This window comes from Nitrospira sp. ND1 (assembly GCF_900170025.1).
Lineage (GTDB): Bacteria > Nitrospirota > Nitrospiria > Nitrospirales > Nitrospiraceae > Nitrospira_A.
The window spans coordinates 910,581-1,025,923 of record NZ_FWEX01000006.1; the positions used below are offsets into that span (position 1 = coordinate 910,581).

The 115,343-nt window shown below is 58.4% G+C and carries 96 protein-coding genes, 2 tRNA genes and 1 pseudogene (2 of these 99 cut by a window edge); 35 read left to right on the forward strand and 64 right to left on the reverse strand.

Features of this window, described 5'->3' with window-relative positions:
- From rpoD to rho, 16 genes are all read right to left on the reverse strand, one after another.
- Positions 1 to 1,468, reverse strand: partial view of an RNA polymerase sigma factor RpoD gene (gene rpoD, locus NSND_RS09055; RefSeq protein WP_080878708.1) — the 5' portion only. 338 nt of this gene lie to the left of the window's left edge; 1,468 of the gene's 1,806 nt are visible here — the first part of the coding sequence; the start codon lies at positions 1,466 to 1,468; the stop codon falls past the left edge of the window.
- Between the two features lie 2 nt (positions 1,469 to 1,470).
- Positions 1,471 to 3,315, reverse strand: coding sequence for a DNA primase (dnaG, locus tag NSND_RS09060; protein ID WP_159450709.1), 1,845 nt, complete (start codon positions 3,313 to 3,315; stop codon positions 1,471 to 1,473).
- 131 nt (positions 3,316 to 3,446) lie between these two features.
- The gene (locus NSND_RS09065; protein WP_080878710.1) at positions 3,447 to 3,791 is read right to left on the reverse strand and encodes a histidine triad nucleotide-binding protein; all 345 of its coding nucleotides are present in this window, start codon (positions 3,789 to 3,791) and stop codon (positions 3,447 to 3,449) included.
- On the reverse strand, positions 3,784 to 4,467 hold the full coding sequence (hisIE, locus tag NSND_RS09070; RefSeq protein ID WP_080878711.1) for a bifunctional phosphoribosyl-AMP cyclohydrolase/phosphoribosyl-ATP diphosphatase HisIE: 684 nt from the start codon (positions 4,465 to 4,467) through the stop codon (positions 3,784 to 3,786). The genes NSND_RS09065 and hisIE overlap by 8 nt, the downstream gene beginning before the upstream one ends.
- 15 nt (positions 4,468 to 4,482) lie before the next feature.
- Positions 4,483 to 5,253, reverse strand: coding sequence for an imidazole glycerol phosphate synthase subunit HisF (gene hisF / locus NSND_RS09075; protein ID WP_080878712.1), 771 nt, complete (start codon positions 5,251 to 5,253; stop codon positions 4,483 to 4,485).
- Positions 5,254 to 5,320: 67 nt separating this feature from the next.
- Positions 5,321 to 6,046 (reverse strand): 1-(5-phosphoribosyl)-5-[(5-phosphoribosylamino)methylideneamino]imidazole-4-carboxamide isomerase, encoded by a 726-nt coding sequence (gene hisA / locus NSND_RS09080; RefSeq protein WP_080880847.1) that lies wholly within the window; start codon positions 6,044 to 6,046, stop codon positions 5,321 to 5,323.
- Positions 6,047 to 6,068: 22 nt separating this feature from the next.
- The gene (locus NSND_RS09085) at positions 6,069 to 6,767 is read right to left on the reverse strand and encodes a hypothetical protein (RefSeq protein ID WP_080878713.1); all 699 of its coding nucleotides are present in this window, start codon (positions 6,765 to 6,767) and stop codon (positions 6,069 to 6,071) included.
- 32 nt (positions 6,768 to 6,799) lie between these two features.
- On the reverse strand, positions 6,800 to 7,408 hold the full coding sequence (gene hisH / locus NSND_RS09090) for an imidazole glycerol phosphate synthase subunit HisH (protein WP_080880848.1): 609 nt from the start codon (positions 7,406 to 7,408) through the stop codon (positions 6,800 to 6,802).
- Positions 7,409 to 7,495: 87 nt separating this feature from the next.
- Positions 7,496 to 8,101 (reverse strand): imidazoleglycerol-phosphate dehydratase HisB, encoded by a 606-nt coding sequence (gene hisB / locus NSND_RS09095; RefSeq protein ID WP_080878714.1) that lies wholly within the window; start codon positions 8,099 to 8,101, stop codon positions 7,496 to 7,498.
- Complete coding sequence (gene hisD / locus NSND_RS09100) at positions 8,098 to 9,381, reverse strand: histidinol dehydrogenase (RefSeq protein ID WP_080878715.1); 1,284 nt, start codon at positions 9,379 to 9,381, stop codon at positions 8,098 to 8,100. Before hisD ends, hisB begins: the two co-directional genes overlap by 4 nt.
- A 50-nt stretch (positions 9,382 to 9,431) precedes the next feature.
- Entirely contained in the window at positions 9,432 to 10,088 is a 657-nt protein-coding gene (gene hisG, locus NSND_RS09105; protein ID WP_369974244.1) for an ATP phosphoribosyltransferase, read from the reverse strand.
- Positions 10,089 to 10,129: 41 nt separating this feature from the next.
- Complete coding sequence (murA, locus tag NSND_RS09110; protein WP_080878717.1) at positions 10,130 to 11,386, reverse strand: UDP-N-acetylglucosamine 1-carboxyvinyltransferase; 1,257 nt, start codon at positions 11,384 to 11,386, stop codon at positions 10,130 to 10,132.
- A 5-nt stretch (positions 11,387 to 11,391) separates the two neighbouring features.
- Positions 11,392 to 12,357: a peptide chain release factor N(5)-glutamine methyltransferase gene (prmC, locus tag NSND_RS09115; RefSeq protein WP_080878718.1), complete on the reverse strand. Its 966-nt coding sequence runs from the start codon at positions 12,355 to 12,357 to the stop codon at positions 11,392 to 11,394.
- A complete protein-coding gene (gene prfA, locus NSND_RS09120; protein WP_143833659.1) occupies positions 12,354 to 13,424 on the reverse strand; it encodes a peptide chain release factor 1 in 1,071 nt (356 codons plus the stop codon). The genes prmC and prfA overlap by 4 nt, the downstream gene beginning before the upstream one ends.
- 107 nt (positions 13,425 to 13,531) lie before the next feature.
- Entirely contained in the window at positions 13,532 to 13,738 is a 207-nt protein-coding gene (gene rpmE / locus NSND_RS09125) for a 50S ribosomal protein L31 (protein WP_013247564.1), read from the reverse strand.
- Positions 13,739 to 13,838: 100 nt separating this feature from the next.
- Complete coding sequence (rho, locus tag NSND_RS09130; RefSeq protein ID WP_041186393.1) at positions 13,839 to 15,086, reverse strand: transcription termination factor Rho; 1,248 nt, start codon at positions 15,084 to 15,086, stop codon at positions 13,839 to 13,841.
- A gap of 512 nt (positions 15,087 to 15,598) precedes the next feature.
- Here rho and NSND_RS09135 point away from each other — a divergent pair.
- The 9 genes from NSND_RS09135 (at position 15,599) to NSND_RS09175 (ending at position 21,027) form a co-directional block, all read left to right on the forward strand.
- Complete coding sequence (locus NSND_RS09135) at positions 15,599 to 16,012, forward strand: DUF2203 domain-containing protein (RefSeq protein WP_080878720.1); 414 nt, start codon at positions 15,599 to 15,601, stop codon at positions 16,010 to 16,012.
- A gap of 18 nt (positions 16,013 to 16,030) precedes the next feature.
- Positions 16,031 to 16,318: a YciI family protein gene (locus NSND_RS09140; RefSeq protein ID WP_080878721.1), complete on the forward strand. Its 288-nt coding sequence runs from the start codon at positions 16,031 to 16,033 to the stop codon at positions 16,316 to 16,318.
- A 333-nt stretch (positions 16,319 to 16,651) separates the two neighbouring features.
- Complete coding sequence (locus tag NSND_RS09145; protein WP_013247560.1) at positions 16,652 to 17,287, forward strand: carbon monoxide dehydrogenase beta subunit family protein; 636 nt, start codon at positions 16,652 to 16,654, stop codon at positions 17,285 to 17,287.
- 42 nt (positions 17,288 to 17,329) lie between these two features.
- The gene (locus tag NSND_RS09150) at positions 17,330 to 18,541 is read left to right on the forward strand and encodes a transketolase C-terminal domain-containing protein (RefSeq protein ID WP_080878722.1); all 1,212 of its coding nucleotides are present in this window, start codon (positions 17,330 to 17,332) and stop codon (positions 18,539 to 18,541) included.
- 69 nt (positions 18,542 to 18,610) lie between these two features.
- On the forward strand, positions 18,611 to 19,513 hold the full coding sequence (locus tag NSND_RS09155) for a thiamine pyrophosphate-dependent enzyme (protein WP_013247558.1): 903 nt from the start codon (positions 18,611 to 18,613) through the stop codon (positions 19,511 to 19,513).
- Positions 19,514 to 19,530: 17 nt separating this feature from the next.
- Positions 19,531 to 20,238: a 2-oxoacid:acceptor oxidoreductase family protein gene (locus tag NSND_RS09160; RefSeq protein WP_013247557.1), complete on the forward strand. Its 708-nt coding sequence runs from the start codon at positions 19,531 to 19,533 to the stop codon at positions 20,236 to 20,238.
- A 23-nt stretch (positions 20,239 to 20,261) separates the two neighbouring features.
- A complete protein-coding gene (locus tag NSND_RS09165) occupies positions 20,262 to 20,540 on the forward strand; it encodes a hypothetical protein (RefSeq protein WP_013247556.1) in 279 nt (92 codons plus the stop codon).
- Between the two features lie 77 nt (positions 20,541 to 20,617).
- On the forward strand, positions 20,618 to 20,887 hold the full coding sequence (locus NSND_RS09170; RefSeq protein WP_013247555.1) for a hypothetical protein: 270 nt from the start codon (positions 20,618 to 20,620) through the stop codon (positions 20,885 to 20,887).
- 64 nt (positions 20,888 to 20,951) lie between these two features.
- Positions 20,952 to 21,027: transfer RNA gene (locus NSND_RS09175), tRNA-Asn, on the forward strand.
- 72 nt (positions 21,028 to 21,099) lie between these two features.
- Here the strand turns inward: NSND_RS09175 and NSND_RS09180 are convergent.
- On the reverse strand, positions 21,100 to 21,735 hold the full coding sequence (locus NSND_RS09180) for a class II aldolase/adducin family protein (protein WP_080878723.1): 636 nt from the start codon (positions 21,733 to 21,735) through the stop codon (positions 21,100 to 21,102).
- A gap of 247 nt (positions 21,736 to 21,982) precedes the next feature.
- Here NSND_RS09180 and NSND_RS09185 point away from each other — a divergent pair, with 247 nt between their 5' ends.
- A complete protein-coding gene (locus NSND_RS09185; protein ID WP_159450711.1) occupies positions 21,983 to 22,861 on the forward strand; it encodes a YheT family hydrolase in 879 nt (292 codons plus the stop codon).
- A gap of 101 nt (positions 22,862 to 22,962) precedes the next feature.
- Here NSND_RS09185 and NSND_RS09190 read toward each other — a convergent pair whose 3' ends face one another.
- Positions 22,963 to 25,971 (reverse strand): ATP-binding protein, encoded by a 3,009-nt coding sequence (locus NSND_RS09190; RefSeq protein ID WP_080878725.1) that lies wholly within the window; start codon positions 25,969 to 25,971, stop codon positions 22,963 to 22,965.
- Positions 25,972 to 26,004: 33 nt separating this feature from the next.
- Positions 26,005 to 28,737: an alpha/beta fold hydrolase gene (locus NSND_RS09195; RefSeq protein WP_080878726.1), complete on the reverse strand. Its 2,733-nt coding sequence runs from the start codon at positions 28,735 to 28,737 to the stop codon at positions 26,005 to 26,007.
- A 697-nt stretch (positions 28,738 to 29,434) separates the two neighbouring features.
- On the opposite strand from NSND_RS09195, the gene NSND_RS09200 reads away from it, so the two are divergent.
- Together NSND_RS09200 and NSND_RS09205 are read left to right on the forward strand one after the other, a co-directional pair.
- Positions 29,435 to 29,833 (forward strand): hypothetical protein, encoded by a 399-nt coding sequence (locus tag NSND_RS09200; RefSeq protein ID WP_143833482.1) that lies wholly within the window; start codon positions 29,435 to 29,437, stop codon positions 29,831 to 29,833.
- Positions 29,821 to 30,750 carry a hypothetical protein gene (locus NSND_RS09205; RefSeq protein WP_143833483.1) on the forward strand — a complete coding sequence of 310 codons (930 nt, stop codon included), beginning with the start codon at positions 29,821 to 29,823 and terminating at the stop codon, positions 30,748 to 30,750. Before NSND_RS09200 ends, NSND_RS09205 begins: the two co-directional genes overlap by 13 nt.
- Before the next feature lie 323 nt (positions 30,751 to 31,073).
- Here NSND_RS09205 and NSND_RS09215 read toward each other — a convergent pair whose 3' ends face one another.
- The 9 genes from NSND_RS09215 to NSND_RS09255 form a co-directional block, all read right to left on the reverse strand.
- Positions 31,074 to 32,564, reverse strand: coding sequence for a proteasome accessory factor PafA2 family protein (locus NSND_RS09215; RefSeq protein WP_080878730.1), 1,491 nt, complete (start codon positions 32,562 to 32,564; stop codon positions 31,074 to 31,076).
- A 1-nt stretch (position 32,565) separates the two neighbouring features.
- Positions 32,566 to 33,405 (reverse strand): hypothetical protein, encoded by an 840-nt coding sequence (locus NSND_RS09220; protein ID WP_080878731.1) that lies wholly within the window; start codon positions 33,403 to 33,405, stop codon positions 32,566 to 32,568.
- Positions 33,406 to 33,451: 46 nt separating this feature from the next.
- Positions 33,452 to 34,225: a proteasome subunit alpha gene (locus NSND_RS09225; protein ID WP_080878732.1), complete on the reverse strand. Its 774-nt coding sequence runs from the start codon at positions 34,223 to 34,225 to the stop codon at positions 33,452 to 33,454.
- Positions 34,226 to 34,323: 98 nt separating this feature from the next.
- Complete coding sequence (locus tag NSND_RS09230) at positions 34,324 to 34,518, reverse strand: ubiquitin-like protein UBact (protein WP_200810516.1); 195 nt, start codon at positions 34,516 to 34,518, stop codon at positions 34,324 to 34,326.
- 2 nt (positions 34,519 to 34,520) lie between these two features.
- Positions 34,521 to 36,041, reverse strand: coding sequence for a proteasome accessory factor PafA2 family protein (locus NSND_RS09235; protein ID WP_080878733.1), 1,521 nt, complete (start codon positions 36,039 to 36,041; stop codon positions 34,521 to 34,523).
- Between the two features lie 8 nt (positions 36,042 to 36,049).
- Positions 36,050 to 37,801 (reverse strand): AAA family ATPase, encoded by a 1,752-nt coding sequence (locus tag NSND_RS09240; protein WP_080878734.1) that lies wholly within the window; start codon positions 37,799 to 37,801, stop codon positions 36,050 to 36,052.
- 97 nt (positions 37,802 to 37,898) lie between these two features.
- A complete protein-coding gene (locus NSND_RS09245; protein WP_080878735.1) occupies positions 37,899 to 39,020 on the reverse strand; it encodes a S1C family serine protease in 1,122 nt (373 codons plus the stop codon).
- Position 39,021: 1 nt separating this feature from the next.
- Positions 39,022 to 39,444 carry a secondary thiamine-phosphate synthase enzyme YjbQ gene (locus NSND_RS09250; protein WP_235000216.1) on the reverse strand — a complete coding sequence of 141 codons (423 nt, stop codon included), beginning with the start codon at positions 39,442 to 39,444 and terminating at the stop codon, positions 39,022 to 39,024.
- Positions 39,434 to 40,321: a hypothetical protein gene (locus NSND_RS09255; protein ID WP_143833484.1), complete on the reverse strand. Its 888-nt coding sequence runs from the start codon at positions 40,319 to 40,321 to the stop codon at positions 39,434 to 39,436. Before NSND_RS09255 ends, NSND_RS09250 begins: the two co-directional genes overlap by 11 nt.
- A gap of 158 nt (positions 40,322 to 40,479) precedes the next feature.
- Here NSND_RS09255 and NSND_RS09260 point away from each other — a divergent pair, with 158 nt between their 5' ends.
- The 6 genes from NSND_RS09260 (at position 40,480) to NSND_RS09280 (ending at position 47,731) form a co-directional block, all read left to right on the forward strand.
- Positions 40,480 to 41,103: a hypothetical protein gene (locus tag NSND_RS09260; RefSeq protein ID WP_143833485.1), complete on the forward strand. Its 624-nt coding sequence runs from the start codon at positions 40,480 to 40,482 to the stop codon at positions 41,101 to 41,103.
- On the forward strand, positions 41,100 to 41,549 hold the full coding sequence (locus tag NSND_RS09265; RefSeq protein WP_080878738.1) for an HIT family protein: 450 nt from the start codon (positions 41,100 to 41,102) through the stop codon (positions 41,547 to 41,549). The genes NSND_RS09260 and NSND_RS09265 overlap by 4 nt, the downstream gene beginning before the upstream one ends.
- Before the next feature lie 18 nt (positions 41,550 to 41,567).
- Positions 41,568 to 42,230 carry a hypothetical protein gene (locus tag NSND_RS21245; protein ID WP_159450712.1) on the forward strand — a complete coding sequence of 221 codons (663 nt, stop codon included), beginning with the start codon at positions 41,568 to 41,570 and terminating at the stop codon, positions 42,228 to 42,230.
- A gap of 113 nt (positions 42,231 to 42,343) precedes the next feature.
- On the forward strand, positions 42,344 to 43,618 hold the full coding sequence (locus NSND_RS09270; protein ID WP_159450713.1) for a tetratricopeptide repeat protein: 1,275 nt from the start codon (positions 42,344 to 42,346) through the stop codon (positions 43,616 to 43,618).
- Between the two features lie 178 nt (positions 43,619 to 43,796).
- Positions 43,797 to 46,502, forward strand: a complete 2,706-nt coding sequence (locus NSND_RS09275) for a sigma 54-interacting transcriptional regulator (protein WP_080878740.1) — start codon at positions 43,797 to 43,799, stop codon at positions 46,500 to 46,502.
- A 107-nt stretch (positions 46,503 to 46,609) separates the two neighbouring features.
- A complete protein-coding gene (locus tag NSND_RS09280; protein WP_080878741.1) occupies positions 46,610 to 47,731 on the forward strand; it encodes a methyltransferase in 1,122 nt (373 codons plus the stop codon).
- Between the two features lie 39 nt (positions 47,732 to 47,770).
- Here NSND_RS09280 and NSND_RS09285 read toward each other — a convergent pair whose 3' ends face one another.
- A complete protein-coding gene (locus tag NSND_RS09285; RefSeq protein WP_080878742.1) occupies positions 47,771 to 48,583 on the reverse strand; it encodes a hypothetical protein in 813 nt (270 codons plus the stop codon).
- A 535-nt stretch (positions 48,584 to 49,118) separates the two neighbouring features.
- Between NSND_RS09285 and NSND_RS09290 the strand changes: the two genes are divergently transcribed.
- The 3 genes from NSND_RS09290 (at position 49,119) to NSND_RS09300 (ending at position 52,766) form a co-directional block, all read left to right on the forward strand.
- The gene (locus NSND_RS09290) at positions 49,119 to 49,931 is read left to right on the forward strand and encodes an OmpA family protein (protein ID WP_159450714.1); all 813 of its coding nucleotides are present in this window, start codon (positions 49,119 to 49,121) and stop codon (positions 49,929 to 49,931) included.
- 97 nt (positions 49,932 to 50,028) lie between these two features.
- On the forward strand, positions 50,029 to 52,167 hold the full coding sequence (locus NSND_RS09295) for a marine proteobacterial sortase target protein (RefSeq protein WP_080878744.1): 2,139 nt from the start codon (positions 50,029 to 50,031) through the stop codon (positions 52,165 to 52,167).
- A complete protein-coding gene (locus NSND_RS09300; RefSeq protein WP_080878745.1) occupies positions 52,164 to 52,766 on the forward strand; it encodes a class GN sortase in 603 nt (200 codons plus the stop codon). The genes NSND_RS09295 and NSND_RS09300 overlap by 4 nt, the downstream gene beginning before the upstream one ends.
- A gap of 157 nt (positions 52,767 to 52,923) precedes the next feature.
- Here the strand turns inward: NSND_RS09300 and NSND_RS09305 are convergent, their stop codons facing one another.
- Positions 52,924 to 54,285, reverse strand: coding sequence for a glycosyltransferase family 87 protein (locus NSND_RS09305; protein ID WP_080878746.1), 1,362 nt, complete (start codon positions 54,283 to 54,285; stop codon positions 52,924 to 52,926).
- Positions 54,286 to 54,652: 367 nt separating this feature from the next.
- On the opposite strand from NSND_RS09305, the gene NSND_RS09310 reads away from it, so the two are divergent.
- The 5 genes from NSND_RS09310 to NSND_RS09330 all read left to right on the forward strand — a co-directional run bounded on the left by NSND_RS09310 (position 54,653) and on the right by NSND_RS09330 (position 62,334).
- The gene (locus NSND_RS09310) at positions 54,653 to 57,970 is read left to right on the forward strand and encodes a glucosidase family protein (RefSeq protein WP_080878747.1); all 3,318 of its coding nucleotides are present in this window, start codon (positions 54,653 to 54,655) and stop codon (positions 57,968 to 57,970) included.
- Between the two features lie 286 nt (positions 57,971 to 58,256).
- The gene (locus tag NSND_RS09315; RefSeq protein WP_080878748.1) at positions 58,257 to 59,792 is read left to right on the forward strand and encodes a PAS domain-containing sensor histidine kinase; all 1,536 of its coding nucleotides are present in this window, start codon (positions 58,257 to 58,259) and stop codon (positions 59,790 to 59,792) included.
- The gene (locus tag NSND_RS09320) at positions 59,785 to 60,435 is read left to right on the forward strand and encodes a response regulator (RefSeq protein WP_080878749.1); all 651 of its coding nucleotides are present in this window, start codon (positions 59,785 to 59,787) and stop codon (positions 60,433 to 60,435) included. Before NSND_RS09315 ends, NSND_RS09320 begins: the two co-directional genes overlap by 8 nt.
- Before the next feature lie 520 nt (positions 60,436 to 60,955).
- A complete protein-coding gene (locus NSND_RS21830) occupies positions 60,956 to 61,090 on the forward strand; it encodes a hypothetical protein (RefSeq protein ID WP_255373859.1) in 135 nt (44 codons plus the stop codon).
- A gap of 926 nt (positions 61,091 to 62,016) precedes the next feature.
- A complete protein-coding gene (locus tag NSND_RS09330; RefSeq protein WP_080878751.1) occupies positions 62,017 to 62,334 on the forward strand; it encodes a hypothetical protein in 318 nt (105 codons plus the stop codon).
- A gap of 411 nt (positions 62,335 to 62,745) precedes the next feature.
- Here the strand turns inward: NSND_RS09330 and NSND_RS22105 are convergent, their stop codons facing one another.
- Together NSND_RS22105 and NSND_RS09340 are read right to left on the reverse strand one after the other, a co-directional pair.
- Entirely contained in the window at positions 62,746 to 63,126 is a 381-nt protein-coding gene (locus NSND_RS22105; protein ID WP_080878752.1) for a DUF5615 family PIN-like protein, read from the reverse strand.
- Positions 63,119 to 63,340, reverse strand: a complete 222-nt coding sequence (locus tag NSND_RS09340; protein WP_080878753.1) for a DUF433 domain-containing protein — start codon at positions 63,338 to 63,340, stop codon at positions 63,119 to 63,121. Before NSND_RS09340 ends, NSND_RS22105 begins: the two co-directional genes overlap by 8 nt.
- A gap of 351 nt (positions 63,341 to 63,691) precedes the next feature.
- Between NSND_RS09340 and NSND_RS09345 the strand changes: the two genes are divergently transcribed.
- Entirely contained in the window at positions 63,692 to 64,366 is a 675-nt protein-coding gene (locus NSND_RS09345; protein ID WP_080878754.1) for a rolling circle replication-associated protein, read from the forward strand.
- 190 nt (positions 64,367 to 64,556) lie between these two features.
- On the opposite strand, the gene NSND_RS09350 is transcribed toward NSND_RS09345, so the two are convergent.
- Positions 64,557 to 69,902 (reverse strand): ATP-binding protein, encoded by a 5,346-nt coding sequence (locus tag NSND_RS09350; protein WP_080878755.1) that lies wholly within the window; start codon positions 69,900 to 69,902, stop codon positions 64,557 to 64,559.
- Positions 69,903 to 70,218: 316 nt separating this feature from the next.
- Here NSND_RS09350 and NSND_RS09355 point away from each other — a divergent pair, with 316 nt between their 5' ends.
- The 3 genes and pseudogenes from NSND_RS09355 to NSND_RS22115 all read left to right on the forward strand — a co-directional run.
- A complete protein-coding gene (locus NSND_RS09355; RefSeq protein ID WP_080878756.1) occupies positions 70,219 to 70,518 on the forward strand; it encodes a hypothetical protein in 300 nt (99 codons plus the stop codon).
- Between the two features lie 52 nt (positions 70,519 to 70,570).
- The gene (locus tag NSND_RS22110; protein ID WP_080878757.1) at positions 70,571 to 70,792 is read left to right on the forward strand and encodes a helix-turn-helix domain-containing protein; all 222 of its coding nucleotides are present in this window, start codon (positions 70,571 to 70,573) and stop codon (positions 70,790 to 70,792) included.
- A gap of 559 nt (positions 70,793 to 71,351) precedes the next feature.
- A pseudogene (locus NSND_RS22115) lies at positions 71,352 to 71,795 on the forward strand (site-specific integrase); the annotation flags it as partial.
- A gap of 157 nt (positions 71,796 to 71,952) precedes the next feature.
- Here the strand turns inward: NSND_RS22115 and NSND_RS09370 are convergent.
- Positions 71,953 to 72,028: transfer RNA gene (locus tag NSND_RS09370), tRNA-Thr, on the reverse strand.
- A gap of 403 nt (positions 72,029 to 72,431) precedes the next feature.
- Here NSND_RS09370 and istA point away from each other — a divergent pair.
- A complete protein-coding gene (istA, locus tag NSND_RS09375) occupies positions 72,432 to 73,670 on the forward strand; it encodes an IS21 family transposase (RefSeq protein WP_159450537.1) in 1,239 nt (412 codons plus the stop codon).
- Positions 73,667 to 74,458: an IS21-like element helper ATPase IstB gene (gene istB, locus NSND_RS09380; protein WP_080877024.1), complete on the forward strand. Its 792-nt coding sequence runs from the start codon at positions 73,667 to 73,669 to the stop codon at positions 74,456 to 74,458. The genes istA and istB overlap by 4 nt, the downstream gene beginning before the upstream one ends.
- A 45-nt stretch (positions 74,459 to 74,503) precedes the next feature.
- Here istB and NSND_RS09385 read toward each other — a convergent pair whose 3' ends face one another.
- The gene (locus NSND_RS09385) at positions 74,504 to 75,532 is read right to left on the reverse strand and encodes an SGNH/GDSL hydrolase family protein (RefSeq protein WP_080878758.1); all 1,029 of its coding nucleotides are present in this window, start codon (positions 75,530 to 75,532) and stop codon (positions 74,504 to 74,506) included.
- Positions 75,533 to 75,565: 33 nt separating this feature from the next.
- Positions 75,566 to 77,377: a caspase family protein gene (locus tag NSND_RS09390; protein ID WP_143833487.1), complete on the reverse strand. Its 1,812-nt coding sequence runs from the start codon at positions 77,375 to 77,377 to the stop codon at positions 75,566 to 75,568.
- A 316-nt stretch (positions 77,378 to 77,693) separates the two neighbouring features.
- Between NSND_RS09390 and ubiA the strand changes: the two genes are divergently transcribed.
- Positions 77,694 to 78,539: a 4-hydroxybenzoate octaprenyltransferase gene (ubiA, locus tag NSND_RS09395; protein WP_159450715.1), complete on the forward strand. Its 846-nt coding sequence runs from the start codon at positions 77,694 to 77,696 to the stop codon at positions 78,537 to 78,539.
- 4 nt (positions 78,540 to 78,543) lie between these two features.
- Here the strand turns inward: ubiA and NSND_RS09400 are convergent, their stop codons facing one another.
- From NSND_RS09400 to NSND_RS21905, 28 genes are all read right to left on the reverse strand, one after another.
- Positions 78,544 to 79,470 (reverse strand): c-type cytochrome, encoded by a 927-nt coding sequence (locus NSND_RS09400; RefSeq protein ID WP_159450716.1) that lies wholly within the window; start codon positions 79,468 to 79,470, stop codon positions 78,544 to 78,546.
- Positions 79,471 to 79,559: 89 nt separating this feature from the next.
- Positions 79,560 to 80,321 (reverse strand): ethylbenzene dehydrogenase-related protein, encoded by a 762-nt coding sequence (locus tag NSND_RS09405; protein WP_159450717.1) that lies wholly within the window; start codon positions 80,319 to 80,321, stop codon positions 79,560 to 79,562.
- Between the two features lie 106 nt (positions 80,322 to 80,427).
- The gene (locus tag NSND_RS09410; RefSeq protein WP_080878763.1) at positions 80,428 to 81,153 is read right to left on the reverse strand and encodes a c-type cytochrome; all 726 of its coding nucleotides are present in this window, start codon (positions 81,151 to 81,153) and stop codon (positions 80,428 to 80,430) included.
- Between the two features lie 27 nt (positions 81,154 to 81,180).
- Positions 81,181 to 81,801, reverse strand: coding sequence for a c-type cytochrome (locus tag NSND_RS09415; protein ID WP_080878764.1), 621 nt, complete (start codon positions 81,799 to 81,801; stop codon positions 81,181 to 81,183).
- A 66-nt stretch (positions 81,802 to 81,867) separates the two neighbouring features.
- Positions 81,868 to 83,748 (reverse strand): cytochrome ubiquinol oxidase subunit I, encoded by a 1,881-nt coding sequence (locus tag NSND_RS09420; RefSeq protein WP_159450718.1) that lies wholly within the window; start codon positions 83,746 to 83,748, stop codon positions 81,868 to 81,870.
- A 28-nt stretch (positions 83,749 to 83,776) separates the two neighbouring features.
- Entirely contained in the window at positions 83,777 to 84,781 is a 1,005-nt protein-coding gene (locus tag NSND_RS09425) for a hypothetical protein (protein ID WP_080878766.1), read from the reverse strand.
- A gap of 36 nt (positions 84,782 to 84,817) precedes the next feature.
- On the reverse strand, positions 84,818 to 85,933 hold the full coding sequence (locus NSND_RS09430; RefSeq protein ID WP_080878767.1) for a cytochrome b: 1,116 nt from the start codon (positions 85,931 to 85,933) through the stop codon (positions 84,818 to 84,820).
- Positions 85,934 to 86,872: a QcrA and Rieske domain-containing protein gene (locus NSND_RS09435; RefSeq protein WP_080878768.1), complete on the reverse strand. Its 939-nt coding sequence runs from the start codon at positions 86,870 to 86,872 to the stop codon at positions 85,934 to 85,936.
- A gap of 5 nt (positions 86,873 to 86,877) precedes the next feature.
- Positions 86,878 to 87,648 (reverse strand): c-type cytochrome, encoded by a 771-nt coding sequence (locus NSND_RS09440; RefSeq protein WP_159450720.1) that lies wholly within the window; start codon positions 87,646 to 87,648, stop codon positions 86,878 to 86,880.
- A 75-nt stretch (positions 87,649 to 87,723) separates the two neighbouring features.
- Positions 87,724 to 89,427 (reverse strand): cytochrome ubiquinol oxidase subunit I, encoded by a 1,704-nt coding sequence (locus NSND_RS09445; RefSeq protein ID WP_080878770.1) that lies wholly within the window; start codon positions 89,425 to 89,427, stop codon positions 87,724 to 87,726.
- 65 nt (positions 89,428 to 89,492) lie between these two features.
- Entirely contained in the window at positions 89,493 to 89,996 is a 504-nt protein-coding gene (locus tag NSND_RS09450) for a c-type cytochrome (protein ID WP_080878771.1), read from the reverse strand.
- A 211-nt stretch (positions 89,997 to 90,207) separates the two neighbouring features.
- Complete coding sequence (locus tag NSND_RS09455; RefSeq protein ID WP_143833489.1) at positions 90,208 to 90,747, reverse strand: carboxypeptidase-like regulatory domain-containing protein; 540 nt, start codon at positions 90,745 to 90,747, stop codon at positions 90,208 to 90,210.
- Positions 90,748 to 91,029: 282 nt separating this feature from the next.
- Positions 91,030 to 91,419 (reverse strand): hypothetical protein, encoded by a 390-nt coding sequence (locus NSND_RS09460; protein WP_080878773.1) that lies wholly within the window; start codon positions 91,417 to 91,419, stop codon positions 91,030 to 91,032.
- A gap of 101 nt (positions 91,420 to 91,520) precedes the next feature.
- Complete coding sequence (hpnH, locus tag NSND_RS09465) at positions 91,521 to 92,537, reverse strand: adenosyl-hopene transferase HpnH (protein WP_080878774.1); 1,017 nt, start codon at positions 92,535 to 92,537, stop codon at positions 91,521 to 91,523.
- A 118-nt stretch (positions 92,538 to 92,655) separates the two neighbouring features.
- Positions 92,656 to 93,882: a GumC family protein gene (locus NSND_RS09470; protein ID WP_080878775.1), complete on the reverse strand. Its 1,227-nt coding sequence runs from the start codon at positions 93,880 to 93,882 to the stop codon at positions 92,656 to 92,658.
- A gap of 18 nt (positions 93,883 to 93,900) precedes the next feature.
- Entirely contained in the window at positions 93,901 to 96,534 is a 2,634-nt protein-coding gene (locus NSND_RS09475; protein ID WP_080878776.1) for an SLBB domain-containing protein, read from the reverse strand.
- Positions 96,535 to 96,647: 113 nt separating this feature from the next.
- On the reverse strand, positions 96,648 to 98,282 hold the full coding sequence (locus NSND_RS09480) for a capsule assembly Wzi family protein (RefSeq protein ID WP_159450721.1): 1,635 nt from the start codon (positions 98,280 to 98,282) through the stop codon (positions 96,648 to 96,650).
- 85 nt (positions 98,283 to 98,367) lie between these two features.
- Positions 98,368 to 100,338 carry a polysaccharide biosynthesis protein gene (locus tag NSND_RS09485; protein ID WP_080878778.1) on the reverse strand — a complete coding sequence of 657 codons (1,971 nt, stop codon included), beginning with the start codon at positions 100,336 to 100,338 and terminating at the stop codon, positions 98,368 to 98,370.
- 174 nt (positions 100,339 to 100,512) lie between these two features.
- Positions 100,513 to 101,115 carry a sugar transferase gene (locus NSND_RS09490; protein WP_080878779.1) on the reverse strand — a complete coding sequence of 201 codons (603 nt, stop codon included), beginning with the start codon at positions 101,113 to 101,115 and terminating at the stop codon, positions 100,513 to 100,515.
- Positions 101,112 to 102,272 carry a DegT/DnrJ/EryC1/StrS family aminotransferase gene (locus NSND_RS09495; RefSeq protein WP_080878780.1) on the reverse strand — a complete coding sequence of 387 codons (1,161 nt, stop codon included), beginning with the start codon at positions 102,270 to 102,272 and terminating at the stop codon, positions 101,112 to 101,114. Before NSND_RS09495 ends, NSND_RS09490 begins: the two co-directional genes overlap by 4 nt.
- Positions 102,265 to 103,014: a class I SAM-dependent methyltransferase gene (locus NSND_RS09500; RefSeq protein WP_159450722.1), complete on the reverse strand. Its 750-nt coding sequence runs from the start codon at positions 103,012 to 103,014 to the stop codon at positions 102,265 to 102,267. The genes NSND_RS09495 and NSND_RS09500 overlap by 8 nt, the downstream gene beginning before the upstream one ends.
- A 5-nt stretch (positions 103,015 to 103,019) precedes the next feature.
- Complete coding sequence (locus NSND_RS09505) at positions 103,020 to 104,066, reverse strand: glycosyltransferase family 2 protein (RefSeq protein ID WP_080878782.1); 1,047 nt, start codon at positions 104,064 to 104,066, stop codon at positions 103,020 to 103,022.
- Between the two features lie 11 nt (positions 104,067 to 104,077).
- Positions 104,078 to 105,493: a hypothetical protein gene (locus tag NSND_RS09510; RefSeq protein ID WP_080878783.1), complete on the reverse strand. Its 1,416-nt coding sequence runs from the start codon at positions 105,491 to 105,493 to the stop codon at positions 104,078 to 104,080.
- Between the two features lie 65 nt (positions 105,494 to 105,558).
- Complete coding sequence (locus tag NSND_RS09515; RefSeq protein ID WP_080878784.1) at positions 105,559 to 106,596, reverse strand: glycosyltransferase; 1,038 nt, start codon at positions 106,594 to 106,596, stop codon at positions 105,559 to 105,561.
- Positions 106,593 to 107,762, reverse strand: coding sequence for a hypothetical protein (locus NSND_RS09520; protein WP_143833491.1), 1,170 nt, complete (start codon positions 107,760 to 107,762; stop codon positions 106,593 to 106,595). The genes NSND_RS09515 and NSND_RS09520 overlap by 4 nt, the downstream gene beginning before the upstream one ends.
- A gap of 46 nt (positions 107,763 to 107,808) precedes the next feature.
- Positions 107,809 to 109,713, reverse strand: a complete 1,905-nt coding sequence (gene asnB / locus NSND_RS09525; RefSeq protein WP_080878786.1) for an asparagine synthase (glutamine-hydrolyzing) — start codon at positions 109,711 to 109,713, stop codon at positions 107,809 to 107,811.
- A gap of 6 nt (positions 109,714 to 109,719) precedes the next feature.
- Positions 109,720 to 111,129, reverse strand: a complete 1,410-nt coding sequence (locus NSND_RS09530) for a lipid II flippase MurJ (protein WP_080878787.1) — start codon at positions 111,127 to 111,129, stop codon at positions 109,720 to 109,722.
- Positions 111,123 to 112,691 carry a Gfo/Idh/MocA family oxidoreductase gene (locus tag NSND_RS21905; protein WP_080878788.1) on the reverse strand — a complete coding sequence of 523 codons (1,569 nt, stop codon included), beginning with the start codon at positions 112,689 to 112,691 and terminating at the stop codon, positions 111,123 to 111,125. The genes NSND_RS09530 and NSND_RS21905 overlap by 7 nt, the downstream gene beginning before the upstream one ends.
- Positions 112,692 to 112,834: 143 nt before the next feature.
- Between NSND_RS21905 and NSND_RS09540 the strand changes: the two genes are divergently transcribed.
- The gene (locus NSND_RS09540; protein WP_080878789.1) at positions 112,835 to 115,087 is read left to right on the forward strand and encodes a hypothetical protein; all 2,253 of its coding nucleotides are present in this window, start codon (positions 112,835 to 112,837) and stop codon (positions 115,085 to 115,087) included.
- Positions 115,088 to 115,180: 93 nt separating this feature from the next.
- A protein-coding gene (locus tag NSND_RS09545) for an outer membrane protein (protein ID WP_080878790.1) crosses the window boundary here: on the forward strand, positions 115,181 to 115,343 show its start. The gene runs 464 nt beyond the window's last position; only the first 163 of its 627 coding nucleotides appear in the window; its start codon is at positions 115,181 to 115,183; the stop codon falls past the right edge of the window.

Genomic DNA, 115,343 nt, shown 5'->3' on the forward strand with positions numbered 1-115,343 from the left:
CGCGCGCAATTTTCAGGATTTTTCGGACCTTGTCGAGCGGCAAGTCCATGCGCTCGGCGATCTCTTCCGGGGTCGGTTCGCGACCGAGCTTCTGCACCAGATGGCGTGAGGTCCGGATCAGCTTGTTGATCGTTTCGATCATATGGACCGGAATGCGGATCGTCCGGGCTTGGTCGGCAATGGCACGAGTGATCGCCTGCCGGATCCACCAGGTGGCGTAGGTGCTGAATTTGTACCCGCGCTTGTACTCAAACTTGTCGACCGCCTTCATGAGGCCGATGTTCCCCTCTTGGATCAGATCCAGAAACTGCAGACCCCGGTTCGTGTACTTCTTGGCGATACTCACGACCAACCGCAGGTTGGCTTCGACAAGCTCCGCCTTTCCTCGCTTCACTTTTTCTTCGGCCACATCGAGATGCTTGACCGCGTCCTTAATTTCTTCGGCAGAAATCAGCGCCTCTTCCGTCTCAAGTTGGCGAATCCGGCCCTTGGCTGCCTGATAGTGCTTCTTGATGTCCTGCAGCACCTCTTCAGAGAGGCTGGTCCGCCGTTTGACCGCCAGAAGATCCTTGTGTGTCCGGCACAACCGCCGCAAGAGCTCCGCACCGGCTTCACCGCCGACGCCCAACCGGCGTTGACAGCTCGTGACTTCACGTTCTGCTTGGCGAAACAGCAGATTGAGGTCCCGAACCCGCTGCGTCATCCGGTCTTTCAACACACCGTGCAGATTGACCGACTCCATCTTGTCGACGACCTGCCCGCGCACCGTATCGATCTGTTTGCGCAGTTTCTTCTGCTTCTCAGGATCGGCGCCCACATGGCGGGCCTTGTCGTACAAGTCTTTCAGCGAGGCCGAGACCTTACGGACCGCATTGAGAGAATCCAGCGTTTTGACCCGCAGCTCTTCGTAGTCCTTCTCGACGGCTTCTTCTTCAAAGTCTTCTTCCGTCTCGACCACCGGCACGATCTCCCGCACATCGATCTTGCCGTTCTTCAGCTGATCCCGCAGATTGAGCACGAACTCCAGAGTCATCGGGAGGCCGTAGACGACCGTGGCGATATCTTTCTTGCCCTCTTCGATCCGCTTGGCAATCTCGATTTCGCCCTCGCGGCTCAGCAGCGCAACGCTTCCCATCTCTTTCAGGTAGAGCCTGACGGGATCGTCGGTTCGGCTGAGGGCCCCAGGTGTCAGATCGATCTCTTTTTCATTTTCCTCGGACGCCTCGGCTTCTTCGCTTTCCTCGATGGCCTCTTCGCCTTCAGCGGCCTTCGGGGCGCGTTCGGTCTCAGCAGACTCCACAATCTCAATGTCCATTTCCCCGAACATCGTCATGATCGTGCTGAACTGGTCCGATGACACGACATCGGCCGGCAACGTGCTGTTGAGATCGTCGTAGGTGAGAAAGCCCTTCTCTTTGCCGAGATTGATGAGCTTCTTCACCTCGCCGAGTAATTCTTGTTTCGGCATACCTACTCCTTCACCGCAGACGTCAGCGCAGCCGGCATCACGCCGGCCTTCCGAATCCGCATCTCGTTAATCAATCCGTTCAGGCGGTGCACATCCGCTTCACGCCGCTCCCGTTCGGCGGCCTTCAACTCCTGAATCAGGGCCCCCATGGTCCGCTCACGGCCTCTCCGCTCCAGCGTTTCCAAACATCCGGCAATATGTGCCGGGACATCATCATAATGCTGCTCCAGCATCGACAACTCAGACACTAATGAGCCACAGTTCTCGTCATTGATCAAGGCATCCAGCAGGCCCCGGACGGACACCCGCCCATCCTGCTCAAGATGCTGCATCGCGCATTCAATCAGTCGGCGATAGGCCGGTGCGGAAAAGGCGTCCGGCGACAACTTCCGAAGATCCTCGGCCGACAGACTTCCCTGCACCAAGAGATGTGCCAGATCACGCTCCTCCGGATTGCCCTTCGGTTTCGACGCCGCCGCAGCGGGCAGGGCCGTGGGCCGGGAAGAAGGCCGGCGTGTCTCCTCGGATGCCAGCGTCGGATAGCGATCAATCAATCGTTGCTGGCTGAGTCCCAACCGTTCCGCAACTAAACGAATCCGTTCCTCTCGCTCGATGGGATGGGCGCTTTTCTGCAGAATCCGTAACACCTCATCCACAGCGCGGATCCGGTCTTCCACGGTCCCGGACTCAGCCGTCCGCAGACTATGCTCCACGGCAAAATCCAGCAGACTCGGGGCCGCTTCATGTAAAGCCGTAAACCCTTCGGCCCCGTATTTCCTCACGTACGTATCGGGATCATCTCCCTCCGGAAGCGAGACAACCTTGACGCTCAACCCGCTATTAACGAATAAATCCAACGTCCGCAGTGCAGCCCGTACCCCGGCCTGATCGGGATCGAACAGCAGCACAACATTGGAGGCAAAGCGCCTGATCACGGTGATGTGTTCGGCGGTCAGGGCTGTGCCCAATGTGGCGGCCACATGGCGGATGCCGGCCTGGTGCAACGCCACGGCATCGAAATACCCTTCCACAATGATCAATGTGTGTTGCTGCCCCGCCGCCTCACGAGCTGCTTCCAGGGCGAACAAGGTCTGCCCCTTCTTAAAGAGCGGCGTCTCGGGGGAGTTCAAATATTTGGGCATCCCCTCGCCGAGAATACGTCCGCCGAACGCCACGACCCGCTTGCGCAGATCCATGATCGGAAACATGACCCGGGCGCGGAATCGATCGTAGTGGCCTGACACGGCGGCTTTCTGTTGTCCGCTCTGATCTCGCGGAATGGACAGGCCCGCCGCAACCAGATCCGCAGGGGCGAAGCCCTCTTTCAACATAGCTTTGGTCAATCCATCCCACTCCGGCAGGGCATAGCCGATTTGAAACTGCGCCATTGTGTTGTGCTGAATGCCGCGCCCGTCGAGATAAGCACGGGCAGGAGCACCGGCGGTGTTATCCAGTAACATGCGCTGATAATAGGCCCCGGCCGCAGCATTGAGCCGCTCCAGCCGACCCAGCTGCGTGCGCGCCTCGCTGGAATATCCACCGGCCGACTCCGGAACATCCACCCCTACCTTGCGGCCCAGATCACGAACAATCTCAGGAAAGCCGGCCCCGGTCAATTTCATCAAAAACGTATACACATTGCCGCCGGCGCCGCAGCCGAAGCAGTGAAAAATCTGTCGCGAAGAGCTGACCGTAAAGGAGGGAGACTTTTCTTGATGGAACGGACAGAGCCCCTTAAGATTCTGGCCGGCTCGGGTCAATGCCACGTGTTGACCCACGATCTCCGCGATGTCCACTCGGTCTCTGATTTGGTTGATGACGTCGTCCGAAATCAGGCCTTGGCCCACGGCGGTCCTCGCTTGTGCCCGCAGGGATCCAACCAGGCTGCAGCCGGCTGGAGTGCATTAAGCGCGATTGAAAGTTGACCGTTCACCCTAACAAACGGTCTGCATAAGTGTCAATCGAGGAGAGGAGCGGATTATCCCGGAGGCCAGGCCATGTGCCTCCCGCCGAGCACATGAAGATGGAGATGAAACACGGTCTGCCCGCTCTCCGCGCCCGTATTTGTCACAATCCGATAGCCGGATTCAGCCAGGTTTTTCATGCCTGCAATTTTTGAGCAGGTTAACAGGAGATGCCCTAGGAGAGCCTGGTCTCCCTCTCGACAGTCCTGCACAGCGGCCACATGGCGTTTCGGAATCACCAGGATATGGACCGGAGCCTGGGCATTGATGTCATCGAATGCCAGAACCTGATCATCCTGGTACACAATTTTGGCCGGAATACCGCCTTCAACAATGCGACAAAAAATACAGTTATCCACGCGATCCCCCCTCAGGCGAAGGCCGGATCCCGGACTTTCCGAAGCGGGTCCCGAGTTCACGGTACACCTCGTTCAGCGTCACATCGTGGTACCCCAGCACCAGCAAGGTGTGAAAGAGCAGATCGGCTGTCTCGTAGATGATCTCTTCCCGCTTTTGATTCTTTGCGGCAATAATCACTTCCCCCGCCTCTTCAGCAACCTTCTTTAGAATGCGATCGGCTCCGCCCTGCAATAATTTCGACACATAGGAGTCGGGCTGCGGACTGGCCTTACGCGTCAGAATGGTCTGATACACCCGATCCAAGATCCCCCCACCGGCATCCTGGGTCTTCTCCTCACTGGCCTGCCCCTCTTCCGTCATCCGGGCGAAAAAGCAGGCACGCTCACCGGTATGGCAGGTCGGCCCGACAGGTTCGGCCTTCACGAGAATCGTGTCACGATCACAATCGACAAAGAGATCCTTCACCTTGAGGAAATGCCCGGACGTCTCGCCCTTTTCCCACAACTTCCGGCGAGACCGGCTCCAAAAGTGAACGGATCTCGTCTGAAGCGTCCTGGCAATGGCCTCCTGATTCATGTACCCGACCATCAACACGGTGCCATCCAGCCAATCTTGAATCACGGCGGGAATCAACCCTTGTCCATCAAACGTCATGGTCCGACTCTCTTTCGACATCACATTCTGCTCCATCTAGGCTGGTCCCAGTCGCACCGGAACCCCGCGGTCTCGCAGATATGCCTTGGCTTGCTGAATGGTATGAGTTCGATAGTGAAAGATCGAGGCGGCCAGGACGGCGTCCGCTTTCCCCTTCACCAACCCGTCGTAGAGGTGCTCCAGGGTCCCCACCCCGCCCGAGGCAATCACTGGAATCGAGAGACGTTCCGAAACCGCCGCAGTCAACGCCAGATCATACCCGTTCTGGCGACCATCCTGATCCATGCTGGTCAAGAGGATCTCTCCGGCCCCATACCCTTCCATCCGTTGCGCCCACTCGACGGCGTCCAGGCCGGTTGGTTTTCGTCCACCGTGGGTGAACACTTCCCAGCGACCCGCCTGACCGGACTGTTTGGCGTCGATCGCCACCACGATGCACTGCGTACCGAATCGCTGGGCAGCCTCGCGAACAAATTCCGGCTGCTGCACCGCCGTGGTGTTGATGCTGACTTTGTCGGCCCCGGCATTGAGCAAAGTCCGAATGTCATCCAGCGTACGCACCCCGCCTCCGACCGTGAGCGGCATAAACACACGAGCGGCGGTTTGCTCCACTACATCGATGATGGTCTTGCGGTTTTCGTGTGAGGCGGTGATATCCAGGAAACACAATTCGTCCGCGCCTTCGCGATCATAGATGGCAGCCACCTCGACCGGATCACCGGCATCCCGCAAATTCACGAAGCTCACGCCTTTGACGACTCGACCATCCTTCACATCCAAACAGGGAATGATGCGCTTAGTCAGCATAGAGGTTCGTCAAGCGTGACTCGTGAAGCGAGCCGGTTTTATTTTCGTCCAGCCGCATGCAAGATCCTCAACGTTTTCCGATGGCTGCAACCGCTGCCGCATAATCCAATTTCCCGTCGTAGAGGGCCTTGCCGACGATGGCCCCCTCCACGCGAGGACCAAGCGCATGCACCGCCTGCAGATCTTCCACACGCGTGATGCCACCGGACGCGATGACGGGAAACGACGAACAATCAACGACTTCTCGCAACGCCGTCAGGTTCGGCCCATTGAGCATTCCATCCCGGGCGATATCGGTGTAAATGACGGCCCCCAGTTCAAGGCCGGCAAGTTCTTTGAGGAGATCGATGGCCTTCGTTTCGGACACCGCCGTCCAGCCCTTCACCGCGACCTTCCCGTCTCGCGCGTCGAGTCCCAACAAAATACGCCGAGGGAACTCCTGACAGGCCTGCGCCAGAAACGTTCGATCCATAAGGGCAGCCGTGCCGAGCACCACGCGCGCCACACCCGCATGGAGATATCGCCGCACGGTCTCAATGGTCCGGATTCCACCTCCCACCTGCACCTTCACGCTGACTGTCTTCATGACCGCTTCGATCTGGGGAAGATTCTTCGGCTCCCCATCGACGGCTCCGTTCAGATCGACGACATGAATAAGATCGGCGCCTTGCTGCTGCCAGCGGCCGGCCACCGAAGGCACGTCCTCTGAGTACACCGTTTCAGCGGCCATGTCGCCCTGCCGCAATCGGACACAGCGGCCGTCTTTGAGATCAATCGCCGGAATTACACGCATGACACCACCTGTCGCAACACGTTCATTTTCCCCCGCCTGCTGCGCCGCCATATGGAAACGCATCTGCCAATTCCTCCGCTCCATAGGCGGCCAACTCCTCGGCAGTGACAAACACGCCATAGCGCTGGACAAAGCCTAAAAAGTCTTCCGTCATCGGCCGCTGCTTTTCATAGTAGTTGCCCTCCCACAGGACTATGCCGTCGGGCGCTACCAGCTTCACCTCGAATCCCACGGCGGCCGGTGGGTCCGCGCCAAGCCGACTGCCGACTCGTTCCTGATAGACAAGCACCTTGCCGCTGAGTGCCGCATCGGCTCCGAGTCGTTGAGCAATCTTGTGGGCCGGCATCGTTTCCGTCGCAGTCCCCCCGGAAACTTCCCGAGCAACCCTTGCCGATTCGTTAGGGGAGAGTAGTTGTAACCCGGATCGGGCCTTGAGTTTTGCCCACATCAGATCGGTGACTTTCTCACCTGCGGAGGCCGGTACGCGATGAGTCTGGCGCACGGCTTGATCGGTCGTCGGAGGGACCCCGACAGCCATGTCGGACCGTCTTGCGCCGGACGGGACGGGAAACGCGGGCCCAGACGCCTCGATCGCTTGGGGAGTCGCCATAGTTTCAAACGGAATGAGGGCGATTGTGCGGACCGGATACTTTCCCACCTGCGATGAAGCTTTGGACGTGACCTTCGTCCCGCTGCAGCCCGCCAGAAGCAGCAACGTCATCGGAATCAATAGAGCACGCACAGACCGGTCTCTCACGTCCAGGCCCCGAAGTTCTTGATCACTTGAAGTCCGACAGCTTGGCTTTTTTCAGGATGAAACTGGCAGGCGACGACATTGTCTTTCCACACGGCGGACGCAAAGGACCGCCCGTACTCGGTCACGGTGGCGATCACCGAAGACTCAACCGGCTCAACGTAGTAGGAATGCACAAAATAACAATAACTGCCGGTCGCGAGGCCTGCAAACGGAGGGGCGGATTGCACGATTTGAATCTCGTTCCACCCCATATGTGGCACCTTCAGCGGAGGTTCCAGCACAAATTTCTTCACCCGACCAGGAATGATGCCGAGACCTGCGTGCACCCCGAACTCTTCACTCTCCGTGAACAGCAATTGCAGCCCCAGGCAGATACCTAGAAAAGGTTTTCCGGATTGAACGGCGGCGTGAATCGGCGCGATTAATTCGTACCGTTCCAGATTCGCCATGCAATCCCCGAAGGCCCCCACACCGGGCAACACCACGTGACTGGCATCAGCAATGACACGAGCCTCGCGCGTGACCACCGCTTGATGCCCCATCGCCTCAAAGGCCTTGGAGACACTCCGCAAATTACCCATGCCGTAATCGATGATGGCAATCATATATTGCGTTCGGAGACGGCCCGTGGGGACTTGATGGACGACAGACAGGACGGCAGACACTGCCTCCTATCGCGCCACCGGTTTCACTTAGAGGCTTCCCTTCGTGGAGAGGACTGTCCCTGACAAGCGCTCTTCCAACGTGGTGGCTTGATCCAACGCTCGGGCCAACGCCTTGAAGATAGCTTCCATGATGTGGTGCGGATTGCGTCCGTATTGGAGATTCACATGCAAATTCAGCCCACCGTGGGTCACAAAGGCCTGAAAAAAATCCTCGAACAGGCCGAGATCGAAGGTCTTAATCTTTCGATCCGGCAAATTGACGTTGTACACGAGATAGGGACGCCCACTCAGATCAACCGTCACCTGCGCGAGGGTTTCATCCAATGGGACCGAGGCGAATCCGAATCGCTTGATCCCCGCCTTTTCACCCAACGCCTGGTGCAGGACCTTCCCCATGACAATCCCGACATCCTCTACGGTGTGGTGTTCGTCGATTTCGATATCGCCCTTGGCCTGAACCGTCAGGTCGAAGAAACCATGCTTGGCGAGAAGATCGAGCATGTGGTCGAAGAACCGGATGGAGGTGTCGACAGTCCCCTGCCCGGTGCCGTCCAGACTCCAGTCAACGCGGATATCCGTTTCCTTCGTGGCACGGTGAAGCGAGGCCTGCCTGGGAGCGCCGTTCTTTTTCATGCGAACCTGCTTTGGGCTGATTTGGCATGCGCATCGAAGCCCTCGATATGCGCCAGTCGGACGATATGATCCTTGGCTTTCGTCAACTCTTCCTTGGTGTAATGCACGATGTTGCTCACCTTCACGTAATCGCTGACCGACAACGGCGAAAAGAAGCGGGCCGTCGCCCCGGTCGGCAACACGTGGTTCGGACCGGCGACGTAATCCGCGACCGCAGGTGGCGTGTAGCGGCCCAGGAACAGGGCCCCGGCGTGCCGCACCTGCTCCAAATAATCGAACGGCCGATCAACCGAGAGGGTCAAGTGCTCGGGCGCAATCGCATTCGCCACCTCAATGGCTTCATCCATGGTAGGAACCACGAATGCCACAAAATGCCGGGCAATCGACTTCGCCGCAATTTTCTCTCGTTGCAAGCCTTTCAACTGCACCTGAATCAGGCGCACCACTTCTTTGGCCAACGACGCGGAGGTCGTCACGAGATAGACCTGCGCATCTTCGTCATGCTCCGCCTCGCAGAGCAGATCCGCCGCCACATGTGCCGGCTTGGCGTCATCATCCGCCACCACGAGCAACTCACTGGGACCGGCCACCATATCGATACCGACGGTGCCATAAAGTAGTCGCTTGGCCGTGGCGACGAAAATATTTCCGGGACCCACAATTTTATCGACCTTGGCGATGGTCTTCGTCCCGAACGCCATCGCGCCGACTGCCTGCACACCGCCCACACGGTAGATTTCATCGACACCAGCGATATCCGCGGCCACCAACAGATAGGGATTGATCTCCCCTTTTGGGGTCGGGGTACACATGACGATACGCCGAACACCGGCGACTTTTGCGGGAATCGCGCACATCAGCACCGATGAGGGATAGACGGCCTTGCCGCCCGGCACGTACACACCGACAGCGTCCAGGGGCGTGACCATTTGACCGAGCGTGGCGTTTTGTTCCTGATACATCCAGGTTTTGGTGCGCTGACGCTCATGGAATTGCCGTACACGTTCCGCGGCATAGCGCAAAGAGTCTCCCTCATCCTTGCGAATGTGGTAGTAGGCCTCCTTGATCTCTTCGGGGGTTACACGCATGTGATCGAGCTTCAAGGACAGCCGATCGAACTTCTTCGTGTACCGGAGGACTGCACGATCTCCGCCCCGCTCCACGGCCTTCAGAATCGTGCGCACGCTCTTCTCCACACCTGCGCCTTGAGTGCGCGCGCGGGTCACGATTTTTCGCAACGCCTTGTCATACGCCCGATCGGTACTTGCCAGAATGGTCATATCATCTGTCTCGCCGCTTCGACACCCGCCACGAACTCATATACTTACACTTAGGCGCGCGATGCTGCCCCGTTGCTATCTTCCACCGCCACCGCGGCGCGCAACCGCTCGATCAACACCGTGAGAGGTTCATGTTTCAATTTGAGGCTGGCTCGATTCACAATCAGCCTGGCGGTCGAGTGCGTGATCACCTCAACCTCTGCCAGGTCATGCGCCTTGAGCGTGCTGCCTGTTTCAACCAAATCGACGATTCGATCGGCTAATCCGACGATCGGCGCGAGCTCTATAGACCCGTACAATTTCACAATTTCGACCGGCACCCCACGCTGATTGAAATACCGCTCGGTTACGTTGGGGTACTTCGTCGCAACCCGAATCTTCGACGACCACCGGTCCGGCGAAGGCTGCCCCTGCAGCGCGGCGACCGAGATTCTACACGCTCCGACCTTCAAATCCAACGGCTCATAGACGTCGCTGCCCTGCTCCAGTAACACATCTTTGCCCACCACCCCGACATCCGCCGCTCCGTGCTCAACATAGGTGGGCACATCGGTTGGCCTGACGATCAAGAAGGTGGCATCGTTGGACGAACAGGCAAACACCAACTTACGGCTCTCCGTCGACAGGCCGGGACTATAATAGCCGGCTTGCTTCAGCAGGTGCAGCACCGGTCCCAACAACTTGCCCTTGGACAGTGCAATGGTCAGCCCCCGCGACTTCTTGCTGTGCGATTTCGTCGCCCCCACGGTCACTTCCCCTTTCTCCGCTCTACACTGGCGCCCAACGCTCTGAACTTCTCTTCGAGACGCTCGTAGCCTCGATCGAGGTGATAGACCCGCGAGACTTCCGTCGTCCCCTCGGCGGCGAGCCCGGCCACGATCAGTCCGGCGCTGGCGCGAAGATCCGAGGCCATGACCGGAGCACCTGTTAACCGTTCTTTGCCCGTAATGATCACCCGGTTTCCTTCGACTCGAATATCCGCTCCCATACGGCGCAACTCCTCCACATGCATGAACCGGCTCTCGAAAATCGTTTCCGTGACGACGCTGGTCCCTTCGGCTACCGTCATGAGCGCAACAAACTGCGCCTGCATATCCGTGGGAAAACCAGGGTGCGGACTGGTCCGGACATTCGTCCCCTTCAAGCGCCCGGTGACCTTGAGGCGAATCCGTTCCTTTTCCTCGATCAACTCCACGCCGCTCTCCCGCAGTTTCATCAACAACGGCTCCATGTGCTCCGGGCGACAGCAATCAATCACCACCTCACCGCCGGTAATGGCGCCGGCGATAAGATACGTGCCCGCCTCAATTCGGTCGGGAATCACGGCATGATCCGCGCCATGTAACTCCGTCACACCCTCAATCGTAATCATGTCCGTGCCCGCCCCGGTGATGCGCGCGCCGCGTTTGATGAGAAAGGCGGCCAGATCGGTGATTTCAGGTTCTTTCGCCGCATTTTCGAGCACCGTAGTTCCCTCGGCCAGGACGGCTGCCATCATGAGGTTCTCAGTACCGGTCACGCTGGGCGTATCGAAGTAAATACGAGCTCCTCTCAAACGACGTGCGGTCGCCTTGATATAGCCGTGCTCGATTTCGACGGTCGCGCCCATTTTTTCCAAGCCCGCGAGGTGGAAGTTGACCGGGCGAGACCCGATCGCACAACCGCCTGGAAGCGACACCTTCGCCTCACCTAGCCTGGCCACCAGGGGTCCCAGCACTAAGACGGAGGCCCGCATGGTTCGAACAAGATCGTACGGCGCTTCCGTGGAAGCAATCGCCTGCGCCTGCACAACCGTATGATTCACCTCCTGCGCGACGGAGATGCCCAGCATGCCGAGCAACTTCCCCATCGTGAGTACATCGACGACCCGAGGCATATTCGAAAGCACACACTCGCCGCCGCCAAGAATGGTCGACGCGAGAATCGGCAGCGCGGCGTTTTTCGCCCCGCTGGTGCGCACTTCCCCTCGTAACGGCCTGCCACCCTGGATAATGATTTGGTCCATGAGAATTAAGAAGACGGTCTGCTCGTTGCCGTTTGGATGCTTGGTTGACCGCTCTGAGGATTCCTCCCCTCTTCTTTTTTCTCGAAACAGACCACGCGGTCAATGCCACCTTCGTCCCGCAGAACATCGTAGGTGCGAAACCATCCGCTTTCCTCGGCCTCGCGGCAGACCGCCGCCGCCTGACCAAGGCCCACTTCCAGCAGCAGCACACCATCCGACTTCAAATAGACGGGAGCTTGCTGCAGAAGCCGACGATGCACATCCATTCCATCGGGCCCGCCGGCTAACGCCAAATGCGGCTCGAAACATCGCACTTCCGGTTGGAGCGTCACCAGATCGAGGTCGGGGATATAGGGAGGATTCGACACAATGACGTCAATTTGACTCACGAACCCACACTCGGCCAACGGCGCAAGGAGATCCCCCTGCATACATTCAATTCGTGCATCGAGTCCGTGTTGTTCCATATTGGCCTGCGCCACAGCCAATGCATCAGCCGAGGCATCGATCGCCAGCACTCGCGCGTCAGGCAGGGCCGATGCCACAGACACAGCCAGGCAACCGGACCCGGTTCCCACATCCACCACTATCGCGGCGGGATTCTGCCCGCACCGACGGATCGCCTCTCGAACCAATAAGACACTCTCCGGCCGTGGAATAAGGACAGCGGATGTGACACGGAATTCCCGCCCGCAAAACTCCTGCGTACCCAGCAGATACTGCAGCGGCTCACGGTTGGCCCGCCGTGCGACGAGCGCTAGCACCCTCGCATAGTCCAGCGCCGGCACCGGACGCTCGGCCTTCACCCGCTGCATGAGCGGCGAGAGATGCAGCACATGCTCCAACAGCCAGGCAGCCTCCAATGCCGGCTGCTCGATACCGGCCGCATGCAGACTCCGTTCAGCCTCAGCCAGCATGGAACGGATGGTAACTGCGGAAGTGGCGGCAATGCCGAGCTGCTCCGTACTCATTTCACTTCCAAGGAGGCTACATGTTCATAGTGCGCGCGTAGCGCCTGAACAATCTCTTCCAGATCACCCGCCAAGACTTGATCGAGCTTGTGGACCGTCAGGCCGATGCGATGATCGGTCACACGGTTCTGAGGGAAGTTGTAGGTGCGGATCTTTTCGCTTCGATCACCCGTTCCCACCTGCGATTTCCGGTTTTGTGCGATTTCCGCATCCTGTTTTTCACGCTCAGCTTCGACAATGCGCGCCCGCAAATTCCGCATGGCTTTGGTTCGATTCTTGAGCTGCGACCGCTCATCCTGGCAGCTGACAACCACACCGGTTGGAATGTGCGTAATGCGGACCGCCGAATAGGTCGTATTGACACTCTGCCCGCCCGCACCTGACGAACAAAACGTGTCGATACGCAAATCCTTCGGATCGATATGCACCTCGACTTCATCCACCTCCGGCATGACCGCAACCGTCACCGTCGAGGTATGAATTCTTCCACTGGCTTCCGTGGTCGGTACCCGCTGCACACGGTGCACTCCGCTTTCGTACCGGAGACGCCCGTACGCGCCCTTCCCTTCGAGTAGAGCGATCACCTCTCGATAACCACCAATTCCGGTCTCAGACGCATCGACGACTTCTAACTTGAGCCGATTGCGCTCGGCATATTTGAGATACATCCGGAACAGATCTCCGGCAAACAGGGCTGCCTCATCCCCACCCGTTCCAGCTCGAATTTCGAGAAACATATTCTTCTCGTCGCGCGGATCCTTCGGAGTGAGAAAGTCTTTAGCGCGATGCTCGAGATCCAGCACCTGCTGCTGGAGATGGTCACTTTCTTCCGCAAACAGCTGCTTCATGTCCGCCCCTGTCGAGGCGTCCTGGAGCATGGCAGATACTTCGTCCAGCTGCTTCTTCGCCTCGCAGTAGGCGACAAATTGAAGCGCCGGCTCTTCCAACTCTGTCCGCTCCTTGTTCAGCTTGTGGATCATCCCCGGCTGATTAAGGACAGACGGATCCATGAGCTGATTGGTCAACTCTTGGAAGCGCGCAGCCATGCCTTCCCACTTCTTGATCAGCCCGTCTTCCATGTCCCGCCCATTCCGGCCGTAGCCCGCTTTACCCCAAAAAACAAGAGACCCTGCCCCAAAAGGAAGCAGGGTCTCCATGATGTCCTGACTGAGGCCTACTTATCTTTCTTGGCGTACTTCTTCTTGAACCGTTCGACACGCCCTTCGGTATCGACGATTTTCTGAGTTCCCGTAAAGAAGGGATGACACCCGGCACAAATGTCGACCTTGATGTTTCCGATGGTGGATCGCGTCTTGAACGTGTTCCCGCAGGCACAATGCACAGTCGCTTCACGGTAGACTGGATGAATTCCCTTTTGCATACGAGCTCCTCTACTGCCCTTGATTCGTTGACTCGCCCGGTCCTGCTCGCCAGGGTGCACGACTTTACACTGGAGTGCCCCACACTGGCAAGCGCGACACCTAACGATTCATGGATTGCAAAAATTCCTGATTGGTTTTGGTGCCGCCGATCTTGTCCATTAAGAACTCCATAGCTTCCATCGTCCCCAACGGGCTCAACACCTTCCGCAGGATCCACATCTTGTTCAAGCGATCGCGGTCGACCAGCAACTCTTCCTTGCGGGTCCCGGACTGACTGATATCGATCGCCGGGAACAAACGCTTGTCGGCCAGGCGACGATCCAAGTGTACTTCCATGTTACCAGTTCCCTTGAATTCTTCGAAGATCACATCGTCCATGCGGCTGCCGGTATCGATCAGCGCGGTCGCCATGATCGTCAAGCTCCCGCCGTTTTCAATGTTTCTGGCAGCGCCGAAGAATCGTTTCGGACGCTGCAAAGCGTTGGAATCCAATCCGCCGGAGAGAACCTTTCCGCTGGGAGGGGCAATCGTATTGTATGCCCTGGCCAACCGAGTGATGCTATCGAGGAGGATCACCACATCCTTCTTGTGCTCCACCAGCCGCTTCGCCTTTTCCAGCACCATTTCCGCAACCTGAGCATGGCGCTGTGCCGGTTCGTCGAATGTAGAACTGATGACTTCGGCTTTCACTTGCCGCTGCCAGTCTGTGACTTCTTCAGGTCGCTCATCAATTAACAGGACAATAAGCGTGACTTCCTTGTGATTTTTCAAAATCGCGCGGGCGATCGCCTGCAGCAGCATGGTTTTTCCGGTTCGCGGCGCGGCGACGATCAGGCCGCGCTGCCCCTTGCCGATCGGCGTCGTGAGATCCATGACACGCGTGCAGTACTCTTCCCGGTCAAATTCGAGATTGAGGCGCTCTTCAGGATAGAGGGGGGTCAGGTTATCGAACAGGATCTTGTCACGCGCGACTTCAGGATCCTCATAGTTAACCTTCTCCACCTTGAGCAAAGCGAAATAACGCTCGCTCTCCTTGGGCGGACGTATTTGCCCCGACACAATATCGCCCGTCCGGAGGTTGAATCGGCGAATCTGTGAGGGGGAGATATAGATATCGTCAGGCCCAGGGAGATAGTTCGAGTCAGGTGCGCGCAGAAACCCAAAACCATCCGGCAAGGTCTCCAGCACTCCTTCGCCAAACACAACACCGTTTTTCTCCGTCTGTGCTTGGAGAATGGCAAAAATGAGCTCCTGCTTGCGCAGGTTTGCCGCCCCCTCAATCTTCAGATCCCGCGCCACCTCATTCAGGTCGGCAATCGACTTCTGCTTGAGTTCCGCGAGATGCATAACTTCCCCTTTAACCTGTGTCATACCTCTTCCCTATCGGGCTCTCAACCCGACAGCTCCCCAAAATGAGAAAAACGATTTAGTGGTCATGAACGAATTCACGGAAGTGATTGTCTAGATGTCGACCTGCTGGTTGTCTACGGCAGGATGGTTCGATGAAGGTGTTGTCGATTTAGATTTTGCGGAAATGAAAACAACCCACTATTGCACAACTGCCGCTGCACTGCCCTTGGGAATTTATGCTTGAGATGGGTCTCGGAAGCTGATGCACAGAAGGTAAAGCAATTTCTACAAATTGCGAAGTTGAGGTGATTTTAGCGCCGACCCCGCACATTGTCAATAGATTAACGTCTGATCCGTCGTCCTTCGAACCACAACACACCTTCTTACTAGCCCCACAACGCTCCGACCGTTACATACCAGTCTCCTTAATAAGTAAACCCCAAGTGTGGACGGGCATCTCGGTTGCAGGCCGTGGAGTGATATGTTAAAGATCGCGCGGGGAAATTTTCATGGCCAAATCAGACAACGACACACCGGATCGCATATTTACGTTGGCCGAAGCCAACGAACTCCTCCCTCAACTCAATCAGCGATTTGCCTCGGTACGCCGGGCGAAAACCGTTATCGCGAGCACGAAGGAGGAGGTGAGCAAAGCCAGCGCGCAGGCCGCGTCAGGCGGCGGAAGCCCCGTTGGAGCGCTCTATATCCGAGCCCTCCACGAGATCAGCGGAAGCCTTCAGGCGATTCACGAACTCGGCGTGGTCATCAAAGACGTCGATCTCGGGCTATGTGACTTTCCATATAAGCTCGAAGGTCGTGTGGTCTATCTGTGCTGGAAGTTCGGTGAGGATGAAATTCGATGGTGGCACGAGACTTCCTGTGGATATAAAGATCGCCACCCGCTTGACGAAACCTCTAGCTAGCAAAGGACTGTGCCCTCCATGACATTCGTCATCCTTGGCTTTGATGGGCCCGACGGCCAAGCAAAACGCAAAATTCATCGCACCGCTCATCTGACCGGACTGGAGCCATTGAACCGCGCAGGGCGAGTGCTCTTAGCCGGCCCGTTCACTGATCAGGCAGGGAGCCTGATCATCATAGAGGCAGATTCTCTCGAAGAAGCCAAGCGGATCGCCCAAGAAGACCCCTACACAGTGCACGGAATTTTCGAACGCGTGGAAGTCCATCCCTTCCAACAGGTACTTCCCGCTTCACAATCGCACACGTAATCAACGTTCTTCAGGGACCCGAGGTGAGTTACTCGCAGCAAGAGTAAGCACCTACGTCCCACTTACACTGGGTAGCGTCCCGCATATTCCTCAGATTGACAACCCGAAAGATCGCCACCTATAATGCGCACTTAGCGCCGTTTGTGAAAGCCGAATCACTCTAGTTCAAAAGACCTAACGGCCTTCTCCAGCGCTGGCCCTAAATTTCCCCAAAGTGGGCCTTCTGCCGTGTTGCAGAGAAACATCGAGAAAGCATAGAGTGACTTGACCCCACGCTTTAACCGAGGGTGTCCCTTCTCCAAGTTGTTAACCCCCAAAAGAGAGCAGGTTCGAATGACTCAGTATCGCGTGTTACCAGGCCCAGAGCACTTCCTGCCACCGGCAGCAGCCTCCATGGGGATCTATCTCCCCAATCCAGGCGAGGCACATATCAACGGCGTGATCGTTCCTGAAGAAAAAGCCTACGAAGAAGCGGCACGCCAGTTCCTGATGGCACAGGTACCGACCATTTTCCCGGGCCCCTTAGTCTTGTGGGCCTGGAACGAAAAGGCCGCTAAGAAGGCCGCTGCCGTCAGAAAGCTGTACGAAATTTTGAAGGAGTGCGTTCAGCCCGGGCAGAAACCGATGCTGATTCCTATGCCGGACTATCGTCCCAAGTATCCGAAGATCAATCCCGAAGTGGAAATCAATCCCAACCACCCGAACCTGACCATCTGGCATAACAAGATTGACTGCTGCATGTTCATCGGGGTGCACTGCCACCAGGCGAATCTGTCGCTTAAGATCATCCGGGGCGGAACGTCCTGCTATACCGTCGCGATGTGCGCCCAGGCAGGACATGAAGATGCCATGCTCTCCTTTAGAGATGCCTCTGTGGAGAAAATACTCAAGCTCGGCGAATGGATCCGTAAACTCAAGGGCACGGTCAAACCGCGGCTGACCACAGCAAAGACCAGCGCGTCAAACTAAGTGGCTTCAAGCACTTCTAACGATTAAAAGGAGGCCGAGTCCATGGCGGAAATAAAATCCCACATCGGGACACAGAATAAAAAGGGCCAGACGTATACAGATGCGTGGGAGATGATGCACGAGGCCCCTCGCAACCCGTCCTTTTATACCGGCAGCGAGGTTATTAAAGAAGCCTTGCGGCGTGCAAGCTGCGACGTGATGATTGCCTATCCCATCACCCCTCAAAGCGAAGCTGCTGCCCTCATCGGCGAATTATTTGCTGAAGGCTATATCGGCGACTATTTCCGAGGAGAGAGCGAGTTTGCCGTTATGTCCCAATGCGCCGGCGCTGCCTTTGGTGGCGCACGGGTGTTCACTACGACCGCAGGACCCGGCACAATGCGCGCGATGGAGAACTTTCCTATGTGGGCAGGTGCGCGTCTGCCGATTCAAATGATCGTCACGTGTCGCGGCATCAACTCCCCGTTGTCGATTCAGCCGGATACCATTGAGATTTCCTACCTGTTAAATACAGGCATGCTGGTTTGGCATGCAGAAACGGCACAGGACTTTTTCGATTGGATCCTCAAAGGCTTCATGGTATCGGAAGAGCCGGAAGTGCATTTACCTCTGGCGCTATGCTGCGACGGCTTCTTCGTGACCCATACGAAAGACGTCGTGAACCTCACTCCAGCAGATATGTGCCTACCACCTTACGATCCCTACCGCTCACCCGTGCCTTGCATGGACATGGAGTGTCCGCCGGTCAGAATGATGCGTGACCCGTTCATTATGAAGAGCAACTACATCAGTTATGCCACCCACGCTTCATGGCAACAAGAAATTTGGGCGGCGGTTGAACGCTCGCGCAAACACACCATCAAGTGGATCAATGGCCTGATCGATACGGAAAACACCGATGCTGAGGTCGTGATTGTTGCGTCAGGCACTGCGGTCTCGCAGGGGCGAGAAGCTATTCGCCTGCTCGAAGACGAAGGCGTGCGTTGCGGACTGGTGAAGGTAAAGTCACTCCGTCCTTGGCCCGGAGAGGAAATTCGCGAGGCCACCAAGAATGCGAAACACATTTTTGTGCCCGAGTTTAACGTGACGGGCTGGTTGGCGAAAGAAATCAAAGCCACCATCCCTAACAGCGAGCGTGTTCATGCCGGCCCGCATGTGTGTGGCGGAATGACAATGCCGCCAGAAATTATTGCCTCAGAGATCAAAGCGGCTCTAGGCTTGCGCTCCGAGTCACTCGCTGGAAGAGGTAGCTGATAGTAGCTGAGTTGTGACACCGTCCATTGAGCCATCATTACGTGATAGACAAGCCTTGAGGAGGCATACATGAGCAAAGAGCGAATCAAAATTTCGCCGGACCTATATGACATCATGCCGTCGGACTATCAGGACCTCGTTCAAAGCGCGACCTATGGGAAAGAGGACCGTGGCTGGAAAGATATTGGAACCTCTAAAGAACTGATTGAGCAGCACTCCTTGTGCGCCGGTTGCCCTGAATCCATGGCCTTTCGCTATATCCTGGCCTCACTCCCAAACCCTGAGGATACGGTGATGGTCGGTTCCACAGGCTGCACCAGCCTCGTGTTTCCCATGGTGGCTGTGCACAACATTCACTCCCTCTTTGGCAATCAAAACGCCATTGCATCCGGGCTGAAGCGAGCCCTGAGCGTGAGATTCCCTGACCGCGTGAAAGACGTAGTCGTCTTGGCAGGCGATGGTGCGACGGTCGATATCGGCCTGGACATGACCCTGCAAGCCTGGTTCCGCCAGGAAAAGTTCACGACCATCTGTTTCGACAATGAACTGTACGCCAATACCGGTGGCCAGGAGAGCGGCCTGATGCAAAAAGGCTTCGTTGCCAAAATGGCCCCGGTTGGAAAACTGTTCGACAAAGTCCGTTTGCCTGAAATTGCCCGAGAGTCCGGCTGTCACTACGTCGTTAACTGCACAGTGAGCAAGCCGTCACTTGTGGAAAAGGTGATTCGGAATTCCGTCCTCATTGCACGTGAAATTGGACCTACGTATATCCAGCTGTACACGCCGTGCATCCTTGAAATCGGCAAGAACAGCATGGAAGGCCTCCAGGAAATGCGTGACTCTGAAAAGCCAACTGAGCGATTTGCTTATAAAGAGTATGTCAGCGAACCGGCGAAGCAGTTCCTGGCTGAACTAGCTGCTAAGGACAAGGAACGCAAAGCCGCCGCAAAACAGTTAGCGGGAAAAGCTTAAGGAATCGGAGGTCGCTCATGATCAAGAAGAGACTCAATATTCGCATGTCCGGGTTGGGTGGGCAAGGCGCCGTGACGGCAGCCCACGTAATGGCCATGGCCGCCAACCGAGACGGAAAGTTTTCCATTTCGAATCCATTTTTTGGCGCTGAAAAACGAATGGCTCCCGCAGAAAGTTACTGTCGGATCGGGATTGAGCGGATCTATGACCGGGGTGAGTTGGTATTTCCCGATGTGATCGAAGTATTTCATCCTCAAGTTATTACGATGGGCAAGAGCTACACCATGCCCTTCTACTCCGGTGTCAAAGAGGGGGGGGTTGTCATCATCAACTCGGCCCAGCCTCTCTTGTCAGAAGAAGATATCAATCGCCTCAAGGACCTGAACGTGGCCTTGTTCTACATTGCGGGAACCGAGCTCGCGATCGAAGTCGCCGGTACCGAGCTCTCGACGAATATGTCGATGATCGGTTCGGTCGCAGGTATTACCAAATGCGTCTCAATGGAAGCTCTCGACGGCGCCTTGCAAGAACGATTCGGCAAGAAGTTCGTGGCATCCGGTGGTACCGCCTCCTTGGATGAAGCGATCAAGAAGAAGTTCGCCAAGAAAGAAATGCTATTGGCGAAGAACCTGGCAACAGTCAAGCGAGCCTACGAAATCGCAAGCGAATGGGCTGATAAGAACAAGGTCGAGTTGCGGGTTGGCAATCCTGCCGTTGCAGCTTAACGAGAGAGAAGGAACCACGTCGCATGTATAACGTAGCGCAAGTGATCGACGAGAAGTGCGTGGCCAAGAAGGGCTGCCGCCTCTGCATCATGTATTGCCCGGAAGCCAACTGCTTGGACCTTAACTCGACCAAAATGGTGGCGGAAGTCACAATTGATCGTTGTAAGGGATGCGAACTTTGTGTCGTTGTCTGCAACGCCGCCAAACACGAAGCGATTGAGATGCAGGCAGTCAGCGCCACTGGGCAGCTGATGAGCCACAAGGGCGAGTCCGCAGGCCTCGGGCAAGCCTACCAAGGGTAGCGAGTCGCGTTGTCGCAAGGCCCCATAGCGTTCCACGCTATGGGGCCTTTTCTTGAACTGAGCACTGAGAGGATCCCATGGAACGTGAAGACAATGTGCTCGATGAACTGCTTCGTGATATCGCCGGCCTGCTGAATGAATATCCCAAGGCGATTGAGCGGCAAGCCGCAGCCATACACGCCGGAGGAAAAGACCCTGAATTAGCCGAGAAACTCATCAAAGCCGCCGATACGATGCGGGATAGCGGGAATCTCTACCTCACCTGGGCAAAACATTTTGCCGCGCTGGCGGAAGGAAATACGGACGCCTCATCAGACGAAGACGAGACTGATGATTTCGGCATCTAAAAAAGTCTCCCCCTTCTCTCTTTAGTTTTGCTAGAATGCCGACGATTATCTTGAATCTCTTTGTTCCCCGGTAGCTCAGTTGGTAGAGCAGCCGGCTGTTAACCGGCTGGTCGCAGGTTCGAGTCCTGCCCGGGGAGCCACAATACAAAGGGGGCTGACGGAATAACACCGCCAGCCCCTTCTCTTTTTGCCTGATCTTTCTTACCTCTTCACTAGGACGACTGTTTAGGCAAGGGCTTCGAAACAACTCCACTCTTCAAAACAATCTCGCAAATATGATCGAGCCGCTCGATGTGTTCATAGGCTCCCCAAGGGTCCGTCGCGACGGCGCACACACCGTGATTCATCTGCCCGACAATGTCAAATTCCAGCGTCCCATCCTGCTTCAACCCCAGGCACTCTGCCGTCACATCCGCCAGATCACGTGACAAGGCCGGCAATGCAGGGACCGTGCGGCCTACACGCGTATAACGTGAGATCTCGGGAAACTCCGCACTCATCGCCTGCAAATCGATTCCGGCATAGATCGCAGCCACAATGTGGGTCGCATGGACGTGAACGACCGTCCTCGTCTTCTTCGTGTCCTTCTGCAGGTTCCAGTGCATCCACAGCTCCCCGGATGGCTGTTGCCCATCACGCACCTTTGGCACAAGTTGGCCGGTCACAGGATCAGTCAGAACCTCCAACCGCACGATGTGTTCTGGATGGACAATCGTCTTTCGCCATCCGGACGGTGTGATATACAGGTACTTGCCCGCCCGTTTCCGCATGCTGATGTTACCGTCTCGGGTCGTAATCCAACCTCGTTCATACACTCGCCTCATCACATCACCGATTGCAGTCAGCATACCTGCCTCCCTGGGGAATCAACTTTCCAATTTCTGTTATCGGTTCCTCACCCGCAACCCTTGAGGGGAGAAGGCACCGGCCCGACAGAAAATGAAAAGTGCGCAGGGAGCGGCATTTGTTTATGATGAGCCGGATATGACTGCGCTAGATGGATTCATTCCCGCACTCCTGCTCCGTAATCCGCATCTCATGACTTTGATACCTCGCTACTGGTCTCGGGAGGCGATAGGAGCACCCCTCCCTCAGGTGACACGTCGATTCACTACCGAACCGAGAACCCAGCTGCAGGGCTTCTGTCACTGGCAGTCTCACCCCCGGAGTTCCCCGACCCTCATCCTGCTCCACGGGCTTGAGGGCTCCGCAGACTCCCACTACATGCGCGGGATGACGACCAAAGCCTACCGTGCGGGATTTAACGTCATCCGCATGAACCAACGTACCTGCGGCGGCAGTGACCACCTGACACCGACACTGTACAACAGCGGGCTCAGTAACGATTATCGAGCGATCATCCAGGAATTGCGGGAACGCGATCACCTGTCTCGGATGTGGCTAGTGGGATATTCGATGGGCGGAAATCTCGCCTTGAAAGCGGCAGGAGAGATGGGACAGTCTGATCCGACGTTAGCAGGTGTGGTAGCGGTCAGCCCGAATATTGATCCCACGCTGTGTGTGGCAGCCCTCGAGCAACCCAGGAATTGGCTCTATCACTGGCACTTCCTGTCGAGTTTAAAGGCGAGAATGCGAAGAAAAGCAGCGCTCTTTCCCGATACCTGGGACTTGTCGCCGTTGGGTTCGATGAAAACGATCACCCAGTTTGACGAAGCCTACACCGCCCGGGACGGAGGGTATCGGGATGTTGTCGATTACTACGACCGAGCAGGAGCCCGTCACGTGCTCCACCAGATCGCCGTTCCCACACTGATCATCACGGCTCAAGACGACCCATTCATTCCCGCTACGATGTTCGATACCCCGGCGATCCGACACAATTCCAATATTACACTGATGATGCTGCGCTACGGAGGACACTGTGGATTCTTTCAGAAACGGTGTCCGCAGGAGGACCGGTTTTGGGCTGAAAATAGAATCCTCGAATGGGTAGGTCGGATGGTCACGACATAGACATAGCAGTCTTCCGAGATCCGCGGCATATCTCCATACCCATTTGGGAGAGAACAGATTCGGTCGGATAGCGAAGCCCCACCGCCAGTTACTCTTGGGCGTCAGGTACTCGCTTTGACGGGCGCAGGCGGCTTGCCAAACTGTTCATCCAACCCGAGGTGAGGCCTGGCGAGAAACGCTCCGGCCAGCTTTCTTCCGTCATCGAAGGCAGGCTGCGCAGCCTGCCACTCCGCAATAGGTGGATTCACGGGAAGATTGACCATGAATCTCGTACCATGGCCCACCTCACTGGCTACCTCAACATACCCCCCATGCTCCTGAACGATCTGGTGCGCAATGGTCAAGCCGAGCCCGGTTCCCTCACGCTCGCCGCTCTCGTGCTTGGTGGTATAGAACGGATCGAAGATATGGTCTAGATCCTGCGGGTCGATTCCCGGCCCACTATCCTCGACTTCGATCTGAACCCATGGCTCATTCACCGGCTTGACAAGTTTGCGAGTGCGAACGGAAAGGCGGCCCCCCTGGTCACCGCCGATGGCTTCCATCGCATTGATAAATAAGTTCAGCAAGACCTGCTTGATCTGCTGCCGGTCCAGTTTCACGTACGGCAGATCGCTCGCCAGTTCTTTCTGAATCGTGATGGCCTTGCTGCTCGCCTTCACCTCGATAAAGTAGAGGCAGGACGACACCACGTCATTCAAGCTTTCCTGAGTAAGCTTCGGCGTCATATAACGCGCATAGTCCAGAATCTCATGCACCAGCCGCTCGATCCGCTCAACGTCTTCACACACGACCTGGCTGAACTGCTCCATAAACTCTACATCGTCACGGCGTTCAGGGGCCAGCTGAACGAACGTCTTGATGGAGGTCAACGGGTTTCGAATCTCATGGGCAAACCCGCCGGCCATGGTTTCAAGCGAGCGCAACCGGTCGGTACGGCGCATCAACAACTGGGACCGACGGAGGTCCTCATATAAGAGCGCATTGTCGATCGCGATCGCCGCATGCTGCGCGAGGGTCTTGAGAAGGGCCAACTCTTCGGTCGAATACATGCCATGATTGGCCCGGCGGCCTAAGTTACAAAAACCTACCAGCCGGTCCTTGCTGATCAGCGGAATACAGACCTCGGACTCCAACGCTTTCAAGGTGTCGAGCAAGCGCAGATGCTCCGTATCGGCCTTGTCGTATTCGATTTCTTCCCGGACAAGGGCGGTCTCTGTCCGCAACAAGGTCTTGGGAAATTCTCCCTCCATCTTAATCGGAGGCACGACAGCCTCACGCGTCACGAACCCGTAGGAGGCTGTCAAGCTATAGATCCCTTGTTCCTTATCGAGAACATAGACGGAGGCCGTTTTGATGTTCATCACACGCGCGAGCGTTTGCACAATTTCTTTTGTGAGGGATTTCAGTTCAAGGATCGCCACAAGAGACTTCGAAAACTGCACCAACGTATCGTAGGCATCGTAGCGCTCTCGAAAGAGCGTCTGCCCGATCGCGCGCTCGACCCCCTTCTGAAGGTTCGCCAAGCCGCTCGATACGATCACAAATAAACCGAACAGCACCCCGGCCAGAAGATAATGGAACGTCCCGGTAAAGATCCGGATGACCAGCAAGATCATCATGTAGGCCGGAATCAGGCCCATCAACTTGATCGACAACATCACCTTCGGCCGACTCGGGACGAACGACACATCCATCAACTCGTATCGAGCGATGGCATAGGCCACGACGGTGACCGAGAGGCCGGCCAGTAAATACCCGACCGGATAGAACCCCACGCCATAATTCTGGAGGAAATCGAGAGAGGCAAGGAATCCAAGCGCGAGGGCCACAACCGTATATTTCAGCTGAGCGCCGAGCAGCGGGGATGAACTGAGGTGGAGCCGATACCCCTGATACAGCCGATAAACCGTCAAACCCCCGCCCGCCACCACGTATGCGACCAGCCAGGGATGGAGCACCCCGGCCTTCGGATATCGGCCCCAATAGTAGACATACTGACCATCTACCAGATACGGCGTGAACAACAGGCTCCAAAAAAGCGCGCCGACGGCATAATTCCACACAATCAGGCGATCATGCGCAGCCCCTCCGGAGAGACTCTGCGCAAAGTGATAGGTCAGCGCAGGCAAGAAGACCACTCCCGTGTAAATCACCTGCACCCAGAAGAGCGCCTCATCCTCGCGTGACGCGGAGAACAGCATGAAACAGCCGAATAACCAGAGACAGGCGGCCCCGCACACCGCGCTGAAGATCGTATTCGACGTGGAACGGGGATTGTTGCTGAGCACCCAGAGCGCACAAATCAGGAACAGCGTTCCGGCCAACAACGGAGGGGTGGAATGTCCGGTCGCGCGATTACTGAGCACCGCGCCGATGGACGTCGCCACGACAATAATCGCCAGCACGATGGCATATCCGAGCCCCTTGTTCAGTACGACGCTGATATTCATCAGCCGGTATCGAACGATCGTGTACGCCATCAGAGCCGTATACATCGTGATGAGCACCGTGCCGTAGGGCAACAGCGGTACGCCATACCAGAGAGGGAAATTCGTGGCCCCGCCCGCATACCCGATGATGCTGGCGGCCAGCATGTACGCATATTGATGGCGCCGGATGCCATTCGCATCCCGAAGAGCGACCCCGACGAGCGAGGTTGCGTAGACGACATACCAGAGGAAATACAGCAGGAAAGGATGGAAGAAGAGGCCGGGAACCGGCCAAAAAGAGAACGACATCGCAGGGTGCACCCCGGCCACGAACCAGGGCGTCGTATCGGCCAGCAGAAACAGTGCCGCCAGACCATAGCCGATCTTCAGGGCTTTGGCGTGGCGCGCGGTAATGTCAAGAAACGTGACGGTGTGGTGAAAATACAGAATCGGGATGAGAGATGCGCCGGCCATCACCAAGCGCAGCAGACTCAGCGCAAGGTCTTTGGACTCCGTGAGTTGCCAGCCACAGTAGAAGACGCTCCAAAAGGCAATGCTCAGACAGTACAGCCCGTAAATCCGGTTGCGTGCAGCGGCAGGATCTCGGAAGTAGACGAACATTCCGAGCCCTGTCGCAGCCAACGCATTCACCAGGGCGCTGAACGCGAGCACTTTCATCTCAGGTACTCTGGTAAAGTCGAGGCCGTGTCATCATGCCGCCACCGTGAGGTTCGCCAGGCCCTTATCGGCCACGGCAATGAGCGCTTGGTTTCCGAACGTGGAATAGACCCGCGGATGCGTGACGCCGGCCGCGCGCAACAAACTTTCCAGTTCCGCCTGGTAATGGAAATGAAAAATACCTTCGCCTTCCCGCTCTTTGATTCTACCAGAATTGTCCAGGAGGCGACGCCCTTCTTCGATTTGGTCCGGCGTCTGAGCCGTCTCAACGAAGCTGCGATAAATCGCCGAGAGATCGGCATACGGCTTCAGGTTGGAAATCACCAACCGTCCATTGGGAGCCAACACGCGCAGATATTCCCGGAGGGTGAAGAGCGGGTCGCGCACGTACCCGATCACAAGATTGCACACGACCCGGTCGAAGGAATGATCGGGAAACGGCAGCGGAGACTCCAGGTCGGCACGGCAGACCCGCATCGACATCGGCACATAGGCTCGCAGCCCCTCATAAAACTGCCCTTGTAGCGCCGCCCCCACCTGCTCAAAGTTGGTCATGGCCTGCGCCAGAGCCGTCGGGACAAAATCCACCCCGACATAGTCAGGCGAGCGAAAATCTCCGCGCCTGGCATAGCGCTGCCGAAACGCCTGATTGAGCTGCAAGAACACACCGAGGTTACCATTGCCGCACCCGGCATCCAAAATCCGCTCCCCGTGATGGCAATCGCCCATCAGGCGATAGACATGATCCATGAGCCGCCAAAAATCGGCCACGTTCGGGATCGTCTGGAAATTCTGTAAGTACTCCTGCCAGAACGCCACATGATCCGACTTGCCCACCGGCCGACGCTTCTTGCTGCGTTCGCGTTCCGCGCGGTTCTGCACGCCGATTTCTCGATGCGATGGTTCGACCATGCGCGCCATCGACCGTGTCGGCCACAACTCCTGCTGGCAGCATAGGGCAATTTGGCGATAGACCGTGCGGGCTTTCCGGGGGCTCTCTTGAAGTCGATGCAACGCGCCCGGCACCACATAGGAGTGGCGGAGATTCGCACCCATCGCCGCGCCGACTGCCTCGATGGAGGCCGGATCGACCCACGCATCCTGCTCGGCATGAAACAGCACGACGGGAGCATGGAGGTGCTCGGCGTCCTGCTGAGTGGTGTGCAGGTCGGCATAGCCTCCCTGCACAGCATGCTCCAGCCAACGATCCGCATCGATGGTCAGGCCAAGAATGTTGACCACCCCTTTGCGCACACCGGCCAGATGTTCGCCGATCAGATCCTCTTGATGGACGGCCTGCAGCGTATGCTGAACATCCATGATTCCATTGATCATCGCCAGCAGCCCCAGGTGAGGGACTCGCCCCGCGACCTTGAGCGCGACGCGACCGGCCAGGCTGGTCGCCACAAGACCGATGGATCGACCCGGCCATTGAGCAGCCACGTAGTCCAGCACGGTCTCCAGATCGGTCTCCATATCCTCCAGGCGAAACTGCGTGACCAACCCATCGCTCTCTCCGACATGATTCACATTGTCGAAGCGCACGACATGAAACCCATTGCCGGCAAGATAGTAGGCCAACGGCACATAGTCGCGCTTGCTTTCCCCATACCCGGGAGCCAACACCACAATCGGTGCGTCGTCCGACAGATCGGTTCGAGGCCGATCGTGACAGAGCGCGATACGGTGACCGGACGGGCGGACACACTCCGAGAACTCACTGATGACGGAAGGCCCTTCCGCCCTGTCGACGACGCCCTCGCCCTGCTGCTGCCCGAGCAGGTGCTCAATGATGTCCTCAGCCTCTTTTGCAACCGGGAGAAAGCGCACCCCCGCCAACACCGTCCGCCCCCCAACCTGCCGATAGCCGGAAGGAGCGCCGACCTCTCCCGGTCTTGTCCATACCACTTCACCCACCACGGAGCAGCCGACAGACGGCGTGGACACAGAAGACCCTCGCTGGGCGACAGTCGGTGACACCCATTTCAGTTCCAATTCTGAACCCAGCAAATCCTCTTCGGCCGACAGACACAGACAGGCCCCGCTTGACGTCAAATCTGTCGTCAACGCCCCCGACAAGACTCGATCACCGGCGCTAAGCCGGACATTGACCTCGGTGCTCAATCCGACCGTAATCCGCTGTTGACGCCTCCGCTCCTGACGTGGACGCTCGGGCACCCGGGCAAGGCGCGCGCGCGCGGCCTGAGCGACGACCGGCTGCCGGGACTCGGTGTCGATAAGGGCATCCTCACTCTCCTGAGCGATCAATGCGGCGACGAGATGCAGCCCCTTCGACCGTGCGCGGCCCTCGCTCATCCACATGGCTACTACCTGCTCATCGCCAGGGCTCAACCGCGCAAACTGAACGGCAAGTGTCACCCCTCTTTTCGTCTGACCTGAACCAAGGACACTTTCGGAAACGCGAATCCCGCACACAACCCCAACACTTTCGGGCCGCGTGGCCCCGGGAGTCACACTCAGCAGAATCTGCTGATTCAGCATGGCAGGAATGTCCTCGGAAAATTCCATCGAGAGCCCGCCTAAGCTGAGGCTTTTCGTCTGACCGTTCCACGTATGATCCTGAAAGTGAAGGAGGGTCGAGATGCGACTCTCGAGGCGTCGGGAAGCCCGCCGCTCTGCAACAGAGAGAGACCAGGCATCGCTGGTTTTCTTCCGATCGGGCACCGAAGATTGCCGCCTGCTCTCCTGGCCAAGCAGGCCGATCACAGACACACTCTCATTGCGCGCAGCGATGTGCTTCGACATACATTCCCTCCCGCCGTATTGAGTGCTGCGCGTTGCACAGCATCGAATTGAATAACGTGTGGACGTCGTCGCCCGCTCACAGAGCTCGCTCCGGGCGAGGCTGGACTCTTGCAAGCGCACGAACGATTCCAAAAATGCGGGAGGATGTCGGCTGATCTAACAAGGGCAGGATTAACGACACGCACGGCCTCAGAACTGGCACACAGCGACTGTAATACAACTCAATGTTCGAAGCTTATTCTAGGGAATTAGACATAATTGTCAACTCATCCGCAGAAAAAAAATGTAGTTACCTACAAAAATTAACTTAGATGATAGCTACAGGGAAGAAAGACGCCGTTGGCCGGGTCGCCACGACGCGGAAGCAGCCCCAGCAAGTCAGAACGATGACGACCGTCATGATACTGACGCCGATTCCTCACTTCGCGCAAAGGCCTGACGCACACCCTGCAAGGCGCTCATCGCCGCATCAGAACCCGAGCCATTAAGGAATTTCACGCGGCAGAATTTGCCTTCTCCACGGGGCATCGGCTCACCGATGACGGTTAATGCCGACCCTCCTCAGTGACCGACATCGTGACCCGGCGCAAGCTGGTTCGACGACAAGGCAGGCATCGGGGAATCGGCCCGGGTTGGTTGCTTTGACCCGGCAGGTATGCTACTCACAGTCCCCGATAGGTCAGCCTGAGTACTCACGATGCGCCGACCTCATATTCGTGCTCACAGCGGCATGCTGATCCCCGTCCTGGCCGGAATCATGCTGGGCTGCCACAGCACCCCGCCTATCACCGAGGGCTATCCTCATCAGCGGGCGCTGCAAGGAAAAAGTAAAGAACAGGTGCTGGCCTGCGCCGGCACACCCCTCCAGGAACGAGAGGATGGAGCGGTTACTATGCTCCGGTACTACAAAGAGGCCCCGCTGCTCGAAGAGTCCATGGTGTCCTCGAAGAGCAGCCGTCCTACCGTACATCACGGCTGCTGGGCAACGGTCGTGATTCAGCACCAACGAGTCGACCAGGTGCAGTATCGCTTCGTGCCGAGTTCGGTCGATGCCTCAAACGACTGCGAAGAGATCTTCGCCAATTGCCCGGAATGACGGCCCGGCGACACCGCAGTGTTGGCCCGCGCTGGCTGCTGTTCTTCATGGGCTTGCTGTCGGCAATGATGCCCTGGACGGAACCGGCGCTCGGGCTGGAAAAGTACGGGCGCCCGCTCCCCTCCATGGATGAACCGGAACATGAAGCGCGCGAGGAGGAGGAAACGCTGTTCGGCGGCTATCTATTAACCGGTGCCTTTGTAAAGAATCCGACGTTCGCCGCCAGGCCTGACAATACCGGACTCGTCGGCATGCGCCACATGCTGCACTTGGAAACGGACCTCTATAAGCAGTACCTCACGTTTTACACCGATCAGAATTTTTTCTCGGACCGCACCGACGGATGGATCAAGTTGACGGAATGGGACGGCACCTTCGCCTTCACCGGCGTGCTCGATCGCTTCAATTGGCGGCTGCAGTACGAACGAGATGCCCCGCTGGACCGTCGTGGCCTGAAACAGGCCTACGCCGATGCGCTCGTGACAGCCCGGTTTCAAGCGATTCAGGACTCCACCTGGTGGCGACGCACCTTCCCGAACCAGAATCTCACGGCCTACGCCGGCGCGGGATGGCTCTTCCACAACAGCCAATACTTCGCCCGCCCCAACAATACGGGCCGCGCATTGTTCCGGTACGTCGCCCATGCCGACCTGGACGTCTACAAAAACAAGGTCGTCCTGTACGGGGATATGAATCTCTTCACCGACCGCGAAGCGAGCAACACCCTGAACCCTTCCGAACTCGATTGGATCATCGGCATCGCCGTCCGATGGAAGGATACGGAATTGGCCTTCTACCGCGAAGAAGACCGACCGCTGGACCAGTCCGGCTTGGTCCAAAAGTATTACGCAGTCCAATTGCGCTTCGCGTTCGATGTGTCGAAAGGCGCGCTGGAACGGATGGGACTGAAGCGGTAGGCGCTAGCAGGCTGCGAAAAAACTCGATTGTTGCGCAATACACGACGATCAACTCATGCGCCCTGTCGGTATTGCACTAACCCGCAGGATGCGCAAAAAGGCCGTCCAGCAAGGCCGCAGTAAGCGAAGAGGCGAAGCGTTCCTTCGTACCCGCCCACCCCGAGCCTGCCAAGACAGGCTCTTGTCCCGTGGCCGTACGGTGAGCTTCTGAGGTTCACGACGCGCGGAATAACGCGCGTCATGTTTGTGAACGCCGCCGAGACGGTGAGACGGCCGTGTCTTGCGAGAACGCCGCTGGCGGACTTTTTCCGCATCCTGCCAGACTATCGAGCGGCGAGGTGGCTACGCACATCCTGCACGTAGGTTTTGAACGGGTCAGCCATAAAAAACGGCGCCGTTCCGCGCAGTTTAAAATTCGACCAATTGATGATGTACTCGCAGGCCATCTGTTCTTCGAAGTCGAGCGGGGCATCCGACACGATCCCTCCGCCTCTGCTGGCCAGTAGATGCCTGACCAACTCACCGCGTCCGAACGCCCGCGTGTTGCGAGGCGGATGGTCCTGAGCGAGATGAACGATCTTATCGGTCGTCAGGCGCGGTCCTCGCCCCTCCTCCTCGAGACCGTAGCAGAGTCCTCGCTCAGGATGCAGATTGTGATATTCGAGGTCGAGACTCTTCAACATGGGATCGTCCCACGCACACTGCTCGGCCTCCCGATAGGTCTCCAATAGCCACAGTTTCGAGGCCCAATCGATCCGGCCGACCAGCTTTTCATACCCGCCACGCAAATCGGTCAGCACGGATTCCCATTGCTCCAGCACCCAATCCGTCTCTTCGTCCTGCCCTTTGCAATGGCGCTGGGCCGCGGCCAGAAACTGTTCCTGAATATCGATGGCGGACATCGACTGTCCCGACTCCAAACGGACGATCCAACGGCGATCCGGGTCGCGCGAAATATCCTGCAGGGCCTCGACCGGCTCGTGGATCCCCAGGCCGCGCGGGGCCTGTCCGGCCTCAATCAGTTGCAGCACCAGCCCGGTGGTCCCCATCTTGAGCGCCGTGGCATATTCGGCCATGTTCGAATCCCCGCACAGGAGATGAATCCGGCGGTATTGGTTCGGATCGGCCAGCGGCTCGTCGCGTGTATTGACGATCGCACGGTTGTGTTGAACCCACTCGAAAAAGTCGTTGACGATGTAGTCGGCGCGTTGGGAGATCTGGAACGGCACAATCGATCGATCTTGCGCATCCCGCAGCCCAGGCCGATGCAAGATGAGCCCCCCGACTTGCACCCACTCGTTGGGATCACTCGCGCATCCGATGCGCCCCGCCCCGGTGAACACCTGACGGGTGACCAAAAACGTCACCAGTGGACCGAGGCCGCGCCGGGAAAAGGGAAACTGCCGCGTGACGAGATAGTTTTCATGCGAGCCGAACGTCGCATCGGTCTCGTGATCGATATTGTTTTTGATGAGCGACACCGTCTCGTCCAGCCCCAGCGCCCTCACCGCATCTTGAATAATCCGATCCCCTGCACGATCCGAGGCCACAAGATCCGCCAGGGTCGTGCACTCCGGAGAGGCATATTCCAGATGCCCCATATCGAGGTAGATACGGCCCGCATTGGTCAGAAATCCCCCGTTGCCCGGCGGCTCGTCATGACCACGATGGTGAAGATCGAGGACTCCTCGCCGTTCGACATGAAAAATGTGGTCGCGAATACGCTGCGCCACCCAGGAGGGCGAATGGTCGGGACGATCCTGGTTCACCAGGAGGCCGTATTCCGTTTCAAGTCCGAAGATACGATTCAACATATTAGGTGGTGGCCGGTGCGCTGACAGCCGAAGGCAACAGACGGCCCAGTTCCTCAGGACGAAGCGCGCGATATTTGGCCGATCCAGGCCCGCGGCGCTCCAGCAGAACACATTCCAATGATTTCTCGGCAACGGTCTGACGCACATGTGCCAGCAACGCTGCCTTGTCAGGGAGACTCGAACCATCCCCTTCCGTCTTTTCTTCCGATGCCTGGGTTGAGGAAGACTCCGCAGCCGTGGACTCGGACGCCGCTTGAGCTAACGAGCCTACTGCCCAGGTGCACAGGGCGAGTTCCACGGCCTGCGCCAGCGAGGCCTGCGCAAACGCCGGTTGCGATTCAACATAGCGTCGCATCCGGCCCTGCACGGAAGCCGTCGCGCCCAATGCCGCCCAGCCCTGGCTCTCCTCGAAATTTCCGTCGTAGTTGATGGACAGAAACAGGTTTCGCTCGGGCTTCACGCCCAATTCAGCGAGCAAAATTTTGGCGATGAAGGGGGCTTTATAAATTTCTTCAAAGGCCTGCTTAATGGTCGGTGCCAGCCCATACTTCATGAGCCTGGCTCCCGTGACATCGGACGGCGATCGATTGAAACCCTCGACATGGGCCATCTCCAGGAGGGAAAAGCGCAACTTCTCCAGATCCGCCGGGTGCCCCATTCCGCCCAGCGCAATGCGATCGTAAATCTCGTAGAGTTTGGGCGTTCCGCGGCTGACGGTCAGCACCAGTATCCCGTCGGCATAGGCCAACGCGACGACCGGTGAGCCCTTTGCAAATTGTTCATCGAGATACTGGCGTCGATTGCCGACCGCCTCGATCCACCGATAGGGTTCTTCATACATAACGTGCCACCTTCACCATAGGGGTCAATAACCAGCCGTCTATCTGTTAGCGTCCGCGCAGCACTTCGCTCTCATGCAATCGTTTCAAGTCGGCGTCCGGAATGGTCTGCACACCGGACGCCTTGATGAGTTTCACCACCGGATAGAGATTCAGCTCCCGGTTCACGCCACCCGTGGCCGAATCGAATTCCGCCGCACTGGACAGCAACCGGAGCGCCTGGGTCGTGGCCTGCTCCTCCGGGAGGGTTGCCAGGGGCTGCGGGCCCCAGGTGTTCACATAATGCAGGATCCCGCGAATCGTCGGCGAGCCGGAACCGGACACCGCATACTCCACGGCTTCAAACTCCGCCCCCAGAATATCGTAGAAATAAATCTTCGCAGACTCCTGCTCCTGGTCATATCCGGCAAAGACGGGAACCACCGCCCCGGTCCCTGCCAACGCCGCGGGCACGTTCTCCTTGAGCAACTTGGAAACAGCCCGCAGTTTTCCTTCGAAACTCAACTCCTGCAATTGCGTACGCCGGTAGTATTTGAATGAATGCTCCAGCACCCGTACCATCTCGTACGCCGTCGCGGGCACCCCCGCGATAGCCATCACGCTGTGCCGGTCGATCTCCAGGACCTTGTCGGTGCGGTCGTACATCACCATGTTGCCCGCCGTCGCCCGGCGATCGCCTGCGACCAACACACCATCGCGATACTTCAAGGCCAGAATTGTGGTGGCAGTGGGAACTTCCATCCCTGCGGCCGCCGCAACAGGATTGCCGAACTGATACCCCTGTTCCTTCAAGAGCTGAAAAAAGTCTCCTTGCATCCCCATTGCTTACCTCGTTAGACGTGACACGTCAAAGGTGGACCAACGATCGCTTCAATCCTCAGCCCCGCGACCTTTCACGTTTCACTTTTTACCTTTCACGTTTATTGGCCCGTGCGTTGCCGATAACGCTCCGCTTGCTTCGGATCGACCTTTCGCATCCGCTTCAGCAGATTGTCCTTATCCGGCGAGCCCGTTTCAGGCCGCCGAGGTCCCCCGCCTTCTTCAGACGGTCCCGACGGTTTCGGCATGGGATCGCCCGGCGCCTCACGACGTTCCGGCATCAACATATATCGCATGGTTACCCGTCCTTTCGTCTCGACCACGCCGCCAGCGCATCGGCTGGAGACGCCGCAGCTTCCAACAACGCGGCACAGGCCTGCACCGCATCCGGCTCAAAGAGGTCACCCATCTCTAGCGTCCGCGCACGCAGTCCCCCGGAAAACTGCACCCGCTCCCATTGCATCCCCGTGATCTGCTCCGGGAACCGTCTCACACACAATCCGCGAAGCCCGCCCCTGGTATCGGAGGGGCCGGCCACCAGGGCCTGCGCAATGTCGCGCTCGCTCGTCATGCGCCAGGTTTTCCCTTCCGCTTCGAGGCCCAGAAACAGGCCTCGGTCGGGGTTCACATTGTGATATTCCAAGTCCAAACTAGCGAGCCATGGATCTTCCCACGCCAGCCGTTCTTCCCGCATGAATGTCTCAAGCAGCCACTGCTTGGTCACCCAGTCGAGCTTCCCGACTAATTGCGTGCGATCCTGACGAAGCGCACAGAGAGTCTCCTGCCATTCCCGCAACACCCAGTCGGCATCCGGATCACTGCCGGCACAGCATCGACTCGCCGCGTTCCAATATTCCTCTTGGATCGCCAGTCCCGATATCGTCCGGCCATCCTTCAATCGCACCGTTGTCTTCAAATCAGGATCTCTGGAGAGCTGCTTGATCGCAGCCACCGGCTGTTCCAATTCCAGGCTTGGGGCCTCTCCACGTTGGAGCATGTCCAGCACCAGCCTGGTGGTGCCGACCTTGAGCGCCGTCGCGTATTCGCACATGTTCGCGTCGCCGAGGATCAGGTGCAGACGTCGGTACTTAGTCCGGTCGGCATGCGGCTCGTCACGGGTATTGAGGATGGGCCGGTTGTGCATCGTATCGACGCCTAGTTCAGCCTCCATAAAGTCGGCCCGCTGCGAAATCTGGAAGGGACCGGGCACAAAACCAGATTCCTGCGCCTCCATCCCGACCTTCCCGGCTCCGGCCACCAGCTGCCGGCTGACCAAAAACGGCAAGAGGCCGCTGACCAGCTGAGCAAACGGCAGGGAGCGCGACACCAGGTAATTGTCATGGCAGCCGTAACTGTGCCCGTGAAAGTCGGTATTATTCTTATACAGTTGGACGTGCGCACCGCCCAGTTGCTGATTCCGTCGATCCGCGGCCCGCTGCACAATGCGCTCTCCGGCCCGATCATGCGCCAGCAAATCTTTGAGCGTGCGACATTCCGGAGTGGAATATTCGGGATGCGTATGGTCGTTGTAAAAGCGCGCACCGTTCGGCAGGACCAGATCGCTCTTCATCTCGTGAAACGAAAATGGTCGATGCGCATCAACCTTGACGAAGTCGTCCTCTTCCTTGTCCTGTTGCAGACCGGAGACTCGGAAACCGCGCGCGTCCTCATGCGGGTCCTCACCTCGATAGTCCCAGCGCCGTTCAAACTTGCCGGGCAAGTGGGCACGGACCAGTTCCATCGATTCCTCGACGGGGTCGACGGCATCCAGATCCTCGCGGGTGATGCCATACTCCGTTTCAATGCCGAAGAGATGCATAGGCCCTGTCAGATAATCTGGTTGACCAATCGCTCTTCCGTCGGCCGCCCGCGGCGGAAGGACGACACACCGACAACCTGTTCAGGATGGTGATCCAGCAGTTTGAGCCATTCTTCGGCGGCATCGTCCGGCGGCAACATCTCACCTTCGCGATATTCCTCATGCACCGCATCGAGCAGATCTTGCGTGCGGATCCCGTCGCCGGCAGGCGCCCCGGCCTCTGCCACCGCCCGCTCAATCGCCTTCTCCTTCGCCCGCTGGACGATCGAAGAGAGAATCGCGCCGCTGACAAGATCGCCGCGATACAGCACCTTGTTCTGACCGTTCCGAAGGCGAATGGATAACACGCGATTCTGATCGGTTCGTGTAAACAGACTGTCGACGACCTGCTCAATCACGGCGCGACGGGCAGCTTCATGGTCCTGCCCGTTCTGCTCCAGCAACTCACGATCGAGCGGCAACGGCGGCGTGAGATACACCGCAAGAATCTCCACGGCCGCCTCCCGACTCGGCCGCGCGACCTTGATCTTCCGATCGATTCGACCGGGTCTGAGGACCGCCGGATCGATCAAATCCGGCCGGTTGGAGGCCAGAATGATCACCACATCATGCAGCGACTCGATGCCATCCATCTCAGCGCAGAACATCGGCACCAGCGTATTGTTGATGTTGAACGACCGCATCGACCGCCTTGTGCCCAACACGGACTCGGCTTCATCGATGAAAATAAACGGCAGCGCCCCCTCTTTCCGTCTGGCGCGCGCCTTGGCAAACAGGTCCCGGACAATCCGCTCGGATTCGCCCAGCCACATGTTCAGAATCTCCGGCCCCTTGATGTGCAGGAAGGCGCCGCTTGTCACCGGCGGGTTCTTCGACGTGCCATCCGCGGCAGCCTGCCCCTGCGATTCACGGACGAGCTGAGCCAGACTGGCCGCTGCGGCCTGTCCGATCAAGGTCTTGCCGCAGCCCGGCGGTCCATAGAGCAGGAATCCCTTCGGCTGCGTGAATTGATATTTCGTGAACGTGTCGGCATGGAGCAGAGGATATTCGATGGCTTTTCGAATGGCTTCGATCGCCTGATGCTGCCCGCCGATCTGCGCCCACGTCACACTGGGGACTTCATCGAGAAGATGCGTCCTGGCCTGACGATTCTCGAATTTTTCGATGGCGATCCGGTGTGTCGGCTCGATGCGGACTTCGTCGCCGGTTTTGAGATCGGCCCCCAGCAAATCGCTGGACCGCTGCAGGATCAACGCCTGCCGGCCCATATCCTGTTCGAAACGAATGCGTCCATCCGGCAACACTTCGGCCACCTTCAGCACCGGCCCGTTGCGGTCATATCCCAGGGCCTTGATCACCGTATAGGCTTCATTCACCAGAATCTGCGTGCCGATCTTGAGATCCTCGACCGGGAGACGCGGGTCGATGTTGGCGTAGTACTCCGCCCCTCCGACGACAATGCGCGCCACAGCTTCCGCCGGCACTTCGAGCAGCAGGCCGACTCGGTTAGCAGGCGCCGTCAACTTGGCGACGACCTCATTAAGTTTCTTCAATTCGGTATCGCGCCGGTCCTGGGCAACCGACTGGGCGGTGATCACATGTCGCAATTTATAGAGCAGCTTCTGGCGCGGGTCGCCGTCCGGAAACGCGGCCAGACATTCTTCTATCAGTTCGATCGGATCAGACGATGCAGAGGCCTCACGGCGCGGCGGCTGTTGCCCGCCCGACTCTGGCTGATCCGGATTTCGATGGTCGCTCATATCAATTCCTCCGGCTGGTCCAACTCCGGTCATCCTAACACAGAGCACAACTCCACTGTCGCGGTCGCACGAGCCTCTTCATACCGGTCCGATCCATTCAATTGACCGCCTGCAGCGGCGCCATCACTTGGAGCCGACGTTTGCCCCGGACATAGTCGATCGTCACCTCGTCGCCGACTTTGTGCTTCTCCATCAGATCCATCAAATCGTCGATGGTTTCGACCGGCTGGCCGTCCACCGCCACGATAATATCGCCCAGTTCGATCCGGCCGCCGACGGTCTCACGCGCCCCATGCAGCCCGATCCGTTCGGCGATGCTCCCCCGGCCGACCTTTCCGATGATGACACCTTTGACACCCCAACGCCGGGCCATGGCATCCGGCACTAGTGAGATGCCCAGTCCGGGACGGATCAGCTTTCCATGTTTGATCAATTCAGGCACGATCCGGCTGACGGTATCGACGGGCACCGCGAACCCGATGCCGGCGAACGCGCCGCTCGGGCTCATGATCTGGGTATTCACGCCGATTAACCGGCCGCCGCTGTCCAGCAACGGCCCCCCGGAATTGCCCGGGTTGATCGCCGCATCGGTTTGGATCACGCCTTCAATCGTCCGGTTGCTCATCGACTTGATCGTGCGGCCGAGGGCACTCACCACTCCCGTGGTCAGGGTATGGTCGAGCCCGAAGGGATTGCCGATGGCCAGCACCTTCTGCCCGACACGCAGCGACTGGGAATTGCCGATGATCACCGGCTGGAGCGCGGTTTCTGGAGCCTGAATCTGCAAGACCGCAAGATCGTGATCCGGATCGGCGCCGACGACTTTCGCCTTGTATTCGGTGCGATCGGCCAAGGTCACCGTGATCGCATCCGCGCCGTAAATGACATGATAGTTGGTGACGATGTGGCCCTGCCGGCTCCACACGAAGCCCGTCCCCGAGCCTTGCGGCACTTCGAAGAGGTTGAACGACCAGGGATCGCGCTGCATCGCTGTGTTCGCAATGAACACCACCGACCGCGTAGCGCGTTCAAACACGGCGATGGTCGCCTGCTCCTCCGGACTGAGTTCAGTCGGCGCGGCAGATTGCGCGATGAGAAGCCCGTTCGTGCCCTCGGCGGCCTGAAGCCAGGCCGGTGACGACAGCGCCAGCGCCGCCACCAAACCAACTCTCAACCGTTTCCCGCGCCACCTCTTCCGGATCGCCCCGCTCAGACGCATCCTATTCACCGATGACCTGCAACACCAGGTCCCTGGTTCGTGCGCGCGTATCGAAATCCAACACGACGATCTGCTGCCAGGTACCCAGCGTCATCACCCCGTCGTTGAAAGGAATGGTGAGCGATTGCCCCTGCAATTGACCGCGCAAGTGGCTGTGGCCGTTGTCCTCTCCTGCGTTGCGCACATTGTGCTGCCAGCCCGGATCGGCCGGAATCAACCGTTCCCACAGCGCTTTCGTATCGGCGCGGATACCCGGCTCATCTTCGATGATCAACACGGAGGCCGTGGTGTGCTTGATAAAGAGCGTGAGAATTCCAGCATGTAATTGCGTGTGACTCAACGCCGCCTGGACCTGTCCGGTAATATTCTCCACTCGGCAATCGCCCTGCATCTTCACCTGCATCGACATACTTCTAACCGGCATGTAGTGACTCCTGACCCGCCCGGCGCAGGAACGTACGCTCGCGGCTGGACAACGACCGCCCCCTGGCCTCTTCCAATACGCGATCGAATACCCCTTCCGCCGCAAGCTCCCGCAAGGCCTGCACCACGGGACGACTGATAATCCCTTCACCGTGCAGAGCATCCAGATAGGCGAAGGCTTCCGACACATCTTCACGCTGCCGCACATAGTAGTCGCGCCCGCGACGCTGATTGCTATAGGCCTCGAACTGTTCGCAGGCGACCAGGATCTCCGCCAATTGCCGCACCCAGGGCTGCGCGCCGTTCAGCTTTTCCGGATAGTAGTAATACAGCATGATCCGGCTCATCCACGGGGACCAGGTGACCGCAAGCTCCCGCAATCGCGGTTTCACGGCGCGTAATCGGGCGGCTAATCTGCGGGCGTACCCAAGCCGCATTTCCACCTGCTCGCAGGCCCAGGGATTCAGTTCGATGCCGGCCGCTTCCATCGCGCCTCGATAACGCGAAACAAAGGCCTCGGTTTCCCGTCCATAACGGGTCTCCGGGTGGAGAACACGCCATTCACGCGGCCTGGTGGGAATTCCCTGCGCGCGGGCCCAGGACCAGATCCGGCCGAAGAGCCGTCGATCCAGTCCGGCTCGACCTAAATCATGCAGAATGCAGGCGATCTGATACTGTTTGATTCGTGCCGGCTGGTGTCCCATGCGCTGAGCCACCGCGGCGCACATCCGGGCCGTCCGGAGGGCATGCGGACAGTCGTACCCCTTAATCAGCCGTCCTGGACGGCGCGGGTCGGGATAGTCGTAGAGATGCAGCAGTTGGGAAACGAGTGTCCGCGGAACAAGCAGCGGAGGGGACGTCATACGTGTAGTTGCCATGCAGGTGTGATGAGTCGCAGTCGATGATCGAACGGCAGAATATCGTCCGTGAAAAGAACGTGTCAAGCAAACCACGACTCGGGCAGAGGATTTCCTCGCACTCACTGTGGGGCTTTGTTATTCTGAGGCTGATGCTGACCGACAACCGGGAGGGGATCATGGCGAAGACGCGGTCCATGCACATTGTTGTGGGAAGCGCCTGCCTCCTACTTGCCCAAGCCTTCACACCCCTGCTCTCCGCTGCAGCCGAACTGATTGATTTGAGCGGCAAAGCCGCCGCATTCGTCACCCTGCGTAGCCGTGATAATTTCTCGAGCGAATACCGGTACGATGTGACGGTCCGCAACAATTCTGCCGATCTCTTCATTGCCGACTCCTTGATCATCGTCCTGGATCGCATAACCAATATCGGCGGGCAGGATCGTGAGAACCTGACAGGCGAATCCCTCCTGAACAGAATGGAAATCATCGGCCAGGACGGCACCACTGAGGACGGAAGACCTTTTTTTCGTGTCCCTCAAGGATCGGGGCCGGACCTCACCCCAAACAGCGAGAGCCTCCCCGTCACCGTCCGCATCAGGAACCGGGACTATGTCGCGGTCTTTACCCCGTCTTTCCGGGTGATGGGGCAAAAACGGGACGCACCTAAACAGAAAAGCCCGGCGGCGGCCGCTGCCGCCGCGGCCGCACCGAACAAGGCCACCACGGACAAGCTGATTCAACTCCTGATCAAGAAGGGCCTGATCACGCCGCAGGAAGCCCAGTCTCTGAGCCAACCATGAGCAGCCAGTCGTGCAAGGCCTGTGTCGGCACCTGGCCCGACCGGAGTCATTTCATCGCCGATTGCGGACTCACCCGGGCCTACCTGCATGACGACCAGTTCTTCCCCGGCTGGACCGTGCTCGTCCTGAAACGGCACGCCACGGAACTCTTTCACCTCTCTCGCGACGAACGCAGCCGCCTCATGGAAGAAGTGTCCGGGGTCGCAGCCCTGCTCGCGCAAGAGTGGCAGGCCGTGAAGGTCAACTATGAGTTGCTCGGCAACCAGCTTCCCCACATCCATTGGCATCTGATTCCACGCCTTCCTCGGGATCCCGCGCCGCTCGAACCGGTGTGGCGTATTGCACACGAACCGGTTCGACTTGAACCGACCGCACTCGCTTTGGAAATCGACCGTCTCAGAAACATCTGGCCGTTTCATCCAAACCAGTCCGCCGTAAACCCCTGAGGTCCTCGACTGGTCGCGATGTCGAATCAACCTGCCCCACCAAGCGCGAATAGGCCTCGCACCTTCCTCCGGGCTCTGCTCTGGTCTCTGCCGCTGCACGTGCTCGTCTCGATCGCCGTCGTCGGAGGGGCTGCCGCCTATTACAGCAACACAGTATCCTCCCATGGCACATGGGCCGCAGTGGGCAGCTGGTCGCTGACGGCCCTCTACGTCGTCGGTGCGCTGGTCGGCGGCGCCCTTGCGGGAGTGTTGAGCGCAGCCCAACGGACGGTGGAGCGGCTGGAGCTCACGCTCCGGGACTGGCTCCATGCCTTGCCTGCCATGCAGTCGGCGTCAACTTCGGCAGGACGAAGTCTTGCCACGGCTCGACAGGAATACGAGACCATGGTCGACCGATGCGTGACTCAGACCGCCGGCCGTCTGAGACTTCCGCGTTGGCTGGAAAGGCTGATTCGCGCGGCGCTGCAGGGCGTGGTTGTGGATCGGTTCATGACCTCCTGCACGGACCGGGGACTCAACCTCGTCGCCCCGCAGGAATTCAGAAACTGGTTGCTGGCGGAAGGCGTCAGCCTGGGGTTCATGCCGATTCAGGATCAATTGTCCTGGTGGCGCTCCCTCATACTGGGCCTCCTGGGTCTGCTGGTCGCGATGGTCCTCGCGCTCGCATTCCTCAACAATTGAATGCTCCCCGCACATCATTCCGGCACATGTTTCATGCGAGATCCCGTGGAATTTCCGCTTCGTCTATGTGTATAAAGGAACGTCTTTTTTTATGTGGAGGATTGCCAGCACCTATGTTTCTGCACCACGCCACCAAGGGAGGGTGGCCTTTGATCCTGGCCATGGCTTTGCTCATTCACCCGGCTTGGGCGCGCGCGCAAGAAGACCCCTCCGCGATCCCGGCCCCGGAACCGATTCGAGAAGAGCCGCTCCCCCCTGAATCCGTCGCTCAGCCGGCATTGCCGACGCCGATTCCGGCGCCTGTGCCCCTCAGCCTGTTGGAGACCCTGACCCAGGCTCGCCAAGCCTTACACTTCGAACCCGATGCCCAGGAGCCACGCCTCACGCTGGGCCGAACCCTCTTCCATCTGGGCGATACCGATGGCGCCATCGACGAATACCGGACCGCCCTACGATTCCATCCGACCGTTGCGCAGGCCCATCTCGATTTGGGCACCGCGCTCATGGCCAAGCAAGACTGGCGCAGCGCCATGACGGAGCTCCAGGAAGCCGTCCGCTTGGATCCGACCCTCGTGCAGGCGCACTACAGCATGGGAACGATTCATTACACCCGCGGAAATGTACAATCGGCCATCAAGGCCTATCAGGAAGCCCTGCGGCTTAAAGCGGACTTTGCCGAAGCCCACTATCGCCTCGGGCTGGTCTTGAAAGTCGCGGGACGGGACAAGGATGCGGCGCAGGAACTGGAAGCCGCTGCGCTGGCGGGATTGGCCAAAGCTCAATATTTTCTCGGCAACGCCTATCGCTCAGGCCAGGGCGTAGAGAAGAGCCAGATCATGGCCATCACCTGGTGGGCGCGGGCCTTTGAGCAGGGCCTGCCGGAAGCGGCTCAGGCGCTGACCCAACTCCGGCGGCTGGCAGCGGTCAAAGGCAATCTGCAGACAAAACAATCCAAGGCGGCGGCTGAGGCCTTCAAAAATTATTGCGATCAGCTCTGGCTGGATTTCCCCGATCTGGATCGGGGGGACCAGGCCACGGAAACCGTCGGCACCACATTACTCAAGCAAGGCCGCACAGGCGAGGCCCTGCCGGTGCTGCTACGGGAAGCCTATGCGCTCAACGACATCTCGCATGCGGCGCTGGTCCAGCTCTACGAACAAGGCCTCGACGGCCAGCTTCCCCCCCATGGCCAATGGATTCTGAGTTATCTGGAATCCACCGCAGCCGATGGCGCGATTCCTTCACGCACGGCCCTGGCTCGCATCTACGCCAAAGGGCTCGGCCTGGCACCGGACCTCGCCAAGGCCAAAAGTTATCTGAAGGGGATGCCGCGGGAAGAGGTCAAACGTATTCTCGACGAAATCACCCCTGAGACTCCAAAACCGTAGTAAGCTGTTGGACATGATTTCAATGGCCTCGACATGCCGGACGGTATGTCTCACGGGCAGGAGCAGAACCGCTCGCAGGATGTTCGCACAGTCCGCTCGACCCAACCCACTCCCCCATGCGGGCGATGGATGCGGGCACCGACGAACCTGTTCATCATCCCGCTAGTCACCACCACCCATGCAAATAGCCACTCGCCTGTTCGTCAGGAATGTCTGGCTGCAAGCCGTCGTCATGGCATTGGCGTCCCTCGCCCTCTCCGAGGCCATGTGGGCGCCGGCGCCTGTGACCTACCACGCGCTCGAATGGGCACCCTACGACACCTGGATGCGACTCCGCTCGCAACCGGCCCCCGACTCACACCTGCTCCTGGTCATGAGAGATCAGGCCAGCGAACAACAGTTCGGCGCCGGTCTGTGGGATCGCAGCCTCCCGGCCAGGCTCATCACTGGATTGCACGATGCGGGAGCAGCGGCTATCGGGCTCGATATTCCCCTCGACTTCCCCAGCCCTCCCAACCTCGGCGGCGCCGTCAGCGACGCCTTGCTGATGGAGGCAGTGACATCCGCCGGAACCGTCTCCTACCCCGCATTTCCAACTGCGCCCATCGATCAGGATAGGGTAGACTTTGCTGTGCCCGCACAGGGCCTCACGCCGGGCCGAAGCACCCTACAGCCGCTCCTGGACCTCGATCGCATTGCGCGCCGGGCCGGGCTCTTTTATGGAAACGGATCCGACGAGCTTCCAGCCCTGGGCTTCTCCTTAGCCACCACGTTCTGGCAGATTCCATTGCGCCAGGTGGAGCGACGCTCCGGACAGGTTCGAGTGCAGAACGCACGGTGGCCTGGCGGTACGACAGGCTCCCTGACGATCCCGCTCGATCGTCAGGGCCGACTCCTGCTCAACTTCGCCGGACGACAAGTTCCCACGGCTTTCCCCGGCACCACCGTGTTGGAACTTTCCCGCCTCCTCGACCGGAAGGATAATGAAGCGCTCGGCACGCTGGTCAACGGCAAAGTCGTTGTCCTGCTCATCCAACCGCACTCGCAACCGGAACGCACGCTCCCTTCAGGCGACGACGCCTCGGATGTGCTCCTCCAGGCACACCTGCTCCACACGCTGCTCACGCAAGACTGGATTCACGAACTCTCCCCACTTCAGAGGCTACTGGTCACCTTTGCCCTCTGTCTCTGGGTCGCCTGGTTAGTCCTCCGGTGGACGGATTGGAAGGGACTTCTCCTGGGAGCCGGAAGCCTCCTGCTGTATCTGACTTTCGGGCTGGTCTCGCTCACCACGGCCCATTGGGTTCTGCCGTTTGTGATTCCTGTCACGGCAGCCGTCACCGTGCTCGTGGCGACCAGCCTGCTAGGGCAGGTCGTGGCAACCCGACGCCTGGCCTTGCTGGAGCAGGACATGCTGCAGGTTCAGCAAAACCTGGGGGCGGTTCGCGAAGCACTGATCTTCAGGGAGACCGCAGTGGAATCCCTGGAGGAAGACCTCGAATCGGCTCGCGCCGGCATGTCCCACTCAGCCTCGAGAGAAGCCGAATCGACGAGACTCGCCGCCGATCTTCAGCTCAAAATCGCCGATGCCCAGGCGCAGGAGGAGGCGACGCGGCAGCGCATGAACGAGCTCGAACGGCAGCTTCAGAGCCTGCGGGCCGCAACCATCAGTTCAGTGCCCCTGGGAAATGTAGAACAGGAAACACTCCGCCGGGAATGCGAGCAAGTGGGCATCGTCACCGGAGCCGCTACGATCCTGACCATGTTTCGTGATCTCAAGAAAGGCGCCCGTTCCACCGTCACGGTCCTGATCACCGGCGAGCCGGGAACCGGCAAAGAGTTGTTTGCGCGTGCCGTGCACCGTCTGAGCCCCCGGGCACCGAAGCCGTTCATCGCCGTGAACATGGCGGCGATCTCCCCGGAACTCTTCGAGAGTGAACTCTTCGGCCACGTGCGCGGCAGCTTCACCGGCGCACTGATGGATCGCAAAGGCTATTTTGAATTGGCGCATCATGGCACCATCTTTCTGGACGAAATCGGCGACCTTCGACTCGACCATCAAAGCAAACTGTTGCGAGTGCTGCAGGACCGGACCTTTTATCGAGTCGGAGCGACGACTCCTACCACGGTCGATGTCCGTATCGTGGCCGCGACCAACAAAGATCTTCAGCGTGGCGTGTCGGAAGGCTGGTTCCGCGAGGACCTGTATTTTCGGCTCAAGGGCCTCGTCCTGCACCTCCCGCCGTTGCGGGACCGGCCCGACGATATTCCTCCCCTCGCGGAAGCCTTTCTCCGGGAAGCCGCGAACCAGCCGCAGCACGCGAACATGAGGCTCTCGGAAGAAGCGCTGGCGACGCTTCAGCAGCAGGCATGGAGAGGTAACGTGCGAGAGCTGCGTCAATGTCTCGAACAGGCGATCGCGCTCTCCGACGGACCGATCATCACAACAGCCGACCTCCGCCTCTCGGGGCAACCTTCGCCCACCGTCGTCGTGACGGGAGCCGAACCGCTCCTCCCCGATCCGGCCGGAGACATCGCCGTGCTGAACCAGCTGCGCCAACACCGGTTCGATATGCAGGCGACAGCCAAGGCCCTGGGGTGGGATCGCAGCACCGTCACACAACGGCTGAAGGGCCTCTGTTTTCAGGCACTCGTGGAATCGGGAAGAGATCAGACAAAAGCAGCTTCGGCCCTGGCGGGAGACCCCTCGTTACTACGCGCGGTCGAACTGAAACTGATGGACTATTACGGCCACTTGATGGAAACGATCGAGCCCTTCACCACCGCGGAGGAAGCCCTGCTCGATTGCAAACGGCGCTTCAAGAATCTCCCCGAACGGCATTTCAAATCCGTCGAAGCCCTGGTCCGGCAACATTTCGGGTAGAATACCTCGACTCACCGAATCTCATCCCGGACCAGAACCACATTTATGAACAACACCTTGTTTAAAATTCGTTCAGACATACGAAGCACCGCAGGCAAGGTCCTTTCATGAGCAAGACACCCTTCGTGCTTTGGACCGAGTCAGGGCAGCCCTGCTCCGCGCGCTGGCGCTCGGAATGGGGAGCTCCACCGCCCGCGCGTGTAACTATTGCGGACGACAGTATGACCGCCGACGCTGCGCACCGCCTGGCCTGCGAGGGAACCGCGCTGCTCTGGCGGGGCGATTTCCAGAATGCCCGGCAGTTACTCAACGCCATGGCGCGGCGTGCCGACCGCCATCCCCCCAAACCTGGCACCTCGCCGGCAGAGTCCTTCCATTTTCATCGACAGACCCAGTCTCGCCGCGCCCGCATCCTCGGCATGCTCCTGGTGCCCCTTGAAGAGGACTACGAGATTCCGCTCCGCCGCGCCCCCGACCTTCGACTCGCCTGCACGGAAGCCTATGGCCCCGGTGAAGGGCAGGCCTTGGTGTCGCTGCGAGAACTCCTGGGACTGGTGGGTGCGCATGAATGGCGTAAAAACGGGATTGTCGTCCCTGCCCTCGGCGATCGCATCCATCCCCACTATGGCGTGTTTTCACCGATTCGCAGCGAGTATGTAGACCTGGTGGCCGATGCGCCGCTGCCTTCCAATGCCCTCGCCTTCGACATCGGAACCGGCACCGGCGTGTTGGCGGCGATCCTCGCCCGGCGAGGGATCTCGCGGATTGTTGCTACCGACCAGGATCCTCGCGCATTGACCTGTGCCCGCACGAATCTTGAGCGATTGGGGCTCACCGATCGGGTGGAAGTGGTGCAAGCGGATCTCTTTCCCGAGGGCGGGGCGCCACTCGTGGTCTGCAACCCGCCTTGGGTGCCGGCCCGGCCGACCTCCCCGATCGAACAGTCGATCTACGATCCTGAGAGTCGCATGTTGACCGGATTTCTCAACGGGCTGGCCACTCACCTGGAACCGGGAGGAGAAGGCTGGCTCCTGCTGTCCGACCTGGCCGAACATCTGGAATTGCGAACCAGGGCAGAGTTGCTCGCCGCGTTCGATCAGGCCGGGCTCGTCGTCCTCGGCAAGACCGATATCCGGCCGCATCATCCCCGCGCCTCCGACCAAGCAGACCCGCTCCGCGCCGCCCGCGCGGCGGAGATCACGTCGCTCTGGCGGCTGGGGATTCGATGATCGAGGTTCGTGAAGGAAGAATGGCGACAGTCTGGTGAATCAGGGAGTGAGATTCACGGGAAACGGCTTCGCCGGGGGACAGTGGCGGAATGCGCAGGGCTTACCGGGCGACCACCTTCTCACCTGTACTTCTTTCATTTGGCACAGTGTTCGAGTGGTGTCCCCCTTTGCTTCATAAATACTCAGGGTAAAGCTCTCGCGCTCGTCTCCAGTCTCAGTGTCATTCCAACGGTCGAAGTACATTTCCCCCTTGAAACTGAACACCCCGTAGAGCTGGTAATTGGTTGTGCCGGCCACCGTTCCCTCCTTGCGAGGGTTCTGAACCACGAGATCGGTCAGCGCACGATCGATGCCACTGAGATTCTCATTGAGCACCACAATGGGAGCAGAATAGGCTTGACCGATAGATCCGCCATTTCTCAGTTTGCAGAGCGCCGAATGGAGCTTCAGCACCGGCTCCGCCTTCCCGTCGTTGTTGATGTCGACGTACGCCCAATAGGCCCAGGGCTCCTCCTTCCTACCGATTCTTCGTACCGGATCCGCGTACCGATCATCATCCGAATTATATCTGTCATCGGCAAACTCATCACCGGTTGCAAGATACCGTAGCACTCGTTCCATCGCACCGATATGCCCCCCCACATCGAATGGCTTCCACTCAGGAGCCTCCAGTCCAAGTTGATCGCTATAATCCCGCTCACAAGCCGGATGCACGGTCATCCGTTCCAGATTGCGTTTGCAGGCCTCACACACGTCCACCTGCTCGCCGATGATCAACTGGTAATCCCCCGCCTGTGCCAAAGGGAACATCGCGGCCCACAACAGCAACAACAGTAAAAGAGACTTTTTCATTCGACGACTCCTCATGCCCTGCCTCTGTTCCGAACAGGTGTCGGCGGCTTTTTGCGCCATGTTACCGCAGCAGCGGACACTTGCAAAACATTTCCAGCAACGACGCCATGGTCGTATAGGTTCCCTTCGCGAGAGGTGCCTGTTCGATCCCCGCTTCGTGCTTTCAACAAAGTTCGTTCGGGACGGCGCGTTACGAGACGGGCTCCCAATAGGTGGGCTGGTTATTCGCCTCATCTACCCGGCTTCCTGATGCGGGGCTATCCCCGCATCCCCACCGATCCCCGCATGAACCGCTGTTCGCTCGCACCGACAACGTTTTCATAACTCATTGTTTTGACGACTATCTTCCACCCTCAGCCTCGTTACGGCACCTGGCCTCCGCCTTGCTCTACCCACCGGCCAACGGCGGGCAGCCCGGCAGGAAGGAGGTGAGCATCAATAAGCCGGCCCCGCAATGCAAGGGTCAGTCGATTCATCCATCAGCAACCGACGGGCCGGGGTACCCCGGCCCTACAACACAAGGAGCAGACGGATCATGCAGAAAGCCCCCATAGCCAGTGTCAGCACAGGACCAGTGTCTCCCACCGTCATGGGACCGGAAAAGGAGATGAAGGATGTCTATATCATGAGCGGCTTGGTGTTCTTCCTCGCCGTGGTCGTGTCCGCATTCTGGTACTACTCCCAGGCCGACGAGGCAGCCCATAGCAACCCGTCGACAGAAGCCCTCAATAGTACGCAGGTCTCGCAAGTCCTGAAAGATCCGACCGAGCACGCACCGGTCTCAGCCTCAATTCCAAGGACGCTTGTGGAAGGAACCCCGTTGGCAACCCGAAGTACCGACATCCTGCACGACGATATTCACTTTGAAATCGGCCGCAAGGGATTGACCGATGAAGGCAAGGCCGCCTTGCAGCGCCATGCGGAATTCCTCACGAGCGAGCGGGACTGGGGCATCCTGCTCCAAGGCTACACCGATCAACAGGGATCGATGAGCTTCAACAAGATCCTGGGTATGAAGCGCGCCGAGACCGTTAAACAACACTTGATCGCGCTGGGTGTGCCGGAATCGTCGATCCGCACCGTGAGCCTGGGTGAAGAAGGCTCCCTCTGCATCGACAACAGCGACGTCTGCCGCCGGATGAACCGACGGGTACACGTGGAGATGCGAAGGATCGGCCAGGAACACATGGTAGTGCCTATAACCGCCACTGAAACAGTGACCGATCCGTTCTCGAACAGCGTCGATCCCTCAATTGAAACCGGGGGGAGCGGAGCGAGTAGCGAAGGCCTTCCACTCACGACCTCCGAACCGGCAGAACGTACTTCTGAGCCGACCGACGGCAACTAATCTGCTGCCGGGGATTGTCCTCGGGAACGACACCAGTCCTTCCCGGGGGCACCCGCCGTCAATCCATCATCCACGACTATGACGAAACGAGGATCCTATGCTGAATGACCGCTTCGGCTCTCTACGACAACGCACAAGAACCTCTGCAACCCAACTCGCGCTTTGTGCGTTCTTTCTATCATTGGCCCTTGGCTCTCCCTTTCCAGCCACCTCCTGCGCCGAACCGGGCGAATCCCTCAATACCGGCATCGTTTCCACCATGGGCATCAACGATGTGACGGAAGGCACGTTGATGTTCAGGACCGACCAAGCCGGACGCTATACACCGGCGCCCGTTCTCAAGACCGATGTGCAGATCGCGGTCACCGGGACGATTGCCCGCGCGACCGTCCGGCAGGAGTTCACCAACCCGAGCAAAAAGAAAGGCGACTGGCTGGAAGGTGTCTACGTGTTCCCGCTGCCCGAGACGGCCGCGGTGGATCATCTCCGCATAAAAATCGGCGAGCGGATCATCGAAGGCCGGATCAAGGAACGGGCGGAGGCGAAACAACTCTACGACCAGGCCAAGCGGGAAGGGAAACGGACCGGCCTGGTCGAACAGGAACGTCCGAATCTCTTTACCACTTCAGTCGCGAATATCGGGCCCGGTGAACATGTGACGGTCGAACTCGAATATCAGGACACCGTCCGCTACGAGAATGAAGAGTTTCAACTCCGCTTCCCCATGGCCGTCGGGCCGCGGTACATCCCCGGCGTCCCGGTGGTCGTCGAAGGACAGGATCCTCAGGGATCCGGCACCAGTCCGGACACTGATCGTGTCCCTGATGCCTCACGGATTACGCCGCCCATACACCCACCCGAGGACGGCGCGATCAACCCCCTGAGCCTCTCGCTCTCGCTCAACCCGGGTTTTCCTCTTGCCAAGGTGGAGTCGCCGTTTCACCCGATCATTACCATTCAGGATCAGGGCGGCGGATATCAGATCGGTCTCCGGGAAGATGCGGTACCGGCTGATCGGGATTTCCAGCTCATCTGGCATCCGGCACCGCGCACCGAACCGATGGCCACCGTCTTTACCGAACAGAAAGACGGCGCGACCTATGCCCTGCTGATGCTCGTTCCTCCGACACAGCACCATGAGAAAGCGGCGCGGGTTCCGCGAGACATCACGTTCATCATCGACCGATCGGGATCCATGGCCGGCGCGTCGATCGAACAGGCCAAGGGGTCATTAGCGGCCGCCCTCGCACGGCTGACCACACAGGATCGCTTCAACATCATTCAATTCAATCATACGGTCCGGTCGCTGTTCTCGATACCGCAACCCGTGACGACCACAGCGATGCAGCAAGCCATCCGGTACACCGAACAGCTCACGGCCGACGGGGGAACGGAAATACTTCCGGCTTTGAGACAGGCCCTCAAGAGCCCGCAGGACAGCGCACGGCTCCAGCAGATCATTCTCATCACCGATGGACAGGTCGGCAATGAGGAGGAGCTCTTCGAACTGCTGCACCAACGCGTGGGCAGCAGACGCCTGTTCACCATCGGAATCGGCTCCACGCCCAACAGTCACCTGATGCGGAAGACTGCCGAAACAGGCCGCGGCACCTTCACCTACATCGGCAACGTAAACGAGGTGAAGGACAAGTTGGATGGTCTGTTCAAAAAGCTTGAGCATCCGGTGCTCAACGACATCACCATCGATGCAGCCGGATGGTCGGGGCTCGAACAGTTCCCGGCAACCATCACGGATCTCTATGAAGGCGAACCGATCGTGCTCGCACTCAAGGCCGACTCGCTGCCATCCCAAAGCGTGTTGCGCGGACAGATCGGACGCGCAGCCTGGTCGCTCCCGATCTCGTTCAACGACGCCCCCACTCATGGAGGGCTCTCGGTCTACTGGGCCAGGAAAAAGATTGCGGCGCTGATGGACGAGACCTACAAGGGCGGCGCGCAAGAGGCGATCCGAAAGGCCGTGCTGGACGTCGCCCTTACTCACCACCTGGTCAGCCAATACACCAGTCTGGTCGCTGTCGATGTTACGCCTGCCAGACCGACGGACTCCCCGGCAACTGAGCGTGACCAGACAAGTAACCCGGCGCGTGCACAGGACCTCACCGCCCTCGCGAACCTACCGAGGACTGCGACCGGCGCACAACTGCAGATTCTACTGGGGGCAGCTGCACTCATGTTGGCTGGCTTGCTGTGGCAATTTCGCCGGGCGGTCGCATGAGTCGACTCAGACCGGGCTCCCGCCTGCTGACAATGCTGATGGCGGGACTTCTCGCCATCGGCTGCTGGCAGCTCGGGGAGGGATCGTGGATCTATGCGAAGGCCGGGCTCGCGCAGTTCCTACTGCAGCGGGCCTGGTGCCGAGCCCTGGCGGGAGAGGCGATGCCGAAACCCTGGCCCTGGGCCGATACCTGGCCGGTTGCGCGGCTTCGCATGCAGCACCCGTCGGTAGACCTGATCGTCCTCGCCGGCGCGTATGGCCGGACCCTGGCATTCGGTCCCGGCCACGTCACGTCCAGCGCCCTGCCCGGGCAGGAAGGCACGGTGATGCTGACCGGTCACCGGGACACGCATTTTCGTTTTTTGAGGGAGGTGCACACGAACGATCAGCTCGACTTGACGGGAAGCGACGGAACCACGCTGCACTATCGAATCGTTGACCAGCGAGTCATGGATTCGCGACGGGAGTTCGTTCCGACAGGGAAAGACACACAGGATCTGGTGCTGGTGACCTGTTTTCCCTTCGATGCAATCCAAGCCGGCGGGCCGCTGCGCTACGTGGTGCGGGCCGAACGGACCGTGGACCGTGACCATTCCTGAATGTCGTGGGGAGACGTTCTCGACCACGGTCCAGCGGAACGTCTCGCGCGCGAGACCGATGCAGGATGGCGTGCAGTTCGTCGAGGAAGCTGAATGAGAAACGGCCGGACGGACGAGAGGATCAGGCCACGTGGAAGAGACTCATGAATGGGCCTGCTTAGGCAGATCGTGCTTCCGGCACGTCGGACTCTCGCAGTCGATCTGCCCTGACCGGAGCATGCGGCCCTGAACCTGCAGCCACCAGCCGTAGACGGCTGACATTCGCAACCGACCAGCGGGCGTACCCGCACAGCCCCCACAAGAGAATAGCTCCCATCACATAGTGAGAGAGAAACAACGTCGCGATCTGGCTGCCGGCCGCTTGATCCGGCCCTGAAAACGTTACCGGAGGAGAGATGAGCAACAGGCACAGCGTCATCCCCACCGCCCAGCCGCCATGAGTTGCAACCGGCAGGCGGTTGCCCACATACAACGACAACGGCAGCAACAGCAGCAGGTAATAGTGGGTCCATGAAATCGGGCTGATGATCAAGGAGAGACAGAGCACCATCGACAACTCAAGATTTGTCGTCTCTCGAACCTGCAGACCGGGACTCCGAAGAAACAGCCAACCGGACAACCCGACGAGCAAGGCCGCACAGGCCTGCCCTGCCGCCCCGACATCCCAGGGCACGGCCACAGGCTTCCAATCGTACAACCGGACACCATCCTGCAGTCGCAGCAGCAGCCCCTGCACCGATTGCACATTAAACGCGGCAATTCCCTTGTCGGACAGCGGCAGGATCACCTCCCGATACCAGGCCACGTGGCTGGCCCACCCGGCGTACCAGATCGATAGACCCGTCACGGCCAGCAGGGTCAGGCCATAGCCGAACACCGCCGCCCAACGCCGCTTGCCGAAGAAATACACCGCAAACAGCAACAGCGGCAGCTTGATGATCGCCGCCAATGCAAAACAACCCCCTGCGCTTCGATCCCACGTTTTGTCCAGGCAGACGACCCCGGCAATCAGCAGCAACAGGGCGAAGTGGGTCAGATTGCCCTCTTTCAGGCTGTAGAGTAAGGGGCCGCTCGTCATGAACAGCGCAACGATTCCCCACCGTCTGGACGCAACCCGGTCGGTCATGGACCAGAGCAGGCCGACGCTGATGACCAGACTGAGCAGCGACAACCCGGCGAAGAGCCAGTGGGCGTGGCGGAGGGTCAGCATCGAGAACGGGGTGAAGAGAAACGCGACGATGGGAATGTTTACAAACCCGCACACCGGCGTATCCCAACAACGCACGAACAGATGGGGGATATCTTCAAGAATGGCCCGGCCGGCCGGGTAGTAGGCGACATTGAAATCCGAGAACAGGATGGATGGCTCAGAAACTTGCCAGGCCCAAAGCACAAGACCGCCCAGGACTGCGCCCAGGATTGCGAGAAAGGGCGCTCGTGCTGAACCATATCGAAACGTGAGACACCACACCACCACTGCCAGAGCAGCCGCTCCATAAAAGATCGCATACTGATGCATGGAATGAACCGCCTATCTCGCCCGCCCTGTCGCAGCGCCACAGAGGAGGGATTTGTCTACATTGTCGGCCTGAGGGGTTGCAGCAACCAGGCCGGTTCCCGATCCAGGCCCCAGCATGTCGCTCCCGGAGGAGTCGGTGTAGCCGGGTTCATCTGATTAAAAGTATACACAATGTCCCATCGGACCCCCTGACGCTCCAACTCACGGACAGGACAGAGAGGCGCCCAATCCCGAACCTGCTGCGGCATCTCCCCGTTCCGTAACCGATCCGCGACCCCTCCCTGCTTCAGTCCGCAACCCAATCGACCGATTTCTTATTGTAGGGATTGGGCCCGATCGTACCCCCGTTCTAACTATCTGAATAGACATGGGTTTCGAAAGAGACGGTAATACAGCACGCGCGCTTCCCTATCCCGAGCCGGAGTTCCCGGACAAGGGCACCGAGGTTTCGCCCTCACCCGCCCCGGAACAACCGCATCACACCGTACGGTTGCAGCGAACGGACTGGGTGATTGCCGCGCTCCTAACCCTCTCGGTCGGCATGGCCTGTCTCTTCATTGCTGATATGATCCCTGCCTTCCTGCTGCAATCGATGGATTTTTGGTTTGAATCGGACACGGTTCGTGAAGTCTCGAACATGACCTCCACCACCGATGACCATTCACGGACCTCGGTGCATCCCCTGTTCTCGATCCTCACCTTCGTTCCCGTCTACCTGGTGAAACATGCGTTGGCGATCCCCCCGCTGCAAGCGGTCTTGTACGTGACCAGCATCCTCGGGGGCATCTGGATGGGGACGTTGTATCTCCTGCTGCGCCTGCTCGGCTGCCGGACGCTCGATGCCTGCATCTTCACGGCACTCGGGCTCTCCAGTGCCTCGGCGATCTTCTGGCTGCCTGTGCCCAACTCCTATACCTGGGGCTCCTGGTCGATCATGCTCTCGCTCGCCCTGCTCTTGCTCGCCGAACAGCATCGAGTCGGCGCCTTGCCCTATGTGCTCGCCAGCGCCTTCACCCTCAGCATCACCGTCACCAACTGGATGGCCGGTCTCCTGACGACGCTGGCGCGCTGGCCGTTCAAACAGGCGGTACAACTCTCCATAAATGCCTTCTGCCTGGTGGTGCTCTTGTGGGGAGCGCAAAAGTTCATCTTCCCGTCCGCGGAATTTTTCATCGGCAGCCGCAAGGAAGCGAACTGGATCAACCATCCTCAGTCCGGACAAGCGAGCAATATTGCCTCGTCGTTTGCCTTCCACACCTTCATCGCGCCGGCGATACGGTTCATCGATGACGATGGGTACATTCAGGTCGGCGACGACTCCGTTCGTCTGGCGCAACGCCTGGCGTTTCAATTTTCCACTCCCGGGTCGGCGGGCCCGCTCGGGTTGATCGCCGTCTGCCTGTGGTCGGCCTTACTTCTCAACGGACTCTGGCGGCTGGTGACTATGGATCGCCAGTTGCGCTTCCGCCTCGTGCTGGCAACCCTGTTGTTGTTCGAACTTTCGCTGCACATGGTCTATGGGGAAGAAACGTTCACCTACAGTCTGAATTTCACTCCGCTTCTCATCGCGCTCGCCGCGCTGGGCACGCTCAGCCCGGGACGCCCGGCGGTGCTCGTCCTTGCGGGCCTCCTCGCCCTGTGTGTCGGCATCAACAACTGGCAACAATTCAGGCAGGCCACGGAATCCGCGACCCACTTCACGCCGCAACGCGACGCGATGACCAGCCTGATGCGGAACGATCCGGACCGCCCTTGGCCCCGATCGGTCGGGCATATCCCGATGGCCGTGCCCGGCGCTCCTGAAGCCGAACATGCCTATCACGAGCCCGGTGGGGACTTCAGTCCGCAGGCCCCGAGTTTCGGTGTTTCGCTCTGGCTCTGCGATGCCGAGGGACGCCCGCTCGTCACCAGCCAGTCGGTGCCGCTCCAAGACATTCAGCAGACATTCGAACCGTCCACGCATCCTCATGTTCCCACCATCGCGACCAGGACGCCCTACTATGACGCCACCTGGACACGACTGGACGCCACCCATTGGGAGCTGCGGTTCAAGAATCATACGTCCCACACCCCGGTGATTGTGATTCGCAGCGTCGGGCCTGCCGGAGGACCGGTCACCGAGTTGGGCTGGGACGGCGAGCAGCTCGACATCAATCGTCGTTGGACCGTCCGCGTTACGCCTGCTCCTGCGAAGGTCTCTCTCGGAGACGAGCAGACCTTGAACTGGATGACGTCTGAATCGGCGAACCGGTCCTGGACCAATGCATCCGGCTGGGGTTACGCGCGTCTCGCGCTACCGGGGCAACTCTCAGAGGCGGGAGAGGAATACCGGCTCATCTTGTCCGACTTACGGATTCCCATTCAAATGCAGCGGTGGTATAGAAATGCACCTGAACAGCTCCATCTCGACCTTCCCGACAAACGATTTGAGGCTTCGCTAGCGGCACAGACGACTCACCTGATGATGAGTTTGATCGGCCGGGAAACCAGACCCGGCGACCCCATCTTTTTCTATCGCGCCTGGCAACGACAGGGGGCCTATATCGCGACCGCCCTCGCGCGCGCGGGTGACCCCCGCGTCAGCCGCGTGCTGGCCCAATATCTCGCCACCCATGATTTTGGCGGTGGGAACGGTCCCGAAGCCGATGCGCCGGGCCTGACCATCTGGGCCTTGACCACATCCGCAGACTATATCGCCGATCCTGCCCATGATCAGTGGTTGTGGCCTCATGTGCTCCGCAAGGCACAACGCATTGAGGCCATGTTGACGGCTCGCGCCCCCATCGAAGAATCTTTTACCGTCCCCTCTCCGTACGATCTCCAACACGGACAGCAGATAAAGAACAGTGTGCTGGCCAAACCGTCACACGACGGACTGATCGTCGGCCGTGTCGGAGACGAGTGGCCCTCGCTTTACGTGAATGCGGTGAGCTACCGCGGCTTGCTTGCCGCGGCCGAGTTCGCCGAACGGCTGGGGAAGCACCGGAACGCGACAGGCTGGCGAAACCATGCCCACACGTTACGCGACAATTGGCAACGCCGAAACCGCAATGGCGCCTCTGATGCCAAGATCTCGACGGTGAGTCTGGGACCATCAGCTTCGATAACGTCGAATCGCGAGCAATTGGGGCAAGCATTGACGGTCTATCGGCCTTCTCCCGACACGGCAACCGTCGCCACGCAATTGAGCGACGCTCATCTGGCCTTGCGACAGGGGCGACCGGACGCCGTCTGGGCTGCGCTGCACCGGCTTTGGACTCAGCAGGCATCGCCCGGGCTGTACACGTGGGATATGCCGAGGCCGGCGACCACCGATGTGGCGGATGGCTGGCAATACGTCAGAGGGTGGCGCAATCAGTCCGTCGTTTCTCCCGATTATGAGACGGCGGCGTTGCTCTTGCTGTTGCAGCAAGACATGCTGGCCTATGTGGACGACGGGGCGGCAGAGCCCACAGTGGTGATCGGCGCGGGCGTTCCCCAGGCCTGGATCGCACGTTCGATGACGGTCTCGAATCTCGCGCTTCCCGGCGGCTCAATCGATTGGCGATGGGACGGACATGCGATGCGGGTGACCCTGCGTGGCCCCTCGCGCAAGATTCAGTTGGGCGCCTCCTTCCCTGACGACACGGGCATGTCCGTCACACATGACGATCGTGCAGCTGATGTCACCGCACGCGTGTCCTGAGCCATCGGCATTCGAGGGAACGCCCCGACCATCACCCGAGCCGCAGAGTGGTCTCTCACCGCTTCGACTCGATCATTTTTCATTCAGTGCCCTCCCATTGCGATCCTGATGTCGGCCTGAAGGCAGAGGGCATCCTTCGGATGCAGCCTTATCAGCAGGCAGCACCGCCGACAATCATCTGACAGCGATAGCAATTGGAAGAAATCTAATGCTAGCCTAAGAGGCTACCGTTGACTGGCAACCACCATATTCCTCCCGAAATGGAAGCGGAAGGAACGGAGGCGAGATGGGCGAGGGACATCGCAACCGGCGGCAGACGCTTGCCATACTCTCAACCTCCCCGACCGGAATCATTACGAGCTTCAACGAGGCCTCTGAGCGCCTCTTAGGGTATTCCGCGGAAGAGGTCGTGGGGGCGCTTCCCCTCGCGGCGTTTCATGATCCAAGCGAATTGCAGCAACGTGCTGCCGCGTGCATATCCAAACCGGCGACCAGGGCGACGGACGTATTTCGAATCATCGTCGCGAACGCCGAACCGGGCCATACGACAGAGCATGATTGGACGTATCTTCACCGCAACGGCCGGCCCCTTCCGGTTCACCTCTCGATCAGCGCATTCCCGGACGGATCAGGCCATATCGCGGGGTATATCCTGGTGCTTCAAGAAATCCGCGAAGAGATACGGTCGAACGACGTGCTCCAACATCACGCAAAACTGCTCGACCTCGCCAACGATGCGATTCTAGTCCGCGACTTGGAGCGCGATACGATCGACTATTGGAATGACGGGGCGGTGCGCCTCTATGGCTGGACCAGCAAGGAAGCCGCGGGCGCCTATATCCACGATTTCCTGAAAACCACGTTTCCGCAGCCATTGGCGGACATCAAAAAGACCTTTTTAGCGAAGGGCTATTGGGCCGGGGAACTCCTGCACACGACTCGAAACGGCCAGAGGATCACCGTCTCCAGCCGGTGGACGTTGCTCAAAACCTCAGATGGCGCAGCCAGCGCAAGTCTCGAGCTGAATACGGACATTACCGAGCAAAAACGGGCGCAAGAAGCGCTGAAAGCCGCACATGAAGAATTGGAGCATCGTGTCGCGGAACGCACGGCGGCGTTGAGCGACGCCAATAGCCGCTTGCGCATCCTCTCCAGAAGGCTGATGGAAATCCAAGAGTTGGAACGTCGCGCGATCGCCCGGGATTTGCACGATGAGATCGGACAGGCGTTGACGGCCATCAAAATGAACCTTCGTGAGCTTGGCGAGCAGCGTGATGGTTCGACCGCCGCTGCGGACGGCAAACCGCTTTCCGACAGTCTGCAAATCCTCGATCAAGTGCTCCGGCATATACGCAACCTGGCGTTGGACTTACGGCCCTCCATGCTTGATGAACTGGGCCTAGTCCCTGCGCTGCGATGGTATATCGGAAGACAGGCCGAACGTGCCGGATGGAAGGTTCAGTTTCTGGCCGATGAGGTGATGACGCGCCCCTCTCCCGAAGTGGAAATCTCCTGTTTTCGGCTCACCCAGGAGGCCTTGACGAATGTCGCGCGGCATGCGAAAGCAACAGTCGTGGAAGTTCGTCTTGAAATGGGTCGCCGGCAACTCGACCTCATTATCCGCGACAACGGGATCGGCTTTGACTCGAACCTCCTCCGCACGGGCGCTCGTGCGGGGACGAGTGTGGGGCTCTCCGGGATGGAAGAACGGGTGCGCCTCGCAGGAGGACACATGGTGATCCAGTCAGCCCCGTCGACCGGAACTGAAATTCGCGCGACATTTCCGATAGGTCCGGAGTCGGCCGAGACAGAACATGAATAATATACGAGTACTCCTTGTCGAAGATCATACCCTGGTGCGCGCAGGATTCCGGGTGTTGCTGGAAAAAATCGAGGGGATCCTCGTGATCGGAGAGGTCAGCGACGGTCGAAGCGCCACGAAGCTCGCGAAAGAGCTCGACCCCGATGTCGTGCTCATGGATATTGCCATGGCGGGCATGAACGGGCTCGAAGCGACCCGCCGCATTCGGCAGGAGTCTCCGAGGACCAAGATTTTGATGCTCTCTATGTATACGAACGAGGAGTATCTCAAGGAGGCGCTTCGCGCAGGCGCCGCCGGTTATTTGCTCAAAGACGCGGATCGCAATGAACTGGAATTAGCCATCAAAGCCGTATGGCGGGGCGAGACCTACCTGACACCGAGCATGACCAAGTTTGCCGTCGATGCCTATTGTCAACAAGGAGAAGCGCAGACAGGCCCTCTGGCACGGCTGACCGGTCGCCAGCGTGAAATCCTCCAACTGATCGCAGAGGGATGCTCGACCAAGCAGATCGCACAACGTCTTGATCTGAGTGTGAAAACCGTCGAAACCCACCGCGCGCAGCTCATGGAGCGGCTCGATATCCACGATGTGCCGGGACTGGTCCGGCTAGCCATTCGCACCGGTCTCGTCCAGTCCGACTAGCCCCCACAACGCCCAGGTCCCACCCATCCTCAGGTGTAATTGGATCGATTTCCAGGGTATCCCTGATTCCGCCGGCATGGTCCATTGTGGCACCCTACCGGCGGCTAGTATGGGACCACCAGAGAGAGCAGAACCGCAATGGACTCGGAATCGATGAAGGCTGCACAGACCGAACTGGAGCACCTTGAGATGGCGTCAACGACGATACTGTCTCAGGCCAACGATCGCTTACGAGTTCTCTCTCACAGCCTGCAAGAGGCCGGGCAATTTGAACGGGGTGCACTTGTCCGCGCTTTACACGCTGAGATTCGACACACTCTTCCGTTGATCACACTGCGCCTCAACGAACTTAGGAGACAGCCTGAGCGTCCGGATGCTCCGCCGCATGCACAACAGGTTGCCGAGAGCTTCTACATCCTCGACCGGGCGCTCCGGCAGCTCCGTGCCTTGGCGTCGGATGTGCGGAACCACAACGCATGATCCGCTCGCTTTCAAAAGACGCTACCGAGGAACACGACTCATGTCTGCGCATAAAAGCTTCAGTGAACTGAGCCTGAAGAACCACCAATACAAAAAACTGGCCCTGGCATCTGCCATTCTCTTTGTTGCTGTCATTGCCATTCTCGTCCTCGAACTGATCGGGACCAAACACTAATCGCTCCTCACGAGTACGCCTCGACATGGGCGGGTATTCCCGATGAAACGAAATGGGGCGCACCATGATGCCAAGGGTCCGTTAGGTACCCCTCTTTGTGGGCCATCCGTCAGTGACGAAGCACCAGTGTCATCCAATCGACCTGCCACCATCCTCGTCTCCGGCACCATCGTTCTTGTACTTGTTGCCATCAGCCTCTGCTTCGGAGAAGTGTTGATACAGGCCGTGCACCTTTTGAGCAATGACCATCTATCCGTTGAGAGCATGAAAAACAAGGCAGGCCTGATCACGTCGGATCCGAACTTCGGCGGGCATGCCACAGAGCACGATGGGGATGTGCTGACAGAAATAACCCTCAGCGGGACGAGGCACCGAGTGCATCGCCCCCACCCTTCTATAGGTCTTCCACAGGTTCTGGATTCTGCAGTTGTTGAAGCCGAACGTCTTCGTGATCGGCAATTCGTTCGCTCAGGCCACGCCAGTCTCTGACATCGATCCCTACCGGGCCGGCGCATAGTCGGCATACGCGTTACCTCTCGCCTCGACCGCGTCCTGTCGCGCAAACAGCACCACTTCCATCACCGGTTCGGCCGGATCTTGCATGGAATAGCTCGGGGCCTCCTCGCATTGAGCGGCAGTTTTGCGCTCGGAATGGAAAGGGGGGCTTCCCGAGCGGAATCACCGTGAGCGCAGAGAGCAGAATCGCTCACCTTGCATGGACGAGAAACTCCCTGCTGCAGCACAGGTCGTGGAACCACATGACACGTAACCGCGCCGGAGAAGAAGATACGACCAATTGATGCTGCTCGTGGAGCCCGAGTGAGCTGCAATCAGAGACGTGGTGTGTATCTTGCGTTCCTTGGAATTGGCCACTCACTCAAACGTGGGACTCATACATCCACGATGTGCGACGGGGGTGATCCGATATGAAACTGAATGTCCTGACGTTCATGCTTATTCTCGTGTTGCTACCCGAACTGAGCTACGGACGCTGCCGAACGGTGGGTGAAAGTGCCAGTCTCGGCACAGCATACGGCGCCTTCCCCCTCTACCCCGCAAAACGCGTGATAGCCAACGGCGAGAAACGTGACAATGTCGCGCTGCAGTGGGTCGGTTACGGGATCGGGCTGCCGCTCTTCGTTGTGGCAATGCCCTTTGCCATGGTGGGGGCAGGAATGGGCGCCGCGCTACATCCTTGGACGAAATGTGATCAGCATGATGATGATTGGCCAGGACTGAAGTAAGGCAACCATTGTGGCAGCTCTCGACCTGCACAATCTGACGCACATCGATGCAGCGCGATACTCATCACGATTGGGAAATATTGCGAGGCGGGGCAGCGAATCGACTCAGGGGAGAGAATCGTTTGAACGGTCTCAGCGCCTACGCTGGATTCGCCAATACTGAGCTTTGAATCAATACTTCTGGAGCCGGCGAGTGGAATCGAACCACCGACCTGCGGTTTACGAAGCGATCCCCAAGTAATTTCACTACCTCATTCCACACCACAAAAACTCACAGAAGAGCCTGATCCACCATTGGGTTAGGTGGATCGTGCTTCGTCATGTGGTGTTGTGCCCAAAACCGTCGAAAGCGGTCTCGACGGTTACACTTTTGGTTACACTGCACGCCTCGCTTTTTGCGGGGCGTGCAACTTACTGGGGTCGGGTCCGCACGCGGATTCGAGAGCGGTCTACGATGATGAGAGACGTGGTGAGTTCGGCTTCGGTTACCTCACTGAGCAATCGACCCAAAGCCTGTTCGGTTTCTTCGATCGTTGTCGGCCAAACCCGAAGGCGCACAATGCCATGGTGTCGCTGTGCTGGAAAGGAACGGCCATCGGCGAAGTCTTCATCAAAGGTCACAACGACAGCGCCCTGTTGCTGCGCCCAGGCGAAGACCTCTTCATCAGATTTCCCGGACAATCCCACATCGCCAGTGTGGAAGACGGCCCACGTCGGCTTTAACAGCTTCAGCCATGAAACGACGGCTTGGGGAACATTTTGGTCGAGAAGGATGGTCAGGCGGTCAGGCACGCGGGATGACTTTCTCTTCGTCAATCACCTGGCTGGCATACTCAAGCGCGGCAGTGACATCGTTGGCGGTCAGTTCGGGGTACGCGTTAATGATCCGGGCCATAGTGTAGCCACCGGCTACCATGCCGAGGATGTTCTTCACCATAATACGGGTGCCTCGAATCGTGGGCTTCCCGCTGCAGATTTTGGAATCAACAACGATACGATCATCCATGATGAATTCCTCATTGACTAACTGATTAGTCAGCCTAAGGCTAGGAGGTTCCGCGTGTCCTGTCAAGATAAGCCACTCGATTCAAACAGCAGGAACCCAAAGCCGGACGCCCGTGCGCGGGGTGGCGCAAGCCACCCGCGCAGGGGAGCCGCGCCAGCGGCCACTCCTAAACTTGACAGGAGGACATTTCTCGGCGAACACACCTGGCCTCACATCACACTACCTCCCGCAGGGAACGTCTGGTCCATCACGATTCATGATTTCGGAAAACAATGGGTCGAAATGTCTTGGGGAAGGTTAGACCCGATTCAAGGCAAGAGAGGAGAGAAAGGCGCATCGCGGAATAGAAAGATGAACGAGGCTCGGGCACGAGGCCGGGCCAAAAGCACGATTCGGAAGAAATGCTTGACCATCGGAGCCGACCATCTCGTGACCTTGACCTATCGAGCGAATATGGAGGATCGAGACCGGGTGTTACACGATCTAGAGCGGCTACGGCGTGCGCTATCGCGATCGGGCTGCTCTATGCCCTATGTGGCGGTCCTGGAACGGCAACAGCGTGGGGCGCTACATCCTCATCTCGCAGTGAAGGGGTTTCAGGATGTTCGGCTCTTACGACGATGCTGGTACAAGATCGTCGGGAACGGCCAGGGGCAAGTCAATGTCAGAGGCCCTCGTCCGGGAAGTTCACCCGTCAAGCTCGCCCGCTACCTATCAAAATATATCAGCAAGGATTTTGACAACATGCCGCGTGAGTTTGAGGAGCACCGATACTTTTGTTCACTAGGCGTGAAGGTGCCCACGGAAAAGCATGAATTCGTCTTGGATCGAAGGGCAAAGGACGTTGAAAGGAAAATGTACAGCCTCATTCGGCAAGAGGCCTTGCGTCGTGTTGGGGTGTGTTGCCGTCTTACGGAATGGATGGGTGGATCGGGCACCTACGGCTGGATGGCCGGCTTTGAAGATGGTTCGATACGATGGGTAACTGGAAAGCCTGAAGCGGTGCCGAGTACTCAGAGTCCTTGACTTACAGCGCCGGCGCTCGGTGTGGCGCGGGCGCTCTTTGGGGGGGATGGGGGTGTCGAAGACTCCCCCATAATAGTCTGAAAAGCGCATATGTGACGGGCCTTCTCGCTGTTCTGACGGGCTGCAGACGATCCAAAGCGGACCTGTGCGGCTCAGACGTAATAAGAGGTGAACCTACAAACATTTACCTTCAAACCAGCCGCCGAATCCGCTCATGCAAGGTCAACGCCGCCGGGAGCTGCCGCGCTACGGCGTGCGCCGAAAGGTCGAGTAGGGGCTGGCGCAAATTCTCCTTTTGCCGTAGCTCACCTGAATGTTCGGAGACGAGAAGGTCCAGGAATTCCATGAAAGCGCTCGATGTCGAGTCCTTGTGCCATTTCCCCATATTGCCGTTGGTCTTCATCGCATCGCCAATCCATTGCAACCCATCCATACGCAGGGGCTTTCCAACCTCGTGGGCAAGAAATCTACAGAACCACGCTAGATTTTCTTCATCACTCGTGAGCCGGTTTTGAGCCCAGATCGGAAACAGGTCCCGCATCATTCCTACAAGTGCAGCGTGACCTGGAACTCGCTTTATATAGCCCAACGCGCCGAATCCTAGAACCTCGCGCTCCAGTCGCTCACCGTAATACCACGGCCCATCCTTGGACCACTCAGAATTCAGGATCATGAACTCGACCATTGGACGCCAGCGTTTGGCGAACTCCTCGACTACAGTAGCTTCCGTTAGCTGCCCGAACCAAGAGGACAGGAAATAACTAATCGCATAGTGCCCCTTAGATCCTAGCTCAAACACCGGATGCCAAAGCGACGGCGTTTCCGAAACTGGACTTTCAACAACTAGGCGCGCCAATTCCTGTAGAAGCGCATAGCCGAACTCGTGCATCGGCTGATAGTGGTCATCCTCATCCTTGCCGCTGCCCGATAACCACCATGCCTGATGAGACCAGAATGCCGAGACCAGTTGCCGGTGCGTCTCCAACTCCTGGACCGGAATAACACGATCAGCTTGACTGGGAAACAGCCATGTAAATGCGCTCTTGAGAAAGGCCGTATCAAGACTGCCGGAGAGTCGCCGCCCCGGCTCAATGGTGACGGTGCGATCGCGGCGCGCGTAGCGTCGGCGCCATCGTCTGACTTCAAGCCGCTCGACCCGCTGCGCAATCGCCAACGGAGCAATCGAGGACAATGTCGCTACGACGGAGAGGCTGCGCGTCCGAAGCCAGCGATGCCATCTCTGCCAGCGAGCCTTTGTGCCTTCTTTGTCGCCATACCGTGCAACGAGCATCGAGAGGCCTGACCACAACAGCGCCATAAAGAGAAGTCGCCACCAGCGCTGACCAAGCGCATCACGGTTCTGGTAGGCCGACCAAACCAACACACGCACTGCTGACGAATCCTCGCTCGTAAGCAGCCGCAATAGCCGTTCGTCGCTCTCCTGTCCTGGATCAGTAAGCCAGCGCTCAGCAGCATAGTAAGCAGCAAATTCTAAATGACTCGGTGCCGACTGAATTCGTAGCCGGTGCCCTCCATCACTATCGACAATCTCGTCAATGGCACCATCAATGATCGACTGCGCCCTCCGCTCGGTAGCCGCGTTCTGAGCCAGCCAGTCGGAGGCACGCAAGAGAAGCAAGACTGCTGTGGCCACGCGTGGCGCATGCAACATATCTTCATCGAGATCGATCTCTTCGTCGCCGTCGAGAGCCCCCATGAGCGACGCAACGGATTCAGCGCTCTCGTTGCTAAGTGTACCCGTCTGATCGAGAGCGTCGCGGAATTGTTGAGGGAATGTCAGCGCCTGTATGGCCCGTGAGCTTTTTTGTCGGAAGGTCGCAATTGCCTCAGCGATGTCCGGCGGACAGGCGAACTCAGAAACTTGCTTTCCGGATGTAGGATCAAGCACAGATGAGTAATTCCTATAATCGAGCTCCGCCACCAGCGCTCGGAATTCCAACGCTTCCTTCTCAGACTTAGGCGAAACCCATTGGCGAGTCATTGCTGCAACAAAATCACCAACCTCCCTGTCAGCCATAATTATTTTTGGGACGATCGCCCGCAACGGCTGTCTTCGATATGGAGCCGAGAACCATCTCTTAGCCATCTCGAAGATGAACTCACCCCATCGAGCCCACGCCGTCGCATCAAATCGATATGCATTGGCATTAACACGCCGTGAATCCCACCCATAGAAGTGCTGCACGCCAAGCAACGGCCGCAACGGGCCTTTGAGCAACTCCTTGCGATATTTCCCAACGCTGACAAGAACACCCAGTACAGCAACTGAGGTCGTCGCTCGAAGCAAAGCTTCGATGCGCGGGACGATATCTATCCCCGCATCAATGAGGTCACATAGCCATTGTTCCAGCGCCGCAAGCGCACAATGGAGTTGACCGATGGAGTTGGAGTCTTCATCAGACCAGGAAAAGACCCAATGATTGCCTTCATACTCGCGCACTGTACCATCAGACAAACGAATTGAGAGCCTCGATGGATTGGACCCATTTCTCTTGCTGACCGCCTGCACCCATCGATCCGTACTGAAATTGATGAGCTGATGCAGACGACCGAGCGCCGCCTCTGGTTTGATGCGGAGAAACGTGTAAAACGGACTCTTCCACGGGGCCGTCGGATAGCCTTCAGAATCAAACTCGATGCCAAGTTCCCGACCAAGTCGTTGGTGAGAGCCATATTCTTCCTCGGGTTCACTTTCAATAATGCACCCAAGAAGCACTTCGCCCGCGACCTCGGCATCAGCACGCATAAGCGCCTGAAAATCCGCCGATCGCAGCACGGTTTCGCGAAAAGCCCCCACGATGCGATCCCTAGGCCCAAGGGGCCAGGGTGGGAGTCTTCTACCGGAACCTATTAATCCCGATGACTCCCTGAGTTGTTGATGGCGTTTGCGATATTCAGAATCAGATGCGAGACGCTGCTTGTGTTTCGCTGCCTGCGCTGCGTGGTATGCTGTAACTTGTTCAACGATATCCGCCCGATACGGACGGCGTTGAGCCATCTCAAGTGCCCATTCCGATACGTCGGCGGTCAAGTCTGGAGCGCCCGCGAAAACAGCCTGATAAATGAGCTTCTCCCCTTGGTCAAAACCAAGATACACTACGCCTTTTGCGTGCCCGACCTGGATCTCTCGCGCCATTGCTAATGCTAACTCCGAAAATTCTTCTCGAAAGGGTACCCTTCCGCCGCCAGGCAATGCTGGGGGTGTGCTCGTAAGCCACAGCCTACACACACTTCCGAATACAGAAGATGTCAATTTCACAATCCGGTCACTATGCTTATTGAGGAAGCGCGCAATCGCGGGCCATCGGCCAAAGATTGGAGTTCGGAAATGGGTCTCGCTGTAGAGACTCAGGTCCGCGAAGGGACCTTGAGCATCGGGGCTTGGACCAGGAGCCGAACCGACATGCTCGAACCGCTTGAGCAAACGCAATAGCCGTCGTCCGCCATCCGCAAGCAAGATCTCCGCCCTTTGTTCCAGGAACACGTCGGCGCTGGGATCGAGGAACAGTGCATCGAGGAGCACATCCTCGGCGAGCCGCGCCGTATCCCTATTCTGCTCTGCCCATTCAAACGCCACATCCCAGGCATTGCGAGTCTCGACCTGGCGCCTCAAGAGAAGCTGGCCCAGCATGCGAAGCGCGCCGTGCCAGAACGGATTGCTCGCATACCCAGCCCACTGGGCGGTATTGTCCACAATCTCTTTCAGTCGCTGAAACCGTGCCCAGTCCGCAGCAAGATCGTGCTGAAACTGAATCCGACCGGTTGCTCCATCTTTGCGCAAGGGGCAGGTGACAGGGAGGCCGTCAAGAACGGCGGCGTCGCCGCTCTCTAATTCGCTGATCGCAAAGCTGTGTTCGAAACGGGCTTCACGCTCAGCAAACCTCACCAGCAGCCGGTGGACGCTCGACTTGCCTTCAGTCCAGTGAGTCCAGAGGCGGTCAGCAATTACCGGGAGTGAGAGTGCATGGTTGCCGTTCTGTGCATGGAATTGGGATGCAGCTTGAATGACCCATGCCAGTGAGCGTAAGTTTCTGAGCGTTGATACTGCATCACTATCCATCCCCAACCATTCCAAATCAGCAACTGAACGCAACACATCTTTGACGGTCTCATCCCGTAACCCTTCGACTTCGAAGTTTGACGGCGATGCCGTACCTGCCAACTCTTGAAGTGTTCCACGGGCCCAGGCTTCCGTTTGGCCGACGATCAATACATGCCATCCGATCGACGCCTCGGACGCGTTGCGTCGTTTCAATGACTCGATAAGCGCCTTGGCTTTCAAGGTACTGTCGTGACCTAGCCGTTCGGCAGCGTCGATGACAAGAAAATTGTCGGCACGAGGACTCGCATCTAGTAAATCGACCAGAGGCTGATTGATACCGAGGCTTGTTCGCGCTGCTTCGTTCAGAGCGAGCTCAAGAGTGTCAGGACCAAACCATACCTGCGCAGCGTTCGGGAAACTCTCATCCAGCAATGTCTTTATGAGCGCCGACTTGCCGCTGCCGGACTCTCCGTAGACGACACATACTCTATCGTTGGTTACTCGCTTTGATAACTCATCGATCTCATCCTTTCGATCCAGAGAAAGGCCGGATGGCAGCGCCGTCTCTATCGTACCCTTATAGTGCTCCGTCAGAGCACGAAGTTTCTGCCATGAGGCCTCGTAGTCAGGGTGATCCTTGAGCAGATACTTGCGCCGGAGCTGGCGCCATAAGTCAGCAATGTCCAACGTTCCCGAGCCAAGTCGAACCTGTCTGGCCTGAGCAACGAGCTCGCCCCACAGCCGTTTGCCTTCCTGAGAATTACCGTTGACTAACAGCCTTCTCGACTGCGCGATGGCTTTGCTTTCGTCTTCGGAATCAGCAATTTGGAAATCGAGCGGAGTCACCTCCATACTGCTAATCATCGCCACGATATCCCTGTCAGTAGCCCTAACGCCAGCATCCCTGGCGGGCACCTTCACGCTCTCAAATATTTTACGGTGCTTAGCTGTCGCCGACATACGGCGAACCGCAAGCGTGATATCCGTGCCTAGAGCGGCGTTTTTCAAATCGCTCCACGTTGCCATAAACGCATTGTTTCTACCCCGCGTCGCCAGCATAAGGCGATCCTTGCCAAGCTGCATAGGATTTGTCGGATTGGCTTGACCCCATTGCTTCCAGCAGCGCGCCACGAAGTCGGCAGGCAAGCTCGAGGCAGTCACTTGCACGTTGCTTTTGCAAGAAATCGCAAGGTGCCTCTTATCATCTGACCCCATCCTTACCGTTAATAAGATGTCGTCGATGGTCCAGCCAAGCGCTTCAACTTGCGTCTGGAGTCGCGTCCCAATGCCCTCAAGCCCAGGAAGCGGCTCACCGGTAAGCACCTTTAGAAGGAGCCAGGCAGCGACCTGATCCTCAAAGTCGAAACCGGTCCCAGCCGTCGATCTCGTTGTGCTCGGTCTCACCGCCTTTTTCTTAATCTGCTTCGCAGGCAGCTTCCCTCGCTTAGCAGTCTTTTTTGATGGTTGCGTCATGACACGACCAGTTTATACCGGGGACTTTTCCCATGGGAACCGGATATTAGCGGGGAAATCTGGCGTTTGGTTGTGAGGTTATTGTTCTCTTGCTGCCTCAGCTGAAGATTCGAGGCCGAAGGTCCGCTTTTGGCCGGTCCGCGTCCGTGACGGAACAGCCTGAAACGGGCGATTGAGTCTGATAACCACATGGCGAGGACTCTTTTGTTGATACGACTGTGGCCTAGGTATGCCCCCATTCGTCACCGCTTCGCGGCCGACTTGACACACCTATAGCCATACGATATATGTTCGTATCTATAACGGAGGGCCATAGATGAGTCCAAAACCGAAAAACACGCCGCATCGAGTCCTATTGTCGTTACCCACGGACCTCTACAACACCATTTCGCGAGTATCTGCTGCTATGGATAAGCCGCGAGCCGAAATCATCCGAGACTTATTAGCCGAACAGCAGCCGATTCTCGAACATATGGCGACAATGTTGGAACAGGCGAAGGCTGGCAAATTAGATCAGGCCATGAAGGGCTGGCAGAAAATGACCGGGGAGGCATTGAAAGGCCTGGGCGTGCTCATGTCTCCCCCAGATATAAAAAAGGCGAAGCCCAAGGCCTAAGACGGTGCAAATCTTCAATACAATCATTTCTAAATGAAAGGGGGTGAGGAAAATGTCAGAGCAAGTGCTTAAACGCCTGTATTCCGTGAGGGAGGCGGCACGCTATCTCGGTGTAAGTCCGTGGTCGGTTCGCAATCTTCAGAAATTACGGACTTTGCCCTGTGTGCGGCAAGGCCGTCGAGTGCTGTTCGATATTCATGATTTGGAACGACACATCGAGAACCACAAAACGGAGGTCCATGATGGGCATGATTTATCGCCGCAAGAAGCGTGATCCGGCCACGGGCAAGCTAGAGGAGCAAGGCCCCTACTGGATGAAGTATTACATCGAGGGCCGAGCGATTCAGGAAAGCACAAAGGTTTTCGAGAAGGAACAAGCCAAGAAGATTCTCAAGGTCAAAGAGGGAGAAGTCGCGGCTGGGATTTATCGAGGGCCGAGTATGGATCGAATCAGGTTCGAAGATCTCGCCGCATTGGTCCAACAGGACTACCAGATCAACAGGCGAAAAACGGTTCGACGGATCACCGAGTATCAAAAACACTTGGAACCGTATTTCCGTAAAACCCGAGTGTCTTCCATGACCACGGAACGGATCAAAGCCTACATCATCAAACGACAGGAGCAAGGCGCGGCCAATGGCACGATCAACCGGGAAATCGGATTTCTCAAACGGATGTTCCGCCTAGGCTACCAACAGACTCCCCAGCTCGTGGCTCGTGTGCCCCACATTCCCCAGCTCAAAGAGCACAACATACGCTCCGGCTTCTTCGAGCATGAGGATTTCCTCGCCCTGCGCGGTGCCCTCCCCGACTATGCCCAAGTTCCAGCGACGCTGGCCTACTACAGTGGCATGAGAATGGGAGAAGTGTACTCGCTCCAATGGAAGCAGATTAACTGGACAGAGGGGAAACTCTTTCTGAAGGCCCAGGATACCAAAACGAACACCCCACGGGTCCTCTATTTGACCGGGGACCTCTATCGGGTGCTCTTGGCCTGGAAGACCCGTTGCGACAAGAAATGGCCGGCCTGTCAGTGGATCTGCCATCGAGGCGGCATTCGCCTGCAGAGCTTCAAGCGGTCCTGGTGGGAAGCCTGCGAGGCCGTAGGTTTAGGGCACAGGGTGAAGGATGAGAGAAAGGACCGGCTCGTGTGGGACGGGAAGAGACCTCACGATTTCCGGCGTACAGCGGTGCGAAACATGATCCGGGCAGGCGTGCCGGAAAAGATCGCCATGGCCATTTCTGGTCACAAAACCAGAAGTGTCTTTGACCGGTACAACATCGTGAACGAACGGGACCTCGAACAGGCTGCACGATCACTCACGGCCTACTTCGAAAAGCAGACGGTTACACTTGCGGTTACACTGGCAGAATTGAGGGGTGAGAGCAGCGCTGTCGCAAACCGCCAACAGGTTGATTCGTCGGAGATATTTCTGGAGCCGGCGAGTGGAATCGAACCACCGACCTGCGGTTTACGAAACCGCTGCTCTGCCAACTGAGCTACGCCGGCTTGTTGACCTGAACATCATCTTCGGATCGGTCAAGGAGCGCAATCTTACTCAGGGGATGGAAGCACTGTCAATGATTGAAACGCCTCCCGTTACAGAGCAGATAGAAAAATGGGATGATCCCGTAATTGTTCGAACATGATCTGCGCCTTGACCTCCTCGCCCGCTGGAGAGAGGTGACAATTGTCCTGAAACCATTCATCCTCAAACCGATCTTGGGGCGGAATAACAAAGGGCACTCGATACCGGGTCGCGATTGTCAGTAATCATGCCAAATTGACCCCTGTCATCATGTGAAATGGACCCCTCCCCCACAACCAGGAGAGGACACCCATGGAGCTAGCAGAACCAGTGCGCACCCCACTACCTTCTTCTCGGGAGACGGCTCGAACGGAGGAGGATGGGATGCTGCGAGAAGACGGCGTGCGAGAGGTGCTGGCGCGACTACAGCGCGGCGAGCGTATCAAAGCCATTGCGCGGGATCTCGGCGTGGCCCGCAATACCGTGAAGCGGTGGCAACGGCTGGGGGGCTGGCGCCCGCGGCCGTCGGGACCCCGCCCCAGTCAGATCGATCCCTATCGGCTATTCGTGGAACGCCGCGGCCCCGAAGTGAATTGGAACGGCCGGGTGCTCCATCGGGAACTGCAGACGTTAGGATTCGCGGGGACCTACCAACAAGTGCAACGGGCGATTCAGCCGCTCCGCGTCGATCGCGCCTGGGCGACCGTGGCGACTGTGCGGTTTGAGACGACTCCGGGCCAGCAAGCCCAAGTGGATTTTGGCCAAACCCGTCTCTGGATTGGCGACCGGCTGGAAGTCATCCACATCTTTGTGTTCACCCTCGGGTACTCTCGCCGACTGTGGGCGTCGGCTTATCCGCATGAACGGCTCAGTGCGCTCCTCGATGGGCATGAGCGGGCCTTCCAGCATTTTGGCGGCGTGCCGTTGGAGTGTCTGTACGATAACCCCCGGACCCTGGTCCTGGGCCGGCGCGAGGGCCGCGTGCTCTGGCATCCGGTCTGGGAGGATTTTGCGCGGCGCTATGGGTTTACGCCGCGGGCCTGCCAGCCGTATCGGGCACAGACCAAGGGCAAAGTAGAAAGCGGCGTGAAATATGTGAAGCGCAATGCCCTCGCGGGCCGCCGGTTTGCGTCGTGGGACGCCTTGAACGCCTGGCTGCAGGAGTGGACGGTGACGGTCGCGGATCAGCGCGTCCATGGGACGACGCATGAGCGGCCGATCGAGCGGTTCGCCCGGGAGACGCTCACGCCGCTGGGCTCGCGGTCCCCCTATCACTATGAACGGGTGCGTCTGCGCCGCGTTCCGGCCGATGCGCTCGTCGCCATCGCGGCCGCCCGCTATTCTGTGCCGGTGGAGTATGTCGGCACGACCGTCCACGTGCAGGAGAGCAGTCGTCACTATGAAATCTTCCATGGCGGGGTCTGCATTGCGCGGCATGCCAAGTCCCCGCGCCATGCGGTGGTCGTGGATCGGGCGCACTATCGCGGGCTGCTGCGCGCGGGCGGACCCGCCCCCACGCCCCGGCCGCCCCAGTGGGATCCTGGGTATGGGGACCTCGGCGAGGTGATGGTCCGGGATCTGGCCCTCTATGCCGCCGTGGCCGAACCGGGCGGTGCCTCATGAGCACGCCCCAACTGGAGCGACTCCAGGCACACTGTCAGCGCCTGCGCCTCTATCAAGTTGCCGCCGAACTGCCGAGTTTACTGGAGCAGGCGGCCAAGGCGGAACGCTCCTATACCGACTTTTTAGAGGAGGTACTGCGGCGCGAGGTGCAGGCCAAGACCGACAAGCATCTGGCGATGCGGTTGGCGATGGCGCGGTTCCCGTTCCAGAAGACGCTGGAGACGTTCGACTTTAAGGTCCAGCCCTCCATTGATGTGAAACTGATCCGTGAACTCGGCACCGGGCGCTATCTGGAGCAGGGCGAGAATGCGTTGTTCCTCGGGCCGCCCGGCGTCGGCAAAACGCATCTGGCCGTGGCCCTGGGCATCGCGGCCTGTGAACAGGGCCACCGCGTCTTGTTTACGACCGCCATGGGGCTCCTCGCGACGCTCGGCAAAGCGCTCTCCGAAAACCGGCTGGAGGACCGGCTCAAGGTGCTGGCCCAGCCCCAGCTCTTGATCATTGATGAGATCGGGTATATCCCCATTGATCGGCAAGGCGCCAATCTGTTCTTCCAGCTCATCTCTCGGCGCTATGAGAAGGGCTCGATCCTGCTCACCAGCAATCAGAGCCTCGGCGCCTGGGGCGACGTGTTTGGCGATCCGGTGATCGCCACGGCGATTCTCGACCGGCTCCTCCACCATTCCATCACGATCAATATTAAAGGTGAGAGCTATCGATTGCGAGAGAAGCGGAAGGCGGGGCTCTTCAAGTCCCCTGTCGGTGCCGCGGCCCAGTCGGAGTCATAGCGCCATCACATGCAGATTCAACTCGGGGGAGGGGTCAATTTCACATCAGAATAAAAGGGTCAACTTCGGCTGATGATTGACAGCGATTTCCCGCATGACGTCATAGTTCTTTTCCAGCCCCAGAATCAGAGCCTCTTCGAACCCTTTGAAGGCTCCTGCATTCTTGCTGAGATTCTGCCTTCTCGCTTGCAAGAAACCGAACAACACCACGGCTGAGCCGGCCTGTTGACTCGAAGACACGAGCATGTCGAGATTCCGTCGGAACCCTTCGGGCGCCTGCATTCGTACCCGTTCAAGCGCCGTTTTCGGATCCACTTCCCAAAACGGCTCCGTCACGACGACCGCACCGATCGGCTCCAGCCACCTGGAGTAGACGTATTTTGCTGTGCTGCTGTGCCGCAGCAGAAATTTCTCTCCTGGGCGTGGAATCTCACCCGCCCCATACCGTCTGAAGTGGGTATATTCGGGAGTGTAATTCCCGAAAAAAAGCGGCAGTACGTCGTTGCCGCCGCCATGATAGATCACGATATCGGGCTGGAGAAAACGATGTCGAAACACATAGCCGGCGAGCGCCTCGGCGCTGGTTCCGTAGTTCAGTCCCGCATTGACTACCTGAACCGTCTTCTTCGAAATCGTCTTGAGTTTAGCCTCGAGGCAGGCCACCCACGTATCCGCCGGGTTCTTCACGAACGGCCACATGAAGGTCGTCGATCCCCCCAGCACCAGAATTCGAATGGTGTCCGGTGGTTTTGCGACAGTGAATTCTCTATTCCGATAGCCAAGCGAATTGGTCTGTTGATACCCGTCCGTCGTCAAATTGGGCAGATGCGTGTAGAGCAAGTAGGGATGGGACGCGAGTGACGCGCTCTCTCCGTTTACATCAGAGCGAACGGTCGGCTGTTGCCCCAGGTACAGATCGATGATCCGCTTTCCATTCGAGAAGGGCGTGCGCTCATAGAGGTACCCTGTGACCCATTCCAGAACGATAATCGAACAACTAACGCTGGCTAGCCACAGACATGCCAGGAAGAGGATTCGACGGGCCCGTGGCCATCGTGTTCGTCCGGTCAGCATCACCACCGCCTTCCGGAAGGTAGAGTGCCACCCTCAACGGATCTTACTCAGAGGAATCCCGGTTAACACCGGTTGCCGACCACCCATCGGCAGACAGAGTGTGGGCTGGCCACCCCCCGTCGCTCCTCGCGTAACGGCATCGACCTGATCATGCACGTATTCGCAGAGTTCCCCGGACAACACAGTCCCGCTTTTGTCGAGATCGGCCGCTCCGCGCAACCCCTTCAGCAGGAAATATGTGAACAACCCATGTTGTCCCGGCTGATAGGCTTGCGCCTCCTGTAGGCCGGAGTTTCCGATCATCAGCATGACCCGATCCGGCTCCCCGCTTGAATCCTGTTGGGTCCATCGCGGAGGGACCACCCGGCCCGGATCGGAACCGGACGACGGCTCCAGGGAGAGATCCAGCATCAACACGGCTTGCTTCACGGAGGCTTTGGTCAGAGCCCGCTGAAGCCGGGCGAGGGAAAACATCCGGGATGCACCGGCTCGCGTCCCATCGTAAGGCAACAACGAGACGATCCCGGTCTCTTGATCCACCACAGCCCGGCCGGACAGATAAATATACACCGTCGCCTGCGGACTGCCCTGCTTGGGCAACCACTGCTCAAACACTTCGATCAAGTCATCTCTAAGCGCTTTGGCGTCGGACAGCACCTTCACCTTGTGCGGAGGAACGCCCAGAACGGTCTTGAAGTACCCGCCCATGACATCAGCATCGTGTGCGGCGAACTTCACCGTCGGCACGGCCGGATCCCGGAACGCGCCGATACCGATCGCGATCCCGACACTGTTCGGTTGCGCCGACTTTCCATTCCTGCTCGGGAGTTGGTCCACATCTACCGACAATACCTCTACAGCGGCACCGGCATCAGGATGTATCGCGACAAAAAACTTCTTTGCTGACGGGAGCAGGACGTTGGATGACGCTCGCAGGGCACACATCAACTCGGCCTGCTCGGCGTCTGCGACCGCCCCCACCTTGCCGTCAACGGCCACGCGGCGAACTTCACCCGGCTGCAGCGTCCCCAACGAGACCGGCGACTTGAGGCCTCCGACGATCGCGGCATGACCGCTCAATTCAACCTCGACTCCCTCCGCAACTACAGCCCCCTCGTTCTTGACTTCAAACTCCACACTGAACGACTCACGTTGTTCCAGAACATGATTCTGGTTATCGTCTCGGATGATGGTCCGGAACGAGAGTTGAGTCATCCCGGATCGGATAGCCGAATCCGGGGCTGCGGCCTGCGGCGTGGAGCCGGCAGCGGATTGCAAGGGAGCTACCGGAACCACCGGTGTGGCCGCCAATGGAGCCACTGCCGGTGTCGCAGGCGGCACGGGAGCAGACTGCATGGTTCCCTTGTCGCCGCTCTTTCTGAACTGTGCCTGCTCGCGAATTTTGGTGGCAGTGCCAAGCTGTTGCGCCATACCTTCCACAAGCTTGGCGGCCGCCTCTTCCGCCACTTTGTCGAGGCCGCTGATACTGCAGGTGTCGGCCCGCGTCTCGACTTCTCCGGTCGCAGCGCTCTGCAATTTCTTGCTCACAAGGACCGTGCCGTGGTGATCGGTATACGAAAACTCCATCCCCAGCGTCACCGTCGCAGGATAGGATTTATTGGCCTTACGAGGAATGAACAGATCCACCTGGCGGACTCCTAACGCGGTATCCACCACACCATCCACGGCACCAGTCGATGGGCCTGGTTCAAGGTGCACGCGTTCGAATACCTGCCCCATGCGCTTTTTCAATTGCGTCTCTAACCCGTCACGAATGGGCAGGGTGAGGGCCTGGCCACAGGCATCGCGATAGTCTAGCGACGCCGCAGCGATACTGTGATCCATCCGAAGCTGGACGGTGAGTGGGAGATTGTAATGAGTGGGCAGGCTGCTACGCTGACCGAAGAATTGGCATCCGCTCGACACCCATACCACGAACAGCAGAAAGGCGAGAGGACACCTCGACAGCCGCCGCACACTTGGTCCTATTCCTGGGCACATAGATGACTGCACAATAGTTTCGTTATACCGAATCTCACAAAGACATAACAACCGACGCGATGCCGCGTTGACAGTCCTCCTGTGCTCGGCTATGGTCCAGCGCGTGAACGCTGCGAGTCCTTCAACTCACCGCTCAACACCCGCATGGTCCTGGAGCGCGGTGGCCGACCTGATCCGACTGCGGAATCAATCCGGCACCTGGCTCTTACTGTTGCCCAGCCTGTGGTCGTTAGTCCTGGCAAATCAGGGCCGTCCACCGATGTGGCTGTTGGGCGTCTTTACGTTGGGCGCCTTCGTGATGCGGAGTCTCGGCGTGGTCTTTAACGACCTGGCCGACCGCAATTTCGACAAACACGTCGCACGCACACGCACTCGACCGCTCGCCGCAGGCCGCCTTGCGCCCAGACAAGCGCTGCTCGTCGCACTTGGCCTGGCAGTGATCGCGGCCGCTCTGGTGATCACACTCAATCCCTTCACGATGCTACTGAGTCCTATCGCTCTCTTTCTGGCAGCGATCTATCCCTTCAGTAAGCGATGGATTCAGATTCCGCAAGGGGTGCTGGGCATTGCCTTCGGTTGGGGAGCCGTGATGGCATGGGCGGCCTCGCGCGGCTCGATCGAAGCGCCGGCGTGGTGGCTCTTTGCCGCGACGACCTGCTGGGCCATCGCGTACGACACAATTTATGCGCTGCAGGACTGCGAGGATGATCGCCGCATCGGAGTGAAGTCGTCGGCACTTCTCTTCGGTGAGGCCGTCCCGGTCGCCGTCGGAGTTTTCCTTGTGGGGATGGTACTGTGCCTGGTAGTGGCCGGACAGTTGTCCGGCCTCGGGATGGGATATTATCTAATATTGGCCCTGCCGACCGGAGTCTTCCTCTGGCAGGTACGACGATTACAAGCGCCCGTCACTCCGCACATCGCCTTCGCCATGTTCAAACAGCATGTCTATTCCGGCGTGGCGATCCTCGTCGGTATCTGGATCGGCACCTTTAATCAGACTCCCTAGCCGGCTATTCGCCCACCTTCCCGAGTGGCTGGTCAGGCTTCGGAGCGCGGAGGGTTTTCAGATAGAGAGCCACAGCCTTTGCATCCGCATCGTTCAATCCCAAGCTGGGCATACGCGTATCAGGCTTCATGGCTTGCGGGTTGCGCAGCCATCGGTAGACCCAGGTGGGATTCAGACGGTATCCGGCACGATCCAGCGCAGGCCCGACCTTTCCACCCTCGTCGCCGATCTTGTGGCATCCATTGCACCCATACTTGGTCACATAAATCTGCTTGCCGACTTCCACCAGTTTCGCGGCGGCATCCGGCTTCATATTCAGATCGGGACGCGCAATGTTTACGCCCTTGCCGGGCCTGGTCGTAAAATTCGCCAGTGCGGCCGTGGCCTGGTCGAGTTCCTTTTTGGCCTGCCCCATTGCCTGCATTTCTTTGGCATAGGCGTTATCGTCGACTTCAACACCCTTCTTGTCGGCTTCGTCGCTGGCTTTCTTCTCCGCTTCCTGAGCCACCCGTTCCGCTTCCTTAAATTTCTGATCGGCTGCCTGCTGGGCGGCTTGAAGGTCTTTCTTTCGACCTTCAACATTGAACTCTAATTTCTTTCCATGCAACGAGCGCACATATCCGACGATGCCCCAGATCTCTTCCTCTGACAGCGTGTACTTGAAGGTCGGCATGGTCGGAACGGCAAATTCATCATCACCGATCTTTTCCCCGCCTGGTCCTGTGTCCTTCATATCGCGGGAAATGGTGTTAAAGATTTCCTCATCCTTAAAGGTGCCCATTTCGTCTTTATTGGAAAGGTCTTTGGGCTTCGGGTCCGTCATGGACGACCAATTGAACCCTTCGTTCTGTCTGCCATTTTCACCGTGGCAATGCATGCAATAGTGAGCATAGAGCTTCTTGCCCTTCGCGGATTGTTCGTTCTGAAACATCGAACAACCCCCGGCTCCAATGAGGCCCGAGAGTCCCACCACCACTGCGACCGCTCCAAATACGCGTATTCTTCGCCACGCCCTCATGCTCACGACCCTTTCTTTAAACGTCTCACGAGGACCAACTCAAAGCCCAGCGCTAAGGCCACCGCGAGTAATGCATACATGTACGGCGAATAGTCCGGCGGCGCATCGGCCCGGAAATACCACCAGGACGAAATAGCTTTTTCAGAGCCCTTTTCCTTCGGCTGGCCGGTCTCCATCTTCTTGCCGTCCCAGACGGCGAAAGCGATGCTCGCGAATGTCCCTGGCTTGAACTGGGTATCTTCGGCCACATGCTCCGTGCTTAACGGACGCGAGAAAACCACTTTCCAGACGCCACCCTGGTAGACACCTTTGGCTTTGACATCCTGGTGGGCATGAGGCTTCAGCGTTCCGAACCCTTTTGCACCAAGGTCTGCGCCCTTGCCGTCCTTGTTCTTCCAATACCAGATATTGACCGGGCCGCCCTCCACCTGAGCCATGGGCTGGCCGTGGGCGAAATGGGCCTTGGTATCGCCGACCATGAACTCCAAGGCTGCTGCGTCCTCCGGGTCTTCAGACGGATCCGAATACTCCAGAAGAATCGCCACCGTGGTCCCGTCATGAAGTCCGCGAACCTTGACGCTCTTGGCCGTGACGTCGGTAATACGAACCGGCCAATGCACCTGAGGAGACATTGGGAATTCCGATACCGCCGCCGTGGCCCAGGCCGCTGCCGTCGGATCATCTGCCGGAAGGGATCCTTTCACGAGCGCGGCGCGCACCGACACGCTCTGCTGGCTATAGGCCGGCTGCACCTCGGCGGCCACGCACAGCCCCAGAAGGCCGACGGCTCCAACCCACCATCTGTTTCCTACGCTCCTCACTCGTGCCATACGCTCCCCTTAATTGCTCAGCAATCTCTGATCGGAGGAATTACTCGGACTCATCCCACGTTCTTGGTTTCTGTCCGGCCCCGTCATATTCGCCCATAATAACTTTCCAGATATCCTCATCGGACATTTCCAGTTCCCATCGCGGCATAGCCGTCTTCCATGGCATCCCTTCGACAGGAAGGCCTACGCCTCCCTTCTTGATCCGCCAGAAGAGATAGCTTTCCTGCAGCATGGCGATCGTCGTCGGATCCTTAAAGTTAGCCGGCGGTGGCGTGAATCCCGCCGCAGCGAAACCCTTACCATCGAAGTTGCCGTGGCATGGCGAGCAACGCGAGGCGTAGAGCCCCTTGCCATAATTAATATTGTCCAGCGTCTTCGGAACGGGATTGGAAAGACCGGTATACTCACCGGGAGGAGCGGGATGAATCGTGCGATTTTCACCCGGTGGTGCATCACTGGAGGCCGTGCTCCCGTAGGCCTGCCATCCGACGAGCAAGGGGAATAAGGCCAACACGAGATACCGTGCTCCACTCAGGGCCCCACCACCTTCTCCAGTGAGAAAGCGCAGGATCGGTCCAAAAAATGCGTCTTTTGATGCCCCGCTGAGCGTAGCAAAAATGACAATCCCGGCCGTCGTCAGCATCAGGTACAGGAAAATCAAGCTTGAGGGCAGCGGCGCGGAATGCGGCAGATTCGGGACAATAAACTTTAAGAACAGATAAATACAGACCGTCAGAATAATCGGTCGAACGAGTACGCCTCCCATAACCACCCTCCTCTACTTCACCGACGACTATCGAGCCTGTGCCACCGCCAGCGCCCCGGCATCAGCCGCTTTGACCGGCGCCGGTGTTGCCCGCGGCAAATCCAATTCCGTCGGACTCACGCTGATCGGCTCACCGCTCATCTGTTGCAGGAATGCAATGACCGACAGAATTTCGTTCTTGGACAGGCCGATTGGATTCTTGTTGATATACGGCATCCGGGCCGGATACTCCTTCGGAACTCCCTCGTGTCGGTAGTCCAGATAAAGATACGCTTGCGGCTCGGTCAGACTCTCAAAAATAAACTCGCGGGACAGCTTGGCCCCGATTCCCTTCAGATCCGGACAGCGTGCCGATTCGCTCGGGCCGATAGAATGGCAGAGCGCACACTGGCCCTTGCTGAAGAAGATCTTCTGCCCGATCGTCGCCATGTCCGTCGGCGTCTTGATATCGGCGATGTTGATGCTTTCTTCAGCAGGCGGCAATGAGGCCATCTGGGGAACGGCCAGAGCGACCAATGAAAACAGTCCTAGCACGATCGCCACGAAACCAATGACCCGAATGAATTGCCCCTTGATGAACAGGAGGATCACGGTTCCGAGTCCGACGACACAGAGACCGATTAACTGCAGTTTGACTACTTCACTCATAAGTCCTCAACAAAGGATAATGATCACGACCCACCCCTGGTAACCAGGGGAAGATCATCTTCCCGATCAGACCGGACGTTTTTCCTCAGAAGCATCGGCCTCAGGCCCATCCAGCGCCGGCGACCCGCCGGCCATCGCGGGTATGGCTCCTGGCTCGACCGAACCTTTGGTACTGGCAGCGGCCTTGGCCTTGTCTCCCATCGTGGCAACCCAGAAAATAAAAGCCACCAACATACAGAACAAGAACGTGTTCAGCGCCATCAGCGCGGCCGCATAACCAAGCGCGGGAGAAAACGCGTACTGGGAGGAATCGCGCATCACACCGTAGATGTGCCAGTGAACGCGGGATGAAGAACGCGCATAGCCCATGAGGGTCATGAGCAGGATGACCATGACCGCGTTCAATACCAGCGCATAGCCGGCGCGTGGTGGCATTCTTCCCCACACCATTTCGGTGGTGGTCTTGGCGCTCTTGAGAAGGAGCGCAGTGAGCGGAGTAATCGTCAACATCACAAAGATGACGATACCCACCTGGGACGTAGAGAAGTAATTGATACGGATAATAGCGGGAACGAAATAACCCCAGACACCGAGCACGATGACTGCTATGGCTGCCAACCCGAGCACACCTCCCATCAGAGCCTTGGCGGCCTTGGCCCATCCTGCGGTGTCTTGCTTACCGGCACGCCAATACATAATGAAGCTCATGAATGTGACGAGCACCATGAGATTGGAAACGGTCATTTTGGCCGACATGACGCCGAATACGCCCAACAAAGGATGGTGCGTGCCGCCCATCTTTTGGGCCTCTTCCAAGCTGGCAACGAGGGAGTGCGGGGTCATCCACACACCGAGGCAGAGCAGAAGAATGATCAACATCGCCATAATCGGTTTGCGATATTGCGTTTCCGACCCCGGAATTCGATGGGTGATTCCGAGCCAGAAGTAGTAGTTGGAGCCCAGGAAGAGCACACCGATCAACATGGCCTGCAGAATGAACAACCAGGAGAGGAATCCGCCCATGAGCGTGATACCCATCTGCTGGTTGTACTGATAAATTTCCCGCATCAGCCAGTACCCGGCGAATGGAAGAGGCAAGAGTCCGAACACGCCGATAAAGTTCCCGACGTATCCCATCCAATCGTAGTGATAGCGCTCTTCCTGGCTCTTGGCCGACAGATACCGGATGCCGGCGTACGCGCCACAAATATAACCACCGAGCACCACGTTGGCGATCAAGCGGTGAATGTTGACCGGCCACCAGGTCGGATTCCACGTCGCCGCCCACGCCCGCGCGAAATCGCTGCCCTCCGAGATCACCACTGGACTGGACTGGAACGTCGCCCACGAGTTGGGCACGATCATGATAAAGAACGCGAACACGTTGAGGAGAAATCCCAGGAAAATGTGAAACTTCTTCCCGCTACCCTCGGCCATGGCGTCCCACCCGTACCAGTACAGGTACAGCGTGGCCGTTTCCACAAGGAAGAGACCGCAATAGACGAGAAAGGATGGGAAAAAGATATCCGTGAGATAAGCCATCAACTTCGGATAGAAGCCGATGAGCAGGAACAACAGGATACCGCCGAACAGTGCCGTCGTGGCGTATGAAGACGTCAAGAGCTTGGTAAACTCTTTGGCCAGCTTGTCATAACGCTTATCGCCTGATTTCCAGCCGACGATTTCGCACAACCAGGCAAAGATCGGCACGCCAAGCACGAAGCCGGCGAGGAGCAAATGGAGCTGGGCGATAATCCAGACAAGGTTTCGACTGCCGATATACGGAATATCTCGATACGCGGTCGGAGCCTGCGGGGCAGCTTCCTGAGCAAGGGCCGCATCCGGCATTCCCACCCATGCCAGCAGTGCCGCACATCCGGCCAACAGGGCCACACGGCCTGCGATTTGGCTCCCGTGATTGGTGACGATCTGACCCCGGTTCATCATTGTTCTCACCTCGTCATTCGCCATGATGTCATTTGCCGCTTCCCGCCGGTTTCCCAGCTGCTGATTGCGAAGGCTTGCCGTCGCTCTTGGGAGAGCCATCCTTGGCACCGGCTTTGTCCTTGCCGCCCTTCTGCTTGTCTTTTTCGTCTTCTGCCGTTCGCTGTTCGATCGCGGCAATCTTCAGCTCTGCGTCCTTGAACGCCTTCTCTCCCTTAGAGAGGGACTTTTGAGCATCAAAGGGCGGAGCAGCCTCCACAGTGGCAGGTTTACAACATTCGTGCGGATGGGGAGTCGACACCGGAAGCACGGCCCAGAATAGGAGACTCAATACTGCGCCCGCGGCGGTGAAGGCGGTCAACATCAAGCTCTGATCGGCGGGCACCCGGATCATATCCCAACGCGATATGAGATCTTGATAGGTGTCTCCCGCTGGTTGGGCACCGGCAGCACGACCTTCAACCAGTTTCCCAAGAATCGACAGGCCGACAAAGGTCAGCGCCAGAAGCACGACGAATGCCGCACTGCCCCAGGCCGTGAATTCCAGACCGATTCGCTCAGCGACCGGCATAGCCTTGAGCATATCCATATCCAAAATGGATTTCGTAATTGAACGGGCGAGATCGGTCGCGCCGCCCTGTACCACCCACAAGAAGGGAAGGTAGATCGCCCCGGCGACCGCAAATCGAACCCACAGCCCAATGCCCAGTGAGTCGGGGGGCTCGAGCCGCAAGCGCTCCAAAAACACGGTACGGGCGACCAAGCCCAAGGACCAAATGTCGATTGGAATGGAGAGCAGGAACAATAAGGGAAGCCCGATCCCTTCCCCGAAATGGAACCCGACACCTAGGGAGATCACGAAGAATGCAAAGACGCTGACCGGAGTCATGAGCAACATCAGGAATGTAATCCCGAGTTTCGTCTCCAGATGGATCGTCCCCATCGCCATAAACAACATGGCAAACGCCATCTTGATCGGCAGGGCGGTCCAGCAGGCCGGCCAGAGAATGCTAAGCCCTAATTTAAATGACGACATCGTCTCTCGACCAGTCATGTGCCCAAACCCCTCCGCCTATTCGAGAAATTCGCGGTTGATGATTGCCGCCACGGTGAAAATCAGAATGCTCGCCATGACCACAATCCATCCGATCAAGGCGATCGGTCGCTTGAAGATATTGCGTTCCGGGCTGCGATCGATGAACGGCAATGCCGCGAGCAACGCCATGAACGCGCCCGGCAAGGCAATGGCGCCGAGGAACTGCCCGAACTCTCCGGCAAACACCTTCAGACGCAGCAGTTGGAACAAGAAGAGGAAGTACCATTCCGGTTCCGGGTGGTAATCTCCGGGATCCGGCGTGGCCTCTTCGAGGAGCACAATCGGCTCCCAGAACGCGAGGCTACAGATACACAGGAAGACCGCGACCATCCCAACAATGTCTTTCCAGATTTGACGGGGAAAGAAATAGTCGGTCTTGGCCTTAATTTCTTCCACGCTGCCCCGGAAGGGTCCGGCAGGGCCAGCCTTACGGAACAGGAACAGATGCAGTCCCGCGAGCCCCATCAAGGCCGCCGGAAGAACCATGACGTGAATGACGAAGAAGCGACTCAGCGTCATCTGGCCTGGCGTCGCGCCGCCCTTCAGGAAGCGCGCCATGAAGTCGCCGAGAAGCGGCGTCTTGTCCATGATCTCAACACCGACCGTCGTGGCCCAGTAGGCCCGTTGATCCCACGGCAGTAGATAGCCGGTAAAGCCGAATCCCATGACAATGCCGAAGAGGGCCAAACCGACCAACCAGATGAGTTCGCGCGGTTTCTTGTAGGCGCCCCAGAGAAAGACTTGGGACATATGGGCGAACACGCACACGACCATCGCCGTGGATCCCCAAAAGTGATAGCTCAACAAGAACCAGCCGTAATCCACCGAGTGGATGATGTATTGGGTGCTCGCATAGGCATGGTCGGCCGTCGGCACGTAATAGAACATCAACAAAATGCCAGTAACCGCCTGCATGATGAAAATAAAGAGCAGGACGGAGCCAAATACATACGCCCATCGCGACCCGCCTGGGACGGGCTCGTTGAGCATTTTGGCTTGCAGAGTCTTCAGCCCGACGCGTTCGTCGACAAAGGCGAAGACTTTTTCAATGGCTGAGGGCTGAGTGGTCGTCGGCTGCGTAGTCGTATCCATTTAGACAATCCGAACCTGGGCCTTGGTGCCCGCCTTGAATTCCATATCGATAATGGTGATGTCGCCCGCTGCAGTAACCTTAATCGGGAGCGGATCCAACGCACGCGGAGCCGGCCCATCAAGGACCTTTCCGGCTGCGTCATAGATGCTCAAGTGACAAGGGCACAGAAAGACCTGGCCGAGCGCCTTATGCGTTCGCCACTTGAAACCGCACCCCAGGTGAGGACACTTGCCGGAATACGCGATGTAGGGCACGTCTTTCTTGTTGGTCCAGATGACCTTTCCGGCCGCGTCGTGAAACTCCATGTCTTTACCCTGATAAATCGTCTCCAGCACCTTTGGAGTCGCCTTCAAGACCCAGACGTTTTTGTCGATTTCCTGCTCCGGCATGTAGGCTTCTTTAATTTTTCTTTTGAACTTGAACTGCACGCCGACGTCATCCTGCTTGATCTTTCCGGAGTTGCCGATCTTGAGCCATTGATTGTCGAAGGGGGAATACATCGGCTTCATCAGGTATCGCAGCACGGGAAATGCGATCGGCAAACCGATGAGAAATCCGATGGCGTGAGTGAAATTCATGAAGAAGGTCCGCCGCTTGACGCTGCGCTCAAGCTCCGGGAAGGGAACCAGCACTTCACCCGGAGTGACATGGATGCGCTCCTCCAGGTGAGCAATTTCCACCTCATGAGTGGTCACATACTCGTCACGCTTAAACGCCGGAAGTGCCGTGTACTCTGCCGAGGTGCCACGGAGCGTCACGACCTCTTCGGCGACTCCTTGCACCTGCCCCATAGGGACCTGGCGCTCGACCGAATCCGCTGCGCCGGCGCCGACCACGATATGGCTAATCTCGTGGGAGAGCGGGTCCATAATGACCCTGCGCACCTCCCCGACTTCACCGTCCGTACATCGAACTTTGGATTTCAGTTTCGGCTGCATGATGCTCACTTCATCTTGATGGGCTTCGGAGTATTGACCGAAGCATTCTTGTAACTGGCCAACCAACCCGCCAGCGCCTGCACATCCTTGGGCTCCATCAGGTCCTTGTACTTGTCGGGCATCTTCCCTTTTTCGTACTCCTTCTCGAAGCCTTCGGCCTTATAGCTCTTCGGGTCGAGAATCTTTATCGCGATTTCCTCAGCCGACAGGAGGTTGCCAATGTTGTCCAATTCCGGGCCACGCTTCTTACCGCCTTCGCCGTTCAGCTTGTGACAGTTGTAGCACTCCTGAAGTTGCCATTGCTCCTCACCGAGCTTGGCGATATCACCACCCGCAGCGGCTGTCGTCGCCGTCGGTGCAGCCTCTCCACCGGCCTTTTGATCCGCCGGAGCCTGCGCAGCACCCAACGCCTGCAAACGCGCCGTCAGTTCTTTGGCCTTTTCATCGAGCGCCTTGGCGCGCTGCAACAGAACCTCGACTTTGCCGGCCTCGTAATGTTCTCGCTTCGGCTTCAAGATCTTGTCGATCTTGCCTTTTTCGTCTTCCGGATCAAACTGCGGCCATACAGCGCCACCTGCAATATAGGCGACCGATAGAATGGCGTAGAATACGACGAGGGCTCCCGCAGCTTTTCCCCCGCTGATCGGCTTGAGCGGAGGGAGGTCGAGAATAATAAAGACGACGGCGCCGAGCATGGCATAGCCAAAAAACAGCACCTGGAACACAAACGGAAATCCCAGTGCGTTGGTGGCTCCGAACAGAATTCCGCCGATCACGATTCCAACTAGCGACTTCTTAATCACGTTTCCCATGAGTACCCTCGTTTATCGCCCTTCGAGTATTGTGAGCGCTTACTTAGCACCGGCCGGCACAGGGCTCCCCTCGTGCGCATGGCCCTTCGAATCCGAGGGGCGCAATGTCACGATGATGGCAAAGCTGACCACGGCAAAAAAGGTCACGGTAATGCCTGTAATCCACCAGGCCGAGTAAGACAGCGTTGGCGTGAAGGACTCGGCGGTAAAATCAGGCAGCAGGTTGTAGGCGTGAAAATACTTCCGCAACAACGATCGTACGGCACCCATCAGCCCCATGGTCCAAATGGCGCTGAAGGCCAGGAAGACCAAAACGAACTGTGAGGCGAAATCGATCTTACCCCACACAATGGTCCCCTGCGAAACCGCACGGTTGTAGATGACATAGTTCACCACCGTCACGAAGATCAAGGTGAACGCGGCGGAGTTTTTCGCCGGCATCAGTGCAAGGAAATTCCAGTCGGATGGCAATTCCAACTCCGCAACCAACTTGGCCCCAGTGGGCACAAAACCGTGCGGCGTCATCCAGATCGCATTTCCCACGACTACCATCAAGAAGCCGACCTTGATGACCGTGCTGGACGATACTGTCAGAGGTATAAATCGCCCCAGAATAACGGGCGCCAACAGGAGCGGCACGAGGAACGCCAGCGATGTCGCATCAGGCACTGGATAGTCGGTCAGGACCTTGGTCATGACGATCGGCAGCAACACCATCACGATCGGCGCGATCACGGTCATACGGACCCGCTCCACCCCCTCGATCCGCTTCATGCTCAACCAGATATAGTAATTGCTGGCCAAGAAAATCAGGCCCACCATGGCGCCCTGCATTTCGAAGAACATCGAGAGCTGGTCGGCCATCATGTACGGACAAATTGAGGCGTCGTAGTCGCAGAGCTCATAGGACAGCAAATAACCCATAAACGGCAAGAACAAGAGCGCGCCGACACCGATCATGTTGCCGACAAACCCCATCCAATCGTAGTAGGCCCGCTCTTCTTCCTTCTTCGAGCCCATGAACATGTAGGCGGCAATCAGGCCGGCGATGAATCCGCCGAACGTCACGTTACCGACAAGCCTATGGAGATTAAGCGGCATCCAACTATAGTTGAACACCTTATCCCACAGGGAAGCGGTCGCCAGGAATTCCGCCGGCGAGACGCCCTCGGCCCTCACAGGGGTATTCATGAAGGAGGTCGGACCGTCGATCACGAACAGCGTGATCGAACCGATGAGATTCAACAGCACGCCCAGTGCGATATGGCGCGCCTTCTTCTCACCCTTCCACGCATCCCACGTATAAAAATACATGTAGAGGATGATGGTCTCGCCGATAAACAACAGCGGATACACCACCGCAAATATCAGGAAGAAGTGATTGATGAGCCAGGTCGTGAACTGTGGATAGGTTGCGAGCAACACGAAGATAAAGAGACCGCCCGTTAATGCCGTCATGCTGTAGAGAATGACCGTGACCTTGGTGACCTCTTTCGCCAGCCGGTCATAGCGTGGATCCTGCTTGCGATACCCCAACCATTCCGAGATGACGACGAAAATCGGGGCCCCCAGAATGAATCCCGCAAAGAGAATGTGGAGCTGAGCGACGATCCATACCGCCGTGCGATTCCCGGTATAAGGGAACTCCACGGGGGGCGCACTGGGAGCCTGGGCGTATGCCACACCTCCCAATATCGCCACTAGCGCGAACATAACCAACAAACAGCGCTGCCAGATTTTCATGATGTCTCGCCGCTCCTCCTCATTCCAACCGATTGACCCATGACTCGAACCGAACCCGGCGTGAGTTACTTCACCTGATCAGCAGGTACCCAATCCTTCTTGTTGGCATCCCAGCCCTTACCCGCCAAACCGAAGGAACGTTCAAACGCCAAAATCTTCCAACGATCCTCTTCGGACAACTTGCTCTTCCAGGGCTTCATCTTGGTGTTGGGAACGCCCTCAGAAATACGCCAGAACCAAACCGAGTCAGAATACAACTTCATGCGATCGCCATTGCGGAAGTCCCGGGCGCCCGCCTTGACCGGCTTGCCGTCCTTACCATGGCAACTGGCGCAATTGACGTCGGGGTTCTTGCCGCCGATGTACAACTCCTTACCTTCTTCGATAATTTTCGGATCCGTCCACCAACCGGCAGGCATATGCTTGTCGGCATACTCCGCGGGAGCGGGTGGCGGCGGAACTACGGGGCCTTCGCCTCCCCCTTCACCACCGCCGCAGGCGGCGACGCCAAAACCGAACCCAAGAATGCCGACCATCAGAGCCAATCTCTTCATGCCTGCTTGTTTCATAAAAAAGTTCCCGCTCCTTTCTTCATGCCGGCGCCCTCTCAAGCACCAACACCTATTACCATCGACAGAAAAAAAAGACGCTTCCCTGCGGCGCAACGAGCAGCCACAGCAAAAGCGTCAAGACTCACAATACAACGAGGTCACGTTTGGACTTCCCCGCCTACTTCTTGCTAATCGATCCGGCGAGGAACAATGCCCCACGGACCGTGCCCTATTTCTGCCGCTTCCCCTGTCCCTTCTTTCGCCGTTGCTCTTCTCGCATCCGCTTGCGGGAGATCTTTAGCCCAATCCATCCCACAATAGCAACAGCCGCGATCCCCAGCCCGTACAACAACCACTGCGGAGGACCAAGATCGCGCTCACACCCACTTCCGAAATCAACCCGAAGCTTACGTTCCGTCTCCAGATCGTTCGGGTCGAACTGGATTTTATAATTCTTTTGCTCCCCGCCGACTTCAACTAACAACGGGTCGCCCACATTATCATTGTGAAGATGCAGGGTGACTTTATAGTACCCGTCACCATCGGTCGTCACAGTCTGGCCGACCGTGATCCGCGTATCTTTTACCAGCACCTCAACATTGGCGCCGGGTCGACCGTCTTTGCCACACACAAAACCTTCGACGGTAAATCGATGGTCGGCTGCGTGGCTCGCGAACAAGACCGACGGCACAAACAACGTCGAGATCAGGCCCCAAACGACAACGACGCGCCAGGCGGTTTTCCGACTAATTGCTCTCCGCCATCGCATACGTATGACCCGTGTCGGACTTGTTTTCGGCCTCACAAACATCCCGCCCACAGCCATGCTACGAGAGGCCTCATCGACACGGACACGACCCAAATTTGAGGCCGATTCTTCTAGCATAGCCCCCCCTCTTTGTCAACAAATGGATGGAGTTAAACGGAGGGAGCCACGACGAAATGCGCGATGAAAATTGGGGACGCGTGAAGGGCAATTAAAGCCGCTGGCCAGAACGAGCCGGTACAAGAAAACGAACGACGGCCACTCGCGCGCCAGCAAGCTGACGGCTCACAGATGGCCGCGGGATTTGGCTTCCGCAGCGGCGCGATCAATATCCTTCCGTCGTTCCGATTCCTTTTTTGCGCTCCAGGCTTCCCAGGACTTGCCTGTGGCCGTGTCCTCACCGGTGAAGGCGATCGCGACCATCTCAGAAAACGGAATCGTCAGCGTTCCGCTGCTGGTCGCCGGAAAGATTTCAATGGTGGGTTGCTCACCCGTCGCGGTGCGATTAAAGAGGTATCCCGTCACATGCCCCCCCGACTTCAATTCCACGGTGATATCTCCCCGGTAATCAAATGCCAGCTCGATCGCCTCTGCCAGTTCCGTGAGGGAGGCCGGCCGAAAGACCCGGCCTTCAAGACTGCCGGTCTCCGGCGCATGGTACTTCGCGTCGGTCATAAGTATCTCTTATCGTCTAGAGGGTGATGCGTGAAGCGTTCGGCCGGCTCAGCGACCGAACCGCTTCACCGCTGCAGGAATCACGATATTCTTCGCCCCGGTTAGCGCGCATTCGGCAACAGGGTGATCTTCACGGTCTTGGCAAAGCCGGAGAACGACCCGAACGTATCCTCCACTGCCGAAGCCTCATATCCGCAATGCACCATGCAATCCGCGCACTTTTCGTTGCGCCCGGTGCCATAGGAATCCCAATCCGTCTGTTCCATCAACTCCCGGAAGCTCGACACATAGCCCTCCTGCAGCAAATAGCAGGGGCGCTGCCAGCCAAAGACGTTGTACGTGGGGTTCCCCCAGGGCGTGCATTGATACTCGCGCTTGCCCATGAGGAACTCCAGGAACAGCGGCGACTGGTTGAACTGCCAGCCGCGCTTCCGATTGCCCAAAATCTTGGAGAACAATTCCGTGGTACGACTGCGCTTGAGAAAATGCTGTTGATCCGGGGCCTTCTGATAGCTATACCCGGGCGAGATCATCATACCCTCGACGCCGAGCCCCATCATTTCATCGAAAAACTTCCGGACCCGCTCGGGATTCGCATCGTCGAACAACGTCGTGTTGGTCGTGACGCGATGACCCCGCTTGAGCGCCGCCTTGATCGCCTTCACCGCCACATCGTAGACGCCGTCCCGGCAAACTGCCAGGTCGTGCTCATCCCGCAGGCCGTCCATGTGCACGCTGAACGTCAGAAATTTCGACGGCGGATATTCGTCCAGTTTCCGTTCCATCAAAATGGCATTCGTGCAGAGATACACATACTTCTGACGCTCCACGAGCCCCCGCACGATCTCAGGCATCTCGGGATGGATCAGCGGCTCACCGCCCGGAATACTGATGATGGGCGCCGCGCATTCGTCGGCCGCAGCCCAACATTGCGCCGGGGTCAACCGCTTATCCAGGACATGATCCGGATATTGAATCTTGCCGCACCCCGCGCACGCGAGGTTGCAACGAAACAGGGGCTCGAGCATGAGCACGAGCGGATACCGTTTGACCCCCCGGAGTTTCTGGGTCAACACGTACTTGGTCACTGTATACATCTGGGAGACTGGAACAGCCATCCCTCTCTCCTATTCTGGTGAATGTGAATGTAACGTACGACTGAGACTGCCGGCCTTCTAGCAGACAAACCGCGCGGATTCTACCATTGCGATTGAAAAATCGTCAATTTCGGCGGGATCAACCGGGCAGACCGGCATTTCTTCTGGCGCGCGCCTCCAGCCCGTAGGCCAGGATGATCGCGAGACACGCCCCCAACAGACCGGCTACGGCCGTATTGAAGACCACCCGCGGCTTGATCTGCTTGTCGGCGGGGATAGGCGGGTCCAGAACCTGAACCGTGGGCGTATCACGAGCTTCGGTAATTTTCGCCTGCTCATATTGTGAGGTGAGCAACGCATAGAGCGTCTCCCGCACCTTCAACTCGCGGAACAATCGCCCGTATTGCAGGGCCAGATCCGGCACCGTCACCATGGCCGGATGGAGGCGGTCTCCCGGCGAGGCGCCTTTCGCCCCCTTCCCGAACTCCAGCAAGGCCAGCTGCTTCTTCAACTCCTCGATGCTGGAACGGACCCGTGAGAGATCGGGATTGTCCGGGGACAGGTAGGCACTCATCACCTGAAGTTGTACCTCATAGCCGGTGATCTGCCCCTGGATCATGGCCGCAGCCTCGATCATGGCCTTGGACTGCGCCTCGACGGCCACCGCTTTATTATTTCGCTGAAAGTCCCGTAAGGCCTCTTCGGTTTTCACCAGTCCCGTTTGCGTCTCCGCAAGACGCCGCTCGATGAACGCGCGATTATAACTGGCCTTGCTGACATTCAAGGTGCGGTTCAGGCGGTCCAGACTGCTCACGAAAAAGGCTGCGATATCGGCAGCCCGCTGGGGATCCGCATCTTCCACCGTCACCTTGATGACTTTTTCTTTCGAGACGCTGACCCGAACGCGCTCTGCCAGTTCGACGCGGGTATCGTGCATCGTCCGCTCGTTGTACACCGCCATCAGGCCGAACTTGGCAATCGCCTCGTCCGCCATCACCCGCGACTTGAGGATTGCCACAAAGACGTCGGTAGGCGTCGTCGGCATGCTGGGCAGCCCCATCCCGAGATTCTGCGCCATCCCGCCGGCACCGGTGGTCGCCAACAGCGCCGCCAGACTCCCGCCTTCTTTCGAATCCAGCTGCGGCAGCAGGGTCGCGGTCGATTCATACGCTTTGGGAAGGAGGAGGGCACTGACGGCGAAGGCACCCAGCAACGAGGCCGCTATAATCGTCGCCACCAGCCCCCGACGCCGCGAGACCACCGACAAGAGATCCTGCGGCCCCATCCCGTCGCGGCTCGTCAGGTTCGCCCCGTGACCGCGCGGAGGAGTCATGACCACCTGAGGACTATCCAATACCCGACTCATGATGTGCTCACGTCCCGCTCATCGACCGACAACCGCGATACCGGCGGCCGTCAGAGCCACGCTGCCGATAATACTGGCCACGGTCTGCCACAGGGCCAGTTGTGGTGTCCGGGCCTCGATCTTTTGAGGCACCACGATGGTATCTCCGGACCGCAGTTCCTTCACGGCCAGGTAGGCGGAGTCGGTGGTTCCGTTGGCCCGCATGACATACATCTCTTTCTTATTCGCATCCTCGGTCAGTCCCCCGGCCTGACGCAGGTAGTCTTCCAATCCCAGGCTCGGCCGATAGACCACCGTACTGGGATTCTTCACCGACCCGATGATGCTGACCGTTTGCGACGGAGTCGGCATCAAAATCCGATCCCGCGCTTCCAGGATGATATCGTCCTCAGTGCCTTCGAGTTGCTCGATGGAGTCCATTCGAATGACCACACGCCCCAATTCCAGGCGGGAGGTGATGGCCTCCAGTTGCTGGAGCCGCAATGACAACACCTGTTGCTCGGCCAATCCTCCGCCAGTGGATAACACCGCGGCCGTGCTCAGTCCGGAGGCGCCTGCCGCTCCTCCCGCCGCCTGCGCCGTCAACCGTTGGCGTTCTGACGCCACAAATCGCTCAAGTTCGGCCTGTTGCCGGAGCTTGACGGATTCCCGAGACAATACCAGCCCGGCGGGAAACGCGTTCTGCGTCACCCCGCCGGCACGCTTCAAGACGGAGCTTAATCGCTCACCCATTTCGATCGTGAAATAGCCCGGTCTCTTCAGCTCCCCCTCAACCAGCACCAGATTGGGCGGGCGATGTTGGCTGGCAACAACCACCTGGTCCAACCGCTGGAGCACGTGATTGTCAGCCTCGCTTCCTTCGAGCAACGCCCGGGGGCTGAATTGAATGACCTTGGTTTGATAGGTGACCGGGTCGGTCCTCACGATTTCGGCACGATCGGCATAGGCATCCATCGTGAGCTGGTCGTGGATCAACAGGTCCTTCACCGTCATGCCGGGGCGATATTCGTAAGGTCCCGGGCTTTTCACGGCCCCGACGAGACTCACCACATTGGTGATTTGCGTCGGGAGAATGCCGATGCGCACATAGTCCCCGTCGAGTAGAACCGGATCGCCCCCTGCTACGCCAGGCCGGCTTTTTTCATGCCCCTGGGACGCCAGCGCGCCGACCAGATCCACATCCACCATGATCCGGCCACGTTCAGGATCAAGCCGGAACAGATGGCACCGCTGCCGGTCAGAAAGCGGCGTGAGGCCTCCGGCGAGAGTCAGGAGTTCTGTCAAACGCACCCCGGGTTTCACTTCGTAGATCGCCGGGCGCTTGATCGATCCGCTGACCGCCACCACCGGACCGAGCGGCGGAACCAGCACAACGTCTCCCGACTGCAAGCGCTGATCGAAACGCCGGTCTCCCCGCAGCAGAAAATCATACAGGTCCAGTTCCGCGACAGTCTTCCCCTCGCGCATCACCTTGACCTGGCGCAACGATCCTGAACGGGCCGGGCCGCAGGCGGCATACAGCGCATTCGACGTGGTGGCCAACGCACTGATTTCGTAGGCACCCGGGCGGACGACTTCGCCCACGACATACACTTTGATCGTCCGGATCCGTGCCATCGACACGTGCAATTCGAATCGCTTCAGAAGGTTGCTCAGTCTGGACCGCACGGTCTGCTCGACCTGCGAAAAAGTCTGGCCGCCGACAGGAATCGCTCCCACCTGCGGGATCACGATCATCCCGTCACGCTCGACCGGCACGATGAAGCTTCGATTGAAGCTGGGGTCGGGGACATTCCAAATGTGCACGGCAAGCGAGTCTTGCGGCCCGACGATGAAATCCGGCCCGACCGGGATATCCTGGATCGGCGAGAAGGTATTGGCCTGCGCTTCGAAAAAGTCGTAGCCGAACTGTCGCACACGGCTCTTCACGCCGTGCAACACAGAAAACTCGGCAAAGGCTTCTTCCACATTGAAATCCTGCTGACGGAGCAATTCAGCGGTAAAGGCCTTCTTTTCGGGCAAGGGACGCACCCCACCCGGTGAGCTTCCAGGCTGATTCCCCGGCTGGCCCTGAGCTTGAGCGGCAGGCTGTTGAAGACTGGGTACGACTCCCTGCCCGAACGGCAACTGCGAGACACCCTTTTTCTCACGTTCGACCTGAACCTGATACTCGATACTCGATTTTTCCTTCTCGGCCTGCAGCTTTTCCTGCCGGCGATCGCGCTCTTCCTGTTCCTGCTTCATCCGCTGCTCGATGGAACTGGGCAGTAGGCTGCTCGGTTCGACAGGCCAATAATCATTCAAGTTGGGAACCGTTCCCTTCGAACTGAGATCGGAGGAGAGAGGAGTCGGACAGGGAGTTTGGGTCGGCACAATCGGCTGCAATGCGGTGGGGTTGGTGACGATGGCCTGCCCGAAACCGCCCCCGGCCCCGGGAGCGTTGAAGCCGCCGGGCGTGAACAGGCTACCGGGAGTACCAGGCGACGCCTGCTGCATCATTCCCGGTGGCGCGACCTGCGGCGGAAGATTTTGGGCCAGCAGCGACGGCGGCAGAATAAAGGACAGCACTAACATCCAGATCAAGGCGTGGGAGAGGGCAACCTGACGCACAGGGGGATGGGGACGGTGATGGGGGATCATACTCACGACCATGGATTCTCAATCCCTCCTGCGCGAAGCGAAGAGTCGGCATACTGTCGACACCCCCTGGAGGACGATCCGGCAATCATCCGGCCAGGCGATAGCCGACCAGCCAAACCGGTAGCCTAAAACTGCATGGCCAGAGAAGTCCAGAACAAATGGTTCTGGGCCTCGACGCCGGCAGCGAACGTTTCGACAAACGGCGTAATCTGAGAGACTTGCCCGGGATTCTTGAGACGCTGAAACGTATAGCCCACCGTGAGCTGGGTCCGGTTCGACCACCACCAGGTGAGATCCACGGCCGCCTCCCGTTTCTTCTCATGGACCGGTTGCCCGCGATCCCTCTCCTGCAGGTTGAAGTTCGCGCCCAACTGCAGTGTGTCGGTCAGATATCGAGTGGTGCGTACAAAAAAGTCGGTCCCGTCGGTTCCCATATGGTGCCCGAGCGGAAACCCGCGGTACCGCATACCGCTGGTATAGGGCGAATTGTTGTACCAGACCTGCCGTAGCTCGGGATGACGGCGCCTGCCGTAATCGGTGTCGGCATATTCGATACGCAAATCCAGCGTATCCCCCTGGAACACCTGTGGAATATAGAGGCCGCCGAGAAAGGCGGTGCGGCTCGGAACGGGAAGTTGCGACCATTTGTCCTCCGTTCCAGCCTCGCCGTAGAGCTGCAGCCCGGCCGGAAAGGGAATCAGATAGGGAATCGAAGGAATCCGGAGCCGGAAATCGGCCATCGCCTGCTCATTCACATCCCGATTGCCGGTTTGATTGGGCTCCGAGATATAGGCATCGAACACCACTCCGGGGAATGACTGGTCACGCCCGCGGCCGCCGAACTGCGTCAGACGAGTGAGCCCGAACTCCAGCCAGGAAGCCGGCAGGTAACTGAGCCGCACCCCGAACAGTTTCGCGCGAGGGAAATCCCGATTCTCCTCCAACCGGCCCAGGAACGCATTGACCTTCCAGTCCCCGAGCCCGCTGAGAAATCCCGGCAATTGAAACGGGCGTTCCGTTCCGAGCTTGATCATTTCCATCGGGAACGCGTGATCGGTCAGCAGCAACGACCCGTGATAGCCGGGCCCCCACCACTGCGTCCCCCGCCCCACTTCCAGCGCGACATTGGCATAACTCAATTTGAGGCTGAACTCGCGCAGGTAGAAATTTTCGCTGTTGTTTGTCGCACCCAATCCCAAGAGATGGCGATTGCTGATGAACTTCGGCTGCACCATGACCGCGGCCCAGTCGCTCAACTCCGCCCATGCGCGCACATCGGTTTGATTCTGCACGCCGTTTACCGAGTATTCCCCGCCTCGATTTTCGCGAAACCGCACGGTCTGGCCGCCGCCGATCGAGGAGGCATCGAACTCCGACGTGACACGGGCGCCGAACCGTAAGGCGCCGGTTTTATCGTCGGGGCGCGCACGGACGGTACCCAGACGAATGAGTTCCGGACGGAACTCCGCGAGCAATCGTTCCAGGAGCGGTTCGGCAATCGCCTCCCGACCGTCCAATTCGACCTGATCCGCGCGGACTCGCTCGACCGCCCGCGCCACATACTGGGCCGCCTGCACGCGGCTGAACGGCTTCGCGCCGATCAACGCGCGGTCGATCACACCCAATCCGATCAAGCGCTCAATGGCGTCATAACTCCAGTGGTGCAGCGGCACATTGCTGGAGGCCAGGGCAATCCCGTTCAGCAAGAGCCACAGCGCCAGGCCGAGACTGAGCGCGAATGAAAGGCGACGGATTTTCACAAGGCAGGCCGGACAGGAGTAGAAAGGGAAAGTTCGAGAATGAGCCGTGCGGCCTGAATCTCCGACAGAGAACGGTGGCGATGCATCATTTCCGCCTGTGCGGAGCGGCCGGCGCAAGACCGGCGACCGTTTCTATGCCGGCCGGGGACTGCGCAGGGATTTCGGACAGGAGAGCATCGGTCTCGCCTCCCCGCTCCTGGCTCAACAATGTACCGGCGGGGCAATAGGTGGGAAGGATAGCGCAGAGGAGGGCCAGCACCTTCGACACATGACCCTCCGCAGCAGACTCCTCCAGTCTGGCCACGAGCCCGGACAACTGAGCGAAATTACGCGCAGGGTCAGGCCGGATACAGAGGACTTTCTGAACCGTAGTCGACTCCACCGTTTCGTGACCGGCGACCAGTTCCTCCGTCAGTTTCTCGCCCGGCCTGCAACCGAGATAGGTCAAGGCAATGTCTTTGTCGGGGACCAGTCCGGACAGACGAATCAGATTGCGCGCCATCTCCACCACGCTGATCTGCTCGCCCATCTCCAACACGAAGAGTTCTCCTCCCCTGGCCAACCGTGCGGCCTGGAGCACCAGATGCACGGCCTCGGTCATCAGCATGAAATAGCGGCGCATGTTGGGGTCCGTAATCGTCACCGGCCCGCCCGCTTTGATCTGCGCCAGAAAGAGCGGGACGACGCTGCCATTGCTGCCCAACACATTCCCGAATCGCACGGTGGCGAATACCGTCCGGGACGTTCGGGCCAGCCTCTGCACAAGCAGTTCCGCCACTCCCTTGCTTGCACCCATCACACTGACCGGATTCACCGCCTTGTCGGTCGAGATCAGAATGAAACGGTCGACTTCATGCCGATGGGCGGCCTCCGCGACCACCCTGGTCCCGCCGACATTGTTTAAGACGGCCTCGCAGGGATTTCCCTCCATGAGCGGCACATGCTTATGCGCGGCGGCATGAAACACCAGCGTCGGGCGATACTCGGCAAACAACCGGTTCATCTGGCCGACCTCGGTGACGTCGCCGATCACCGGCGCCACAAACGTCTTCCCGGCCGCTGCCAACTCGTTCGCCACCGCAAACAACCCGTTCTCAGAGCGATCCAGCAACACCAGGGATGCAGGAGCCAGACCGGCGACCTGCCGGCACAATTCCGCGCCGATCGACCCTCCGGCTCCGGTCACCAACACCCGCTCCCCCTGCACCAACGCGCGAAGCGGTTCAGGATCCAGATCGACCGGAACCCGGTCCAGCAGGTCCTCGATGGACAGGTTCCGAATCTGGCTCACCTCCACCCGGCATTGCAACAGATCCCGTAAGTTCGGCAGGGTTTGAATGGGGAGATGGAACGGCTCCAACACCTTCACCACCGCCCGAATCGCGGCAGGCTTGGCACTGGGCATCGCCACGAGCACCACGTCGGGAGCCTGTCGGGCGATGATGTGAGAGAGGCAATCCCGGTCTCCCAGGACTCTCACCCCATGAATGCGGTGCCCGACTTTCGCCGGATTGTCGTCAACGAACCCGATCGGACGATAGCCGTAGGAAGGATGGTTGCGCATTTCCCGCACGATCATGGCTCCGGCATCCCCGGCGCCGACAATCAGCACCCGCTTCCGGTCGGTCCGAAACCAACCCGCTTCCCGTATCAGCCGGGGAAGCACTCGCAACCCGGCCAGCAGGCACCACAGCAGCAAGGCGTCGATGACAAAAATGGAGGATGGATAGGCTCGCGTACCCAGCCCGAATCGCACCGCCCCGGCAAAAGCCAACGAGCTGACTGCGATACTCAGCGCAAGATTACGGAGGTCCCACAGACCGGTGTACCGCCAGATGCCGTCATAGAGCCGGAAGGGGTAGAAGGTGAACGCCCTGATGATCAGCAGCAGCGGAAGCATCGCCACGAGCAGGTCCCATTCCTGCGCAGGAATGTTTCCATCGAAGCGAAGCAGAAATGCCACCCAGTTCGAAAGCGCAGCCAGTCCCAAGTGGCCCACAAACAGCAACAGACGCCGCTGAACCGCGGAAAAGACTGTGGGAAACAGGATCGGCATGACTCAGTCCGAACAAGAGGAGCTCCTGAGGGCCATTGCCTCAAGCCATACTCACGAACATACCCCGTCTCCAATCGCCGAATCCAGCCCTAGGATAAGTCCCAGGCATTCGAAGACAAACCGCTGGCAGGGGCCCTCGACAGGGAATTCAGGCGCCGAGGATCGCAGGAAGGATTATTTCTTCGCAGGCCAGACGAGCCTGAGCAATGTTTTCAGGATAAGGGAGAGGTCGAAGAGTAGAGATGCTCGTCGGAGATACATGTTCCCGAGCTCAATCTTGTCCGGCAAAATACGGGTCACATATTCGGCTTCTGGGTCTTCCACCTGAGCCAGAAAATCCCCTTCATCTCGATACTTCAGTGACGCCAGATCTGTCATACCGGGACGAATCGAGAGCAACGGTTCATACTCAGATCGAAAGAGTTCGACGTATTGCCGAACCTCCGGTCGCGGGCCCACCAGGCTCATATCTCCGATCAGCACATTGAGAAGTTGCGGAAGCTCGTCAAGCTTCGTCGCGCGCAACCATCGCCCTACGCGCGTGATGCGTGCGTCATTCCGGCTGGTGATACACAACCCCTCATTCGCCCGACCGGCCACCATGGTTCGGAATTTATAGATGAGGAACGGGATGAACCCCCGGCCGATCCGTTCCTGCCGAAACAACACCGGGCCGGAGGAGTCGAGCTTGATCAACGCGGCCAGGATCAGAAAGAGCGGACTGAACAGCAATAAGCCGATACTCGCGGCCACGATATCGACCAACCGCTTGATCACCGCCGATACTGCGTAATCAGTGATCGAACCACATCGACGACGCGCCGGATATCGGCCTCGCTCATACGCGAATAAATCGGTAGTGAGATGCTGCGTTCGAAAGCCGCGCGGGCATGCGGGAAATCATCGCGATGGTATCCATACCGCTCCCGGTAATAGGGATGCATGTGCAGGGGCATAAAATGTACGGACGTTCCGATCTGTTCCTTCTTCAAGGCTTCGATAAAATCATCCCGGGTAATACGGAGACGCTCGGGATTCAATTGAATCACATACAAATGCCAGGCATGGTCATAGCCGGGACGGCACAGAGGTCGCTGAATCTCCGGCAGTTCGCTGAACGCATCGTGATAGGCCGCGGCGATTCGAGCACGCGCCGTCCAGAACCGGCGAGATTTCCTGAGCTGTTCGATGCCGATCGATGCGGCGATATCGGTCAGGTTGTATTTGAATCCAGGCTCGCGAATCTCGTAATACCAGGATCCGGTCCCCGCGTAGCGGCTCCACGCATCCTTCGTAATCCCATGCAGACTCATGCTCCGCATGCGCTCGGCATAGTGGGCATGGTGGGTGGTGGCCATCCCGCCTTCCCCGGTCGTAATGGATTTCGTCGCGTAGAAGGAGAAACAGGTGATGTCACCGATCGCGCCGACCATCCGTCCGTGATCTGCCGCCGGTAGCGCATGCGCGGCATCTTCGACCACCTTCAACTCGTACTCCGTCGCCACTGACAACAGCCGATCCATCGCGCAGGGATGCCCGGCGAAGTGAACGGGCATGATCACCTTGGTCCGCGGCGTAATGGCCTGCCTCACCGCGTCGGGATCGAGGTTCAAGGTGTCCGGTTCACTATCCACCAGAACCGGTTTTGCTCTGAGATACGACACCACTTCAGCCGTGGCGGCAAACGTCATGGTCGGCAGAATGACTTCATCGCCTTCTTTGACTCCGACCGCTTCCAGGGCCAGATGCAGCGCAGCCGTGCCGGAATTCGTGGCCACCGCATGGGTTGCGTGCACGGCCTGTGCAAACTCCTGCTCGAATTGCTTCGTCCGCTGCCCCGTCGTCAACCAGCCGGAGCGCAACGTCTCAGTGACCGCGCGAATTTCCTCTTCGCCGATCTCCGGAAGATGAAATGGGACCGCGTGTTCACTCATGGCGCACTGACTTCCGAATGGTTCCGAGATAATGGGTGCAGAGCCACGGCACTGCGCTGAAGAGCTGACAGGCAAACCAGGAGAACGGTGCCAGCATCCGCGTGAGCGGTGGCGCGAGAGTCATGCGGCTCAGTTCGATGGTGCAGCCCTCAAACAGCCGGTGGATCTCGCGCGACGTGACCCCGCGAACATCGGGATTGCGTGGATTGTTCATGTGAAAGTCATACCACAGGATCAACCCATTCGGCCTCAGTACGCGCACCATCTCCCGGGCGAGCAGCAGTTGTACGTCCCGGTTCAGAATGGACGTAAACACCGTAGACTGGATGATGAGGTCGAAGCTTTCATCGGGAAATTCGAGTGCGGCCGCATTCCGACAATGAATGGCCACCCCCTCCGGACTCAGGCATCGGGCTTCCTCAACACGTTGCTCCAGAAGATCCACGCCGGTGATGTGTCGTGGGTCGGCGCCCCAACGAATGAGATCTCGAATCCAGAACCCTGCGCCACACCCCACGTCAAGAATGCGAACGGCCTGAAGCGACGACCAACCGGCCCGTTCCAGGATGGACAGGACACGGCGCTCCCGCTCCTGAAGCATGAACAGGTTGCCGCGATTGAAGAAGGAATACAGCCCGGCACACGAGCCGGTCGTACGGCGCGCATAGGCGTCCCGAATCCGAGCCGCTTCCCGTTCGAGATCCGCAGCATCGGTCGTACATTTCTTCTGTGACAGTTCCACAGGCATCATCTGGACAGTGGGATCGTGTTCACGGCGATATCGGGCCGCTTCCGACGGATCACAAAATCGAATATCCCGCGCATATAGCCCATGCCGTAACTGACATGGAGGGTCGGAAAGACCAGCATCAGCCACCCGGCGCAACGAAGACCGCTCGATAATCCTACCGCAAACGAGACGGCAAAATCTGCCGACAGGTATAGGGCGACCAGCAGCACGAGCATGAATCTGGAGGCGTGGGAACCGAACGAGGCGACGGAGAGGCCGACGAGCAACCCCAGACACACCATGGGCACCACTTGCCGGGCGGTACCGATCCTGCCGAGCTTCAGGGCGACTAACGGTTTGAAATATCCATACTGATAAAACATTCTCCAAAGCTGCGCGAGCGACGACCGGGGATAATAATAGGAGACCACGTCCGGGACCAACAAAATCCGCCCCCCGCGAGCGATCAATCGGTGATTGAATTCATCGTCCTGATTTCTGATGAGCTGCTCATCGAACAACCCGATTCGGGCGAACACGTCTTTCCTGTAACAGCCACCGAATACCGTATCGACCCATCGCGGCGTGGAGGTCCCGATTCGGAAATACGACGTTCCCACACCGAACGGATGCGAAAGGCCCCGAGCAATCGCGTGCGCCACGGGACTGTCATTCGCAGGCACGGTCATGCACACGCCGCCGACATTGTCCGCCCCGCTCCGCGTGAGCCAGTCAACTAGTCTCGAAATGTAGGTAGAGGAATACTCCGCATGGGCCCCCATGATCATGATGATATCCCCGCGCGATTCCGCAATTCCGACATTAAACGCACAGGGAGTGATCAATTGAATATTGTCCACCAGTCTGATCGATGGATATTGCGTCACGTAACGGGACACAATCGATCGCGTCTCATCCTGGCTCATGCCGTCGATGACCAGAATTTCGAGGCGCTCCTTCGGATAATCGTTCTTGAGGATCGAGTCGAGACACGCGCCGATAAACCGCTCCTCATTGCGGCATGGAACCAGGACGGTCACGGCAGGGTGCGATGCGTCACTCATCCGCGACTCTTTCACTCCGCAAGAAGCGGCGTACGGCGGGTGGGATTCAGACGGAGCATACGGCAGACCTTTCCGTCGGTCGACGCCAGGAGCAGAATGACCGTGGGAAGCAAGAAGGCTTCGACGAGAAGCGCCTTATACCCTTCCAATCCAGCCCTGATCAGCATGGGGATACTGGCCACGAACATCCAGGGCAGCACGCGTCCCCACAAGATCCAGAATCGCGATCGGTGCGGGCCGGTACGATGGGCATCGACAGAACATCTGGCCCACACCCATCCCCAAAGCAGCGCTCCGACCAGAATTCCAAGCACGCCGAAGTTGAGATACCACCCTGTCGCATGATGAATGGTAAAGCCCTGTCCTTCAGCGACCCCGATACTATCGGCATAGTGCAGATAGATATCCGGCGGCCGGTTCGGCCATGCAAATCGTGGAATCACCGAGGCGAGCATGCTGAGCACACTCTCTCCATAGGTCAGCGGCACGTTGAGAGCCAGCGCTCCGTACAAGGAAAAATGAGCCGAGAAGGCTTCATTACTTGACGCGACAAACTGCGCGGCGTCCAACCAATGAGTCGGCTCGAGATCCTGCAGGCCTCCCGCAACCGCCGCCAGCGGCAAGCCGCGCAACGTGTCGACGAGCCATAACCCGACAAAGCCGACCGCACCGGTGAGCGTCAACGCGACCAATCGAGGACGCCGTGCATTGGCGAGGTACAGGAGGCCACCTCCGATGCCAACGAACAGCAATTCATTCTTGTTCCCCAGGATGAGCGCGAACCAGAAGAGGCCGGCCGCAACGGCCAGATATCCGGCCCGTACGGCCCATCCGCCTGAACCGACGAACAGACGAGCATCACTGCCACTGCTCAAAATGCTCAACCCGATGGCGGTTGACAGCATCGCTCCGCGGCTCAACAACTGATGGATGGTGAAATAGGGAGGCAATTCCCCCAATCCTCCTCGCGTCACCATGTAGGTGGAGAGGTTCATGGCGTCGGCCATTTCCAAGGGCTCGCGGATGAGCGCGTAACTGCCCATCCCGCACAGCACCGCCAGGCAAAGCAAGACTCCATGGGACACATCGATCGGGGCCGTCCAGGTGTCATCCGGGAGAGGCCCGGGCTTCAAAAACAAGAGCAGCGCGATCTCGATCAGAATGATGAACGCCGCATAGAGCAGCAATGTCATCAGGTAGTGCTCATCGAGCATGACCGGAAACAATTTCGCTTCCAGATAGTCGTACCGTTTCCCGCTCTCGCCGCCGAGCCGGTCTTGCACGATGGACCAGGCTCCGAACAGAGACCAGTAATAGATCAGACCGATGCCGAGCGGGAATGAGAGATGGCGGGTTCTGCTCCAGACAAGCCCGGCGAGAAGCAGAATCACGATTGTGACGCCCGTTAGAAGCAGGTAAAAATCCACGTTGCCTATCTCGCTCTCTAAGCAGTCGGGTCACTGAAAAAGCATACCCCGTCGCCTCACATATTTCAGCACATGTTGCGAACGGCTTCCCGATACACCGCCATGACACGTTCAGCGACACGCTCGGAAGAGAGATCTTGAATGACCTCGTATCCATTGGACCGCTCGGCCTGCAGCAAGATGTCGGCCAAGGCCTTTCCAATCTCGACCGGATCTCGACCGACAATCTTCGATGGCCGAACATGAGCCAACCGCTCTTTGACATCACCGACATCGACTGACACCACCGGAAGATTGCAGGCGATGGCCTCCTTCACCATGTTCGGAGAACCTTCCCAATCGCTGGTCATGAGCAAACAATCCGCCGCATTGAGATAGAACGGGATCTGTTCCTGCGTTTCAGAACCGTCCAGGACCTCCAACCGGATGTCATCGCACCATCGACGAGCCATCCCTATGGCAGCTTCGGCCAGGTCCAATCGCTTCCGGGTCGCGTCGAATCCTGCATTAAATATGACAACCTTCTCCTTTGATTTCCAACCCATGCGGAGACGCGCAGCCGCTTTCGCCATCGGCCTGAATCGCTGCAGATCAACGCCGCCGGGAACAACGGCCACGAATCTTTTTTTCCACCACAAACGATTTTTCAGCTGCGTACTGACACACATCATCCGGCTCGCGCGCAGCGCGGCGCATTGAGACAACAATCTCCCGACTGCGGAGCGAAGCGAAAACAGCCCGGGACCAGGATTCAGATCGCTACCTCTGTACGTGATCACCAGCGGGCACCGCGATACAAGGGCGCACACCGCTGCCGTCACGGTTCCGTAGTGCGCATGAACGAGATGCGGGTGAAACTGCACCAATTCTCTCCGCAGCCGTACGATCTCTCGAACGAGCACGACAGGCGACGTCCGTGATTGCAAAAACACCGAGCGGCACTCCACCCCGGCCTCGGATAGCGCAAGGATCTGATTCTTGGCGAAAATCATATTGGACGAATCTGCGGGGCCGGGAAGTACATGACACACACGAAGCGCCTTGCTGGAACTCACTTGTTCCTGCGGGCACATCATGGAGACTGCGGGGACAATACCGCTCACTTCGCACCTACTTCCTGCCGAGCCCCTCCGAAAACCGATTCGTAGACCGCCGACTTCCTCACGGCTCGAGCGAATACCTCATGTCCGACGCTGTTCCAATGATGATCGTCAGGATGTTCGAAACGCCGGCCGGATCTGGAATAGTCCTCCAGAAACTCCCGTTCCATATCCACGACCTCGAACCCTTGCTCGACGGCCCGGTCCATCAAATACGCGCGCATCAGCCCAAAATAACTGCGCGTGGCTGCATCGCGGCGAGCAGGCTCATACAACTCCGGCCTGGGAGCATCGACGACAAGGAGAATGGTCGACGCCGGCAGCCCCGCCCGATCCGGCAATTGCCTCAGGAAGGCATCCACCGCGGTTTTCGAATCGGCAATCCGCGCAGGATCGGCATGATCGGCGGTATTCCCCACGTACGTGTTCGGCTTGGGGTCTGCACCGAACCAACCCTTCACCCGCTTCAGACTCCGATCCAGCAGGCCCGCGACTTCCAAATTAGCCACGACGTACATCGCCAAAGAAGAGGCCGCAACATAATCCCTCCACAGCGGAATTTCGCGGTCGAGCCGGATGAGCTGCATCTCGGCGGTCCCATTCTGCGAAAAGTAGTGAAACCCCGGCACCTGCTTGTATCGCAGCAGGCTTTCGTCAAAATCGTTCCCGACCACGGTCACCACGAGACCGTCGGGTCGAAAGACGTCTTTGACATAGTTCGCATAGGCCAAGTATTGACTCAGCGCCGATCCGGATGCGCCGAAACTATACACAGCCCCTCTCGCTCCAATGTCACGCCTCAAGCGCGCCGCCGCCGTTTGATCGGACGGAACCATGGCTGCTTCGATGTAGCTGTCTCCGACGATCGCCAGCAACGGAGTGGCATGTTTCGGATCGTAGTCCACCTCGGAAATGAACCCCAGATTGTTGGTTCGCACACGATTCGTAATGGAAAAATTCCAGCCTTTGGACCACACGGCCGTGCGGTTCGGCGCGTAGCGGTAAATCGGGTTCGCATCGTTGACAGCCAGAGCACGGAACCCTTCGCTGACCGGCAGCAGCCTCAGGCCGATTTCCAGGAACGTGCCGCAGGCCAACAGGGACAGCAACACGGTCACCACCATCACGGACAGTGACGCGCGATGCGAGCCTGGAGTCATCGCTTTCACAGCCTTTTCATCTGTTCCGTCGAGACTGACTGCCAATGAACGTCACTCACAGATTCGGGCTCCACCGTTGCAGCCATCGCTCCAGGGCCCAGAGGCAATAGACCCGTTGATACAAGTTGTATCTGCTGATCCGAAGGTCGTCCCACCGTTGCTCGACAAAGCACCGGAGCAATCGCTCTAGGTAACCGGCAGACACAATATCTCTGACGCGTGCCGTCGGTGAACACAGTTGATGATGGAGCTCGCGACGGCCCTGGTCCCCCAGCCAGGCATCGAACGGAAAGCCGAACCCCGCTTTGGGCCTGCGACAGATCGCCGGCGGCAAATAGCGTTCGGCAAGTTTCCGGAGGAGTCGCTTGTTCTCCCCGACCGAATACTTCCAGCGCTCCGGGATCCGAGCCGAACAGGCCAACACCGATTCTCCAAGGAATGGAATGCGAACTTCCAGGCCATGGGCACTGCTCATCATGTCGACTTTTCTCAAATAGTCGCCTGGCAAGGCCGTGTTCATCGTGGCATCGATGAAATCCGCGCCACCGATTCCCCTTGAGCGGTCGCCGGCTCCCATGAGCATAGGAACATAATCAGCGGTCTTCTGCCTTGCGGAAGGAGTCAGCATGCCCTGTAATTCTTCGGGGAACAGATAACAGGACAAGGCCAGAAGTCGCTCATTGCCGGACGCATCCGCAGCCCGTAACAATCTCTGAACTTGTCGCACCCGCTCAGAGGGCGAGACCCGCGAAACCGCGTGAGATAAGAGGAGCATTGCCCGCAGAGTCCAGGTCGGCGCCCGGCCCAATGTCCTGGCGAAATCCGCGTAACCATAGCGGGGATACCCCCCGAACATCTCATCACCACCGTCTCCTCCTATCACCACTTTGACAAACGGTCTGACGGCTCGACACATCAAGTAGGAGGGAACGGCGGATGAGTCCCCGAATGGTTGATCGAATTGCGAAAGCACCTCGTCGATCAACGCAAGACTTCCCTGTCCGACCGGCACACGGATCTCATGATGATCTGTTCGCAAATGTCGAGCCACCATGGCCGCATAGGGGGATTCGTCATAGGAGGTCTCACCGAACGCAACCGTGAACGATGGAACCTTTCGCCCGAGATCGTTGACGAGCATCGCGAGCAGAAGGGACGAATCAATTCCTCCGCTTAAAAACGCCCCGATCGGCACGTCTGCGACGAGCTGTTCGCTCAGGCTTTCCAAAATGGCGCGGCGGCCGGCTTCAAGAGAAACCGGTTCGCTCCAATCGGCCGGCTCCCGCTTCCACGTCCAGTATGTCCCACGCTCAATCCCCCGCCTCGTGACACGCAACCACGACCCGGGCTCGACTTCATGGATTTCCGAGAAGAACGTGCGCGGCGGAACGGTATAGCTGAGCAGGAGAAAATCGACGAGGGAGGCATAATTCAACGTAAGCGACCGAGCGCTCAGCTCTTGGAGCGCTTTGATCTCCGATGCAAAGCAGAATGCCCCGTCGAGCGTGGCATAGTACAAGGGCTTGATTCCGGTTCGGTCTCTTGCAAGAAACAGCTCGTTCTCCATCGTGTCATACACCGCCAGCGCAAACATGCCGTGGAACTTCGACAGGCAGGTGGCCCCCCAATAGCCGTACGCTTCGAGGAGCACTTCCGTATCGGACTGCGTGCGAAACCTTTTTCCAACCTGTTCAAGCTCCTCCCGGAGACTGTGGAAATTATAAATTTCACCGTTATAGACCATGACGTAGCGCTCGTCGGCCGAACCCATGGGTTGCTGTCCTCCGGCCGGATCGATCACTGCCAGGCGCGCATGTCCCAGCCCAACTGTTCCCGTTGAATCAACCCACTTTCCTGACCCATCCGGCCCCCGGTGGTGCAGGGCGCGAGCCATTCGGTCGATCGTTTCCGAAAGGGCGTGATCGACTGCTGGCCTGACAACACCACAGATTCCACACATAGTGACCTAACGGAGTTCTCCGGGCATGAGGGGGTTGCCCTGGATCGCAGGCTGTTCCTGAAGCTGTGCCACAGCACGTCTCCTCAACACAGCTCCGAGCATGACGCTATTCAATAGATAGTAGACACTGATCGCGGTCGCGACTCCAACCAGACCGGCAAGCCAGGCCCCGACCCCTTTCAGAATCAATCCCACCGTGTAGGTCAGCGCCTCAATCTTCGCGGGAGTCGTCATGTCGCCCTGGGTATAAAAGGCGTTCACCAATATGTGATTGATGCCGCCCGCCAGCACAACCCCGGAACAACTCATCAGGATGACCCACATCCTTGTCAGATCACCGGCCTGCAATGTGCCGTCGCGGCTCAACTGATCCAACAGATCCAAGCGGTGCACGGCGAACGCCCCGAGGAAAAGCACAAGCACCACCCCTCCACTCAACCATCCCATCCACCACACGCGTTCGCTCCATAACGCATTGAACGAATACCAGGATTTTTCGCTCGCCAGTCGAGCCAACCGGGGAACGATCGGAGCGACCACACCATGATTGAGCACTCTTCCTATTGCCGAATGAACCCGCAGCACCAGGTCCAAAACGGCGATGCTTCCAGGGGCGAGAAGCGAGGCAAAAAACCGATCGACGACAAACCCTGTGCGGTGGTACGAAGCACCGGCGACAAGCGGCCGCATCCGCCTCCACACATCCTTCGAGAGCAACGGAATATCGGCGAGAGGACCCTGTGCCACCCCGGCAAGCACCGGCAATTGCAGCAACACAGGGCCGGTAACGATCGCGACTTGTACCCAGGCAGCCAGCTGCACTCCCCATCGATCCAGCCCGACCACGAGCAGCCCCCATCCTCCACATGTGCAGAGCAGGACCGTCAAGGCCGGCCAGACAAAACGACCCTTCGCCTGGGAGAGACTCATCAGCACGATTCCACAACCGGCCCCTATCACGCCCACCGCCTGAATCTGAGCCAACTCTACCGTGAGCGCAGCAGTGGATGCAGCCAGCCCGGGCGCAAGAAGCGGGACGGCGATCGGCGCGACCAGAAATAACAGGAGGGCGACTATCGACGAGACCGCCGCGATGGCGCACAGCAGCGGCCAACCGGCCCGGTCCCGATCGGCCTCCGTCTTCGACGAGAGGAACGGGATTAAGACGAATCCGAGCGGCTCCATGAGGAACGCGGTCGCAATCTGCGGCAACGTGCCCCCGGCATAGAGTGCATCGGCTTGGGCACCGACGCCCAGATGCGCGACGGTATACCATTGGATGCCGAAGGCGCTCATGATTTGCAGCACAATGACGGCGGACAGGGTTGTGCCGACGTGTAGACCGCTCTTGGCCGGTCCCTCGCCGCGATCATGAGCCGCGTGAGGAGCGACACCGAGTTGCCGCGAGCTTACCATTCTTCCGCCAGCCCATCACGACCTTTGCGATAGCGCCGTTGACAGACATGACATGTGAGCTGCCCTCGGGCGTCCTTGAGTTGCACGCCACATTGACACATCCAGCCCGTGCGGCGGGCAGGATTTCCAACGACCAGTGCATGCGCGTCAACGTCGCTCGTAACCACGGCACCGGCACCGACGAACGCATACCGGCCGACGGTCACTCCGCACACCACCGTGCAATTCGCACCCAAACTCGCGCCACTCCGAATCAGCGTCGGCTTGATCTCGTTCATGCGAGGTACTTCACTGCGCGGATTGAGCACATTTGTAAACACTACTGATGGCCCGCAAAACACCGCGTCTTCCAGGGTCACCCCTTCATACACCGACACGTTGTTCTGGATCTTGACTCCATCTCCGATGGTCGTGTTCGGGCCGATCACGACATTTTGACCGATACGACAATTCTTCCCGATTTTCGCCCCACGCATCACATGCGACACATGCCAGATTTGCGTTCCCGCACCGATCTCAGCCCCCTCATCGATGAACGCTGATTCATGCGCCATATAGGGACGCCTGGGCGAACCGGTCTCAGGCGTGCGTCGCATCACCTGCCCGGTTTCGAGCGATTTCTGGCACAGCTGTAACACCTGCAATACCCGCAGGGCTTCACTCCCATCAGTTCTGGGCGTGCTCCGTGTCTTCACGCAGTCGAGGAAATGCGCACATTCGGCCCGCAACGGTTCCTCGTGAGTCACGGGCACAACCTCAGCGTCCATTTTTGTGGGCACAGGGAGTTGATCTTTCCATCCGATGGAGTGGGGATAGAGCAGCAACTTATGTTCAGGCTCCATATCGTCGAAGACAGCCATCTTTTGATTGCCCACCACGATCAACTTCTGTTCTTTGTACGGGTGCAGCCAGGAGACAAAGACGTGCGCTTTTACTCCACTGGGAAAGGACAGCAGGCTGACGGTGACATCGGCAATCCGTGGCTGCAAGTAGTTGCCGCCCTGAGCATGGACCGTCTCCGGCATCTCGTTGAGGAGCCCAAGAATCACCGACAGATCGTGAGGCGCAAACGACCAGAGGATATTTTCTTCTTTTCGAACCCGTCCCAGGTTCAATCTATTGGAGTAGATGTATTGGATGCGCCCCAGTTCCCCTTGGGCAATCAGCTGCCTCAGCGTGAGCACCGCGGGGTGATACCAGAGCAAATGCCCCACCATCAGTACCCGCCCCTGGGCCGCTGCGAGCGCGACCAATTCTCGGCCGCCTTCAAGGGTGAGGCACAGGGGTTTCTCGACGAATACATCCTTCCCCGCCAGAAGCGCATCCCTGACCAACCGGCCGTGGGTTTCTGCGGGAGTTGCGATGGCCACCGCATCGATTGTGCGGTCCCCGAGCACATCGGATGGTGAGACTGTTGTGACACATTCCGGATAGTGCTGCGTGAAATATGGAAGCACCCTCTCGTCGGTATCGCAAATAGCCCCGAGCGCCTGAAGTTCGGCGAAATTCCGGATCAAGTTCTTGCCCCAGTAGCCCGCTCCGATCACTGCAATTCGGCTCATGACCCTATTCCCTCTGCCAGCCCGGTCTTCGACACGCCTGGACTCACGCGCTCCCTGCCTGGCGGCATTCAATGAGAACCTTCCCTGCAGGGTTCCCGAACGTTGACGTTTCACACCGCTCCCACTTATGATCCGCTCCCATTGTGTTTCAGCCCACCTCCCTCACATGGCGCGCGCTTCCACTGATCGTCGTTTGGACGCTCCTGGCGCTGTTTGACACACTCCCAGCCTCAGGGGACAGCACAGGGGATTCCGCCTCCGCCCCACACACGCTTGACCTGCATGTCGAAACCACAACCTTCCTCCTGAACCTTGAAAAACAAGGGCTCGAGGACAACACGTTCACGAATGGTCTGGGCCGGGATACGACCCTGATGGGCAATCTGCTGAACGTGTATGTGCGGAAACGCCTGCTGTCCTCCGTAGACTTGGACCTTGGAGTGTTCGCCAATATGCCGTACGGCCATGACACGGAAGTGTCGCAAGTCCGGCCGATCGTCCGCCTTCAATATCGCCCCACTGAAGAAATCAAGGCGCTGCTCGGCACCCTTTCGGTCCCGCACCGGGACTTTCACGACGCGGTCTTCGACAACGCCAACCGGTTTGTGCGACCGATCGAACAGGGTGCGCAAGTGACGGTGAACTCAGAGTATTACCGACAAGACCTGTTTATCAACTGGGAGCAGGCCTTCCGCGGCTCCGCCACCAATCGATACGATGTGGGTTATGCGGGACAACTTCGAGCCGGCCTCTTTCGCTTCAATGGGCAGGCTCACTGGGTCCATCACGGCCAAGCCCTTCTCAAACTCGATCGCTCCTTCAATACCGGCAACAATCTGGTGACCGCGTTCGGCCCCGAACTCGTTTTCAAACCGGCACGGTACTTCAGTTCCCTCCGATGGTGGAATGAACTCGGCATCCGGCTGACGTATCTCAACAGCTTTAATCAAGCGGCTCGCGCCACCCCCTATGATCAGGGACGCGGCTACGACGTTCAAGCCTGGCTGGATATCGCAGGCTGGCGGCCGCGCATAGGATTCTGGCGCGGCGTGAACTTCCTCGGACAACAGGGTGACCCTGAATTCGTCGCAGGAAATTTCATGGAAGTGGGGCTCTCCAAAGTGTATGCGCTCGGGGAGAATGCCTCCATCGAGTTCGGGGTGCAAGCGAGGCGCCTGCGCAATGCGGTCAATGAATTTATCCCGCAAGGGACCAAATGGGTGAACCAGCAATATCTCGTCTTCAATTGGAACTGGGATACCGCAAATGGTCGGTTCATGAGAGACCTGTTCCCCACGCAGAGCAACCCGGCCGCCACCGAGCCTTCAGATCCCACGCCTCGGTTTACGGCCAAACTCGACACCCTGACCTATGTGTATAACATCGGCTATTCCGGCCTCCTGGAAATCGGAGGGCGACCGGTCGCGAACAGTACGCTCGCCGGTCAATACCTTGCGCCTGTGCTCAGATACAGCCCTTCGTCCAGGTTGAATCTGGATATCGGCGTCTTTGCGGGGTTACCCGTCGGGGATACGCAGCGATTCCACACGGTACAGCCGATCCTGTCGGCGGAGTATGAACTCTGGCCGGCGGTGTCGCTGATTGCCGGCACGATCAAGCGCAACCACCCCTTTGTGGATGCCCTGTTCAACGATGCCTCCCTGTTTTCACGCCCTCTCGAACAAGGGTTCCAGCTCCTGGTGAACCGGGAACATTACCAGCAGGATCTATTCATCAACTGGAACCAGATCGAGACGTTTCAAAAGGCGGAGCGATTCGACGTGGGATACGCAGGGCGCGCGAGCGCCGGATTCTTTTCCTTAAACGGCCAAGTCTACTGGACACACAGCGGCGGGGCCCAGTACTCGGAATCACGCACGTTTTTCGGAGCCGGCCTGCCGAGGGACCGGCCGGCCTCGAACAATTTCCTGACGGCCGTCGGACCGCAATTCACGTTCCAGCCCAATCGCTACTCGTCCGCCCTGTCGTGGTTTCGTGAAATCGACGTGATGGCGCTGTATCTCACCAGCCAAAACGAGCCGACCCAGAGCGGAGCGCCGATCGTTCGCGGCCGGGGCTACCAACTGACGGCAGGTGTGGATCTGGACGGCTGGCGGCCGTACGTCACGATTTGGCGAGGCGAGCATTTCGTGAATGAACAGGGCGACCCGGCCTACTACGCCGGAAACTTCACGGAGTTCGGCCTCTTGCGCGATTTTTTGCTGCCGGCCGGGTTCTCCTTGCGGGTCGGCGGGTTCGGGCGCGTGATCGACAATCGCATGACCCATACCGAGTATGCGTTACTCAACTGGTCCTGGGATCAATCGCCATGGCGCGGGTTCTGCTTGCGACCGACGTTACTGCATCGAAGCGAGTCGTCCTGCAGCCAGCCTTGAGACACACTTCTCTCTTGCCACCCCGCATCAAGCCCGTTAGAGTAGCACCAGCGACAGGCGGCAGGCAGACGTTTCGTTCATGGTGGAGGGTGTATGTTTCGTAGGAAGTTAGCGGTTTTGTTAGGAATCGTGGTGCTTTGCCTCCCCTCGCTTGGTCATGCCGAAAACTATGCTGCATTCGCCATTGGGCCGAATATCGCCACCCTCGATACCACGGACGTCGGCAAAATCGATCTCGCGAACAATCTGGCTTATG

Coding starts and splice junctions, on each gene's coding strand:
- NSND_RS09165 (WP_013247556.1), top strand. CDS start 20,262: ATGTATAACGTAGCGCAAGTGATCGACGAGAAGTGCGTGGCCAAGAAG.
- NSND_RS09470 (WP_080878775.1), bottom strand. CDS start 93,882: ATGAGTCGGGTATTGGATAGTCCTCAGGTGGTCATGACTCCTCCGCGC.
- NSND_RS09155 (WP_013247558.1), top strand. CDS start 18,611: ATGAGCAAAGAGCGAATCAAAATTTCGCCGGACCTATATGACATCATG.
- NSND_RS09430 (WP_080878767.1), bottom strand. CDS start 85,933: ATGGATACGACTACGCAGCCGACGACCACTCAGCCCTCAGCCATTGAA.
- NSND_RS09170 (WP_013247555.1), top strand. CDS start 20,618: ATGGAACGTGAAGACAATGTGCTCGATGAACTGCTTCGTGATATCGCC.
- NSND_RS09435 (WP_080878768.1), bottom strand. CDS start 86,872: ATGCAGCCGAAACTGAAATCCAAAGTTCGATGTACGGACGGTGAAGTC.
- NSND_RS09345 (WP_080878754.1), top strand. CDS start 63,692: ATGAACGAGGCTCGGGCACGAGGCCGGGCCAAAAGCACGATTCGGAAG.
- NSND_RS09280 (WP_080878741.1), top strand. CDS start 46,610: ATGAGCAAGACACCCTTCGTGCTTTGGACCGAGTCAGGGCAGCCCTGC.
- NSND_RS09260 (WP_143833485.1), top strand. CDS start 40,480: ATGGCGAAGACGCGGTCCATGCACATTGTTGTGGGAAGCGCCTGCCTC.
- NSND_RS09415 (WP_080878764.1), bottom strand. CDS start 81,801: ATGAGTGAAGTAGTCAAACTGCAGTTAATCGGTCTCTGTGTCGTCGGA.
- NSND_RS21830 (WP_255373859.1), top strand. CDS start 60,956: ATGTCTGCGCATAAAAGCTTCAGTGAACTGAGCCTGAAGAACCACCAA.
- NSND_RS09495 (WP_080878780.1), bottom strand. CDS start 102,272: ATGAGTGAACACGCGGTCCCATTTCATCTTCCGGAGATCGGCGAAGAG.
- NSND_RS09245 (WP_080878735.1), bottom strand. CDS start 39,020: ATGCGTCTGAGCGGGGCGATCCGGAAGAGGTGGCGCGGGAAACGGTTG.
- NSND_RS09300 (WP_080878745.1), top strand. CDS start 52,164: ATGAGTCGACTCAGACCGGGCTCCCGCCTGCTGACAATGCTGATGGCG.
- istA (WP_159450537.1), top strand. CDS start 72,432: ATGCTGCGAGAAGACGGCGTGCGAGAGGTGCTGGCGCGACTACAGCGC.
- NSND_RS09140 (WP_080878721.1), top strand. CDS start 16,031: ATGACATTCGTCATCCTTGGCTTTGATGGGCCCGACGGCCAAGCAAAA.
- NSND_RS09400 (WP_159450716.1), bottom strand. CDS start 79,470: ATGTTTCAGAACGAACAATCCGCGAAGGGCAAGAAGCTCTATGCTCAC.
- NSND_RS09340 (WP_080878753.1), bottom strand. CDS start 63,340: ATGGATGATCGTATCGTTGTTGATTCCAAAATCTGCAGCGGGAAGCCC.
- NSND_RS09255 (WP_143833484.1), bottom strand. CDS start 40,321: ATGGCAACTACACGTATGACGTCCCCTCCGCTGCTTGTTCCGCGGACA.
- NSND_RS09425 (WP_080878766.1), bottom strand. CDS start 84,781: ATGTCGTCATTTAAATTAGGGCTTAGCATTCTCTGGCCGGCCTGCTGG.
- NSND_RS09270 (WP_159450713.1), top strand. CDS start 42,344: ATGTTTCTGCACCACGCCACCAAGGGAGGGTGGCCTTTGATCCTGGCC.
- NSND_RS21245 (WP_159450712.1), top strand. CDS start 41,568: ATGTCGAATCAACCTGCCCCACCAAGCGCGAATAGGCCTCGCACCTTC.
- NSND_RS09230 (WP_200810516.1), bottom strand. CDS start 34,518: ATGCGATATATGTTGATGCCGGAACGTCGTGAGGCGCCGGGCGATCCC.
- NSND_RS09180 (WP_080878723.1), bottom strand. CDS start 21,735: ATGCTGACTGCAATCGGTGATGTGATGAGGCGAGTGTATGAACGAGGT.
- istB (WP_080877024.1), top strand. CDS start 73,667: ATGAGCACGCCCCAACTGGAGCGACTCCAGGCACACTGTCAGCGCCTG.
- NSND_RS09295 (WP_080878744.1), top strand. CDS start 50,029: ATGCTGAATGACCGCTTCGGCTCTCTACGACAACGCACAAGAACCTCT.
- NSND_RS09505 (WP_080878782.1), bottom strand. CDS start 104,066: ATGAGTGACGCATCGCACCCTGCCGTGACCGTCCTGGTTCCATGCCGC.
- NSND_RS09220 (WP_080878731.1), bottom strand. CDS start 33,405: ATGTATGAAGAACCCTATCGGTGGATCGAGGCGGTCGGCAATCGACGC.
- hisH (WP_080880848.1), bottom strand. CDS start 7,408: ATGATTGCCATCATCGATTACGGCATGGGTAATTTGCGGAGTGTCTCC.
- NSND_RS09265 (WP_080878738.1), top strand. CDS start 41,100: ATGAGCAGCCAGTCGTGCAAGGCCTGTGTCGGCACCTGGCCCGACCGG.
- NSND_RS09250 (WP_235000216.1), bottom strand. CDS start 39,444: ATGCCGGTTAGAAGTATGTCGATGCAGGTGAAGATGCAGGGCGATTGC.
- asnB (WP_080878786.1), bottom strand. CDS start 109,713: ATGTGTGGAATCTGTGGTGTTGTCAGGCCAGCAGTCGATCACGCCCTT.
- NSND_RS09190 (WP_080878725.1), bottom strand. CDS start 25,971: ATGAAAGTGCTCGCGTTCAGCGCCCTGGTGAATGCGTTGGCTGCGACA.
- NSND_RS09085 (WP_080878713.1), bottom strand. CDS start 6,767: ATGACGTTGCTGCTTCTGGCGGGCTGCAGCGGGACGAAGGTCACGTCC.
- NSND_RS09235 (WP_080878733.1), bottom strand. CDS start 36,041: ATGCATCTCTTCGGCATTGAAACGGAGTATGGCATCACCCGCGAGGAT.
- NSND_RS09350 (WP_080878755.1), bottom strand. CDS start 69,902: ATGACGCAACCATCAAAAAAGACTGCTAAGCGAGGGAAGCTGCCTGCG.
- hpnH (WP_080878774.1), bottom strand. CDS start 92,537: ATGGCTGTTCCAGTCTCCCAGATGTATACAGTGACCAAGTACGTGTTG.
- NSND_RS09390 (WP_143833487.1), bottom strand. CDS start 77,377: ATGGATCACAGTATCGCTGCGGCGTCGCTAGACTATCGCGATGCCTGT.
- NSND_RS09475 (WP_080878776.1), bottom strand. CDS start 96,534: ATGGTCGTGAGTATGATCCCCCATCACCGTCCCCATCCCCCTGTGCGT.
- NSND_RS09150 (WP_080878722.1), top strand. CDS start 17,330: ATGGCGGAAATAAAATCCCACATCGGGACACAGAATAAAAAGGGCCAG.
- NSND_RS09455 (WP_143833489.1), bottom strand. CDS start 90,747: ATGCGATGGCGGAGAGCAATTAGTCGGAAAACCGCCTGGCGCGTCGTT.
- NSND_RS09330 (WP_080878751.1), top strand. CDS start 62,017: ATGAAACTGAATGTCCTGACGTTCATGCTTATTCTCGTGTTGCTACCC.
- NSND_RS09420 (WP_159450718.1), bottom strand. CDS start 83,748: ATGATGAACCGGGGTCAGATCGTCACCAATCACGGGAGCCAAATCGCA.
- NSND_RS09315 (WP_080878748.1), top strand. CDS start 58,257: ATGGGCGAGGGACATCGCAACCGGCGGCAGACGCTTGCCATACTCTCA.
- NSND_RS09290 (WP_159450714.1), top strand. CDS start 49,119: ATGCAGAAAGCCCCCATAGCCAGTGTCAGCACAGGACCAGTGTCTCCC.
- hisIE (WP_080878711.1), bottom strand. CDS start 4,467: ATGTCGAAAGAGAGTCGGACCATGACGTTTGATGGACAAGGGTTGATT.
- NSND_RS09485 (WP_080878778.1), bottom strand. CDS start 100,338: ATGCCGATCCTGTTTCCCACAGTCTTTTCCGCGGTTCAGCGGCGTCTG.
- NSND_RS09195 (WP_080878726.1), bottom strand. CDS start 28,737: ATGTCGAAGCACATCGCTGCGCGCAATGAGAGTGTGTCTGTGATCGGC.
- rpmE (WP_013247564.1), bottom strand. CDS start 13,738: ATGCAAAAGGGAATTCATCCAGTCTACCGTGAAGCGACTGTGCATTGT.
- murA (WP_080878717.1), bottom strand. CDS start 11,386: ATGGACCAAATCATTATCCAGGGTGGCAGGCCGTTACGAGGGGAAGTG.
- NSND_RS09215 (WP_080878730.1), bottom strand. CDS start 32,564: ATGTTGAATCGTATCTTCGGACTTGAAACGGAATACGGCCTCCTGGTG.
- NSND_RS09530 (WP_080878787.1), bottom strand. CDS start 111,129: ATGGTAAGCTCGCGGCAACTCGGTGTCGCTCCTCACGCGGCTCATGAT.
- NSND_RS09135 (WP_080878720.1), top strand. CDS start 15,599: ATGGCCAAATCAGACAACGACACACCGGATCGCATATTTACGTTGGCC.
- NSND_RS09355 (WP_080878756.1), top strand. CDS start 70,219: ATGAGTCCAAAACCGAAAAACACGCCGCATCGAGTCCTATTGTCGTTA.
- NSND_RS09305 (WP_080878746.1), bottom strand. CDS start 54,285: ATGCATCAGTATGCGATCTTTTATGGAGCGGCTGCTCTGGCAGTGGTG.
- hisB (WP_080878714.1), bottom strand. CDS start 8,101: ATGAAAAAGAACGGCGCTCCCAGGCAGGCCTCGCTTCACCGTGCCACG.
- NSND_RS09385 (WP_080878758.1), bottom strand. CDS start 75,532: ATGCTGACCGGACGAACACGATGGCCACGGGCCCGTCGAATCCTCTTC.
- NSND_RS09200 (WP_143833482.1), top strand. CDS start 29,435: ATGCGCCGACCTCATATTCGTGCTCACAGCGGCATGCTGATCCCCGTC.
- NSND_RS09410 (WP_080878763.1), bottom strand. CDS start 81,153: ATGGGAGGCGTACTCGTTCGACCGATTATTCTGACGGTCTGTATTTAT.
- NSND_RS21905 (WP_080878788.1), bottom strand. CDS start 112,691: ATGAGCCGAATTGCAGTGATCGGAGCGGGCTACTGGGGCAAGAACTTG.
- NSND_RS09225 (WP_080878732.1), bottom strand. CDS start 34,225: ATGGGGATGCAAGGAGACTTTTTTCAGCTCTTGAAGGAACAGGGGTAT.
- NSND_RS09320 (WP_080878749.1), top strand. CDS start 59,785: ATGAATAATATACGAGTACTCCTTGTCGAAGATCATACCCTGGTGCGC.
- NSND_RS09310 (WP_080878747.1), top strand. CDS start 54,653: ATGGGTTTCGAAAGAGACGGTAATACAGCACGCGCGCTTCCCTATCCC.
- NSND_RS09240 (WP_080878734.1), bottom strand. CDS start 37,801: ATGAGCGACCATCGAAATCCGGATCAGCCAGAGTCGGGCGGGCAACAG.
- NSND_RS22110 (WP_080878757.1), top strand. CDS start 70,571: ATGTCAGAGCAAGTGCTTAAACGCCTGTATTCCGTGAGGGAGGCGGCA.
- NSND_RS09445 (WP_080878770.1), bottom strand. CDS start 89,427: ATGAAAATCTGGCAGCGCTGTTTGTTGGTTATGTTCGCGCTAGTGGCG.
- NSND_RS09275 (WP_080878740.1), top strand. CDS start 43,797: ATGCAAATAGCCACTCGCCTGTTCGTCAGGAATGTCTGGCTGCAAGCC.
- hisF (WP_080878712.1), bottom strand. CDS start 5,253: ATGCTGACTAAGCGCATCATTCCCTGTTTGGATGTGAAGGATGGTCGA.
- NSND_RS09145 (WP_013247560.1), top strand. CDS start 16,652: ATGACTCAGTATCGCGTGTTACCAGGCCCAGAGCACTTCCTGCCACCG.
- prmC (WP_080878718.1), bottom strand. CDS start 12,357: ATGAGTACGGAGCAGCTCGGCATTGCCGCCACTTCCGCAGTTACCATC.
- hisA (WP_080880847.1), bottom strand. CDS start 6,046: ATGCGTGTAATTCCGGCGATTGATCTCAAAGACGGCCGCTGTGTCCGA.
- rho (WP_041186393.1), bottom strand. CDS start 15,086: ATGCATCTCGCGGAACTCAAGCAGAAGTCGATTGCCGACCTGAATGAG.
- NSND_RS09285 (WP_080878742.1), bottom strand. CDS start 48,583: ATGAAAAAGTCTCTTTTACTGTTGTTGCTGTTGTGGGCCGCGATGTTC.
- NSND_RS09160 (WP_013247557.1), top strand. CDS start 19,531: ATGATCAAGAAGAGACTCAATATTCGCATGTCCGGGTTGGGTGGGCAA.
- hisD (WP_080878715.1), bottom strand. CDS start 9,381: ATGACCATTCTGGCAAGTACCGATCGGGCGTATGACAAGGCGTTGCGA.
- NSND_RS09450 (WP_080878771.1), bottom strand. CDS start 89,996: ATGAAACAAGCAGGCATGAAGAGATTGGCTCTGATGGTCGGCATTCTT.
- NSND_RS09460 (WP_080878773.1), bottom strand. CDS start 91,419: ATGACCGACGCGAAGTACCATGCGCCGGAGACCGGCAGTCTTGAAGGC.